We start from the raw sequence: 115,343 nt of genomic DNA on the forward strand, positions 1-115,343 counted from the left end.
CTTTGACCGGTTGCTAATTGAGTACTAAATATCGCTGAATTAAGAAGTCTATCGTCAGAAATCAGATACGTTTTAGAATTTTCTGCAAATGTCACATGCCACATGTCGATCATCGAACTATAGATTGGAAGAAAAGAACCAGTAATAGTGATTATATTTTCTCCGTAAAAAGTAATTGTAGATTCTTGGTTGTTAGTAAAAAATCGACGACCACCATAATTTGTATAAATCGTAATATTTTCTACACTTAAATGAAACGGAATGGACACATTAGCAGAAGTCAATATTCCAGATGTAGGAAGCAAACTTATCTCTGACCCTCCAGGAATTACATAGCCCTTTTTACCAAAATTAAGATTTTTGATGGTTACATTTACGTTTGGGACTTGCACTCGAAAGAGATAAGATCCTTGGTTGGTACTGGAAGAATGCATGTAAAACCCTTGCCCGTCAATGATGATATCTTTATGAATATCATGGACACCTGAAGCGTAAAAAAGAATATTAGCAGTGTATTTAATATGATAAGGTCCGCTACCAGCATCGGTATTTATCGCATTTAACGCAGCAATCAAATCGTCTCGGGAAGCTACTGTATAAGGATTGGTTTCTGTCCCACTTCCACCATATGCTCTAGCCACTTGATTAGATTCTGATAGAGTCTCTTCTCCATTATCATTTACTGAATTGCGATCACTTCCCAAAAAATTAGGGTCCCTCTGTCCGCTTTGTACAATACTTGATTCAGTTTTTCCATCTACTAAATTAGTTTCAGCGTAAACTAATTGATTCAAAAATAATAGTTGAGTGAACAACAAAAATGTCCAATAGATAAGCCACCTTTTATGTTGTTTCATATTTACCTCCATGTATGAGATTTTTTAATTGATTCATAGAGAGTTCAACGCTTACTATAAGCTAGTTCGCCCTATTTTTATCTAAAACTCCTGATACTCTTCACTAGTTATTTAATTCATTATTCAGTTTAATGATGACCAACCTGTAAGCGATGACATAAATAACTAAAAAATCAGTTTAGTTTCAATCGCTGTCTCCACTAAATCATTTGTTCATTTTACGATCAATAATTCGATAGCTGATCACAGCAAACACAAGGAAAATACCTACCCACGTCACAACTAAAGGTTCCGATTGTTCATTGGTTTTTGGAAAATAATCAATCGTTTGCGTTTCGACTTTGATCGGTATTTGGGTACTCCCTTGGATATCTGTTCGAATTGCTGTGTTTGTATCGTTTATTTGTTCAAGTTGCTCATCTGTCCTCGTTGAATCCGTCGTTGATGTGCGCTCCTCAGAAGAACTACTCTCCTCTGTTGATGGCTGACTTTCTCCAGGGGGTGGTTTACTTTCTTCAGTCGGCGGTCGACTATCCACGATACCTAATTCGCCTTTTAACTCTATATTTGTCTCCATAATATTCCTTACCTCTCTCTATTCAAAGATAACCAGCTTCAAATGTTCCCCTTATATCTATAAAAATCAAACGTTTCGACTGATCATCTGCTTATTTTTGCTTGATTATTTCGCTGTCAACTGATAAACAAATGAATAGCTGACCTCATGTTTTTGCTGGAGTGACCCAGCATATTCCCCCTTGAGATACATATGCAACGGATTATCTAAAAATGGAAGTATTTCAATGGGAGACGCTTGGTTCAGTCCCACAACTAGAGAACCAGAATCTTGGTTATTCGTCGTCCCTAAGTGCAAACGTAGCTGTTTGTTTGCGCCAGATAGAATTTCATTCACCAATGTCACAGGTGAAGCTGTGGCATGTTCCACGACTTCGGTTACCGTTAAATTGATCGGAAAATTACTGTGGCTGATAATCGGTTGAGAGGATGCAATCGTATCAAATTGCCCTTCTTCACGAATTTTAAAGATTTTTTCTAAAGGAACTTCGACATTTAATGGACTTTTTGGCACCTCGATAACGACTTCATACCAAAAGCTTTCACTTGGTAAATGTGCTAGTTCAGGATCTTCATGTAATTGACCAGTTACTTTCACGTAGACATAATAGGTGCCAGCATAAAGTTTTTGCTCTTGCCATAAACTTTCAGTAGGTGAAGATCGAACAGCAACCATTCCATTCGTTGTAAGGGTAGCATTGTTGATTTGAGTTTGTGCTGTTTGATTATTGACTGAACTACCTGTCCACAACCGTTGCTTACTTAATTTGAAATCGTACTTTGTTAGCGGTCGCTCAGGCGGAATCGTTGTATTGATGGTAGTGGTTAAATTACTTATATCTATACCCACCTCTGGTTCTACTTGAATCTCGTCAATCACAAAATTCGGCTGATAGATAATATCATAAGTGCCTGAACCACCACTATAGACACTAGTTAAATCCCTCGATACTGTGGTATTTGTAAATACACTTAAATTGCCAAGTTGAGTATTGGCGACCCTATAGCTAACTTGGTAATGACCACCAAATTCACTTGCTGTATCAAGTCGATTAACTGCAAATATCCCTCTTCCAGTTAATGTTTGTCTTGCTGCTGCTCTAAAAAGGATATACTTCGGTTTATCAGCCATAAATGTATAAGAATTGCCGATCATCGTTTGACTCTCATGTACGACAGTAGCGTTTGGTCCAACTAGTATCATTGTACCAACAGCACTAGAATATTGAGTGTGATAAATCATATAGGATGAAATAGCTGTCGGGTGCGTCGTATAAACAAATAGTCTCGCCTCGGTTCTTATATCCATCCTAATAGAATTTATTGCAGATATTGCTTTAGGAGTAGGTGTTACTATGGATAATTCGGCATTTCTGTCAATGACAAATGGTTCGTTTAAACTAGAATTACTCAGGTAAAAACAGTAATCTATCATAGAACTTGAAGGTTGCATCGCATAAATTGCAGTTGTGGAATTTTCCGCAAAGAATACTTGCTGGTTGATGACAAATCTTCCCGCATTTCTAAATGAATTATGCCCTTTAAATGTCACTCTTGCTGCGTAAATCACATCAAAATAGACTGTTCCATAGTAATTGATATTTTCAATAATTACAGATACATCATAAATAGAAGATGGACTGACACTTTCTCTATAGATCAAACGAGAGGGGTTTTTGTTGTAAAGTATACCGTTACCATCCATCAGTGTATCACTGCCAATATTCATGTTCCTGAGTGTAACACTTAATCCTGCCACAGCCACATTGAATAATCTTTCAGCTCTAGAAGGGCTATCATTATTATGCAATACATAATAGCCTTTCCCATCAATTACTACGTCTTTGTAAATATTAAAAACAATGGTGGCTCCTTCATAAATAATATTGCCCGTTAACTCAATATAATAGGTCCCAGTACCAGGATCATTTTGAATCATAGCCAAAGCGCTGATCATTTCGGCCTGAGAACCTACCAAATAAGGATCAATCTCAGTTCCGTTTCCTGCATAGGCAGTAATTGGCTGATCAGAGCTATCATTTAAAATTGTTGCTGGAATAACATTCTCATCGTTTTTATCGGAAAAGTTTTTTTGAGCGTCTGCAGGGACTTCGTTTGTTTCTTCATACGACCAGCTATCATCTTCTGTTGGTATATTTAATGAATCATCCGAGCTTATACTTTCCGAATTGTTTACTGTTAATGGTTTGTCGCTTTCAAATGTCTCCGTTAGAGCAAAATGATGACTCATCGTTGAGCTAGTAAAACAAATAATAGAAACAACAATAAGTAAACGTGATATTTTTTTCATAACGACCTCCTTTTCCTACTGTTTGTCTCAGATCATCGCGAAGTCAATTGATACTAAAATTCTCAGCTGACTCCATGTCTTCGATGACTAAATTCTGAATAATGCACTCTTAAATAGAGTTTCAATGGCTTCTCTAAAAGGAAATCCCTTGAAGAATCACTGTAACAATTAATAGATGACGCACATTTTATTCATTTGATGAACATATAATATTTTTTCAATCATTTTTGTGGACAATTCTGTCACAACTCTTCATCCATCTAAAGCCGATTCCCTTTGTAGCAACTCACCTATTCCCCTTTTTTTGACAATTTCCTCCCGCTGATAATCTTGATTTTATTTATTTGAGTTATTTTGATCATAATAGTCATATGAAAACCTTCATATTGATTCAAGCAAGCCTTGCCCTTTATAGACAATTAGATCACGAACAATAATCTAGTAAATTTTTACTTGTTTTTCGTGCTTATCTATATTGATTAAAATTAGATTATAAAAAGATTGCAAAATAATGATACTACACTCCTTTATTTATAGTCAAAACATGTTCTATGGCAAAACGCTGAAAACGATTGTTATATAAACAACAAAAAATTAATTTCCCTCTATAAAAATGTTAAGAGAGGTATTATTTTAGCTAAACAGCCGAACCATTCACACTTGATCACTATTTATGGATGGTCAAAATAATACAAAAAATAACAAATAATTTTTTAGTCTCATAGGTGAGACTCATTTTTTCCAAGGTTATTTATGTAATAAGTGCCGCATGAAATCTATCTATCGAGTCAACCGATTTTTGTCATTGGGAGAATTCAAATCAGTACGATATGTTACTAGTACGATATCTTTTATTCAAATTAAAATAAAACGTTACGAATGAATGGCTGTTTTCGATATATGGAATCGCTCTATTCACAACAGGTTTTCAATAGTGTTTACATTTCAATTGAAGCAAGCATGTGACCGCCCTAAGGTCTTTTCTATGACGAAAAAAGAACAGAAAAGAGATGTTAATCTTCTTTCTGCTCTTTTTACTTAAAACCTTCTCAATACCTACTGATTTGGATTTTTAAGGATTTGTTTTGTAAGTTTTATTTCTTGAATCAAGTATTGTCCAATTGATGTCTCAGAAACAATCCCCCTACGATCATAAAAATCAACACGAATCCTAAAAGTGAAAGATATATACCTGTTTGATCATTTGTCTGTGGCATTGGTTGAACCACCTTCACTTCTGTACGGGCCACCTGATTTCTTTCGGTTGTAGGCGATTCTTCGGGTACTGGTGCAAGTGTCGGTGTTTCTACACCTAGCCTCCCATTAAATTCAATCGTCGTAGTACTCATAGTATCTCCTCTAACTTAGGATTAAAAGTTCACGGCGTCTAATTGAAGTGTCAGTGTAAATGACGGATTTGCTTCTGAAATATTAGCTGATGTGACAGCACCACTATAGCTAAAAGTAGTAGAGGTCGGGTTTGATGTATCACCAGTAGCTGTCAATCTCCCCTCACGATTTGCTAAAGTGAATATCACTCCGGATGATTCAGGTGTGAAATCTTGCAGTTGACCGTTGGCGATCAATCTTCTTGACGCTGATAAAGGTGATGGCGAAACAATATCTAAGGCAGAGATAGCGGAATAATCGCCAGAATTGCTTGCAAAATTTTTAACAGACACTGCTACTGGTCGACCAGAATTATTGGCGATATTGTAGGTTGGTGAATTTATGCTGGTTGTGCCTGCAAGATTATAAAAAATTGTCGCAGTGTCCAGTGTGACATTGATCCAATTTGTATCACCTTCTTCGATTTCTTCTTCAGGATCTGTATTGTCCAACCCCAAAGAACCGTTGATTTGAATATCTGCCGTTGGTTCTCCAATAACATCCGATGCTAAAATCGTCGTTGGTGCAAACGCTCCCGCAGTTGTTCCTAAAACGAATACACTTGCTAATAATTTCTTTTTCATCCTAATATTCCCCTATCTAATGTATTTTTTATTCGATGACTAGTGTTACTCCAGCTGCTACTTGTCCTTTTTTCTGATTCGTATCTGGATCGTATAAGCTAAACATTGCTACAGATGGATGTTCTCCTTTCTCCAGTGACTGTTCAAGTGTTACCTCTTTTATTTCATACCCTGGCTGGATTGCGCCAGATGTATAAACAAGTTCATCATTACTCTGTTTTCGTATTTCCACATTGATGGGATGGCCATTTTCAAGTGGGTTCTTGATCATCAATTCACCTTGCAGCGTTCGGTGATTAAACGTCGCCTCTGGTGAAATCATTAGATTGAATTTACTTCTATCAACTGCTGTTTGCGATAATTCTAACAACTCTTCTTCTGAGATTCGTTGCGCATCTTTTCCATCTGGAAGGAATTCCCCGCTGACAAGTGTCAATGGTTCAGGTGTTTTTTGAAAGTAATATCGATAAATCAGCCAACCACTAATCAGTAATAATAGACTTACCAATATAATAATCAGAGTTTTCTTTCGTTTATTCATCCCTATTTCCATTAATCCACGTCTCCTTTTGCTGTCAGAGTATAAGTCAATCTAAAATCTGTTTCATGTTTCTTGAAAATCGATCCAGCGAATTCACCTTTTAAGAAAAGTTCTAATGGATCTTTTAAGAACGGTTCTAATGTGATCGCTTCCGGTCGATTTTCACCTACAATCAACGGCCCAAATGCTTGACCATCATTTGTACTCAACTTCAATAACAAATGATCCCCCTCCACTTCTGGTATCTGAACAACCAATGAAATTGTCGGATCAATCGAGTGATCAGCAATATGTGTCACTGTAAAATCAATGGTAAAATTACTATGGGTAATGATTGGTTGGCTATGTTCCTCTTGATGAAAAGTTCCAGCTTCACGAACTTCAAATATCTTTTTCAGAGGCACTTCTACATGTATCGGACTGCGAACAATCATCACTTCTTTTTCCTCCCATAAACTAATCGATAAGGGCTCCATCTCTTGCCCTACAACCGCTCCGTCAGCCATCTGTTGAAAAATTACTTGGACATACACATAGTAGGTACCTGCCCGTAATTGTTCATTCAGCCAAGACAAGCTTGTTGTATTTTCGACTGCCATCACTCCTGGTGTATCCGGGTTTGCTTGTGCAATCGCATCTTGGGCAGCAGGTGAGGTCACCGAATCTCCACTCCAAAGACGTTCAGTGCTAAGCTTATAGCGGACCTCTTTAATAATCTGACTTGTTGGATGAATCGTAGTCAATAGTTCACTTTTGCCGATCTGTACATTTGGAATGCTGTCCCACGTAAAATGAACACCTCTTTGATAAATCGCTTGTCGCAACCCTATGAGACTAAACTGATTGTCTGCCAAGATTTGTGTCGCCCTTCCTGGTATTTGCCTTTTCCCTAAGCCTTGGGCATGATCAAGATAATTGATCTGGTAATCTCCAGTAACACCTGGAACACCATCTAAGCGATTGAGCGTCATATCTCGGGCGAATAATCGATTGGTTGTACCGACATTTTCAAAATGGATAAACTCCGGTTCATCGACATTGAAAGTTACTGAATTACCTGAATTGATCGGGCCGTTGCTTAAGAATGTTGTTTGAGCATCTCTACCGATATTGATCGTTGTAGCATGTGAATCGGAAAAATTAAGTGCCCGATTCGCTGTTTGTCGATAGAAAAATTTTGCGTTGTCAGCGATTGTAAAAATCAATGGTGCACCATGTGTCAAGTTTTGCTTTGATGAAAGAATTGACACTTCTGCCTCTTCTTCGATCACGACTTCTATTCGCCTATTACCTCCATTCGAACCTCCAGTACCAAATCCATGAATAAATCCTGAATCGGTTTCCGTTTGATGATCAATCGTTGTTTTTGTACCTGAACCAAAAACAAGATTATAACCTTCCATAAATTCCTGGCTATTTGTTCCTGCTCGACTAGTAAAATGGTTCTCTCCTTTAAATATAAACGTCGACTCTTGATTCCAAGACAAAAGTGGTTGTGCACCTGTTCTTGCATAATAATCAACATCTTCAAAAACTGCCGTAAAGTTTATTCCTGATACATTTCCAGATCCAATAATTCCATAGTAGGTATTGTTGTCATAGATTCTTCCAGCGGCATCTGTCATGCTATTGCTTCCAAAATTCATATTTCTAAGTGTCACATGTACCCCAGATCTTTGGATTCGATATCCCGTATTAATCGCTGTACTACTAGAACTATTAGAGTAAAGCATGTGAAATCCCTGCCCGTCGACCACTAAATTTCTTCTTATCTCAAAGACATCTGAATCTTGGTACAAGATATGATTCGTCAGAACAACATGATAAACCCCATTTGAAGGACTTGAATTGATTGCTCTTAGCACATCACGTAATTCAGTAGCTGTTCCAGCAGTATAGGGATTTCCTTCAGTCCCAAGCCCATTCAAGGATTCAATTTGTTCAAATCCATGATTATTCACATCATCAGTCATCACATAGTCAAACGTTTCCCACTCGGTTCCATTTTCTAAATCTGATAGAATTTCTTCCTTTTGAATAGATAGCCCTTGTTCTTTTTCGTTATTTTTTGAATGTTCAAAATGATGGATATCTTCTCCTGCTTCATGAGAATCATTGACTTCAAATTGTATATCTCCAGCGTAATAATGAACGATTGGTAATAGACTTAAATAAAAAAAAACTAGTAATATAGATATTTTATTCATTATAATCATAATTACCTCCACATATTTTTTAAAAAAGAAAAAATTAGATAGATTAGATTTTGATTGCAAAACGATGATACTATGAAAAGAAGTAATAAGTCAACTTATTTGGTATAGTGTTTTTTTAAAAAAAAAGAATCTTACTAAAGAATTATACTTTAGTAAGATTCGACTATTTCTATTAAACAACTATACTATATCAAGCTTCAACAGCGGCAGGTGCTTTTCTTAGCCAACCATAGATAATACCGGAGACCACTGCACCAATTAAAATAAATACAAGATACATAATCGGATGACTTAGTAAGAAGACAACGAAGATCCCGCCATGTGGTGCTAGCAATTTGATACCAAAAGCTCCCACTAAACCACCTGTCAATGCAGAACCAATAATGAAACTTGGAATTGCTCTGATTGGATCAGCTGCGGCGAATGGAATCGATCCTTCGGTTACGAAAGAGAGCCCCATAACAATGTTTGTCAAGCCAGCATCTTGGTCTGTTTTACTGAATTTATTTTTGAATAAACGTGTTGCAACGAAGATAGCTAATGGTGGAACCATTCCTCCCGCCATAACGGAAGCCATCACAACACTACCACCCGTTGCGACAGTGGTTGCTAATGTTGCTGTACCGAACACATATGCTGCTTTATTGATTGGTCCGCCTAGATCGGCAGCCATCATCCCAGCAAGTAATGCACCTAATAATGCAGCATTCGAACCGCTAAGTCCAGATAAGAAACTATTCAAACCATCATTGAGTGCTTTCATCGGTACATTGACCATCAACATCAAGAAACCGGTAATCAACAATCCGAATACAGGATAGAATAGAATCGTTTTGATTCCTTCCAGTGACTTAGGTAAGTTTTTGAATAATTTACGTAAGAAGACGATCACGTAACCTGCCAAGAAACCACCAATCAAGGCACCCAAGAACCCAGCACCGCCAGCATTTGCTAATGCTCCCGCTGCAAAACCAACGATCAATCCAGGACGGTCACCAATACTTGACGCAATGAATCCAGCTAAAACTGGTAACATAAAGCCAAATGCGGCTTGTCCAATTTGATTGAACCAGCTTGCTGCTTGGTTGTAATTCCCAAGGTTGGCTAATTGATCTTGTGGTACACCCATGAACTGATCGACCATGAATGATAAGGCAATGGCGATCCCACCGCCGATAACGAATGGTAACATGTGAGAAACACCATTCATCAAATCTTTATAGATTCGTTGGCCGATCGTTCCATCTGCATTTCCTTCGTCAGAAGAATTTTCTTTTCCATCACCATGGAAAACTGGTGCTGAACCACTGACAGCTAAGTTGATCAATTCTTCCGTTTTTCGAATACCGTCACTTACTGGACGATTGACTAATTCTTTTCCGTCAAAACGATTCATTTCGACTTTTTTATCAGCCGCAACGATAACGCCATCTGCACGGGCAATATCTTCAGCAGTTAAACGGTTTTTGATTCCTTCTGAACCGTTTGTTTCAACTTTGATCTCAACACCCATCTCTTTGGCTTTTTTCTTCAACGCATCTTCAGCCATGTAAGTATGGGCGATCCCTGTTGGACATGCAGTAACTGCAACAACAAATTTTTTATTAGAAGAAGTCGCTGTTTGTGCTGCTTCTTCTTGTTCCGCTACCGCTTCTGCTTCTTTTTGTTGTTCCGCTGTTTGGAATAATTCTTGGACCTCTTCCGGTGTTCCTGCTTCTTTTAATTTTCCAACAAAATCTGGATCGATCAACAAACGTGATAAAGCAGCTAATGCTTGCAAATGTGTGTCGTTTGCTCCTTCTGGTGCGGCGATCATAAAGAATAAGAAAGTTGGTTGACCATCTAGTGCTTCATAATCCACGCCTTTATTACTTTTCGCAAACAAAACTGTTGCTTCTTTGACAGCCGCATTCTTCGCATGTGGCATTGCAATGCCATCGCCCAACCCAGTGGATGTTTGAGCTTCACGAGCTAAGATCCCTTGTTTATAAGTTTCGATATCTGAGATACGACCTGCATCATACATTTTTTGGACCATTTCATCGATGGCGCCTTTTTTATCAGTTGCCTGTAGATCCATGATCATCGCATCTTTAATCATTAAGTCTTTGATTTCCATGATTTACCCCCCACGATATTAATCAATTTTTGTTATTTCTACTTCTGGTAATAATTCATCAATGAATGAACGAACCGCTAAATCATCCGAAAAAGCAGTTGCACTTCCACATGCCACGCCCCACTTGAAGGCTTCTACCGCATCTCTATGTTTGCTATATGAACCGATAAAACCAGCAATCATCGAGTCTCCGGCACCCACTGAATTTTTCAATGGTCGAACTAATACATTTGAACGGTAGGTTCCTTCTTTTGTAAACAATAAAGCACCGTCCCCAGCCATTGAGATCAACACATTTTTTACTCCTTCTGCTAGTAATTTCTTGCCATAAGGAATGATATCTTCAACGGAATGGAATGTCACATCATACAATTCAGCTAGTTCGTGATTGTTTGGTTTGATCAATAACGGTTCTTTTTTTAATGCTTCTTTCAAATCATCGCCGGTGGTGTCAATCACAAACTCAGCACCTTTTTCACGGATGATCTCAATCAATTCTTGATAGAATCCCGCACGTAAACTCGCAGGTGTGCTTCCTGACAATACCACGATATCGTCTGCTCCAACTGTTGCTAATTCTGCTTTCAAACGTTCAATGGCTTGATCTGAGATTGTTGGTCCTTGTCCATTGATCTCTGTTTCAGAATCAGACTTAAGTTTGATGTTGATCCGTGTATCTTCTTCCACTTGTGTAAAAGCTGTCGCGATTTGTTCTTCTTTCAACCAGTCAGAAATAAAATTCCCAGTGAAACCACCAAGAAATCCTAAAGCGGTCGAATCAGAATCGATTCGCTTCAATAGACGAGAAACATTGATCCCTTTTCCTCCAGGGACTTTGAAATCTTCGGTCATTCGATTTAAATCACCGAGTTTTAATCCATCTACTCGTACGATAAAATCGATGGATGGATTAAGCGTTACTGTATAAATCATTGATTTGCCTCCTTAATTGTCGTCCGTTCACTGTAGTCGTCAAGAAATTCTAGTGGACAACGCTCGGTTATGATCGTGGCATCTTGCAGTGGTGCAACAGAAACAAAGGTTTGCTTATTGAACTTCGTATGGTCAAGTAAAACATAACTATCTTGGGCATTTGTAATTGCTAAGCGTTTGACCGCTGCTTCTTCTGGATCTGGGGTAGTGAATCCACGTTCAAGATGAACGCCATTCATTCCCATAAATGCTTTATTAAAATGGTAATCCCGTAATTGGCCAAGTGTATTAGCTCCTAATACTGCATTCGTTGAGAGTTTCACTTGCCCCCCTAGGACGATCGTTGAAACTTGTAGATCAACTAGCGCAGCAGCATGTTTTACTGAGTTAGTTACAACAGTGATCCGTTTATCTTTTAAAAAGGGGATCATCTCTAACGTAGTTGATCCTGCATCAAGATAAATGACTTCTTCATCATTCACCAGTTCTGCTGCTAATCGTGCAATCACTTGTTTCTCATGAACGTTTTTGAGCGTTTTCTCGCTCATGTTTTGTTCAAAACCTAAAAGATCCTCTTTTTTTGCTCCTCCATGGATACGTTGCAATAACCCTTCATCTTCTAACTCTTGAAGATCCCGTCTAATCGTTGATTCAGAAGCATCTAACAAGACTACTAACTCTTGGGATTTGACAATTTTATGTTGTTCCAATAGTTGTAGGATTTTCTGTTTACGTTCTTCTGTAAGCATTTCCACGATCACCTCACGATAGATTCTAGCATATTTTGATTTAACATTCAACAAGATTCATTCAAAAACATTCAAAAACGATAAAATCCTGAATCTACAAATAACTTCAACTACAATAAGAAGCCATCCACAAAATCATGCTTCACTTTTTGTGGATGCCTTCTGACATTTTAGGTTTTAAACTAGCTTACGTTTTCAATTTTCTGATCGTTTCAGCACGATCCAGCTTTTCTTGCAAACGATTGAAATGAGCTAATTTTTCTGCATCAATAGATTCCCAGACAATTCAGCTTGATCTAATAAGACGACCCGGAGACGTTTTTTTCCTTGTACTGCGTCAAAGCTTAAACGTCCTCTTCTCTTGCGGATTCGTTTGAATTGGATCTCTGATAATCGATTGCGGATCTCTTCGATGGGAAAATCAGCTAAAAACTTAGTCGGCAAGTAAATACGTAATGAGGTCAAATAGTCTTGGTACATTTCATCGGGGGCTTCGACATTCAAGTATTCATTGATATAATAACTATAAGCATCGATCCCCTTATCTAACATGAATGTTGGATCGATCACTTTATAACAGATCAACTGGCTATGGCTTTCATCGACCCAAGGAAAAAATGCTTGACGATTCAGGACACCTCTCGCTCTTTTTTCTTTGTAATCGTAAGTAGCAAAATCATAGCTTCTTGTTACGAAAAATGTTGCTTTCTTCTTTTCTGTTGGTTGCATCAAATGATTTTGATACTGGACCGCTTGCAAGGAGTCCTGAGTATAGGCATACTCGACAAATGGCTCTTTCAGTAAACCAACGCCATTGTCCCACGACAAATGATCAAAGCCTAATTGATCTCGATAGTATTGTTGAAATTTTAAATTCGCTTCACTTTGCCAACGAAATGGCTCGCGATACAACTGGATACCAATGACTTGATTCTCGTATTGGGTGATTTCCTCCACCTGTTGCATTTCCAAAAAAATCTCTTTAGGGATCAGTTGATAATAATATTGACTATAATACATTTCCCAACAAGAAGTAAAACAACGCCCTTCTACGATTAGATCATACCCGGGAAACTGGTTACAATCTACCTCAATTTGCCCATTTCGCCCTTTGATTTTAGGCAACTTCTCGATGTTCTCGGCAGATTCAAAGGATAAACGCTTTTCGATTTCTTTCGTATTATGATATAAATATTCTTCGACGCTTCTCATATAAGCAAAAATACCATTTTTTTGCATTTTTGTTTGAAGATAGTTTCGAATCACCGATTCATTTTTTTGAAATACCTGCCACAAAAACTGATAATCAATTTGGAGATGATGATAGCCAAATTCGAAACGGCAAGTGAGATCATTCTGATAAATTTCAAACCAACCGATCTCTTCATCAGAGATTTCTTCTAAGGCTTTTTTTAGTGCAATTAAGGTATATGGTTCTTTCGTATGACGAGAGGATTGGAAAAAGTCAGGGGTAAGCAAGATACGAGTCAGCATGGACCAATCATAGGCTTCTTCTTTTTCGTTCGTACGATCTCTGGTCAAGACGAGACGGAACATCATTTTTTCTTTCGACACCATATTTCTCACCTCTCTCAAATCTATTTATAATCAAATTATAACGAATAATAAAAAAAAACTAAAACTTTTCGTCTTATGCCACCGATTGAGGGGTAGCATGTTAAAATAAAGAAAGAGGTGATAAACATGGGATTGAAATTTGAGCGTACAGATAATTTCGACAAACTATTTGAATCTTTTGGCGTTGATCCGGAAAAGACCGTTGCTCCAAAAGAAGACATTGACCGCTTTTTAAAACCAAAAAGCGAACCAAAAAAAGACAAAAAAAAGAAATAAACAAAAAAGACTTGATGCCTTAGCTTTTGAAAGTTTGCCTTTCAACCTAAGTATCAAGTCTTATTTGTTTACTCGCTGATCGCGTCTTCGATCGCTTGCCACGCTTCTTCTTTTCCTTGTTTAGTTACAGAAGAAAATAAAATGAATGTGTCATTGCGATCGAAATTCAACGCTTTTTTAATTTCGCTTTCGTGTTTGTTCCATTTTCCACGAGGGATCTTATCTGCTTTTGTCGCAACAACGATCACTGGGATATCATAGTATTTTAAGAATTCATACATTTGGATATCTTCTTGCGATGGTTTATGGCGAACATCCACCAGTGACACGACTGCTTTTAATTGTTCTCTAGATGTCAAATAAGTTTCGATCATCTGTCCCCACTTCGCACGCTCTGTTTTAGAAACTTTCGCGTAACCATAGCCTGGAACATCGACAAAATGCAGCGCATTTTCGATCAGATAAAAATTCAGGGTTTGTGTTTTCCCTGGTTTACCTGATGTACGAGCGAGATTCTTTCGATCGATCAGCGTATTGATAAAGGAAGATTTCCCGACATTTGAGCGACCTGCTAAGGCAATCTCTGGTAGATCTGTTTCTGGATATTGTTTCGGTGCAACAGCACTGATCACAATATCCGCATGATGGACTTTCATATGCTCTCTCTCCTTCAAAGCGGCAAAGTGGCTCACTCCCTCTCCACTTTCTTCGACAGAATGAAAAGGAGTAGTCGAAAAAGCTTCTAAAACTTTCACGACTGCTCCTTTCATTTTATCCCGCTTTTTTTTCTGAGTCTTTGTAAATAACTGTTGGTTTGCCGGTCAGTTCGGCAGCTTCTTTTGTAATGATCACTTTTTCGATCGTTTCATCAGAAGGAATATCAAACATGACATCCATCATGATTTCTTCGATGATCGAACGTAAGCCACGTGCACCAGTATTGCGCTCAATTGCTTTTTTCGCAATAGCTTTTAGTGCTTCTGGTTCAAATTCTAAAGCAGTGTCATCTAGTGAAAGTAATTTTTGGTATTGTTTCACTAACGCATTTTTCGGTTCCGTCAAGATACGAACTAAATCGTCGGTTGTTAGTTTTTCTAACGCAGCCATTACAGGTAAGCGTCCGATAAACTCTGGGATCAAGCCGAACTTCAATAGATCTTCAGGAATGATATGTTGCATGACACTTTCATTTTCTGAAAGTTTTTGGTTTTGTGTACCGAAACCAATCGTTTTCTCGCCCATACGATTTTTTACGATTGTTTCGATGCCATCAAACGCACCACCGACAATGAACAACACATTCGTTGTATCGATTTGGATGAATTCTTGATGAGGATGTTTGCGTCCACCTTGTGGCGGCACACTGGCAACTGTTCCTTCCAAGATTTTCAGTAAGGCTTGTTGTACGCCTTCCCCTGATACATCGCGTGTGATCGATACATTTTCGCTTTTACGTGCAATTTTGTCGATCTCATCGATGTAGATGATTCCTTTTTCCGCACGTTCAACATTGTAATCAGCAGATTGCAAAAGTTTCAATAAGATATTTTCTACATCTTCACCTACATAACCCGCTTCTGTCAAACTTGTTGCATCAGCAATGGCAAATGGTACATTCAATGTTTTTGCTAATGTTTGCGCCAAGAATGTTTTACCTGAACCAGTTGGACCGATCAGGCAGATATTGCTTTTTTGCAATTCGACATCATCGTTGTCTTGTGCTTCTTGATTGACACGCTTATAGTGATTGTAAACAGCTACAGCCAATGAACGTTTTGCACGTTCTTGTCCAATCACATAATTATCCAATACTTCAAGAATCTCAGAAGGTTTCGGTACTTCAGTAAACTCTCGTACTGCTTCTTCATAAAATTCTTCATCAATGATTTCTTTACATAGGTCGATACATTCGTTACAGATGTAGACCCCCGGACCTGCTACGATTTTCTTTACTTCTTCCTGTGTTTTACCACAAAAAGAACAGCGTACAGTCTCATTACCACTTGGATTATCATACATGGTCTTCACCCCTTAACTTGCGTTGATTCGCAAGAAACTATCAAAGACTTTACAGTCTTTCCCTATCATACCATAATTTAAAAAAAAGCAAAAGTATCAAAGAAGTTTAAAACAAAACGAAAGAGTCTAGGCTTCATCTAAGCGCCTGGACTCTTTCATATAGATGCAGATCAACAATTCTATTCGCTTATTCTGCTTCTTTTGCTGTACTTGTAATCAATTCGATCGCTTTTTTCATGATCACATCATGTTTTAGCATATCTTCTGTCAATACACGTTTGATTTGATCAATCGGCATGTTGTAAGTTTCTGCTAATTCTTGGATCTCTGCAGTGATTTCTTCTTCTGTTGCATCTAGGTTTTCAGCAGCTGCTACAGCTTCGATCACAAGGTTTGTTTTTGTACGCATTTCTGCTTCTTCTTCAAACTGTTTGTGCAAGTCTTCTTCTGTTGAACCAGTTAATTGGTAGTACATTTCTGGTGAGATTCCTTGACGTTGCATGTTGTTCAAGAATTCGTCCATTGAACGGTGAACTTCATCATGGACCATCACATGTGGAAGATCAACGATTTCCGCATTTTCGACTGCCAATTTGATTGCTGCTTCATCTTTTGCATCTTCTGCAGCTTTTTCTTTTGTTTCAGTCAATTCTTTCATGTATTTTTCTTTTAATTCTGCTAATGTAGATACTTCATCGTCTACATCTTTTGCAAATTCGTCATCTAATTCAGGTACTTCTTTTGTTTTCACTTCGTGGATCGTTACTTTGAAGACTGCTTCTTTACCCGCAAGATCTTCTGCTTGATAATCTTCTGGGAATGTCACAGTAACATCTAAGTTTTCGCCTGATTTGTGGCCAACCAATTGTTCTTCAAAACCAGGAATGAATGAACCTGATCCTAATTCTAGTGAATGGTTTTCGCCTTTTCCGCCTTCAAATGCTTCATCGTTGATGAAACCTTCAAAATCGATAACGACAGTGTCGCCATTTTCAGCTGCAGCATCTTCTTTGATGACTAATTCAGCTTGCGCTTCTTGTTCACGTTTAATACGTTCTTCAACGTCGGCTTCTGTTACTTCACGGTCTTGTTTTTCAACCACTAAGTCTTTGTAATCACCTAATTTTACTTCAGGTTTTACAGTTACTTCTGCTGTGATCGTCCAGTCTTGGCCTTTTTCCATACTTGCTACATCGATCTTAGGTTGAGAAACCGGATCGATTGCTGCTTCTTTAACAGCTGCTTCATATGCTTCAGGTAAGACAGCGTTCAATGCATCTTCGTACAATGCTTCTTCTCCGTACATACGGTTGAATACTTGACGAGATACTTTTCCTTTACGGAATCCAGGAACGTTCAAGTTTCCTTTTACTTTATTAAAGGCAGTTGTCAATCCTTTTTGGATTTGATCTTGCCCGATCGTAAATGTTAAAACACCATCATTTGTGCCTTTTTTTTCGAATGTTGCAGTCATTTATTTCCCTCCGAGTTTAGAAATTCATTTGATACATCAAAAACGTTTCATGCATACCTTTAAATAGTACACTAACCCTTCCAAATTGTAAACATATTGAACGAGGAGAATCCACGTTTTTCATGACTTTTTTATCTTTCCCTCTGTTTTTTTACGTATTGAATAATAATAGTTCTGTCATTATTTTATTTCTTTTTTCAGTGAATTCGAGTTGTTCAGATGCCAAAAGATCCTCACACGGCTGATTCGTATAGGTTGCTACTGTTTGTTTGAACCATTTGTCAAGATTTCCAATGTAGCTATCATAGATCGGATAAACGATCGCCGATTGCATCGTGAACTCTTCTTTCAAATTCTCACTCATCAAGGCGTCTTCTCGCTCATACGCTTCCGCCATTTGTTTGATTCGTCGATAGGAAGTTTGCTCTTCTGGACGCACCATTTTCTTTGGTATCACTTCGATCAACTCTTCCTCGATCGTCAAGTATGCAACTGGCGCTGCTTCTTTGACTTGAACGAGCGACTCAAGCAACTTGGCCCTTACAAGAACATGGACCGTTTTTAAAACGATCAACTTTTTAGCGGTCTGGATAAATTCGTGGTAAGGCAGTTGCTCGATTTCTTGGATATACCTCAACTGAGTAGTTGGTTTTTCAAAAGGTAATTTTTCTACCAGTTGATAGATTTCACGAATCTTCTGTCTTTGCATCTGTCCGACTAATTCTTCTGATTGTTGGATTTTCAGCAAAACTGCTTGCTCAAAATCATCGGGAAAATCAGCACTTGCAATCAATTTTCGTGCATATAAAAAATCTTTTGCTGTAATCAGTAGATCAAAGTAAAAAGTAGCTAATTCTTCATTCATCAAATACTGTTTTTCATGCAAAAGTGCTTGATGAAGTGCTTCTTCCCACATATCCAATTCTGATAGTGCCAACACGTACAACGTATTTGCCTCAAATGTTGCTTCAAGGTCATATGCACGTTCAAACAGCTCTTTTGCTTGACTATACTGATGATCTGTTAATGCCTGTTGGCCAATACGCATCAAATTGTCGTATTTATCAGGAAAATCGATCGGTCTCACTTAGGTTCTTCCCTTCACTCTTTTATCATTTGTCTGACACGACTTATTGAACAATAACCAATATTCAGCCATTTTCTCTACCTAAAGAATCAAGCATTCATCTCTTGATTAAATGCTTTGATCATATTGATCGTTACTACACTCGTATTTGAGAAATAATCCCCGATGTGTTGTTTTTTCTTACTAAAGATGACCGGGAGATAGCCGATAAAAAGTAACGGAAATCTCAAAATGAAGCGACAAGCGCCCTCACGAACTAATACTGTACTCCATGAAAGTTCCTCTTCATCAAAACTGATCACTCGAATACCAAAAATCATTTTCCCAATCGTCTGTCCGTGATTCCATTTCGTCAATAAAATAAAATAAGCTAAATAGGCGATCAATGACAAACTACCATAGATACTCAAATAAGAATCAGAAACTTGAAGCCATCCTAGATTCACTGCGATGCCTAACGTTAAGCGAGTAATTGAGCCAATACAAATCAGATCAACCAAAAACGCAGCAAAACGAACCCAAAAACCGGCAAAGAAATAATAAGGAAAGCGATTGATACTTGGTTCATCGGTTTTCTGTTCTGTATATTTTCCCCATTTTTTTTGATTTTCTTTGATCTCAGTTTCTGACAGTGGTTTTTCTTCAAAGGAACTTAGCACCTTTTGAGAAAATCCCGGATCTGGTCCCACAGCCGGTTGGTCATTTTTTGCTTGTGTTGCAAACTCAAGCTCTTCTGACGAGCTACTTGTGTTTTTGCCAGCTGTAATTTCGTCTTTAGGAGCACCTGAAGCGTCTACCGTATCTTGCTTTCTACTAGTCGGATCTACTAATTTATTTTCTTCTACCTTAAAAACTTGTTCAGATGATACCTCCGTACGTTCAGTTACTTTCGGTTCCTCATTGGTCTTTGATCGTTCTTCGGGTGTTGACGCATTCGTTGATTTCTCGTTCATGCTTACTCACCTCCATATAGATACATGGCTCTTGGAGATTCTGCTGTTCCTAGACTTTCAAGTAATGACAAGATCTGACTTGTTTCAGACGCTTGCAACCCTTGTAATTCTGCTAATTTTGCACCAAACCAAGTATTGCCAAATCCAGTTGAACTAGTTGAGTATTCAACCAACTCAGCATCTTGTAGATCAAGATCTTCTCTCATCGCAGCTAAAGCATCTGTTGGATAGCCGATTTCGTCCACCAAACCTGCTTCTTTCGCTTGGACACCGTCGTAAATACGACCATCTGCGACTTTTTTCACTTCATCTTCTGATTTGTTTCTTCCTTCGCTAACTACTTTGACAAAACGATTATAGGCGTTATCAATATAAGTTTGCAACACTGCGTGATCTTGCTCAGTTTCAGGTCGAGTAGCCGATCCCATATCTTTTAATGCGCCACTTTTTACTGTGGTATCTTCAACACCGATTTTTTCAAGTAAGCCCGAATAGTTGAGTCCGGACATGATCACACCGATTGAACCTGTCACTGTTTCTTCCGTTGCAAAGATTTTATCTGCTTGTGCAGAAATATAGTAACCACCACTAGCAGCCATATTTTTCATGCTGACATACATCGGTAGATCACGTTCTGTTCGGACCTCGTTGAGTAAATTGGCAATTTCTGCACTTTCATAAACTCCGCCACCCGGAGAATTGACTTCCAATAAAATCCCGCTGACGCTTTCATCGGCTTCGATCGCTTCAATTTGTTTCAAGAAATCTTCATGATTATAACTCTCAGTAGCGAATAGACCGGAAGAGCCTCCACTAGCTATGGCGCCATCCACAGTCAATTTTGCGATTCTTCCCATACCACTGCCTTCTTCAAGTACCACCGGTGACATTTCATCGTCTCCATATAACCAACTATTGATGTTACCCATTTGTACTTCTTCTTGCGGTTGCGTCAAACTTGAAGATACCAACGAAACAACCAATAAGCCGGCAGCAATCAGTACTGCTATCCAACGTTTCTTATTCATTTTACACTCTCCTAATATAGATTTCTAATCACGATCACAGCTTCAGAACCAGGTGTCGCATTCATCTTTTCTGCTTTTTCTTCAAGGGTGTACCCAGTAAACTGTTCGTGGGTCAATTCATCTTCAACGACAAACTGTTGCGCATGTTCGATTTCGAACGCATCAGGGGCGATTTCTTGGATACTGTCCCATCCGGTATCCAAAAAGATTTTAGTGTCATCCGTCACGTGTTCTGTTTTTTCAAATGCTGCAATTTGTTTTTTTAACATCCCCAACGTCATGATTTCTATCTTCTCTTCCATCTTTCATCCTCCTTCTATCTATGATTATTGTACCGAACTACAAGAAAAGATGATAGTCGAATTTGATAATTTTCTTTCGTCCAGGCCAATTAGATATATACCAATTTATTTTTTTATCTTTTTTATTGACAAACCTCACACATTAACGTTATGATTTTAGATGTTTCCAAAGAAAATAATAACAGGAGGATAATTAGACCAATACGGAATAGCGCCAGGTCTGTTTTAACAGATGACGAGGAAAGGGTTGATCGAAGGATTCGGCGGATGGCCCTAGGGACTGCACCCTAAAAAGAAACATAAAAACTATCTGTGAAGGTAGAACAAAAGGTTTCTTACGCAGTTGGAAACGCTAATATCAAGTTTATAACAGAAAGTAGGATGTTTTTTTATGTGCGGAATTGTTGGAATGATTGGATTAGAGAACGTGACACCAGGGTTGATCAATGGGTTAGAAAAATTAGAATATCGCGGATATGATTCGGCGGGTATCTTTGTCTCAAATGGAAAACAGGACCATTTAGTCAAAGCGCGCGGTAGAATCCAAAACCTTAAAGATAAATTATCTCCAGAAACGACTGGTACAGCAGGTATCGGTCATACAAGATGGGCAACTCATGGGGAACCCGCAGAGAAAAATGCACACCCCCACCACTCACAAAGCGGACGTTTTGTTTTAGTCCACAATGGGGTGATTGAAAATTTTGAAGAATTGAAACAACAATACGTAGCCGCTGATGACTTCATTGGCGAAACAGATACGGAAATCGTTGTTCATTTGATTGAAAAATTCGTGGAAGAAGCGCAAGATACACAAGAAGGATTTAGAAAAGCGCTAGAAGTCATCGAAGGTTCTTACGCTTTTGCCTTGATGGATCGCACAGCTCCTGAAACAATTTTCGTTGCCAAAAACAAAAGCCCTTTATTGATCGGTAAAGGCCAAGGATTCAATGTGATCGCAAGTGATGCGATGGCGATGCTTGCTTACACTAAAGAATTTATTGAAATCGAAGATCAAGAAATGGTGACCGTTCAAGCAAAAGATATCACGATCCAAACAATGACTGGTACGATCATAGAACGTGATTCTTATGAAGCACAAGTAGATGCTTCTGACATTGAAAAAGGAACATACCCTTACTATATGTTGAAAGAAATCGACGAGCAGCCGATCATCATGCGTAAAATCGCGCAAACCTATGTGAATGAGGACAATGAAATTCCTTTAGATCACAAATTGATGGACGAACTGTTAGCAAGTGACCGTATTTACATCGTCGCATGTGGCACAAGTTATCATGCAGGATTAGCGAGCAAGCATTCCTTCGAACAAATGACTGACATTCCAGTAGAAGTCCATTTGGCCAGTGAGTTTGGTTATACCATGCCTTTATTATCGAAAAAACCATTCTTCATCTTTTTGAGTCAAAGTGGCGAAACCGCTGATAGTCGTCAGGTGTTAGTCAAGATCAATCAATTAGGTCACCCTTCATTGACGATCACGAACGTTGCTGGTTCTACGTTATCAAGAGAAGCTGGCTTCACTCTGTTGCTACATGCAGGTCCGGAGATCGCTGTTGCTTCAACTAAAGCATACACTGCTCAAATCGCTGTACTAGCTTTACTTGCAAAAGCAGTTGGTGATCAAAAAGGCAATAAACGTTCATTGACATTTGATGTAGCGCACGAATTGAGTATGGTAGCGAATGCGATGGAAACAGTGATTACCCAAAAAGATGAACTCCAAGAACTAGCTGCGGAATTCCTGAATGACACGCGCAACGCCTTTTATATCGGCCGTAGCAACGATCACGATGTCGCTTTAGAAGCTGCTTTGAAACTAAAAGAAATCAGCTATATCCAAGCAGAAGGTTTTGCAGCCGGTGAATTGAAACACGGTACCATTGCACTGATTGAGGAAGGCACACCAGTGATTGGGATTATTAGTGAGGAAATCACAGGGGCTCATACACGTGGCAACTTAAAAGAAGTTGAAAGTCGTGGGGCAAAAACTTTAGTGATCGCCGCACATGGATTAGAAAAAGAAACGGATCAATTAGTGATTCCTGCTGTTCATCCATACCTTTCTCCTCTTGCCATGGTCATCCCGACGCAATTGCTTGCTTATTACGCGACCCTATTGCGTGGATTCGATGTAGACAAACCAAGAAACTTAGCTAAATCAGTCACGGTTGAATAATCAATCAAGTGACCCTTTAAATAGTCAATGCTCTTTGAGATCCCTGTACGAAATGATTTGTCATTTCGTACAGGGATTTTTTATTTGATCTAGTAAAGCAGTTGATCGCTCGTTTTGTATCATGCGACAGCCATCGTCTTTTAAAGGCTCTATAATTTATGGGACTGATGAATCAAAATTGATTCTTCAGTCCCATTTTCATTTTAGGTATTAAAAAACATATCGTTCTCTAGTATGATTAAATCACCACAAAATAAACAACTGAGAGGACGATATGCTATATGAATGATTCTATCAAAAAAATGCTGAGATTAATAGATAAAGATTTGATGATTACTGAGATCTCTTACGAGATCTTTCATAAGGAAAAGACATTGGTCATTAATGCCATTCTCTCACCTGATCCTCGTACCTGTAGAAGTTGTGGTTCTACTGTGGTAGATGGAAACGGGAAAGCAATTGTCGTGAAAAATGGGAAGAAGGAAATCATTGTCCGCTTTGAACAATACAATCATATGCCAATGGTTATGCGCTTAAAAAAGCAACGCTATACCTGTAAAAACTGTCGAACCCATTGGACTGCTCAAAGCTATTTTGTCCGCCCAAGACATTCAATTGCGGATCATGTCAGATATAAAATTGCTTCTTTACTGACTGAAAAAGTCTCTTTATCTTTTATTGCGAAAAGCTGTCAGGTATCTTTGACTACCGTTATTCGTACATTGAAAGAGTTTAAAAGCTATTTACCAAAGCCCACTAAGAGGATTCTCCCCAAAGTATTGATGGTTGATGAATTTCGTTCGCATACTTCCATAGAAGATAAAATGAGCTTTATTTGCGCAGATGGAGAAACAGGTAATTTAATTGATATCTTACCTACGCGTAAATTACCTCGATTAACAAACTATTTCTTGGGCTGCATCAATCCAGAAGAAGTAAAATTCTTAGTCACAGACATGAACGCCGCCTACTTCCAGCTTACCAAACGCGTTCTGCCAAATGCGAAAGTAGTGATTGATCGGTTTCATATTGTCAAACACATGAATCAAGCTTTCAATGAGTTGCGTATCCGTGAAATGAATGAACTGCGTAAAGCAGGACAGAAAAGCCATGCAGAAAAACTGAAAAAGAACTGGCGCTTTCTGCTAAAAAATCGTGCAAACATTAACCACTATGAGTATAAAACATGGAAAAGTTTCCGAGCACCTAAATACCCATTTCTTACTGAAGCAATGATGATTGATCGATTGCTTAGCTTTTCTACGCCCCTAAAGGAGGCGTATCCCTTTTTCCATGAATTAGTTGAAGCTTTTCGAGACAAAGACCCTGACTTGTTTTTCTCCTTATTGGCAGAACTTCCCGAAACGTTAGATGACGGCTTTCGTGAGAAACTTCAAAACCTTCTGACCTACGAAGAAGGCATCGCCAATGCGATGATTTATCCTTACTCCAATGGAAAAATAGAAGCAAAGAATACCCACATAAAAACGATGAAACGAGTATCCTACGGTTTTAGATCATTTGAGAACATGAAAATTAGAATCTTTTTGACCAATCAATTAATCAATGTTAGATAACAAAAAATCTGAGCCAGAATGAGGTTCATTCTGACCCAGATTTAATTTTTCGCAACTCATCAGTCCTTATTGACAAAGAGCCCTTTTAAATGACCTTATGTGTAATGACCCATTATTTCAGAAACGAACACAAAAAGAGAGTCAATCTCTATAATCCAAAGATTGACTCTCTTTTATATGTCATTCTATTAATCGATTCCAATCTCAGCTTTGACAACCGCTGCGATTTTGTCAACATAATAGTTTACTTTTTCATCAGATGGTGCTTCTGCCATCACGCGTAGTAATGGTTCTGTTCCGGAAGGGCGGACTAAGATACGTCCTTCACCGGCCATTTCAGCTTCTGCTTCTTCAATGACTTGCTTGATTGCAGGAACTTCCATTGCACCGTTTTTGTTGCTTACGCGGATATTGACTAATTTTTGCGGATAGATCGTTACTTCTGCCGCTAATTCTGATAATTTTTTACCAGTTTGTTTCATGATATTCAACAATTGGATACCAGAAAGCATACCATCTCCCGTTGTATTGAAATCTAGGAAGATCATATGACCAGACTGTTCGCCACCGAAGTTGTAGTCATTTTTACGCATTTCTTCGACCACATAGCGGTCGCCCACTTGTGTCACAACATCTTTCAAACCGATTTCTTCGACCGCTTTATGGAAACCGAGATTACTCATGACCGTTGTAACGATCGTATCTTTTTTCAGACGATTTTTAGCTGACAAATATTTCGCACAGATAAACATGATCTTATCGCCATCTACGATATTTCCTAATTCATCCACCGCAATGATACGGTCGCCGTCGCCGTCAAAGGCAAGACCGACGTCTGCTCCTTTTTCTACTACCATTTCTGCTAGACGCTCAGGATGCGTTGATCCGACACCGTCATTGATGTTCAAGCCATTCGGATTTGTTCCCATCGTGTAGAAATCAGTTTCCAAATCAGCAAACAAACGATTGACAGATGTTGCTGTTGCACCATTTGCCGCATCTACACAGACCGTTAAGCCTGAAAGATCGCCATTGATCGTCTGTACTAAGAATTGTGAATATTTCAGCAACCCTTCTGGGAACTCTTCGACTGTACCTAATCCTTCAGCAGAAGGTCGTGGCAATTCATCGACTTCCGCATCTAACAATGCTTCGATTTCTAATTCTTGGTCATCATCTAATTTAAATCCATCTGCACCAAAAAACTTGATGCCGTTATCTTGAGCTGGATTGTGTGAAGCAGAAATCATGACACCTGCGCTTGCTTTTTGTAAACGTGTCAAGTAAGCCACTCCTGGTGTAGAGATCACACCTAATTGAAAAACTTCGATCCCGACAGATAACAGACCAGAAACTAACGCTTCTTCGAGCATTTGACCTGAAATTCTTGTGTCACGTCCAACCAATACACGTGGACGTTTTCCATCTTTCTCATGTTGGCTCAGTACATAACCGCCGCAACGTCCTAATTTGAAGGCCAATTCCGGTGTTAGTTCTTTATTCGCTTCTCCACGGACACCGTCCGTTCCAAAATATTTACCCATAGCTGTAAATTTGCTCCTTTAACTTAATTTTCCGATGAATCCTCTTGACTATTCGGTTGACTACTTGATTGTGTTGTCTCACTTGATGATTCATTCGACCCTTCACTTGATGTTGACTGCGTCTCTTCGGAATGACGTGTCGTCGATGACGAAGAGTTCGCAGGTGTCGACCCTGCACCAGAAGTTGTACTTCCTCCCGAATTTCCGGAATTTCCCGAATTAGAACGGCTAGTGTTTTCCGTGCTTGTTTTCAGGATCGGTGTGATCTCAACATCGATTGAAGTTGGTGTGATACTAAGTCCACTCTCTACCGGAATATCAATATTTCTTGTCGTCCGGTGGACGATCCCAGAAATATCGATTGGTATCGTGATGCTATTTCCTAGTTGAGCCAGTTGACTCTCTGAACCAGTGACTTCTGCTTCAATGTCAGAGAAACTGAAATCGTAACTCTCCACATTATTTGCGGGGGTCCCTTGTGCTGTTCCATAAAGTCGAATCGTTTTCGTAGGCTTTGTTACCGTTGCTTTTGCAGTGACTTGCACTGGATCTGAAACAATACTTAAAGGTTCTCCTGCACTATTCAATGCTTGTACAGTGACTCTCGTGTCGACCCCATCGTCCGTGATCATCGCAGGTTCGATCCTCGCTACGACCTGTTGGATCTCTTCTAGTGTCTGATCGCCAGTCGTGACCGTCACTTTTTTTGGTGATAATTCAAGGTCATTCAATTCGAATCCAGCTGGAGTTGATTCTGTTGTGAGTAAAGGCGTGACCTCAAATTCTTTTGTCACTTTTTTCTCGATAGTCACTGTGATCGTATCCGGCTCTAGTTTTGCTTTGACCGCACTGCTCAGATTTCTGATTTTCAATGGTACTTCATGTGTTCCCTCACCTAAACCAGTGAGATCTGCTGTCACCCGAAACATTCTTGTATCTTCAATTGCTTCGGCATTCAACTGAACACGATTGGCACTGGACAACTTCGCTGTGACCGTACTCTCATATCCATGGATATAATATTGATCCGTGTCGTATAAAAGTTGTACTGACACATCAGAAACGTTTTGCGTATAGGCTTCATTTCCTGACAGCGTGTCTTGGACAGATTGTCCATTCGCATTAAAATACAGCACAATACTGAATAATAACGCAACAAACGCATATAAGATACTTTTACGCCTCTCTTTTGAGATCATTTGTGATCCCCTCCCTTAGTCATCACGTCTAAGAAGGTTTGGAGCGTATTTTTATTTTTGTTTTTTTCTTCGACGATCAAATTTTTACGCAAGATCGTCAAATATTCTTCTTGAGATAAGCCAGGCATCAATTGGTTATCCAACGTAATGCTGACATCTCCTGTTTCTTCTGAGACAACGATCGTAATCGCATCGCTCGCCTCACTGACTCCGACAGCCGCTCGGTGACGGGTTCCGAATTCTTTCGGAATCAACATACTTTCAGATAAAGGCAAGTAGGCACTGGCTACTGCAATTTTTCCATCTTTTACGATCACTGCACCATCATGCAGCGGTGTATTCGGAATAAAAATATTGATCAGTAATTCGCCAGTGATATCGGCATCTAAAGCAATCCCTGTTTCGATATATTCATCCAAACCGGTGTGGCGTTCGATCGTGATCAAGGCACCGATTTTACGTTTGGACATATATTGGATCGCTTTGTCGAAAGAAAGGATCATCTGTTCATCTTCTTGCTTCTCACTCTTCGATTGTTTGAAAAGTGAGCTACGACCGAGGTGTTCTAATCCACGCCGTATCTCTGGTTGAAAAATGACGATAGCCGCAATCACACCATACGTGATCACTTGATTCATCAACCAAGATAAGGTATGTAGACCAATAATCTCGGCTAAGATCCGAATAACAACAAAAATCCCTACCCCTTTTAGCAATTGGATTGCTTTTGTTCCTCGCAATAGTTGAATGAGTTTATAAACTAAATACCAAACAACCAATACATCGAGTATGTTCACCAAAAAATTCTGAGAAAACAAGTCACCGGAAAACATTTGTCGCCAATAGTCTAAATTAAAAAGTTCTCCGATTTGAAATGACATAGACAGCCTCTCTTCTCTTTTGAGATTTCCTCTTTAGTATATCATATGTTTCCTCAGAAGAGACTTATCTGCTTGGAATTTCCTAACAAAAACCAATTTTTTTCAAGAAATTTACATTTTCCATTTATTCACCAATAAGTTATTCTATTTCCTTGGATCGTTTCGTTTTATCATTCTATGGTTTTTCTTCGTTCCGCTCTAGCGGCACGTCTGGCAGCACGTCTAGCTTCTGCTTCCGGATCAACCGTTCGTTCTTTTTTGACTCTCGGTTTTTCGATCTCTGGACTTTCAGTACCTTCTGTCGGTTCGATCTTCGCTTTGATTTTTTCTAATTGACCAGTCATCGCCGCATAGTTGTAAAACCGTTTTTTCGCATCTTGGATCGTTTTATTGAATAACTGCTCCGCTGCCTGCGGGTGGATCGTTTCAAGCGATGAAAAACGGACTTGCTTGCGCATGAAGTCAGCCATCATGGTAAAATCAGGCTTTTTATAGTCTAGTGTCATCGGCGTTTTATTCTTTTCGATCAATTCAGGATTATAGCGATACAACGACCAATAGCCTGAAGCCACTGCTTCTTTTGCTTCTTTGATCGATTCTTTCATTCCACCAAGTAACCCATGAGCAATACATGGCGTATACGCAATGATCAACGATGGTCCAGGGAATTTTTCTGCTTCTTCAAATGCTTTGATCGTTTGCATTTGATTCGCACCTGAAGCGATCTGTGCCACATACACATTCCCATACGTCATCGCCATCATGCCTAAGTCTTTCTTGGAGGCATATTTCCCATTTGCTGAGAATTTAGCGATTGCTGAAGCAGGTGTGGCTTTTGAGACTTGTCCACCTGTATTGGAATAGACTTCGTTATCCATGACTAAAATGTTTACATCTGCGCCACTTGCCAAGACGTGATCGATTCCGCCAAAACCGATATCATACGCCCAGCCATCACCACCGATCATCCATTGACTATTTTTGACAAATAGATCTTTTTCTTGGTAGATCGTTTGTAATTCAGGAACAGCTTCAAGCTCATTTTCGATTGCCCCACGTAATTTAGCTGCCCGTTGTTGGGTTCCTTCGCTTTCAAACATATGCGCCAACCAATCTTCCATCAATTCACGTAGTTCTAAGGAGACTTTAGGCATCACTTTTTTCATCGTCTCTGCTAAAGCTTCTCTTCTTGTTTGTGCGGCTAAAAGCATCCCATAACCAAATTCAGCATTATCTTCTAATAATGAATTTGACCACGCAGGTCCTTGCCCACAATCATTTGTGGTAAATGGTGAAGCCGGCACTGCTCCGCCCCAAATAGATGAACAGCCTGTCGCGTTGGCGATCATCATACGGTCACCGAACATCTGTGTCAACAGCTTCACGTAAGGCGTTTCCCCACAACCGGAACATGCCCCGGAAAATTCTAATAAAGGTTGATTGAACTGTGTTGATAATACTGTATTTTTGCCTTTGATTGGATTTTCTTTTTGTCGCAAGGTCATTGCAAATGCCCAGTTGATTGCTTGTTTCTTTTGTTCTTCATAGGGCTTCATCACGAGTGCTTTGCCTTTTGCTGGACAAGCTTCAACACATAGCCCACAACCGGTACAGTCTTCGACAGACACTTGGATGCGATACTTCAAACCATCTGGCCCACGCATTTCTCGAACAATGAACCCTTCCGGTGCTTCTTCTAGTTCTTCCTCATCGGCTAAGAATGGTCGAATCGCTGCATGAGGACAAACGAACGAACATTCATTACACATCGTACAGCGCTCACTGATCCATTCAGGTACTTCAAGTGCTACCCCGCGTTTTTCGTAAGCAGCGGTTCCTAAAGGCATATCGCCTCGTGTCATTCCGTTTTCTGCTAAGGTCCTCACTGAGAGCTGATTTCCTTCTTGAGCGTTGATTGGTTCAAGGATGTCTCTGATATAGCGATTTTGAGTATTTTTCTCCTTATCAGGAAGCGCCAATGTTGCCCATTCAGCCGGCACTTCGACTTTATGCAACAATTCCACTGTACGATCGATCGCCTTGATATTTTTTTCAACGATCGCCATTGATTTATGACCATAACTCTTCAAGGCTTCCTCTTTCAAAATCGGTAGGACTTCTTCGAATGGTATGATATTCGCCAACTTGAAAAATGCTGTTTCCATCGCCGTATTGATCCGCCGACCTAGACCTACTTCTTGCGCCAAACGCATCGCATTGATCGTATAAAATTGGATCTCATTTTCAGCTAAATATCGTTTTAAATGGGTCGGTAGATGCGTAGCTAGTTGTTCGTCTGACCAAAGTGTATTCAATAAGAAAGTCCCTTTAGGTTTCAATCCTTTGACTAAATCATAGCTGTGAAGATAAGCAGGGGTATGACAAGCGACAAAATCGGCATGTTCGACTAAATAGGTCGAACGGATCGGTGTATCGCCAAAACGCAAATGAGAAACAGTCAGACCACCTGATTTTTTTGAATCATAGTAAAAATAGCCTTGTGCGTATTTGTTTGTATGGTCACCAATGATTTTGATCGCTGATTTATTTGCTCCAACTGTTCCATCAGATCCAAATCCCCAGAATTTCGCTTGGAAAGTATTCGCTTCAGTCAAATCAAGTGATGGGCCAACTTCCAAAGAACAGTAAGTTAAATCATCAATGATCCCGATCGTGAAACGTTTCTTCATATCCGTTTTTTCTTTTTTCAATTCATCATATACCGCTACAATCTGATCAGGGGTGACATCTTTTGAACCAATGCCATAACGTCCGCCGATCACTTTCAGATGACGTTCTGCATCATATAACGCACTTTGAACGTCTAATAATAAAGGTTCTCCCCCTGCTCCCGGCTCTTTACTGCGGTCTAGAACAGCAATTGCCTTTACGGCATTCGGTAGTTTTTCGATCAATGTTTCAATTGGAAACGGACGATATAAGTGGATATTCAAGAAGCCGACTTTACGACCGTTTTTGTTCAAGTAATCAACTGTTTGTTGGATCGTTTGCGCAACTGATCCCATTGAAATAATGACTTCTTCTGCGTCAGCCGCTCCATAATAAGTGACCAGATCATAAGAAGTTCCTCGGAGTTCATTGATTTTATCCATATACTTTTTCACGATTTGAGGCAAACGATCATAGTATCGGTTGATCGTTTCTCGTTGTTGAAAGTGGATATCAGGGTTTTGATTCGTCCCACTGGTCGTCGGCCGATTAGGATTCATTCCACGTTCACGAAAGGCCTCCAATTTTTCTTGAGGAATCAAAGGAGCTAATTCATCATATTCCAACACTTCGATTTTTTGGATTTCATGACTCGTTCGAAAACCATCAAAAAAGTTGACAAAAGGGATTTCTCCTTCTAAGGAAGCTAGATGCGCAACTGGCGCTAAATCCATCACTTCTTGGACGCTGCTTTCCGCAAGCATCGCAAATCCTGTTTGGCGAGCGGCCATCACATCACCATGATCACCAAAAATATTCAACGCATTCGTCGTCACCGCTCGACTAGCTACGTGAAAAACACTAGGTAATAGTTCACCGGCTATCTTATACATATTTGGGATCATCAATAATAATCCTTGTGAAGCAGTGTACGTTGTTGTCAATGCTCCGGTTTTTAGTGACCCATGTACGACACCTGCAGCACCAGCTTCTGATTGCATCTCTACGACTTTCACTGGTTGTCCGAAAATATTTTTTTTGCCTGAAGCTGCCCATTGATCAACCAGTTCAGCCATTGTTGAACTAGGCGTAATTGGATAGATCGCTGCTAATTCTGTAAAGGCATATGAAATATATGCAGCAGCAGTATTCCCATCCATCGTCTTCATTTTTCGCATGTTTCATCACCTTTGCTCAATTTATCTAAATAATCTTTATTATTATACCGTAAACGAACAAAGAAAACCTCCTAATTTTGAAAGAAAAATCACATGCTAAAGATATGACAGAAATGCTTCGACCAGAATCGACAGGTAAAAAATAAAAAAATAGCTTTTCCCTTCTTACAACTTTTAGCTTTTTAATCTAGGAAATGAGAGATTAGCGATTCACACACATTTATTTCTTTGAACAAATCATTGTCTTTTTTAGGGCAAAGTTATTACAATAGAATAAAGAGGTGTTAAAAAATGGATATTTCAATTATTGATGCAACAAAAACAAACAAAACTACTGGAATCATGTACGGAAACGAAGATGCACCAAAACAAATGATCGAATTTGTTAATCTTGCTTGTCCTTATTGTCGACAATGGTTTATCGAATCTTATGACATTTTAGAAGAGGCGGTTCAATCTGGAAGACTCTTACGAATCATCAAATTGTTCGACAAAGAAAAACCTAGTTTACAAAAAGGAAATGTGATGCATCATCATATCACTACGACGGATGGAAAAGTCGCATTAAAACAAATCAAAGCGATTTTCGATGCGCAAGATGAATGGAAACAACTTGATTTAGACGGCATTGCCGAATATGCAACAGAAACACTTGGTTTAACCGAACAAGAAGACCAAGCAACTACTCAAGCAATCATCGATGAAGCAAATGCTGCTCACATCCAATTCGTCCCTACTGTAATCATCGATGAACATATCTTTGATGAATCGATTACACCAGAAGAATTGAGTGAATTGGTTAAATAATTCATCATTTGATCATTCCTTGATGTTTAAAATCAAAAATAGACCGAAAAGCGATTGATGATATGCTCCCTATAAAGTAGACAAGGAAAAAAACAAAATTCCAAATCTACTTTATAAGGAGTTTTTTGTATGTCTAAGAGAAGTCCATATTCTCCAAAAGAAAAATATCAGATCATTTCAGAGGTGATGGGTGGTCGTTGTAGCGTAAACAGTATCACGAAGAAATATTCTCTTTCCAATGGGACGATAGAAAGTTGGATTCATAAATATAACGAGGAGGGGCTCGAGGGGTTAAAAGAGGCGAAAACCTGGAAGCGGTATGATCGTGAACAAAAACAGAAAGCCATTCTAGCTGTCCTCAATAAAGAGATGTCTCTTCGTCAGGCAACGCTATTATTTCAAATATCTTCACACTCCGTTTTAAGAAAATGGATTTCAAGTTATACTAAGGGGGAAACACTAAAATTTACAAGTAAAGGCAGTGTACCCAAAACCATGACAAAAGGACGTAAAACCACTTATCAAGAGCGTATCGAGATCGCTCAATACACCATCGCTAATGAGCTGAATTACGCGCAGTCGATTGAAAAATACGATATTTCCTATCAACAAGTGTATTTTTGGGTAAAAAAATACCAACAATATGGAGAAGAAGCGTTAAAAGACAATCGTGGTCGAAACAGATCAAGCGAGTTCTTAACCGAAGAAGAACGGCTGAAATTACGAGTAAAAGAGTTAGAAGCTCGAAACAAGCATTTAGAAATGGAGAATGATTTCGTAAAAAAGCTACAGGAAGTTCGGCGGCGAAACTATCCCTCACGTTAGTGAGGAACGTTGAACTCTACCAAACGATTTCTTCTCTTCATGAAGAGAAGAACTATTCAATCACTCAGCTCTGTCAGTTAGCAGGGATTGCCCGCTCTTCCTACTATAAATGGGTGAAATGGCAACCTTCCAAAAAGGAAATGGCCAACCGAAAGTTGGCGAAAGAGATTAAGAAGAAATATGACAGCAAAAAAGGAGCAATTGGTTATCGGCAAATTCGAATGCAGATTAACAGAAAACTAAAGAAACAGTATTCTCGAAATCGTTATTATCGATTAATGAAAGCCATTGGTATCAAAGCAGTCATCAAAAAAAAACGTCCCACTTATATAAAATCGATGGAAGCACATGTTGCAGAAAATGTATTAAACCGTAAATTTGTCGCTAAAAAGCCCAATCAGAAATGGTGTACAGACGTGACTGAATTGCGCTATGGAAATGGTAGAAAAGCCTATTTAAGTGCAATCATCGATCTCTATGATCATTCGATTGTCTCTTGGGAGCTAGGTCATTCAAACAATAATTTACTTGTCATGAATACGATAAAAAAAGCAATGGATAAGAACTCTGGAGTAAGACCATTACTTCATAGTGATCGTGGGTTTCAATACACGTCTTATGACTATAAGAAACTTGAAACAACATATAAGTTCACCAAAAGTATGTCCCGAGTGGGGCGTTGTCTAGATAATCAACCGATTGAACATTTTTGGGGAACCTTTAAAGAAGAAAAATTTTATCAAGAAAGCTACCAGAATTTTGAGGACTTAAAGAAATCTGTAGGTGAATATATGCGGTATTATAATAACTACCGCTATTCGGAAGCCTTGAATGAGCTTTCGCCGAATGAGTTTAGAAAGCAAGCTGCATGAAAACAGGAATCGAGTGACTCGATCCCTGTTTTCATACCATGGATTTGTCAAGAAAAACTAGACACTTAGTTAAGAGAATAAGCGGATTTTTTTTCAAAGTCTCTAGGAGATTGGTAGCCAAGGGCAGAGTGTATGCGTTTTGTGTTATAGTAAGTTTCAATATATTTAAATATCTCCATTTGAGCCTGATCGATATCACTGAATTGAGCATCATTGATCAGCTCTCTTTTTAACGTTTTATAAAAAGATTCCATTAAGGCATTGTCATAGGGGTTTCCTTTTCGACTCATACTAGCGCGTGCTTCTTTTTTTCTTAACACCGATTGGAATTTCGTACCTGTGTATTGTGAGCCTTGGTCCGTGTGAATAATCAATCCCGGTCCAGGCTGCTCTTTTCCAAATGCTTGAAGAAAAGAATCCACAACTAATTGATCTTTCATTCTAGGTGACATAGACCATCCAACAATCTTTCTCGTACAGACATCAATAAATACAGATAAATAAAGTGTTCCTTCTTTCAGAGGGATGTAGGTAATGTCTCCTAACCAAATTTTATTTTTTTCTGTTGCCTTAAACGTTTGATTAATAAGATTGGGTCGTGAAAGAGAGGGCGATTTTCGATTATAATACTTGTATTTATAGGTACTGCCTTTAGCATAAAGACCAAGTTGATGGAGAAGCTTTCCTACACGTTTTCGATTAACAAGAATTCCTTTTTTATTTAATACTTTTGTTATTCGAATCGCTCCATATCTTCCATGATGTTCCTGAAAAATAGTAGCGATTTCTTCTTTCAAGAGTTCATTCTCTTTTTTTCTTTTGGATGGTTTTCTTTTAAGGAACTCATAAAAACCAGCTTTTGAAACGTTCAATGTCTGGCAAGCTCTCCGGATATTCAACTCATTTTTGTGTTCTTTTAAGTACTGAAATCTTACTTCTTGTTTGGCTTCAAGAAGACCTGGAACTTTTTTAATAAGTCTAATTCCTCTCTTAGGTAACGATTTTCTTGTTCGAGTTTCTTTATTTCGTAATGGGCATCAAAAAGTGCGCTCCCTTTTCCAGGGAACGCACTTTCTCCATATTTTTCAACTTCTTGAACCCATCGATACAAGCTATTAGCGTGAACTTCTAGCTGTAGGCTAACTTCTTTAACAGAAAATCCTTCTTCAGTTACCAGTTTTACAGCGGCGATTTTAAATGCTTTATCAAATGAACGTCTTGGCATAATCTAGATCCTCTCTTTCTCTTAATTTATTGTCTAGTTTATTATACCAAGTCCACCATTTTTGTTTTTTTACTGTCTACTTGACAGGGGGCACTTCATGGCTTTTTCGGTCTATTTTTTATCGTTGTAGTAACGAAGTATGCTTGGTTGAACGAAACTGTTGCGGCTTTTCTTGGAGGACCCGCTTGATATTCTCTACTTTTGCTTGTCGTTTGATTTCTTTTTCTATTTCCTTGAATTTTTTTAGTTTCTCCACATCATTTTTACGTTCACTGATTTTTTTTATGCTCATTTTATTATTGCGCTTCGAGATGACTCGAACTGACTCTATGCTTACCCCATGTTTCATGGCATTAGTGACCTTATCGAGATACCTAGCATCTGCAAGGATCGCGGATTTTTGTTCATCTGTAATTCTATGCTTTTTGCTAGATAATCTTGTCAGTCTTTTCAATGATCGCCTTTTACTGATGACTAATGATTTTTTTACCGAAAGTAGCTGCGCAATTTGGCTGTTTGTTTTTCCTTCCCCAATCATCCGCTTAACATCTTGCGTTTGCTCCTCTGTCAAATAACTATTTGTCCGTTTTTTGATATTGGGATAGTTTACTAGATCCGCTTGAAACGTGATTTGATAGATATTGGTCAAATTCGTATTGAATTGCTTTGCGACAGCTTCTGTTTTCTCCCCGTTATTAAGCTTCGTTAAAATCAGGTGATTTCTAATTGCACAAGTTTTATGGTGATCCAAGTTAAGAGAGAGACCAATTTCGGCCATTGATTTCCCTTTTTTTAATTCCTCCATAAATTTGGCACATGCTTCAACTGAAAACAACGTCAGTGGCTCAGTTTTATTCTCTTTCTTATCTTTTTTCATGGGCTGTTGTACTGCTCGATTATGATAAACGACTTTCTGAAGTGCAGTAGTTTTCATATTGAACTTTCTAGCTAAGATCTTTGCTTTGATTCCATCCTCGCGATAATACAAAATTCGCTGATTCCTAAGTTTTCTTAGTTCATCCACAGGTGTATAAAATCGCTTGCTGATTTCTGCTAGTGGCTGCCTTTGCTCGAATGCTTGTTCAATATGACGCGTGCGTGTCCGAATCACAAATTTTTGGTTGATATTCAATTGCTGGGCAATGATTCTTGTTGGCTTTCCATGTTCTAAGCTCGCGACAATTGCTTGTTCTTGTCGATTGATATTTTTTAGCCATTTCTTACTTTCTTTTGTGACATGACCTTGCAAGGCAAGTGGTTGACTAATTTTCTGACGAATACGTAAAACATCTTCAACTGATAATCGAAAAGTAGTGGCAACATCTTCTGGATGAGTCATTTGTAATCGTCTTAAAATGGCTTGTTCTCGTATCTTTTCTACACTACTCTCTGCCAATCTCCACCTGTGTGCAACTTCTTTGATGGTCAATTTTTGAACTAACTTTTTCTCGATCATATGATTTCGAATAGTAAGTATCTGTTGATGCTCCATATGTAGCTTTTTAGCGAGATCATTCTTTGAAGCACCGTTTATTAGATGATGTTTGATATAGTTATTGCGTACCTCTCGAATTTGATCTAGCGACATATTCAATCGGTGAGCGATTATTTCCATACGCGTACCTTTTTTGATCTGTCGTATAATTTCTCTTTTTATAACGAATCTGACCTGCCAAAGAGTAAGGTGATGTTTTTTTATGATATATGCGTTCGTTTTGCGATGTCTTATTTCCGCTAATACGTCTTGTTTTTTTTCGATTGCTTGCGTACGTATTTGAAATCTTCTTTTGGATGTCACTGCCTGTTTTTCATAATCACTCATTTACAGTTTCCTCCTAACTTGTTTGTTTCACTCTCTCGTTATAGGAGTATTTATTTGATCGATCTTTCTTTTTTTCAACATATGCTAAAAAGAGATCAAGGGAATGATTCTACTTCGTCTTGATCAAAAAGAGTGCTAATGCTCTTTAGAATACTGTTCATTACTCGTATCTATTTATTCACGTTGTGTCATCAATTTCGTTTTTGGCATTTTTTCTTTTTGAATAATTTGCTGGATATTGCGGATTTTCGCTTCTTCTTTCACCTTAGTAAGTAGTTCATCCATCTTTTGTAGTGCCTTCATTTTTGCTGTTTTTCGTCTTTCTTGGATTTCTCTCCCCTTGATTTCTTCAAACCTAGTAGCCAAAACGCGGATAGTCGACTCACTAACCCCTGATTTCGAAGAATTCACAAAAGGAGTCATGTAGTTTAGGTCTTGCATGATCTGCTTTTTTTGTTCTTTTGTGACTCGATGCTTCATCTTGATTGTTCCTTTTTGTGATTTCATTTTTGTTTGCACACATCTGACCAGCGAGTCTTTGATTCCTAGTACTTCAGAGATTTCTCTGATCGTCATCTTGCGATTGATGCAGTTTCTAACTGTTTGCACTTGTTCAGGTGTCAAATAATCTAAAGTACGTCGTTTGATATTTGGAAATTCTGCCAGATTTGCTCGGAAAATAACTTCACGAACATTTTTGATATCCATTTTGAATTCTTCTGCGACCGCTTGAGTGGATTCTCCACTGTTCAATTTTGTTAATATCCCATGATTTCTCACTTTATAGATCAGGGGGACGATTACTCCTAATTCTTTTCCCAAAGCCTTCGTTATTTTTGTTTCTTTGATTCGTTTCAGAATTTCTCGTCTTGTCTCATCAGATACTATTGAAATATCAAATGTTTTTCGAGAGCTTGCTGTAGTATGATCAAGCTTACTAGAAGCATTATTCCGACACAAAATCGATCCAACTCTGGATAATGACACATTAAATCTTTTTGAAAGAAGACTACTCGTTTTCCCTTGATCGCTTTGTATCAATAGACGAACATCTCTTAGTCGATAGAGTTCCTCGATTCCAATGTGGAATCGCTGACTGATTTCTTGGCCAGTCTGTCCAGCTTCGAATGATTTTTCGATTTCCCGATTACGGATATCAATGACTGCTCGTTGACTGATCATTAATTCTTGTGCTACAGCTTTTGTTGTTTTGCTTTCTTCAAGTAAACCTAGCACCTTCGCTTTGCGTTCCTCTAATTGATCCAAGAGATTTTTGTTCGCGGGAGACAACTCTTTTGTCTTACTATTTGATTCTAGCGAACGTTGCTTGATCAAAAATACTTGTTCCATTGATAAATTGAAATCTCTTGCAATTTCTTCAGGATGTTGTTCTTTCAATCGTTCGATAATCTGTTCATTTCTGATTGAACGAATTTTATTGACTGATAACTGTGAATCTTTTGCTACTTCTGTTAAACTCGATCCTTTTATCAATTCTGTGGCGATCCTTTTATTGCGAATCTGCAAGATTTGTTTTTCACTCATCTGAAATTCAGCTGCTAATGCTGCTATCTCTCCGTTTTTTGCTAATGCGGTATAAATATAATCATTTCGATACTTACGAACTTGTGAGACTGTCAATTTCAACCGATAGGCAATTGTTTTTTGGCTTTTTTGCCCGATAATCTCTTGGATTGCCAGCTTTTTCTTGGTTGTATAGAGGCGCTCTCTGCTGATTTGATACTTGTTCATGATGTCTTTTTCCAACTGACCTGATATTAACTCACGATAAATGGCTTGATCACGCTTTTCTTTTAGGTCTCTTGTAGGATATAGTTCATCTATTTTACGTTTCTTACTTTTATGTGCTTCCTCCATAATGCAATCTCCTCCTCACTATCACTAATTTACATTCATTATAAGTACCTAAACTTTAGATTCATGCCCATTTTTAAGAAAAAGAAAAAAAAGTGGTCTGACATCTATCCTCTTGCTTCGATGAACCCTAAAAGCAAAAGACAAATTAGTCAAACCACAATATGTTTATATTTCGATTAAATGAACAATAAATTCATTGTTCGTTAGGATGCTTGTTCCTTTAATTTTTCAGCAAATTCGTTGATTTTACGAATCCGATGATTGATCCCTGATTTCGAGATCGCCCCGGATGGGATCATTTCTCCTAGTTCTTTTAAACTGACTTCAGGATGTTGCAAGCGTAATTCAGCAATCTCTTGTAACTTTTCCGGAAGTGCTTGTAAACCCACTCGTGCTTCGATCAATTCAATATTTTCAATCTGTTTTGATGCTGCATCAATGGTTTTGTTCAGGTTAGCCGTCTCACAATTGACTAACCGGTTCACTGAATTTCTCATATCACGCACGATCCGCACATCTTCAAAGCGCAACATCGAATTTGTTGCCCCAATCAGAGTCAAGAAATCAGCAATTTTTTCGGCCCCTTTTAAATAAGAGATATAGCCATTACGTCTTTCTAGTGTACGTGCGTGTAAACCATAGTAATTCAACATATTACAAATATCTTGGTTATGTTGTTCGTAGATCGAATAAATCTCTAAGTGATAGCGACTTGTTTCCGGGTTATTGACTGAACCCGACGCCATAAATGCGCCACGTAAATACGAACGCATCTTTTGCGCATTTCCCATGATTTCATCGGAAACATGCCCATTGAACATCATCCCATCCATGATATCCAGATCCATCAATACATTTTTCGTTCCTTGTTTCAAGCGAACGATGTAGACATTATTCTTCTTTAATTTCATTTTCTTACGTACGAGCAGTTCGCTTCGTACTTGATAATGATCTTTTAAAAGTGAGTAGATCCGTCGAGCAATTGCGGCGTTTTCTGTCTGTACATTCAAGATGAATTGCTGGTTGACGATTCCAAGTGAGCCATTCATTCGTAATAATGCGGCTAATTCCGCTTTTGCATGTTCTCGATGGACTTCCAAACCAGTCAATTCCTTCTTGACTTCAGCTGCAAATGACACGTTATCCACCTCCTTTTCACAAAATTTTTCCTTTAATTACTTTGAGCCAAAGACGATGCGGAATAGTTCTTCGACTACCTTTTCACCATCATGGAAGACCCCACCATTTTTCAACTCTAAAAAGTCAGTCGAGATGACCCGACAATTTTCTTCTCTTAAGCCATTAAAATCATGTGCTACTTGGACAAGGTATTCATCGTAGATTTCCGGGTCCATGTAATCTTTTGGTACTTTTTCTGTATTGACTAAGACAGTATCAATAAAGGGTTGGTCTAAATGTTGATGCAACACACGAATATGATCTGCATCTGAAAAATGTTCTGTTTCCCCTTTTTGTGTCATGATATTACAGATGTATACGACCTCTGCTTTCGTTTGAAGCATGGCTTCACCAACTTCTGGTATGACTAAGTTAGGAAGAATACTCGTGAACAAGCTTCCCGGCCCTAAGACGACCATATCTGCTTCCATGATCGCAGAAACAACTTTGCGGCCTGCTTTGGCTTCACTTTCGTCTTCTGTATTACGTACGAATACCCGATCGATCGTTTTGCGGTCAACAGCGATTTTAGATTCTCCGATCGCTGTCGTTCCATCTTTGAATACCGCATGTAAGGTCAACGGCGTTTCAGAAGAGGGATAGATGTGTCCATCCACGTGCATCATTCGAGACAATAGTTGTACTGCTTCATAAGTACTCCCTCTCATTTCAGCAACTGCCGCAATGATCAAGTTACCAATGGTATGATTGGCTAAAAATTGGTCTTCTTTTTTGAAACGGTACTGAAAGATATCTTCGTAAAATTGAGGCATATCAGATAGCGAGACTAACACATTTCTTAAATCGCCTGGAGGAGCCATCGCGATCGACTGGCGGATCTCACCGCTACTACCGCCATCATCTGCGACGGTTACGATTGCCGTGATATCGGCTCCTTGATTACGTAGACTTTTCAAAATAACAGGTAAGCCTGTACCGCCTCCGACTACAACGATTTTGGGTTTTCGAATTCGGTAAGTTTTCATTTTCATGAGCGGTTCACCGTCTCTTTGCGCTTATCTTTGTCACGATGAGTTACATTGACTTTATATGTTTCACTAAGCGCTTGAGATAACCTTTCTGTTAAAGCAACTGAACGGTGTTGTCCACCCGTACAGCCAATCGCTACAGTCAAACTGCTTTTTCCTTCTTTGATGTATCCTGGCATGACTGTTTTTAATAAATCAAGGAATTTCAAATAAAATAATTCTGTTTCGTCAAAGGACATGACGTAATCATAGACTGGTTTATCTTTCCCAGTCAATGGTCTTAAATCAGCGATATAATGAGGGTTCGGTAAAAAACGAACATCCATCACAATATCTGAATCGATCGGTAACCCGTATTTGAAACCAAACGAAACAAACTCAATGCGAAATCCTTGATCATCTTTTGTTTTAAATGTTTGATTGATTTTCTCACGTAGTTGTCGTGGGGTTAAAGTCGTCGTATCAATAATGACAGAAGCTTGTGCTTTGATGTCATTTAAAATCGCCCGTTCTTTACGGATGCCTTCCGTTACTAGTCCATCCATAGCCATCGGATGTGTTCTTCGGGTTTCTTTGTAACGAGCAACCAACTCTTCGTCAGAGGCATCTAAAAATAAGACAGAGGTATCAATAAAATTTGTATTTTCGATCTCGATCAACATACTTTGGATCTCTTCAAAGAAAGAGCGTGAACGTAGATCCACACCAAGTGCCATTTTTGTGACTTTCCCTGATTCCTTGATCAGTTCCCAGAATTTTGGGATCAGTGTTGGGGGCATATTATCGATACAAAAGTACCCCATATCTTCAAAACTTTGAATGGCAACAGTTTTACCTGCCCCGCTCATTCCTGTAATGATTACTAGTTCTAAATTATCAGCCATCCGTATGGCCTCCTCTCTCGTTCTCCTATAAAATTATATCATCCCGGGCGTATCATTGCTAGTTCGAATTCGATTTCTTTGGTTTTTATTCAAAGGCTGTAAAGCAAAATCAAACGACTTCAAAATAAGCGCGAAAAGTGAGGGGCACATTAGTCCTCTCGCAGATTCTAAAACTGAATAAACGATGGAAACAAAAGTAACCTCTTCGGAAATAAGGCGCCATCCACAAAAATTTGAAGAACAATTTTCGTGGATGGCGTCTTATTTCTCGAGGAGAAACATTTCTGTCTCTAACTCTTTTCGCGCTAATTTATAGGAGCTGAACCCCTGTGGATCAAACTCAGCCCACAACTATTATTACACTAAAACGTATCTTACTTTCGAGCAGATAGTGCCATCTCGATTGTTCGATCAGCTAGTATCGACTGCGCATCGATCACAGGATAAGGATTATCGGAGGCAACTTCTTGCATCAAAGACAATTCTGTACAGCCTAAGATGATCTTTTCACACGCCAAGCGTTGAACAACTTCTTCTAGAATCTCAAAATAAAGTTCTTTGTTCAACCGATCCGCTTCTTTGATTTCATGATAAATCAAGTAGTTCACTTTTTCTTGTAGTTCTTGGTCAGGAATCACCACGTCAAAACCTAATGCTTTGATCTCTTTTTCGTAAACACCGGCAAGAATACTTCCTTGAGTTGCTAAAACAGCTACTTTACCCGTTGTTTTTTGACGGAGAAGCTCTTTTGCCGCTTCTCGTGGCATATGCAAAATCGGAATCGTCGTCTCTGCTTGTAAGTCATCAAAAAAGTAATGAGCTGTATTACAAGTCAAAACAATGAAATTCGGTTGTAGTAAATTTTGTTTTTTGACGTCCTCTACTAAATAAGGGACAGGATTTTCTTTCCTTTGATCCAAAATGTAGGCCGTTCGATCAGGAACTGTCGCATGATTGAATAATACATAGTTCAAGTAATCCTGATCTTTGGCAGCTTTGACACGATGATTGATCAAGCGGACAAAGCTTTCCGTTGCCATCGTTCCCATCCCACCTAAGATACTGAAAAAATTCTCCATGAACTAGCCTTCTTTCGAATGAAAGTATTTTTTAAATCTTGGAATATAGTTTCGGAACATATAAGTCATCAATACCCAGCGTTTAAGTGAGTGATCTTTCTCATAAAACACAGTCGTTCCATAGCGTTTTTCTTTGATCAACTGCAAGGCACGTTGTTTTTGTTCGTTCTCTTTGGCATAAGTCAAAAAGACTTTTTTAGGCACGCCCAGCCATAGCTTCGCTTGGTCTGATTGGTTCGTTCCGTAGGTCGTTTCCACGAACGGCACACCAAAGACACGGTCTTCTGTTAGAAAACGTGCTAAATTCAGGCCATTGAGCGTAACAAAGAAACTACTTCTTCCTTGACGAAGATTGATCTCAAATAATTTATATTCGCCATCTCGTGGGTCATACTTCATGTCAAAGTTTGCAAAGCCAGTGTACTCGATTTTTTCTAGAAATGCTTTGATCGTTTGGTAGATCTTCTCGTTATAGTCAGGCATGATCACGACATAGTTTCCGATAGACGCTGGTGTTGGGTCTTCAAGTAATGGATGTCCTAGACACATCATTCGTACTTGATGCTGGTCATCAACGTAGGCATTCAAGACCCGCATATTGCTGTCATCCCCAGGAATAAAGTCTTGTGCGATCATTTCGCTCGTATAGCCCGCTTCATAGATCCGACCTAGCATCAAATCAAATTCCTCGCGATTATCAATAATAAACGCTTTTTTTCGTCCCTCAAATTGGACAGATAAATATTCCACACTATTTGCCGGTTTTAGTGCTACAGGAAAATTGAAAGGTAACTCTTGTTCTAAGCGGCCATTGTTCAACATTTCTTTTCGAATGATCAATGTTTTGGGATAAGGTAACTGATATTCTTCACATATCTCATAAAAACTCACTTTATTCACTAATCGCTCGAAAAGTGAATAATCGATATAAGGACATATAAAAGTTTCAGACAGCTCCTCTTTATGCTGAGAAATCAACTCAGCATATCCGTCGCCACAAGCTATCAGTAAATATTTTTTATTTTTATCCGTATATTTTTCTTTTGCTAAACGTCTCATCGTCTCTATAAAGACCGGATCTTGATCAAATCCTGGAATCACTTCAACGTTTACGATTTTGCTATAGCGGGTAGGCGCTAATTGATTCGACGCATAGGATTGACAAACTGTGCCATATGCCTCGTGAAATGAACGGGCCATACCATAAACGTTCATATCGCTACCTAATAAAATAGGGATAAATTCATTTTTTTCATTACTGTTCATCATTATCTCTCACTAACTTAATAATCTCTTGTTTTTTCTTTTACAATTACACAAGGAATATCATACCATAAAGAAAAAAGCAATCAAAGGAATCTCCTCCGATTGCTCAATTCTTTTTTGAACGGATTGAACTTATAGGAAGTTTTTATCTATACCAATAAGTGTAGAAAGAACTACCATATAAAATATTCTAGAATACTCATGAAAAGAAAACAATACATATTGTATTCTTTTAATATTTTTTTAACTATCATCATCACTTTTATTATTTTTCCATGATTTTTTTCAAATAATGTCCTGTATAGCTTTCTTTGACTTTCACTAATTCCTCTGGTGTACCAGTCGCTAGGATCGTACCGCCACCTTCGCCACCTTCAGGTCCTAGATCGATCAAATGATCCGCTGTTTTGATGACGTCTAAATTGTGTTCAATGACTAACACAGTATTTCCTGCATCAACCAATCGTTGCAAAACATGCAATAATCGAGCAATGTCATCAGTGTGAAGCCCTGTAGTCGGCTCATCTAAAATATAAAAATTCTTCCCATTAGAAATCTTGTGCAGTTCACTCGCAAGTTTCATTCGTTGTGCTTCTCCGCCGGACAATGTCGTCGCTGGTTGTCCCATTGTGACGTAGCCTAAGCCAACATCAACGATCGTTTGTAGTTTGCGATGGATCTTAGGGATCGGTTGGAAAAACTCAACGGCATCTTCAACCGTCATCTCTAAGATATCCGCAATACTTTTTCCTTTGTAATGAACTTCTAGTGTTTCTGAGTTATAACGTTTCCCATGACAGACTTCGCATGGGACATACACATCTGGTAAGAAATGCATTTCGATCTTGATGATCCCATCACCGCGACAAGCTTCACAACGACCACCTTTCACGTTGAAACTGAAACGGCCTTTTTTGTAACCACGCATCTTCGCTTCATTGGTTTGAGCAAACAGATCACGGATATCATCAAAGACACTCGTATAAGTCGCCGGATTACTTCTTGGTGTCCGACCGATCGGGCTTTGATCGATATCAATGATTTTTTCGATTCCTTCATAACCAGTTATCGTTTTGAACTTTCCTGGTTTGGCTGAGTTCCGATTGATTTTTTGTGCTAATGCCTTCTTCAAGATACTGTTCACAAGCGTACTTTTTCCTGAACCAGAGACGCCAGTGACCGCCACGAATTCACCCAAAGGAAACTCAACGGACACATTTTTCAAGTTGTTTTCTGTCGCACCTGTGATCTTGATCGCTTTACCTGTACCTTTTCGTCTTGTTTCAGGAACAGGGATCGATTTTTTGCCAGACAGATATTGTCCGGTCAATGAATGTTTATCCTTAGCAACTTGAGCGGGTGTCCCAGCAGAAACGATCTCGCCACCTTGATGTCCTGCACCAGGACCAACATCGATCAAATAATCGGCTGCACGCATCGTATCTTCATCATGTTCCACAACCACTAAGGTATTGCCAAGATCTCGCATTTTCTTCAATGAACCGATCAAGCGATCATTGTCCCGTTGATGTAAGCCAATGGAAGGCTCATCTAAGATATAAAGAACTCCCGATAGATTTGAACCGATTTGTGTGGCTAAACGAATCCGTTGCGCTTCGCCACCTGATAAAGTGCCCGAAGCACGACTAAGTGTCAAATAATCAAGACCGACATTTTCTAAGAATGACAAACGGTCATTGACTTCTTTTAGAATCGGACGAGCGATGACTTTTTCTTGCTCTGATAAAGTTAGATTTTCAAAAAATTCAACGGCATGTTGGATCGACAACTCATTCGTCTGACCAATATTCGTCCCATTGATCTGTACGGATAAAGCTTGTGGATTCAATCGATAACCGTCACAAGTCTTACACGTCAATTCTGTCATGTAAAGACGCATTTGTTCTCTCGTAAAATCACTGTTCGTATCATGGTAACGGCGTTTGATATTGGTCATCACGCCTTCAAATGACGTTTCAACATCTCTCACTCCACCGAAATCATTTTCGTAGTGAAAATGGAAGGACTCTGAGGTACCATTCAACACGATTTCTTGATGTTCAATAGGTAAGTCTTCAAATGGTGTATCCATATCGATCCCATAACTTTCGCAAGCTTGTGCCAGCATTTGTGGATAATATTGCGAACTGATGGGATTCCAAGGAATGATTGCTCCTTCGTTCAACGTTTTTGTTTTATCTGGGATCACTAGATCGATATCGACTTCTAATTTGACTCCCAAACCATCACAATCCGGACATGCGCCAAATGGTGCATTGAAAGAAAACAAGCGCGGTTCTAATTCTCCCACTGTAAACCCACAGTACGGACACGCATAATGTTCGCTAAAGAGCATTTCTTCTTCCCCGATCACATCGATCAGTACATAGCCATCCGCTAAACGAAGCGCTGCTTCGATCGAATCGAATAAACGAGAGCGGACACCTTCTTTGACCACGATTCGGTCAATCACGATCGCGATATCATGTTTTTTATTTTTTTCTAATTCAGGTACTTCGCTAACGTCATAGGTTTCTCCGTCTACACGGACACGAACATACCCTTCTTTTTGGACACGTTCAAATACTTTTTTGTGTTGTCCTTTTTTCTTTACCACGATCGGTGCTAAAATTTGGATCTTCGTCCGATCAGGCAGTTCTAGCACTTTGTCCACCATTTGCTCGACGGATTGACTAGTGATCTCAATATGGTCATTTGGACAGATCGGATGACCGACCCTAGCAAATAACAGACGTAAATAATCATTGATCTCTGTCACTGTCCCTACGGTAGAACGAGGGTTTTTACTGGTTGTTTTTTGATCGATCGAGATTGCTGGGCTAAGTCCATCAATACTATCGACATCCGGTTTATCCATTTGCCCCAAAAATTGACGGGCATACGCAGATAAACTTTCGACATATCGGCGTTGTCCCTCTGCGTATAATGTGTCAAAAGCAAGTGAACTTTTCCCTGAACCGGATAATCCGGTGACGACCACGAATTTATCACGTGGGATCGTCACATCGATATTCTTTAAATTGTGCGCTCTTGCGCCATGAATAATAATTTTATCGTTAGCCATGTTTACCCCCTACTCAGATGCTTTTAATTCAAGAATCATATCACGCACATTGGCTGCAGTCTCGAAATCCAATGCTTTCGCTGCATCTTTCATTTCTTTTTCTAGTTTCATCAATAATGTTGCTTTTTCTTCTCTTGTCATCTCCTCATAAGAAACTTGCACCTTTTCTTTTGCATCATCTTCTGATTCTTTCGTAATCGAGATCAAGTCTCGGATTTCTTTGATGATCGTTTTCGGAACGATGCCATGGTCCTCATTGTATTGTTGCTGGATGCTACGACGTCTAGACGTTTCGTCCATGGCCAAACGCATAGAATCAGTGACTCTATCCGCATACATGATGACTTTACCTTCTGAGTTACGTGCCGCACGTCCGATGGTTTGGACTAATGAACGTTCACTTCGTAAGAACCCTTCTTTATCGGCATCTAAAATAGCGACTAATGATACTTCTGGGACATCTAATCCTTCACGTAGTAAGTTGATACCAACTAATACGTCAAACTCGCCTAAACGAAGATCACGAATGATCTCTGTCCGTTCTAATGTTTTGATATCGCTATGCAAGTATTTCACTTTGATCCCTAACTCTTTGAAGTAATCGGTCAAGTCTTCTGACATCTTTTTCGTCAACGTGGTCACAAATACCCGTTGGTCTTTTTCAACTCGCTCATTGATCTCACCTACTAAATCGTCGATCTGACCCATGATTGGTCGTACCTCGATGACTGGATCTAATAATCCTGTTGGTCGAATGATTTGTTGGACCACTGTATCTGTTTGTTCGTACTCATAAGGTCCAGGAGTAGCAGAAACATAGACGATCTGGTTGACATGTTTCTCAAATTCTTCTAGACGTAAGGGACGGTTATCTAGTGCAGATGGCAAGCGGAAGCCATAATCGACTAGCATTTGTTTTCTCGCACGGTCTCCGTTATACATTCCACGGATTTGTGGCATCGTCACATGAGATTCATCAATGACCATCAGCGCATCCTCAGGGAAGAAATCTAATAACGTATACGGCGGTTCGCCTTCTTTACGACCATCCATATGACGTGAATAGTTTTCGATCCCAGAAGTATAGCCCATCTCTAACATCATCTCGATGTCATAGTTCGTCCGTTGTTCTAAGCGTTGCGCCTCTAGTAATTTGTTCTCATTACGTAACACAGTCAAGCGTTGTTCCAGTTCTGCTTTGATATTTGCGACCGCATGTTCCATATGATCGTCATCGGTCACAAAGTGAGTGGCTGGGAAAATAGCGACGTGCTCTGTTTCGCCTAATACTTCACCTGTCAACGCATTCACTTCACGGATTCTTTCGACCTCATCACCAAAAAATTCCACGCGTAATGCTCGCTCATCACGTGAAGCTGGAAAGATCTCCACGACATCACCACGCACTCGAAAACGACCGCGCTGAAAATCAATATCGTTTCGCTCAAATTGGATGCTGACTAGATCTCGGATCAATTGATTACGGTCCATCTCCGCACCTTGTCTGATCGACACGACTTGTTTTTGATATTCAAATGGTGAACCTAACCCAAAAATACAAGAAACCGAAGCAATCACGATCACGTCATTTCGTTCTAACAATGAACTTGTGGCGGAATGGCGCAATTTATCGATTTCATCGTTGACACTTGAATCTTTTTCAATGTACGTATCACTCGAAGGTACATAGGCTTCTGGTTGATAATAATCATAGTAAGAAACAAAATATTCGACCGCATTGTTCGGAAAGAACTCTTTGAATTCCCCGTATAATTGGCCAGCTAGTGTCTTATTATGTGCAATGATCAAAGTTGGTTTATTTACTTTTTCGATCAAATTAGATATCGTATAGGTTTTCCCTGTTCCGGTCGCACCTAATAAAATCTGCGCTTTTTTACCCTCATTTACACCTTCGACCAACTGCTTGATCGCTTCTGGTTGATCGCCGGCTGGTTGGTATTTTGACACCAACTCAAAATGACGGGAGGTATCTCTTTCAATCATTGTTCGTCCTCCTTTTCGTTCATTCCTTCTCTCATTTCATCAAAAAAAGAAAAGGAAAGCAAAGGCATTCCTTGTTCCTCTATTATATCACGGCGAACATACTTTCGCCAATTGAAAGTTTTGGATCTTACCTGTAATCTCCTTCTTTTATCGCATGTCATGTTTCCTTACATAGCATGTAATAAATCGCTACTTTTTTAAATTATTTTTTCTTGGAATCTTGTGTTAGGAATATCTTTTCGCCTATAATAGTTAAATATTGGAAATTATCGAAATTTATATAGGAGGTTATTTATGAAAAAAAGAAACATGTTACAGACATTCCTTTTCATAATGACAGGACTTGTTACATTCGCTCTGCATACGCCTGTGCAAGCTGACGAGACGCAATCGACTACAGCAACTAGCGAGACGATGCAAAAAATAGAACCTAAAAAAGACGTTTATGTGATTGCAAGTGATTCGGCCTTCGCTCCATTCGAGTACCAAAATGCGGATGGCGAATATGTGGGGATCGATGTCAGCTTAATGGAAGCTATCTCAGAAATGCATGGGTTCAATATCCGCATGGACTTCCGAGGTTTCTCTGCTGCGTTACAGGCATTGGAATCCGGACAAGCAGATGGAATGATCGCGGGGATGACGATTACAGATGAACGTAAAAAAACGTTTGATTTTTCAGACCCTTATTTCCAAAGTGGTATCCAAATCGCAGTCAAAAAAGGCAATACTTCGATCAAGTCTTATGAAGACTTAGATGGAAAAACAGTCGGTGCGAAAGTTGGTACCGAAAGTGCAGATTTCTTGGTCGCTAACCAAGAGAAATACGGCTACGAAATCAAATATTTCGATGCCGCAGATCAGCTATATGATAGTTTGAGAGTCGGAGCAATTGACGCAATGATGGATGACTATCCAGTAATCGGTTATGCGATCAAAAATGGTCAGGAATTAGAAACGCCAATCGAACGAGAAACTGGCGGCTCTTATGGTTTCGCAGTGAAAAAAGGAGAAAATCCTGAATTATTAGAAATGTTCAACGAAGGCTTAAAAGAATTAAAACGAACAGGTCAATATGAAGAGATCATCAATCAATACATCTCTACAGACGAAAGTGCAGCAGCACCAGCTGTTGATGAATCGACATTGACTGGCTTGATCCAAAACAATTACAAAGCGCTATTGAAAGGCTTATGGCAAACGATCCTATTAACCTTGATTTCATTTGCACTAGCTTTAGTTGTCGGCGTGATCTTCGGTCTTTTCAGTGTTGCACCGATCCGCGCCTTACGAACAGTTGCAAGCATCTATGTAGATATCATTCGCGGAATTCCGATGATGGTACTTGCTTTCTTCATCTTTTTCGGTCTACCAAGTATCGTGGGCTTTACGATTCCTGACTTTATTGCAGGGATCATCACATTGACCTTGAACGCGAGTGCCTATATCGCCGAAATCGTACGTGGCGGGATCAATGCTGTTCCTACAGGACAAATGGAAGCTTCACGAAGTTTAGGTCTGTCTTATAATCGTACGATGCAAAAGATCATTTTACCACAAGCATTTAAAATCATGATTCCATCGTTCGTCAACCAATTCGTGATCTCATTGAAAGATACGACGATCATTTCAGCGATCGGTGTGGTCGAGTTGTTACAAACTGGACGGATCATCGTTGCTCGAACCACTCAAAGTACGTATGTCTACTTGATCATCGCAGTAATGTACTTGATCTTGATCACTGCATTGACGAAATTAGCGAAAGTTTTAGAAAAGAAGGTGAAATAAGATGACAGAAAAAATCTTAGTCGAACATCTTGTAAAAAAATATGGAGACAACACTGTCTTGAACGACATCAACGTGTCGATCAATGAAGGCGATGTTGTTTGTGTGATCGGACCTTCTGGTTCAGGTAAAAGTACTTTTTTACGTTGTTTGAACCGTTTAGAAGATCCAACATCCGGTGATATCATCATTGATGGTGCACATTTGATGGATAAAAACACAGATATCAACTTAGTAAGACAACATATTGGCATGGTATTCCAGCATTTCAATCTTTTCCCACATCTTTCTGTGTTGGAAAACATCGTTTTAGCACCGATGGATCTAAAAAAACTCTCTCGTGAAGAAGCAGAGAAAAAAGCAATCAAATTGTTAGAAACAGTTGGCTTAGAAGACAAAAAAGATATGTACCCAGATAACTTATCTGGTGGACAAAAACAACGGGTTGCTATTGCTCGTGCATTAGCAATGAATCCCGATATCATGCTCTTTGATGAACCTACTTCAGCCTTGGACCCAGAAATGGTCGGCGATGTATTGAATGTCATGAAAAAATTAGCGAAACAAGGAATGACTATGGTCATCGTGACACATGAAATGGGCTTTGCTAAAGAAGTCGCGAACCGTGTCATGTTTATAGATGGCGGCAACTTCCTTGAAGATGGCACACCACAACAAATCTTTGAAGATCCGCAAAATGAGCGAACGAAAGATTTCTTGGATAAAGTATTAGATATCTGATCGACTAAAGAAAGCCCCTAAGAACGTCTGGAAAAACCAAGCGTTCTTAGGGGCTCTTTACTATTGATTTTTAACGAATGTTACATGATCCACCGATACCCATCCTTGCGCTTTTGCATCAACATAAATGCCAATCTCACTCGTGCCGGAAGTAACCGGTATATCTTTGATCGTTACTTTTGTCCACTCGCCACTTTTAGTGATCGAAGCCTTCAGCTCTTTCTCACCATGATTTTTGACATACATCTGACTAGCGGTCAAATCGCCACCTGCCATGGTATAAGCAGTTAATGTGTACGTTCCCTTGCTTAATCCATCAACAGTTTGATAGATCGACATTTGATACGCTTGATCATCCCAAAAGGTTGCTTTATACGCTCCGGAAAACCCACCAGTTTCAGTTTTCAATGTATCGATTGCTGCACCATTGCCTCGCCACACAGACCAATTTGAAGGTGTGTTCGTGAAACCGTCATTTTCAAAACTAGGATTTTTCAGAAGATTTTGCTGTCTCCCTGCTTCTTGAAACGCTTTTAAGCTAGGAAGTGCTTGCCCATTGAAATCAAACATTGCCTGGTTATCCCACTCATTTCCTGTTTGGGATTGTACGCCTAAATAGTTCATTCCAGCAGCTGTTGCCCAAGAGACATTACCGTTATACCATAAAGGTTCCCAATAGAAAAAGCCATTCCCTTTCTCATTTGGCACGGTTTGGATACGAGTCACCAAATCATTTAAATATTCTCGTTGCCCTGCTGGTGTTGCCGCATATCCTCCTGCAATCTCTTGTTCTGGTCCAAAAGCATTGGGCATACTATCCGCATTGGCAGTTGTGTGTCCATATGCAGTCTCTACCACATTGACTTCTTTATCATATCTGGCACTGATTGTGTTCATTGTCGTTTGCAAGGCATTCATCGAGCCATGCCAATAAGGATAATAGGAAAGGCCGATCAAATCGTAATCTACCCCACGTTTTGTAATCTCATCAAACCACCAAGTAAAGACATCCGTATCTCCACCATCAGCTAAATGCAGCATGATTGGGGTGTCGACTGGTTGCGTTTCTTTTACTCCCCGAATCCCAGACTTCAAGAAAGTGGCTAATCGATCAAACTCGCCACCACCTTCCCCCCATGATTTTCCATAAGGCCAAAGCATGCCGCTGTTCAATTCATTGCCTATCTGGACCATATCAGGATATACACCATTGTTTTTCATTTCTGTCAATACACTTTTCGTATAACCGTATAAGGCTGCATCAAGTTGCTCAAAGCTATAGTTTTCCCATGCTTTCGGAAGGTTTTGTTTGCCAGGGTCCACCCAGAAATCACTATAATGAAAATCAAGTAACACTTTCAATCCTAGGTTTTTCGCACGTTTCGCCAAAGCAATCGTCGTGTTCAAATCATTCGTGCCTGCACCATATGAATTCCCTTGATCATCATAAGGATCTTGCCATAATCGCAAACGAACATAGTTGACGCCATTGTTCTTTAGAATCTGTAATGCATCTTTTTTCACACCATTTTCGTAATATCCTGCACCAGATTTTTCCATATCCGCTAATATCGAGATATCTGCTCCACGTATCAATTCCTTTGCCTCCACTTGCTTTGAACCTAATGCCACACTGACTAACGAAACAAATAATCCGACAACCAACACTCGCCAACCTTTTACTTTGTTCATTTAACGATCTCTCCTTTGATTTAAAATTGATCTAAAACAAACCGAACAGCTTTCTCAGGATCTCTTGTCAAACCAATGTATTCTGCACCTTTTGTGGCAACCAATTTAATCCCTAAACGATCTGTGTCTTCCTTGATGTCCTCATAGTAAGATTGGACTTGCGGCGCCAAGACGATCATATCAAAGTCTTCCATCATCTCGTAATGAGAACCATAAGCACCTGCTAAAGCACTGATTGGTGCATCAAATTCTTTTGCTCCTTCTTTCAAAGCATTTGCAAGCATAGCACTTGTACCTGCGCCTGCGCATAAAACTAATACATTGATTTCTTTACCTGAATCAGCCAAAGAACTCGCTTCTGTTGCTAATACTTCATTCGCCGGAATCGTCACGGTCACTTTTGTTTCGTTTTCTTGCATGGCTACTTGTTCTGCTTGTCGCGCTTCTTGCTCGACTAGCGTCGCATCATACGCCTTACAGAATGGGAAATAGATGGCAAAGTCGACGAGAATCAAAACTGCGGCTAATACAAACGCCAAAACCCCCATGCCAGTTCCTAAGACTAAACCAATCGGAGCTGGCGTTGCCCAAGGTAAGACATACATGAAACTATTCATTCCAAACACATCAACAAAAAACTTGAACAAGCAAACGTTTACAATCGGCGTCAATAAAAATGGAACAAAGAAATACGGATTCAAAATCATCGGTGCCGCAAACAACAACGGCTCATTTACTGCAAAGCTGACTGGAATAACTGAAGCTTTACCAACCGCTTTTAACTGTTTGGATTTTGCAAATAGCAAAAAGATAAACGGAACGACTAAAGTCGCACCTGTTCCACCCATCGTTCCGACAAAATTCCCTAAACCAACAGTCAATACATGTGAAGCTTGTTCCCCAGAATTGAACAGTTGTAAATTGGTTTCGACATTCGCATAAATGATCGCTGCAATCGCTGGTTCAACAATCGATGGACCATGGACACCAACAAACCAGAAAAATGCCATAGCACCCCAGATCACGGCTATCCCCAAATAGCCATCTGCTGCTGTAAATAGTGGTTGCAATAAAGTGATGATGGCTTCTGCAAAAGAGATGCCAAAAAGACTACGTGCAGCTAAGTCGACCAACACGGCGGCAAAGACAGAAAATGAAAATGGAAAAATATCGCGGAACGTTTGAGAAATTGTTCCTGGTACTTCTTTTGGCATCTTGATCGTAATATCTTTTCGTACACAAAACTTATAAATGTTTACAGTAATAAATGCAGCGATGAACGAAGCAAGCAACCCTTTCGTTCCCATATATTCTGTTGAAAAACCACCTTCGATCGGTGAAACACTCAACAATAAGAAACTAACTAAAGAAGCAAGCATTACCGATGTAGTATTGATGATTTTATTTTTCGGCATTCTCCGATTCATCGATTCAGCTAAACAGCGTGCAGTAGTTGTAGAAACTAATATGCCTACGACCCCCATCGAATAATTGTAGATTTTCCACAACCAGGTCGATACTCCTTCTGGCCATTGAAAACCAAAAATCTCAGGAACTGCCGCAATCAAAATAAAGATACTTGAAAATAAAATTGCTGGCATAGCCGTCAAGAATCCATCTCTGACCGCACCTAAGTAAATGTTACGTGAGATTTTTTCAAAGATCGGTTTGCCTTTTTCAATTTGCTTGATGATCCCATTCATGCTTTTCACTCCTAGTGATTATTTGTTTTTATATAACTCAATGAAATCTTGGATCAAATCTCTTAGCAATAAAGTAGTCATCAAGTGATCTTGTCCATGGATAAAAATAAATCCCATATCCATATCTTTTCCTGAAGCCTCTTCTGCTAAGATCTTTGTTTGCGAATTATGGGCTAATGTCAAATTCTCATCTGCATCCTTCAAGGCTTCTTCCACACGATCAAATTTTCCTTGACGGACTTCTCTTAATAATGTGAGTAACGTACTACGTGCATCCCCTGAATAAGCCACGATCTCAAAACCTAACATTTGCAATTCTTCTTTATTCATCTTCCATTCCTCCAACTTAAATGATTGTTTTTGTTTCACTGACGAATTTGTACCAATAGGCGGACTCTTTAGGGTAACGTTTTTGTGTTTCGAAATCGACATAGAAGAGTCCGTATCGTTTGTTGTAACCATTTGACCAAGAGAACAAATCCATTAACGACCATAGGAAATAGCCTTTCACGTTTACTCCAGCAGATATAGCTTGGCTCAATGATTCTAAATAGACTTTCAAATATTCGATCCGCGGTTGGTCCATGATCACACCATCATCGAACTGATCTTTGAATCCCATCCCATTTTCAGTGATGTAGATTTTATTGTAGTGAGGATAATCTTCCTTGATACGTAACAATAGATCATATAACCCTTCTGGATAGATCAACCAGTCCCAATCCGTTCGAGGGATTCCTTCTTTATAGATCCGTTCTCCAATTCCTTTTACTTTATAAACAGAAGTTCCTTTGTCCCCTGTTCCATTATGATGGATCGCATTCTCTCCATGATACGCTTTGACAAAGTGACATTGATAATGGTTGATACCCAAGTAATCATTACGGTGCGAGGCACGCTTCATCTCCGCCAAATCCTCTTCCGGAAAATCATAACTTGCGCCGTTTGCTTCACAAATCTCAGCAAGCGCTGACAATGTTTCATCAGAGTAATATCCTAAGTAAGTGGCATCTAAGAGGAAACGGATCGACAACGCATCATCTAAGAACGCTGCATGTTGATCTTCCAAAGCGTCCGATGCAGGATATTTCGTTTCTAAAGAATGAACCACACCAATTTCACCGGCATATCCCTCGTCCTTGAACAAGTTCACCACCCTTGCGTGCGCATACATCATGTTATGCAAACAAGCAATGATTTTGGTAAAATCATAGGTTATTCCTGGTGGGAAAATCCCTAATAAATATTGATTCGTTGCCACTGGATAAATCTCGTTGAATGTACTCCAGTAACGTACTTCTTTAAATTCATCAAAGCAAAATTTTGCATACGCAACAAACGCTTCTATATTGTCTCTATTTAAAAAATCACCCTGATCAAATAAAACTTTTGGGGTATCAAAATGATGGAGCGTCACAAAAGGAAGTACACCATGTTTCTCACAAGCTGCAAAGACCTTATGGTAAAATGCCACACCCTCTTCATTCACTTTCCCAGTTCCATCAGGAAAAATACGACTCCACGCAATGGATAAACGTAACCCATTCACACCAAACTTCTCACATAATTCAATATCTTTTTCATATTGATGATAGAAATCACTTGCCGGATCAGGACTGAATCTTCCTTGTTTCTCTAAAAACTCGTCCCAAGCAACTTCACCTTTTCCGCCTTCTTTTGTTGCGCCTTCTACTTGGTATGCCGCTGTTGCTCCGCCAAAAATAAAATCTTCTGGTAATTTCAGCATCTCTTCCCCTACCTTCTTGTCTACTAATTTATATAACAACACGAATTGTAATCGCATTCAAAACATTTGTCAACAAAAACAAACAAATTCAATCAATAAATTGCATTTATTTGAAATAAAAGGGGGGATTGTTTGTTTAGGTTGATTATTTTTGTTTGCATGTGTTTGTTTTTGTTGACCTCCATTCTATTCTATGGTAGATTATTTGTGAATTGGGAGTGATTAGATGTTAAAAAGAGAGCGCTTACTAACGATTAGTGAGATGGTGAATAAAAAAGGGATTTTAACGGTCAGTGAGATCATCGAACAATTGAATGTCTCTGATATGACCGTTCGTCGAGATTTGGATGAGCTAGAAAAGTCAGGAAAATTATTGCGTATCCATGGTGGGGCCCAAAGTCTTACCTATACCCTCGACCAAGAATTATCACATACAGAAAAATCAGTCATGCAAATCAAAGAAAAGCAACAGATTGCGGCAACAGCTGCACAGTTGATCAATGAAGGTGATACAGTCTTTTTGGGTCCAGGAACGACGATCGAGTTATTAGCTTCTCACTTGATCCACAGAAAACTGCGGATCATTACGAATAATTATGCCGTTTTTGAAGTGTTAGCCCAAGCAGAAGTTCCCGAAATTTTGTTGATCGGTGGCGACTTTCGAAAAAACACTGGTGCATTTGTCGGCCCCATCACCAACGATAACCTCAGAAAACTGAAGTTCACCAAATCATTTATCAGCGCTAACGGTGTGCATAATGAAGCAATCTCAACCTATAGTACCGAAGAAGGTGAAGCTCAACAAATTGCCTTGAACCATTCGAAAAATAAATACTTATTAGTGGATCACCAAAAATTTAATCGCGATGACTTTTATATCTTTTATCAATTACATGATTTTGATTTACTGATTACTGATCCACACATCAAACCACATGTGAAAGATCATTATTCGCAATATGTCCAAATAAAATTAGCGGAATCGCTAGAAAATGAACTTTAGGAGTGAACGTATGAAAGGAATTATTTTTGATTTTAACGGGACGATGTTCCAAGACTCCCATTTACATGAAGCGGCTTGGGTCCAAATGATCCATCATTATTCTAAAAAAGAGCTTTCTGATGAAGACATTGTTAAAAATATCCATGGACGTACCAATAGTGAGATATTGAATTATTTTATCTCCCCTACTTTATCGAAAGAAGAAGTCGAGAAACTATCAAACGAGAAAGAGGCATATTATCGCACTCTTTGCTTAGAAAAACCGGATGATTTAATGCTGACGCAGGGATTGATCGGTACTTTGGACATATTAAAAGAGGAAAACATCCCGATCACGATCGCTACAGCTACAGTCAAAGATAACGTTGAATTTTATTTTGAGATTTTTGATTTAGTAAGATGGTTTGAATTTGATCAAGTCGTTTACGATGATAATACTTTCCCAGGTAAACCACAACCTGATATCTTTATCAAAGCCGCACAAAAATTAGCTCTTGAACCAAAAGATTGCTTGGTCATTGAAGATGCTTATTCTGGACTTTTAGCAGCCAAGCGTGCAAATATCGGTACGATCATCGCCATTGATCCATTTGGGAAAAATCGCCAGTTATTCTCCAATCAAGAACTAAGAACAGATGGTGTGATAGAGAATTTTGATGATTTCTATCTCAATTTCTTCTCCACTGCAACTTCATCAAAAAAAAGATAGACGTATGATCGTCTATCTTTTTTGTATTTATTTACGTTTTTTTCCGCCAAACGCATCTTTTACTTTATCAAAAAAACCATCTTCTTGTTGCTCTTGAACATGCATGCCGCCTGCTTTAGCAAATGCGCGTAAAGCTTCACGCTGTTCTTCATTGAGGTTTTTTGGTGTAATCAATTTCACACGCACATGTTGGTCCCCTGTAGACCCACCACGTAAACGTGGCGCTCCTTTACCACGTAAACGGAAGTTCGTTCCCGTTTGCGTACCAGCAGGGATTTTCAATTTGACATCCCCATGAACGGTTGGCACTTGTACTTCATCACCCAGCGCTGCTTGCACGAAGCTTAATGGTAACTCATAATAGATCTCAGAACCATCGCGATCGAAGATATCACTTTCTTCTACTCGGAAGACCACATATAGATCTCCGAATGGACCACCATTCTCGCCTGCTTCACCTTGTCCTGCTAAGCGCATTTGTTGTCCTTCTTCCACACCGGCTGGTACATTCACTTTGACCGTATGTGCTTTCTTCTCATGACCAGAGCCATGACAAGTCGGACATGGTTCTTTGATTTCTTTCCCAGTGCCTCGACACACATCACAAGTTTGACGGCTCATCACACGACCAAGTGGTGTTTGACGTTCCACATTGATCGTTCCAGAACCATGACATTTATGACAAGTCGTCGGTTGTGTTCCTGGTTTTGCACCATTTCCGCTACACGTGTGACAAATTTCTTCACGATTGTATTTGATTTCTTTTTCTACCCCAAAGATTGCTTCTTCGAAGGATAAATTGACTGTATATTGTAGATCTGATCCTTGACGAGGGGCATTTGGATCAACAGATCTTCCACCACCGCCGAAAAACGAATCAAAAATATCTTCAAATCCACCAAAGCCAGCTCCACCACCGGAGAAGCCGCCAAAGCCACCAAAGCCGCCGCCACCAGCGCCATAATTAGGATCAGTTCCGGCATGTCCGTATTGATCGTAAGCCGCACGTTTTTGTGGATCACTTAAAATCTCATAAGCCTCGGAAACTTCTTTGAATTTTTCATCAGCATCAGGCTCTTTATTGATATCTGGATGGTATTTCTTTGATAACTTTCGATAAGCTTTTTTTATTTCGTCTTCTGAAGCTCCCTTTGACAGCCCCAAGACTTCGTAATAATCACGTTTTGTTGCCATAGGCTTTCCTCCTATTGGTTCTCTTCATTTCCACGTCGTTTGTTATCATATCACACTTTGATCGAAACAAAAACCGGAAATTTCGAAGTATCGACTAAAGAAGAAAAAATCGATCATTGATTTCTATGGCACAAAGAAAAGATAACATTTCTCTTCTTGATCCAAAGAAAAATCATAACTGATGACTTGTTACTTTACTCTAGTGATGCTTCTAAACTGCATAAAATAAAGTGATACAAGATTATTCCCTCGGAAATAAGCCGAAGAATCGCGAAAATATGAGAAGCTATTTTCGAATTCTTCGGCTTATTCTAAAGCGGGACTTGATCTCTTTAAGTGAAACTAAATGAACTGATTATTTTTTGTCGTCATCGACTTCTTCAAAATCAGCATCTACGACATCATCCGCTCCGCCTTGGGCAGCTTCAGGATTTTCTTGAGCTTGTTGTTGTGCCGCTTGTTCATATAATTTAACTGTCAAGTTTTGCACGATTTCGTTCAACGCATCACGTTTTGTTTTCATTTCTTCGATGTTGTTTGCTTCTACTGCAGCTTTCAATTCGTCACGAGCTGCCTCAGCTTTTTTCACTTCTTCTTCGTCAACTTTACCTTCTAATTCTTTCAAGGTTTTATCAACTGAGAATAGCAATGCATCGACATCATTACGTAGATCAACTTCTTCTTTACGTGCTTTATCTGCTTCTGCATTAGATTCAGCATCTTTCACCATACGTTCGATTTCTTCGTCTGTTAGACCTGAAGAAGATTTGATCGTGATTTTTTGTTCTTTTTGTGTACCTAGATCTTTGGCAGATACATTTACGATACCATTTTTATCAATATCGAATGTTACTTCGATTTGAGGGATACCGCGTGGTGCAGCTGGAATGTCTGTCAATTGGAAGCGACCTAATGTTTTATTGTCCGCAGCCATTGGACGTTCCCCTTGTAATACATGGATATCTACAGCAGGTTGGTTATCCGCAGCTGTTGAGAATACTTGTGATTTACTTGTTGGGATTGTTGTATTACGATCGATCAATTTTGTAAATACGCCACCCATCGTTTCGATACCCAATGATAATGGAGTTACGTCTAGTAAAACAACGTCTTTTACATCACCAGTGATCACGCCACCTTGGATTGCCGCACCCATCGCTACAACTTCATCTGGGTTTACTGATTTGTTTGGTTCTTTTCCTGTTTCTTTTCTTACAGCTTCAACAACCGCAGGAATACGAGTTGAACCACCGACTAAAATCACTTCATCGATTTCTGATTGTGACAAACCAGCATCTTTCAATGCTTGACGTACAGGAACTTTCGTACGTTCCACTAAGTCAGCTGTCAATTCATCAAATTTTGCACGAGTCAACGTCATTTCTAAGTGCAATGGACCAGCATCACCAGCTGTGATAAATGGCAAGCTGATTTGAGTGCTTGAAACACCTGAAAGGTCTTTTTTCGCTTTTTCAGCAGCGTCTTTCAAACGTTGTAAAGCCATTTTATCTTGACCTAAGTCAATGCCATTTTCTTTTTTGAATTCAGCAACCATATGATCAATGATTTTGTTATCAAAGTCATCTCCACCTAAATGGTTGTCTCCAGCAGTAGATAATACGTCGAATACGCCATCGCCTAATTCAAGAATCGATACGTCGAATGTACCACCACCAAGGTCAAATACTAAGATTTTTTCATCGCGATCTGTTTTGTCTAAACCATAAGCTAGTGCTGCCGCAGTCGGTTCATTGACGATACGCTCTACTTCTAAACCTGCAATCTTACCAGCATCTTTAGTTGCTTGACGTTGTGCGTCATTGAAGTATGCAGGAACAGTGATAACTGCTTTTTCTACTTTTTCGCCTAAATAATCTTCTGCGAATCCTTTGATGTATTGTAAGATCATTGCAGAGATTTCTTGTGGTGTATATGATTTACCTTCAACATCCACTTTATAACCAGCTTCACCAATATGGCGTTTGATGGAAGAAATCGTATTAGGGTTTGTTACTGCTTGACGTTTTGCGACTTCCCCTACTTGGATCTCACCATTTTTAAATGACACAACAGAAGGTGTTGTACGGTTTCCTTCTGGGTTTGCAATGATTTTTGCTTCATTTCCTTCTAATACAGCTACTGCTGAGTTTGTAGTACCTAAGTCAATTCCGATAATTTTACTCATAATCAACGTCTCCTTATCTTATTACTAAGTTGTTGTTTCTATTCCATCATGACTTTATTGCGCAACGATAACCATTGTCGGTCTCAATACGCGGTCATGTAATTTATAGCCTTCTTGTAACACTTCAACGATCGTATCAGCAGGTAATTCATCTGTTGCTGGTACCGTCTGAACTGCTTGATGCAATGTCGGATCAAAAGGTTCACCTTTTGCAGGGATTTTTTCGATTCCTTCTTCCTTCAATGCATGTTTCAAACTTTCAAGAACCATCTCGACACCTTTTTTCAAACTTGCACCTTGCTCATCAGATACTTCTGTTGCTAAAGCACGTTCTAAGTTGTCGATCGAAGGTAATAATTTTTTGGCTAAATCTTGTGAACGATATTTTTGCAATTGCTCTCGTTCGTTTTTACCACGATTTGCCATATTAGCGATTTCTGCTCTCGCACGCAAAAACTTGTCTTCCATTTCATCAAATTCAGCTTGGAGATTTGCAAGTTCGTTTGCTTCTTCTTCCACTTCTGAAACTTCCACTTCTTCCGTTTCTGGATCTAGCTGCGTATCATTCAATTCCTGATCTAATTCTTCATGGTTTTCTTTCATGATGCAGTCTTCCTTTCATTATTCAGTCAGATGCTTGATCGCTCAAATCGAAAAAACGATCAGTCACTTTTGTGATTGTTCAAAAATCCGAGCGATCAAGTGTGCGATAATAATCAGCGAGTTTGTGCGCCAATTCTTTTCGATAGACATCGACAAGGCCTAACATTTTGGAATATGGCATACTAGTTGGTCCTAGCAATGCGATGGTTCCACGTCCATGGCCGACGATTTCATAACTCGCTTGGATCATACTCATATTTTGCAATAGGTCATTGCCTATTTCCGAACCGATTTTGATATGTATCTTGCTATCCATCGGTACGATCATCTGTGTCAGTTCATAGGAATCTGTCATAAATGAAAACATTGACTTGAACTGATCCACATCTTGCAACGGTTCATAATCCAATAAGTTCATTTGGCCACTCACATAAACTTTATCTTCAAACGCATGACTCAAAACCGTATCAAAGAGACTAGACATCCCTTCCGTTGTTTGAAAATATTTATGCAAGATCATCGGGATCTCCGTGCGTAATTTGTTGTATACCGTCACTAACGGATCTCCTACCAAACGGTCATTGACAATACGAACCATTTTTTCTAAGTCCTGACTACCTAAGTTTTCAGGAAGAGTAAAAACCTGACTTTCAACGTTCCCATTATCAGTCACCACGATCGCAATGACCTGACGACTATTCAATGGTACGATGCGAAAACCGGTCAAACGGCGATCTTTAATCTCGGGTCCTAACGAAAAAGTAGTGTAACTAGTCAACTCAGATAAAATCTCAGCTGATTGTTTGATGATTTCGTTGATTTCATGGAATTCCTTGTTTAAAGACTGTCGAATTTGGTGCAAATCATCATTTGCTACACGAGCAGGTCGTAACAGATGATCCACATAATAACGATAACCTAGCGCAGACGGTATACGTCCAGAAGAAGAATGTGTCTTTAAAAGTAGACCTTCATCCTCTAAAGCTTTCATATCATTACGGATCGTCGCTGGACTTGCCTCGACTCCTTCCGCCATTAACGTTTTGGAACCAACGGGCACCCCACTACTCGTATAGTTTTGGATGATCAGACGTAAAATATCACTTTGTCGCTGTGTTAACATCTTTCTCACCTCTCATTAGCACTCTTAGCTTCTAAGTGCTAACCCACTTATAAATATAGCAAGAAGACTAAAAAGTGTCAAGGAAAAGAACCCACTTTTTTAGCACTCTTACATCGAGAGTGCTAATCAATTGTCAACTTGCTTAAAATAGCGTCATATCAGGCATTTGATCATAAAAAACTTGATTAAAATCGTTTTTTTATTTCGTTGTTATAAAAAATTTAAACAATCATTCAGTCGTTTACCAAGTCCTTATCCAATAAAAAACGTTCGAAGACATTATTCCCCAAAAAAGTTCCTTTTTTTGTCAAATATACTCGGTCTTCTTCATTCACTAACAGCTCTTCTGCTACTAACTCATCCAGGACAGATTGATACAACGATTCAATCGATTGACCATAACGCTGTAAAAAGTGTTGCTTCTCAATGCCCACCTTTTTTCTTAAACCAAGAAACATCTCTTCCTCGATTTGATTCTTACGAGATAACTCTTCACGTTCTAATACTGGTAGCTCACCTTCACGTAACGGACGCAAATAATGTTGGATCGGCCCTTTATTTCGATATCGCGTATGATCCAGATAGCCACTTGCTCCTGCGCCAAAACCGAAATAGTGATCATTATTCCAATACATCAAATTGTGTTGGGATTCATGACCAGCTAAACCAAAGTTACTGATCTCATATTGATGACGTTGATGTTTTTCCATCGCCGCAATCGTTTCTTCAAACATCCGTGTCTCCGTCTCTTGATCTGGCAACTGCAACCGTCCTTGTCGAACCCAATTCATGAACATCGTTTTATTCTCTAAAATCAATGAATAAAGAGAATAATGAGGCAAGTCTAAGGCTAATGCCCGCTCTAACGTATCTAGATAGCCTTCTAATGTCTGTCCAGGTAATGCATAGATTAAATCAATGCTGACATTTGAGAAATTTTCCGCCTCTAAAAATCGCATCGTTTCATAGACATCTTCCGCCGTATGTTTTCGACCAATTTTCTTTAATAAGCGATTATCAAAGGTCTGGACCCCCATCGATAAACGATTGACCCCATAATTCTTCATTACTTGTAGCTTTTCCCTGGTCAAATCACCAGGATTCGCTTCCACCGTAAACTCTTTTCCTTCATTAAAAGGTAAGATCTCTCTGGCACCAGACAATAGTCGATCGAGCTGCTTAGCCGATAAAGAAGTCGGCGTTCCACCACCAACATACAGTGTCTCCAATTCATTCACCGGACGACGCTCCATCATGATCGCCATTTCCTTTAGTAGCATTTCGACATACTCATCCACTGGTTGTCCTTCCAGAAACACTTTATTGAAGTCACAGTAATAACAGATATGTTCACAAAATGGAATATGGATATAAGCAGAAACCTTATGTTCTTCGGATTTGTTTGTTTCTTTCATTAGTTTTTCTTTCTCCTTACGTCAAAAAGTCGTACCGCTTTTCGACCACTCTTTAAACGGTGCTCAAGTGCCAACTCCTTGAAATAAGCCAGCAATTTTCAAAACATGAAAAGCTGTTTTAAAAATTGCTTTCTTATTGTCATCGGAGCTAACCGGCACTTTCACGACCTCTTATATACGCATACTAAACGTATTTAACAAACAAATCCACTAAAAAATCCAAGAATCAATTTCTTGGATTAGTTTTTCTTTAGTTGTATTGGAGACTTGGTTGTAAATTTCCAGTGTGGTTTTCATGTTGGCATGCCCCACACGTTCCATGATTGCTTTGATTGGCATCCCAGCTTCGGCGAGTAATGAGATATGGGTGTAGCGGAAGGTATGGGAACTTAAATGTTTATGGAAAGAGGGATCTTTGGTCTTCATGATAGGTTGGATGGATGTATTGCTTTGACCATTTAAAAACTCATTTAACGAGTGATAGACAACTGGTGTTCCGTTTTGTGTTTGGAATATGGTATCTGAGTTAACGAATTTTTTTGATGCAGGTATCGTTCGGATCGTTGTATATCCTTCTTTATTATAGTAGGTTTTCTTATATTCGCCTTTTTGACGTTGCTTCATTTCCTTCTGGCGTGCTTGGTTTACTCGGATTCGATTTTGAATGATTGCGATCGATCGCTGATCCAAATCAACTTCTCTGACAGAAGAAAGAGTTTTAGGCGGGTTTCGCACATACTCTTTCACCGTTCTACCGGCAGCTACTAGTCCTTCATCGATACGCAACTTACAATTCGTGAAATCTACCTTATCAACCGTCAACGCCCCTAATTCGCCAATTCTTAACCCATTGCGGATCAAAAACTCTACTACATCCAAGTAAAGCTTATTCATCTTATTGATTTCTTGATTATTCTCATACTTTTCGTTGATTGCTTCTAATAATAGCTGGATCTCTTGTTTCTCCAAAAATTTTTTCTTTCGACGTTGTAGTGATTTTCTTTTTCGATCCGCAGGAATTTTTAGTTCAATTTTCTTTAACTCAAATTGAATCAGATCATGTCGGTAGCCATAGACTAAAATCTGCTTTAACAAAGATCGAATTTTTTCCAACGTCGCTTGTTCCAGATAATCATTCTCCCTTTTCGTCCGTATCAATAAAATATCCGCCCATAGCCCTTCAATCAACAAAGGAGTGATTTGTTTTAAAGAAGTCTGTTCATCGATAAAAGGCATCAGATACCGCTGCAATATTTGCTTCTGATAATCAGCAGTCGTTTGACGAACGGTCGGCTCCCACGCCTTCAACCAAAGTACAACCAGTTCGCCAAACGTTTCACAGTACTCACCATTAGAAAACACCGTATACTTCTGATATTCTTTTTCAATCGCTTCATGCAAATAGCGCAACGCTTGTCGCTCACTCTTGAATCCTTTCGCTTTCCAGTTCACACTTTTCTTTCTTGTTTTCTCTTTGACCGGATCATAGTAGACCTGAAATGTCCGCAAATAACTTTTCTTATCAATTGTTGTATAGGCACTTCGCAAATACTGTTTATAATCTGAAGCCTTCAGAACATCCTCCTTTCCAAATAAAAAAGCACATAAGCAAAGGAATCAAAACCCTCGCTCATGTGCCTTCCATTTTAAAAATTTTATAAACCCTTCTAGATTGATCCAAACTAAGCGCTGCGTGGGATTAACGACATACTGATAAAACTCTGGACTCTGCCGCATTTCCATCAACCAGACGTTTAGCGTGCTCTTGGTTAAGCCTTCGAAGCGGTTTAGTATGCCTTGTTTGTTTAGCCAGACCTCCTTTTTAGAAAGTTTGTCCATTGGTCCCCCTAAGTATTATTAATTTTTGTTTTTCCTAAAACGCGATAGAACCATAATATTATTCGAATAAAAAACTATTCAGCTTCAAAAATTCATTTATTTATTATTATTAGGTAGTAAATCCATCACTTTCTCGACTATATCATCTTGAGTGTAAATTGAGGTTGGTAACGCATTAAAATCTGTTAGTGCAAGGCTTCTACTAGCAATCTCATCTGCTGTAATATTGTGCCAAATTGGTAATATTATATTTTTTCCATTCGATCTTGAATGACGCTGTAATAATGATTTCAACTCATAAGTTGCCCAATATTTTTCTAAATAGGTTGGTGTAAGAAGTATTATTCCATACTTTACCTGCTTTAAATGATTATCTATAAAATCAATTATACTCTCACCCCAAGCCAGATCATTTTTGTCAAATACAACATCTACTCCATTATCTTTCATCTTTTTTACTAGTGAATCAGCATAATCACTATCTTCATGTGCATACGAAAAGAATATATCATGTTCATAATTTTTATTGCTAGGATCAGACCCCTCAAACGTTTTTTCTGTTTTCATAACAATTTCTTTTATACGAGCTTCACTTTCATGCTGCATAAGATCCAAAGCTTTTTTACTTTCAACGTTTCGAGCCTTACCTAGCGCTATTCTAGTAGTATTCAATTTGTTAGTAATATCTGATATTTTTTTTTGAATGTTTACTTGCTTCTTCTTAGAATCAGATATTCTTTTGTTTTCAGCTTCTATTTGCCTGTTATATGTTTTGATTTGTGAAGCAGATTTGGAACTTTTTAGTCTAGAATTTAGTTGTTGAACCTTTTTTAATGCATCGCTTTCTTTTTTCACTACACTATTAAGTTCTTTATTACATCTTTCTAGTTCTCTTGACTGCTGTCTTTCTCTGGATTCTAAAGAAGAAACGCTCATGTTAAACATCTCCTAATTTATACGTGATTTTTAAATAAGTATACAATATATATCATACATATAAAACATAAAGTTATTAATTAATACTCCTGCTTCAACGTATTATAAGTCATCTCCGCCACTTTCCCATCCTCCACTTTTGCCAACAATAAAATCCGGATCGGTGAACCATTTTGAATACAGTCTAATAAAACAGCGTATTCCTCTTTATCGTTTTGATAAATAGCTGTTACTTTTCCTTCACTGCCAAGTCCATTGCCAGTTTCAATATCTATCCCGTTCATCTTGATACATTCTTCCGTCATCAAGTCTTTGAGATTTTCATTTCGGTGATTTAGACTTTTGAAATTGGCATAGGCTTCTCCGTATTTTTGTAAGAGTTCCATGTTGTCATTCTCTCTGTGTTTCTCTTCTGATTCTATTGTCTTAGTCGCTTCTTTTGATTCTGTCGTTTCACTGGTTTCTGCTTCTTCTGTTGATTGAATCGTGCTGACTCCTACAGCTTCCATTGATCTTGCGCTGCTTGTTGTCGTAGGTGTTTTTGATTGACTTTCTTCTTGTCCGCAACCAGTTAATAGTACGATCCCTAGTAGTAGCACAAATAGATAGTAGCGTTTCATTGATTGACCTGCTTTCTTTTATTTGTTGGTACACGAATCATTTCTTTTGCATAAACGATTTGTGAGAAGCGACCGGCTGAAAACTTGATCTTGTACTCTTTATTATTTAGTGATACGAGATAGCCATCTTCAAACCGACGAACGGCAAATTCTTTTTTCTTACAACCAAATTTCTCGCAAATTTGTTTCATTTGTCTTCGATTCAAGCCTGTTTGCAAAAACATGTAGTTCCTCCTTTATTTTTTTCTGATAATACTTGATACACGAGTAAACTCTCTGCCCCATTGTCGCGAATATCTCGCACAAATTTGTCCCTGTCCGGCATTTTGTTCATACGTTGTAAATTTTCCATCGCCTTCAATACTTGCAATAATACCGGTATGACCGTATGTTCCAGGAGAAAGTGCTTGTCCTGCATACCAATTGATTACATCTCCTGCTTTTAACTCCGAGTATTTTGGATTGAAAATCACCTCCCAATCATACGCTTTCCAGTCGTAATCACTGCCAATCGATTCTGCATACATAAAACCTGACCCCATCAATTGTGGACCGCCAAGCTTTTGTACATAGTAGGCAGTTAAGCCGTAACACTGACCACCATTGATCATTTGACCCATCACGTCTTCCAGAATGTCAATTTTGCCCCCACCAATATTGGCTGAACCATTTCCTAACGATCCCTCAAATAAGCGTTGATACCAATTGATCGCACTCGTCTTTCGTTTATTCTGTTCCAAAGGATCATCTTTTGTACCTGCACGTTCCCAGTACTTTAAAATATCAACGGCTAAACTTTCCGTATCTGTACCGGAAGACATATTGTTTAGGAGCGTACTATCTGATCCGTCATGGTACCAAGCAAAGTCCATTTGAATGGCGACTTCTTCCCATTTTCGTTTCTGTTCTTCTGCTCGATTCAATAAATTCACACGTCTACCTGAATCCCATTGTGCTAATCCTATTGCATATCCACCAATTACTGGATTGTATGCCCAAATCGGATTAAAAGCGAGATCACTTTGGATTCTTGATGGAATCAAGCCACTTTCGTGTTCCATATTGCCGATCCATGCAGCCGCAAATTCTTTTGTTCCTCCTTGTTGCTGAACAAAATTGGCGACTTCCAACGCAACTTCTTCTTGTGGTGTCATTGGATCGAATGTCGAGGTATCACCGTTTTGACTGGAAGAAAAGACACCTAAAAATAAAAGGAAAGGTACTAAGAATACAAAACAGCTACCTATAACTAGATACGCCTTTTTTTTCATTTTTCACCTCAATTCTAAAAAAAGAAGACTGATTTTTTTACCAGTCTTCTACCTCGTGTTGTGTTGATTGTTTTTCTTCATCGAACGAGAAAAATTGTTCTTCTGATTCTGTCCATCCGGTATGTTCCCATTGTTGATTAAAAGATACTTGATTCACTTGATTGACTGGATCATTTACTAGTAGTTCCGGATCATGTTTTTGGTCAAAAAAGGCTTGTTCTTCTTTAGCAAATTGTAATTCATCAAAATTATCAACGGAGACTTCTGTTGCAGCTTCTCCTATTTCTGGTACTTCCGTTACTAGTTCAGGTGCTTCAAAGTCTTGTTCAACTACTTCTGATTCTGTTTCAGTGGTTTGTTCTATTAGATCATCTCCAAGTTGTGATTCATCAATAACCAATTCATCCGATTCAGTCAATGAATGATCAACTGTTGGATCTTCATCCTGTATTCCAGTTAGGACATCTTCCAATTCAAAATCATCGAACGCTTCTTCTTCTAACTCTTGGAAAGAAGCAGGACCATTTTCTAACTCACCTTCCAATGATTTACTCATTTCTTCCTCTAATTGAACATCATCGTACGTTGGTGCCTCTGTTTCTTCTGGATTCTCCGGTTGAAAGAATGATTCCATTCCTTGCTTCAATCCAGAAAAACGTGGATTTGGTTCGGTAAAATGTTCATTTCCTAAATTCATTGCTTTATCCTGACCAGACATGAGTGTTGAAGCACCTTGTAATGCCATTCCCATATTGCCTGTATAGCCACCAATACCAACTTGGGCTGCGGCAGTTGTTTTTTCGACTATATTTTCTGTTCCTTCTTTGACTTTCTCATTTACTTGCTTTTCAAAAGCCGGTTGCTGAATTTGTCCTTCAGAAAAGAAACTAATGATCCGGTAACGATTCTTCCAAAGATTCTTTAAAAAGATATATTTCACCAGAATCATTAAGACCATTGTTCCTAAAAGAACCATGCCATTTGATAAGACGTTTAAAAGACTTTCATTGATCTGTCCGATTATCCCTAAGAAGGCTTGATCGATTAGTCGATTGACCCAAAATAGGACAGCAATAAACACACCAAAAATGACTGGTAAAAATAAAATACCAATCAATGCTTTAAAGAATTTGAACATCAAGGTTTGACATCTTGGGAAAAAGGAAGCTAAGGCAAAAATTGGAAACACTAGTATCAGTAGGATCACAAGAATCTGAATGACCATCAGCATGATATTAATATAAATCACTGGAAAAGCTAGAATAAATAAATTGGCGATCCCTACCCAAATGGCAAAGCTTTTTTCCATCGTTTTTACACCATCTTGAGAAAAATAAGGATTCACTTTTTCAAGGGAACTAAGATACTCGTCTCTCTCTTTTATAAAATTCGTGCGATCTTCTTCCGATAGATTTGGTGATTCTAATAATTTCTTCTCATCTATCTTGTCCCCATTTGCCATCTTGCCATCCAATGAACCACTATTTACAAAATTAAATGTTTGTTGCACAGTCGCATCAAACATTGGACTTTGATAGACACCATTTCCTCCTTGATTTGAATCAGAAGAAGTATTCGCCCCTGCGATAAATTGTGATTGGATTACTTTTGTTACCTCGGTAACGGATTTGATAAGAAATGTAGAGGTATTGAAGTTCCCCTGTGCAGTCGGTACTTGTCCAAACCAACCAAAGAAAATGAATGCCACAAATAAATAATGTAGCAAGACCTTCATAAAATTTCGACGATTGGAGAAGAAGTTCGCTAAGAGGTAATAGGCACTAAAGATAACTGCTAAGCCCATTAAACTGCCTGCACCAAAGCCAGTACCGCCAAAATTATTGAGTATTCGTACCGACATATTAAAAACTTCGGTCTGTTTCGCAATGAAAAAATCCGATTGATTGACAATATTTTCGCAAAAGAGAAAGAAGGAAGCACACATTCTTAGAATAAAAAATGGAACGCCTACGAAGAACCAATTGACTACTTGCCAACCTTTGTCTAGTAAACCACCATCTACCATATAAGCATTGTAACTATCAATTAAATACTTCATGCCACTCTCCTTTACACCGCAAAACGATTTTCCATGACAGAAGCATCGGTATCATCCACTGTTTTAAACAATTCCAACCATTCTTCAAAAATTACATGGACCACGACCCGATTGACTTGCCAAAACATATCTTTCAATAAGCATTGCCCTTGGACCTTGTTAGATAACCACCTTGCTTACGTATTGCTGCTCTTAATAATACTTTTATTTTTTCTGAATCAAAATCTACAAAAGATAATTCACTTAACACATGCCGAACCATTTCTTTGTAACGAGCCATATATTCGCCAAATTTGATTTGTTCTCCAAGCTGTTCAAAGTTTGTAATTCAATACCTTTTTATTGCACATACTTACACGTCGTCATGAAATATTTAAATACAATATATTCAAACCATGTTATTATATAGTTTGAGGAGAGTGAAATAATGAAAAAAAATATTTGGTTGTTATTACTTTTGTCAACGATTACTTTATTTGCTGGTTGTTCTAACCAAAGCACCGAGCCAACCACCGAAAAAGATAATAGTTCTACAACGAGTAGTACGGTTGAACAAACAAAAATGTCAAGCAGTGAACCAACTTCTGATCCATCATTAAAAGAATATCCTGCAAGTGAATGGCATCCTGGAAAAATGGATATTCAAGGTATGATTAATGCTACTCAAGGCGATGAAACTAAAGCTTTGCAGGATGCCTCTATGGTTGCGGAATTAAGTTTATCACCTTATTTTTCTGATAATACTGGCACAGCTGAAATTGAGATAACTAAAACAGGAGATAACTTCTATAGTCTAAACATTACTAATAATTATTTAGAGAGTGAACAAGATTTAGAACGTTTTGAAAAGAACTCAGAGCTTTTGATGGCACAACAACCAGTAAATAAATCAATTAATCTTTATATATTTACTGGAATAGGAATGGGACTGAGTCGCCAAGTGGTTACTAGTTACCAATTAAAAGATGATGGTACTATCGCAAAAATTTAGATCAATCCATCCAGTCTTCGGACTGGATTTTTTTCTCTAAAATCTTCCAAAATCAGTTGCATCACCTTGCTAGTAATCTTGACCCTTCCCATTAAACTTTTCAATACTATCTCAGCATATAAATATAGAGAAATAGGAAAAATCAGATTTGTTTCAAATAATGTGTATAATTGTCTTAACTCATCGATGCCCTTTAGAGTTAATTAAAAACTATCTGAATCATTTAAAAATCTGTCTCAACAACTTCATTCATGATCCCCCTACACAATTATCTCATTCTCTTTTATTTCCCATTCAAACCATTCTCCAAAATCTTGCTTAAATGCGTTCACGTTATGTTTTTCTTGTGAGGCAGCTCCTTCAGCATCTCTCGGATCTAAATAGGCTGGTTTGTCTTTTGGTATGGCATGCACGCCGATTCAAGGTGAATAGTCGTATTCAAAATAACTATCCACGATATAGCCCATTTTATTTGAAAATTATGATTGTTTTCTGTTTCCAACCTTCACTGTTTGGCGGTGTATAATATTTATACTGCTCTACAAAATTTTAAAAATTTTCAACGACCAGGTGAAATTTCTTTCTTAGTTTCATATAGTCAGACCAGACAATTGTATTCCGCCAATTATCTTCTTGTTTCCCAAGAAAAGTTAAAGAATTGATTTGTTTTATTGCATTGTTGCATTCATCTATTTCAGAAGCTCTTTTCTCAATTATTTTCAAGTATCGTAGGTCAATTCTTGCGTTTCATCTAACGCATTAACTTTATTCATTGTGGTTAATAAACGAGTAATGACCTTTTCCAATGTTTCTTTCGTCCTAAAAATCCCCCATAAGATTCTTGTATTTAGAAGTATCAGATCTTGCTAATGACATTGCAAACAAAGCAGCAAAACATCTATCAAAGAAAGTCGAATACGTTAGATGCTCCGACATCGAGCAATATATGACTGAGGTTGAAAATATTGAATTTATTGACTACAAATTCAAAAACAATTTAAATAAATTATTGCTTGGATCAATTAGCAAAGTTCAAGACGAATTTATTATCACGACAAATAAAAATCTATCAGATGAATACAAGAACTTCACAAAAATGCATGATATTATTCACTATTATAGGGACTATTCCTATAATAGTGAATCTCATGCATTTTCTGATTTTATTTTACAAAAAGACTATTTACCAGAAGATTTTGATAAAGAAGTTGCAGCTGATATTGGAGCAGGGATTTTAATGGTAAATGATCAAGCTTTAAGATATGCCCTTAAAAAGTTCAAAAAATTTAATGATATTTCTAATTACTTTAACATGAGCAAATCAGCGTTCCGAGTAAGAACTATACAATACCTAGAATTCAATGAAAAGTTTACATACAATACAGCTTACAAACTTTTCAAATACTTTTACTGTACTTCATGATACCCATACCCTTCATATAATTTAACAACTGACTCCATCGAATACGTATCATCCATAGTGTTAGTAATTTCAGTAATTTCAGCTACATTGGCTTTGTTGCTTTCATCTAAGATAATATTTGAATAGCCGTGTATGGCAGTAAGTTGCCTTTGTAACTTACTTTCTGTATCTTTAGTATACTCCTTGATTGAATATATACCTATAAGTGTCCCATTATCAGAAGAATTATTATATGAAAAAGTTGAATTATCAGAACTACTTTGATCATAAAACTGTCTATACATTATTTTTTCTAAAACTATTTCATATTTGGAACCATAATTACTTTCTGGAAACATGTCCCTATAATTCCTTTTTACTGATTCATCAATCATTCTCTCTATATCTTCATAATTCCCTATCTCTTTAGCCGTTTTAGCTACTGCCTCTAAATTTTTCACTTCAAATTTAGGTTTGAAGTTATTTTCTAAAACATATCCATAGCTACTCAAAGTATTTTTCAATTCTTCTGTTATTTCGATAGTAGCTTGTTCACCATTTTCTAAACTACCATCATTTTGAATTTGAAAAACTATGTTACCAATTGAATTAGAAAATATATTTTCTATCTTCGCACTTCCACGACCATCTGCTCCAATAAAATTAACAACTAAATTTTTTTCAACTTCAGCATTAGTTAATGTTACAGGTTCTTCTAAACCTTTAACTTCAACAGTTTTTTCTCCTGATTTTATTTTTTTTGTCTGATTTTCATCAACTGATATAGTCACTTTAACTTTATCACCATTTGATAAATCTTCTGTTTTATCAAGTTTAATTTTAAAGGATTTCAACATTGCATCAATTTCTTCTTGCTTTTTCTCATCTAAAAAATCAATTTCGTCATCATAATCATATATATCTTTTATAAGTTTTGTATTATCTATCTGATAACTTGCACTGCCCATTGAATCCATGCCTGTAAAACTCACATCAATATAACTTGATAGATCTTTTGCACTGCTACAACCTACTAATAAAATTGATATTCCAATAAAACAGAGTAAAAAAATTTTTTTCATTAACTTCCCATCCTCTTTGTTATAAATATTCTTTAAATAAACATATATCTCACTTTTCTACCTCCTTGACTATTTTATGACATTAAAGTAAATCAATAACAACGTTATTTGTTGTTTTCATCATAAAAAGTGTTTTTAAGCTCATAATCGTAACCTCAATTGAATAACTATACTAAACATAACCAATATCTATGTTTTAGCAAAAAATAATATTATTATACAAAAGTGTCTGGGACATTAGTCCTCTGTACCACCTAAAACCGAATAAACGGCGGGAACAGAAGTAACCTCTTCGGAAATAAGGCTGAACACTTCTGTCCCGACCTCAATTTCAATACCCTTTTTAATATAGTGTCTACTAATCGCATATAGTCAATTAAAAGTGTTTATGTTTAAGTAAACAATAAATATTCTATTCTGATTTACTAGGTAAAAAAATAAAATAACAAAAAAAGCTTAAAAATGCGCTTTTGGTAGAAAGTGGGGCTCTATACTTTATGATATTGGTGAAATTCACCAGTATCTTTTTTATGAGTCAAAAACATAGAAAAGACACCTTAAAATCTTTATTTTCTAATAGAATATTGAGTAAGGATAATTATAAACAGCCAACAAATATTGATGTAACAAGGTTTGTCGGCTATTTATTCTTTTGTATCACACTTTATCACAGTTACGCTTTACATAATTAATTATTGTAAATTAAACAGAATTTGTTAACAAGATTTATATCGCAATAAATTTTGATTTTCTATCTATCTTCTCTATTGAGCTCAAAATAATTCCTGTTCCTTCTAAATATGTTTCAGTTGATTGTGTTAATTTCCTAGCAGATTTAGTTAAATTTCTACTTGTTCCTACAATGTTATTTATAGAATCTTTGTAACTAGAAACTTTATCATTCGTACTTTCAATATTAGTTTTAAAATCTAAAATTTGATTTATAAGCAGTTTCATTTCTTTTTGATTATCAGGATTCTCCATAAATTTTGACTCAATTATCCCTAAAACAGAAATTTCGACCCTTTGCCAATCTCTCAATATTCCTTCGTTGGATATATCCATTGTTTTGACAAGCCCATCAATATCTTTAGAAATTTTATCAGCCTGTTTTTTTATATATGATGTAACTCCTGATCCACCAATCTTTTTAACTCGTTCAATATCTTTAGTTACGTTATCCATTTTTTCCGCCAGACCAGCTATTCCTTGAGCAATACTATTAATATGTTTAGTAAATGATTCTATACTTTCTTCCATATCAGATAAATGATCTAAAAACCCTGTGTCCTCTTCATCAAATTCTTCTGAAATCATATTTTCTTTTCTAATAGTATTTAAATCAAGATTATCTGCATTTTTTAAAAAATCATTAACTGGATTACTAAACAAATCTTCGCCTTCAACAACACTTTCTAATAAAAGTCTCAACTTCTTTATGAACTGTTTAAAAACTCTGTAATCACTACTATATTCTAATGTTCTGTACTGCTTAATATCAAAAGGCAACTCCTCGATATTTTGCGTTATTTGTATTACTCGCTTGTTAAATGAATGTGCAATTCCTAATTCATAATATACATTAGAATTCAAACCAGTTAAATCTGCAAGAATAACATCAGCATTATAGATGCTTTCAATAATATCTTGTAAAATATTCTTTTGTGAATCTACCTCCCCTACATTTAAAAATTCAAAATCACTAAACTCTTCAGCTAAATTTTCTTGTAATTCAAAAAAAGGAGATTCAAATCGCATAATTAAAAATACTTTTCTAGTCATAACAATACCTCTATTAACCTTTCTCTTAATCTATTTTATTATATCCAACACTGAAAATTTTTAATGTACAGTTTTATCCTCGTTATAGACAATCGGGCGAGACTAATTGATCAGATATTAAAAACTTATTACAACGTTTTTACTTCTTTCTCTCTACTAGAAATCTGTGCTAGAAGAGAAAAGAGAAAATAACTAAAAAAAGTTCCTATAAAGATGTTTTTGGCAGAAAGTTGGAAAACTGAGGACGAAAAAGGTTTAAAAATATACCTTATTCGCCTTCGTTTTTTCTTTATTTTACTGAGTTTTGCAACTATTTGTTATACGTCTTGTATATAAATTTTGTATCATTGTTGTATTCATAAGAATATTGGCATTCTTTTTCAATATCATTCCCTGTAACTACATTAATATCAGCGCGTTGTACTCCATGTGTCAAAAGTCTCACACTACAGAATAAATCAACAGCATTTATTTTATAGAACACGCTAATTTTAGAGTGTCTTAGACAAAATGAAAACGTATTAGTATTAAGGTGAATGCAAGTGTAAAAAATCCTAGAGACACATAAAACTTATATTTCATTAAATAACATTCGGTTTTCAGATAGTTTGATCTTGATATACTTTTCCCAATATTTTGTCGTACTATTTTATTTATTCTACATAAAAAGCTAATACCTAAACTAAAATACAACATACTTAAGAAACATAAACTTATTCGAACCGCTAAATATATCAATTTATCCTTCCTTAATCCTTCTCAATATGTACTGTCAAAGGTTTATGCCCATAGATAATTGTCATTTTTTTCGTCCACCCTATCCAACCCTTCTGCAATAATTCCACCAGCTGATGTTCCTACTAGCGCTAGTGCAATTTCAATTGCAGCTAAAGCTTTACCTCGTACTGTCGTTATGCCAATTTGAGCAACAATGACATTTTCTGCGACTCTAGCTATGTTTCGTTTATTGTTTCTAATTATTGCCTTAACAGTATTAGCACTAGCATTCGCAAGACCTAACCCTAGTACGATTCAACCAGCATCTATTACTCCAGCAACAAAACCAGTTGCATTCCACCAATTCTTTCCTACACCGCGCAATCTTTGGCTAAAACCAGTCAATGTCAGATAGTCATTTACTACTTGTGCAATTCTCAACTCATCTTCATTTGTCACAATCAACTCGCCATTCTCATCAAATTTTGGCTGTACATCTTTATACTCATCTTTTATTTTTTCAAGTGCTAGTTCAGATTTTTGCTGTTCTTCTAGATACAAATTTGACGGATCTGTAACACCAAAATTTTCTGTGGAAGTTGTCTCATTTTTCTGGACTTCAAGCGCTGAAACCACCATACTTCCACTAGAAAGAAAAACAGATAAAACACTTAGTACAGCTACTGCATAAACTCCAATCTTCATTTTAGACTTTTTCTTTGTCATTATATATCCTCCAAAAATTTATGATTTGTCTTTAAAAGACATGTTCAATGTAATCTAATAACATAGTTATTATTCATAATGATCATAAAAAGTTATTTTGGATTCATAAACGTCGAATCTTCCTCTTACAGAAAAAGAATTCATTAATACAGACAATTAATTGTAGAATATTTCCATCAACAAAATAAAAAAGCCATATCCATCTTTCAGATATGACTTCAATAACCAATTACTATTTATCTAATCCTACTAATTTCCTCTGCTTACGATTCGCTTCGTCCGCTACATATTTCATCACCGTTTTAAACTCTTTAGCGGTGGCATTTTCTGATAAATCAGCAATGCTTTTATTATACTTTTTTACGATTTGTTTGACTTGTTCTTTCTCAGTCATATAACCCCTCCTCCAATTCTTCTGAACTGTATTGTACTGGTAGTACTAAACGAATATTATCTGCCGCATAATGTACTTCAGAAATATTATTTTGGTAATCTTTGATCATGATATGAAGAACGACTTCAGGATGTTTTTCCTTCACTTTTTCTATATTTTCTCTAGACTTGAAAAATGCATTGATAAAAATTTTCTTTGGTACATGACGTCCTTCAGCAATCTCACGTTTTCGAGTAAAGTCCCAGGCCGTTTGTGGGTCTTGATAAACATAAAAAATCGTCACACGAAAATCATTTTTCAAGGCTCTCATAATGTTTTTCTGCGCACTAAGAATAGCAAAAGTAGCATCTAATATAAAAGAATAACCATTCTCTAATACATATTTCAAAGATTGTTCCACTAACCAAGAAGAAGCCTTTTGAAACGTGCTGGAATTCTTTCCATTATATTCAGGAAATTGTGTTCTAAAGTAGTCAGCATCAATCACAACATGATTATCATAATTTTCAGCTAAACCTAGTGCCACTTCTGTTTTACCTGCTCCAGGACTTCCTGCCATAAAAACCGCATCTTTTTCATCATCAGGAATTTTATCTTCAATAATTGCTTCAATAAATTTATCTTTATTTAGCTTTGCATATTCTAAATATTGGTCGTTGCTTTCCAAAAAGTGCACCTTCTCTCATTGTGCTATTTCTATACTTATTATACGATATTTTAAAAAAAGAGATAGCGATAAATCTAATTCTTATAGGAGCTAGTCATAGTAATAACAGATATGCTCTCAAAACGGAATATGAATATATGCAGAAACCTTATGTTCTGTGGATTTATTTGTTTCTTTCATTTGATTCTCTTAGGTTGTTGTAGAGACTTTTCAGCTCCTAATACTTATTGCACCTTTATATCTAATACAAACTACCTATTCTAATAACTAATTCTACAGACTATTTTTATCTTTTAGATTACGAGCAATGTCGATCATCAACATAATAAACATAAAAGGAAGAGTTGCTCCCATAAGAAATGTTCCTAAAAGTATAGCTAGTAATGGCATAGCGCCTAGACCATTTTCACTTGAATCAAAATGAGGAAAAATTTTTAAAGATAACTGAAAATATTAACGGAATAAATACCAATATAAACAAATTTAGTAAAAACAACACTAAACATATGTTCCGAATTTTAACAAGAATAATAAAAAATGCTGATTATTAGTTAAAACATGACAATATAAAGCTAACTGCAATTGTAAAAAATCCTATATAGACATAATACTTAAATTTCATTACATAAATTTTAGTTTGAAGATAGTCTGATCTTGATAAACTTTTGCCAAGGTTTTGGGTTACCAATTTTTTTATTCTCCATAAAAAGATAACCCCTAAACTAAAACATAGAATACTTAACAAACATAAACTTATCCGAATCACTAAATATATCACTTTTACTTACCTAAATCCTTCTTGATATAGACTGTCAACCTTTTACGATGGTTACACTGGCTGCCGTTCTTACTAAATCAAGTACAATTTCTATTCAAATGAAATCTTTAACTTTGAGAACTTTTCTTTTTCATTACATCCTTCAAAAATTTTATGATTCATCTTTAAAAACAAATTCATTGTAAGTTAATAACATCGTTTTTATCCACGTTGATCTTAAAAAGTTGTTTTAGATTCATAAACGTAAAAAAACATTTATTATCATACGCTCTTGTACTCCAAACAAATCATGGAAGAATTATGTATTCCCTTATTTCATTACTCAATTTTTATAGTTTTCATATATTCAAGTTCTTTCTTTACATGATGATATGTATAATAATCTCTAATATAAAAATATTGTATCACTTCAAATGTATCACTAGCATTCATTATCGTTGCTGCTAGTATTATTCCATAGGCAAGTAAAAGCAAAATTTGTATCACATCTTTTAGCATCATATTTTGAATCGCAAAAAGTACAATTGGAAAGTAAATAACTAAAATAAAATTTTTAAATCGAACAGTTAGATTACTTACGTATTTCTTTTCCTTTTCTATCAAATAATCAACATCAGCGATTAATTGGTTGATCATATTTTCATTTAACAGTCTGTCTTTTTTCACTTGGTATAAATAATTAAAATACTCTTTTGACCTACAGCGTTTTTTACTGTTTACTTTGATATACGGTATTATAAATAATAAAAAAGTGACTATTCCATTAATGTATGTTTGCCGATTCAAGTATTTTGAAAAATCAACGTGAGAATACCAGATAAATGAGATAACTTCCAAAATAATGACACTTATCCCCAAAAGTATTAATAGGATACTAATAAAAAAAATATAGATGTATAAGGGATGGATGATCCAGTTACCTTTTGATTTGATGGCTTTCTTATAAAGATTTTCGTAAAAAGCTCTGGCTTCTATCCTGTTAATCAATTTCAAACATTTTTCTTTTTGTTCCGTCTCGTTCATACTATTTTTCCTCCAAGATGATAAAGTATGGATTATCTCTAGCTATATTGCATAACTAACTATTACATTTCAAGAGATTTTTAGGATTATTTCGAGAATCTCTTCTTCATATACATCATCAGTTATTGTTTTTTCATTATCTAATCTCAAAGAATCTTTTTCCAGCCCCCATTTTTTCATGACTGTTTCACCCCATTGAGCACTTTTCTCTCTTGTTTTATGTCGATTTTCTGTTTCATTAAAAGAAATATCAAAGTAATAAACGTGTGTATTCTTTTGAAAATTCGTAACTAGATCAACAAACATTTCTTTATAAATATGACTGCCTAGTATCCCTTCTATAACAATGATTTGAAAATTTCCTTTACCAAATATACGATGGATTGGATCAAGTCAGATGCGGGATTTTCTATGTGATTGTAGATTTTCCACTTGCAGAATTTCCACGTAGAATAATTAATTGACTATTCATCATCAAACTCCTTATTTTTTTGATTTTGAAAAACTATATTCATTAAACCTTGCTCTTTTGCTGGATTTAATTTCATTTGTCTGCTAACTTCTAATAATTATTCGCACATGTTAATCGAACTATTTATCCTCAACTTTGCTCATCTCTATTTTTAATCCAAAAAAACAGATAAAACCTACGATGGCTCTGATCAAACTGATGACTGACCAAAAATATCTCTTTTGAATCATTAATATGATTGAAAAAATCATCATGGTGATCGAGATAATGATACCTAAAAGGATCAACCTTTGGATTCCCCCCCTAATTTTACTTCTCATACTATATTCATTTCCTCTCTGGCTAATATCTCCTTAACGAATGGACTATCTATTTAAACAGCAACGATGATTATATTTCCCATAAATTTTCAGTCTAGTTTAATAATATGCATAAATCGTTATTCGTATTATTTAGCTAATCCTACTAATTTACGTTGCCTTCTATATTCCTCATTCGCGCTATACATCATTACTGTATTAAGTTCTTTAGCAGTAGCATTTTCTGATAAGTAAGATATACTTTTGTTGTATTTATTTACAATTTTCCATACTTGTCCTTTTTCATCCATCTTCCTTCCCATCTATCTATTACTAACAGTTATCCAATTTTTAATATAAGAAGCATTATTGCTTCAAATACCTGTACTTAATTTTTCAATGTCATTTTCTAGTAATCTATAGGTGGTAACTTTTTATCTCTAAAAAAGCAAAAAACTTTGCATATCCCACTTTATTTATACTCAGCCCCTTTGACACAAGCAAAGCTTCTATATCGCTTATATGTTCAACTCACTTCTAAGTTGTTGTTTGAACTGCTTACCAGTATACGTGCTATTTATAATCTTACTGATTATCTTCCCCCTATTTACAAGGGTCGCAAAACTTTTTTTGTCACTATTTTGTGAGGTGGGTGTTAAAACATTTTCTGTTGTTGTTTCTTTTGGCCTATCTTTTGGTATTTCTTTTAATGTAACCTTTTTTTCAAGATTTTCATAATTCCATAGATGCATCATTACTTGGAACATAAACATAAATCCGTTTCCTAATTTTGAATGATCGGCACTTCTTTTAAAACGTGGTCGTATGTCAAACTCATTTCCTTGTGCAATATCTCGAATAATGATCATTGCCATTTCTGCATCCATTAATTGAAAATTACTTCGTAACATAGAATCTACTTTTAGTGCTTCAACAACAGTATTTTTAGATAGATTCGGTTTGTTTTGTTCCAGAGCTAGTCTTTTAACAAACCTCTCAAATGTCTCCGACAGTACAAAGCTAGGATAATAACGTAGAAACTCATCTCTCAAGTCTTTTCCGCTTCTTCTTGTCCCTATTGTAGGTAAAGTATAGGCTATAATGTCATCTGTCGAAGATGCAAGATGTGTGGCTTCATGCATAATCGTTTCCTCTGGAGCTGTTTTTAACTGCTCTTCTGGAGAAATAGCTGGCTTTAAGTGAAAAGCATCTGCCATAATAATGATTCGACATTCGCCATCTTGTTTAAATACAAATGCATACGCATTTAAATATTCATTATATTGTGAATAATAGTTTTGTGTGATTTCATCTTGAACAAGGTCAGATGAGACAATCCACATGTTTTCAAATCCCCAATCCGCTGACTGTCGAAGAAATAACTCCCCCTTTTCTGCGATCGACAGGACTCTTTTGATGATTTCTCTTAAAACCTGTTCTTGGTTCGTTGCTTCTACTAAGTCAAACATTTGAATCAAATATTTCCCTACTTTTGTTTCAGCAATTGTAGATTGTTTTAATAATTTCGAACAAATTTCTTTGGCTTTGCTGAAATTTTCTACTGCTTTATAAAACTCTTGGGATAATTCTTCGATAAATGGTTTGAGAAAGTCAGGAACCTTTGTGGCATCAAAGCCCACAAATACTCGATAGTCAGCTCGAAAGTTTGTGGTACCTCCCTCCTCTACTTGACTAGTCAACTCGTTTTCTTTTACGAATTCAATTTCCCCTTCATTTGGATTACCGGGTTGTTCAGGTACCAGGTCAGGCGCTACTTCTTCAATATTTTGAGCAATAGAATCCTCTACCCATCCTTTCATAATCTCTAAATCTTCGTCTGTAAATAGAGGCTCTGGCGGTTGATTGAGCGTCACGTCTTCATTAGGAAATGATGTTTCTACCCATTCCTCTAATTCTGTTAAGTCACTAGTTGCCACAATAGGGACATTCGAAGGTCCCGCATCTAATAGATCATCAATTGCTTTTGATATTGCTTCACCTAGACCCTCTTCTTCAGGAATTACCTGATGTTGAGAAACTTTCTTAGTCAACAAATCGTTAATTGTACGAGACAATGCGCTTTCTACCAAAGCTTGATCGTTTATATAATAATTTTGTGGCTCCGAAATAAAGCTAGTTAACGGTGTAAGTGCCACATCGTTATCTTCATATCTTGGAAATTGGTAATCATTTGGAGTGACTACTGCTTGTCTGAATTTGTTCCAATCACTTATTTTCCCTGCCCCTGTAGGGATTGTATTATATGGTGGGAATATTCTATTTTTAGAGGTCTCTTCCTGTGATGTGCTCGCGATACCTACCTTTGAGGTACTAGCCTTCTCATGTTTCCCACCAGTTTTTGACACGGCACTCATATGATCAACAGAGACTCTTTCTAAATGAGTCTCAAAACGAAAATGTTGAATGCTAGAATCAAATCGTAATACAGTGAGCGGTTCTAGAATATTCTTTTTTACTAAATGGTATCGATTCTCTTCCATGTCCAACAAAATCAATGGAATGTACCGATGTGTGATTTTTATATACGTTCTTCCTGCTGCATCGCTCATCAACCCATACGCATCTGGAGCGGAAAGACCAGTTGGATCTAGTAACACTTCAAATCGGTTGATTTGACTCTCAACAACGGTTGTTACTTCTTTAGAGAGAAGGGGTGACGTCCCTGGCTCAAAATACCATTCCACCCCATTGAAATTGACTGGAAATATCTCATTTCCATCAATAACATCGTAACGTACCCCATGGCCTTTCACTGGCTCAATTCTGATAGGTATAATTTGGTCATTCATTTTTATACCATACGAGATGGATTTATCTTTATTTTGTATGGTATAAACTATCCCCTCCCCATATCCCTTTGGGTAAATATTCGCTTCTTCAACAAACGGAACGTCTTTATCTACTTTCTTTGTTAAGCGATCAATCAATGCTTTTTGTTCTGGCGTAAAAGATGCTGCCCCTTCAAATTCTCTTAGTTGATTGCCTCTCAAAGTAAAGTATTTACCAGAGACATCGCCATTTTTTAAATCTGTCACCTTCATATATAATTTATTTTTTACCCATTTCACTTGAACTTCTGGACCATTTCTTGGTAAATGTGTACGGATGTATATGTCAGACCAATCTGTTGTTTCTTTTTGTAACTTTTCTAGTTTTAACAAGATTTCTTTGATACTATGGTTTAAAAAATTTTGATTTTTTAATGTCACTAATCCTTTTATGACTAATTGACTCCCACCTACAACTAACTCAAAACCGGGATCAATATAGCGTGCCACACCTGCTATGAGAGCTCTCAGTTCTGCTGGATTAGGGATTACGTTCGCACTGCTCATTATTGCATTTCTTAATCCACCTCGTGCAATTGCTCTGGCTACGCCCACAACAAACTTCGTATTCAAAGCAGTAACCGTTCCAAACAAAGGAATCAGCAGAACAACATCAATTAGACAAGAAGACACGGCCTCACCCACTTGTCCATTTATACTACTTACCACACAATCGTAAAACGGAATAATATGCTTCACCATATCCCATATTTTTTCAGTTGTCGACTTGTCATTTCCTGACTCATACAGTTGTCGGTAGAATGCATCACGGTGCTTACTGCTGATATTCTCGACGAATGTCTCTACGTCAGTTCCACGAGATAATTCTTTATCGCGATGGACTTTAACAGTAAATGTATAGTGTTTTTTATTTATCAAGACCCCATCACGGTCTTTTTGAAAACCTTGATTCCAAATGTACTTCTGATCAAACAAACCATATTTAAGATATAATAATGGATCAGTATCGACACGATATAACATATACCCACTGTCTTCATCCAATGCTTTTAATGCGTATAAACGTTCTTCATTGTTGCAAATGGCAACGAACAGATTGGTATTTTCTAACTTAAGGATTGTATCGAGCCAATCCACGCGTTTTGTAAAGGAAACTGGTGGCATACCCGGCGCACCTGCACCTCCTCCGACATAAGGAGCTTCATTTTTCAACTGCGCCGAAGCTTCGTAAATTTTGGTATCAGCCGAAAATATAAAGCTAAGCTCCTCAGGAATTACTATTTTTAGTGCCAGTTCAATCAACTTCTTATTGAACGAGTGATAGGCATTCGAAACAGCTTTAGTTAGGTGTGTGTATTTCTCATTAATATTTGGCAAGTCCAAAAGTTTAGGACATGGATTTTTCCCCTTAAGATATATCTGATCCAACCCTCTGACATCTATTACTCCCTTTTGTCTACATTCTTCGGCTACTTCTTTTGCCAACGCTTGCTTACGACGCCACTCCCTGAATGCTTTTTCATACATTTGATAAGAAACATGTATCATTTTATGTAGCTCTAAAATTTTGAAATAACCTTTCTGTCGATAACCTATGAAAGTGCTTAAGGCAAACTCTTTATGGTTTCCTTTTTCTAATGCTTCACTTAATCCCTTCGGATCGAGTTGAGCAATGGCTAATAGTGCTGGCGTGATTAGATATTGCAACTGATTAAGTGAATCGACGCCTTGTTTACTGACTGTCTCACAAAAAAACTCGCCAAACGCTCGAATTTCCGTTTGGTTGAACTGTTTCAGATATCCTGCATCTTTTAATAACATCGAACCTGTTAACTGCATTAATGTATCATAATCAGAAATCGGTAAATCATCAGATAGATTACTTGCCTCTAAAAGATAATTTGGTAATACGCGATCGACTAGATGGATCCATAAACTCTTTAAATTCGCTTGATCCTCCTCTTGCTTTCGTGAATCAGCAAGTGTATGTGCTCGAGGTAGAGGATCGATCAAACCCGATTTTTTCAACTCCTCTAGCTCAAACAGCTTTCTGAGCTGTCCAATCGTATAGGATGATGGATCTGAAGATGCAAGTATACTTTTAGCTATGTATGCTTCGATTGAACTTTCTAATAAATTTTCAACAGCCCATTTGGAAACCGTAGCTTCTGCAAGATTATCGGAGATTTTTTCCTCTAATTCTCCACCATATAGATTTAACTCTTTAAGAATGATCATCGCGATTGCTTGTAAGTTTTCATGTATGATCACTCGTTTGTCACCACTTCGTATCAACCATTTTCCCATTACAACGAATAGATCTTCTTTCGTTGCTTCATTTGCTAATAGGCCTTTATTGTAAAAAAAACGTTTCACCTGTTCCTTTACTCGTCCCTCACGCCACTGATCCCCGTCACTAGTTGTTTTTAAACTAATGATATTTCCTAAGATATCTTGTTTATCTTTAGGTATATCTGCAGGGGGTACGGATGAATTCGAACTAGTTGATTGTTCAAATATACTAGATGTTCTATTTTCATTTAAAGAAGTGACATCTTCAATCGTTTGAGAAAGCCAAACAATGAAAGTGATTTTTGCCTCCATGTCTGAGATTACTCCATCTTGTTCTTCACCAATAATCAATCGAGCGATTTCTTTCACTTTCACCATATCAATTGTTTCTTGAGTAGTATCTTCAAGTAATGTCCATTCTGACACTTTTTCAACTAACAAACGAAGATTAGAGATATCGCAAGGAATCCCTTTTGTAGTTAAAAAAGTGGCAATTCTTTGATTGATTTGTTCTTTTTGAGTAGAATCGATTCCATTTTCAAAATGGTTCTGTAATTCGTTGGTTACCTGTTTGGCTGGATCAATATGATTTTCATTCAGAAATGCTTCAATTTTTACCTTTGTCTCTTTCTCTCCCTCTATCTCTTCAGTGATCCCTCCAACAAAACGACGTTCACTTTCTCTGAATTCCTTATAGAAATATCCTTTCTGTGCGTTATTGTTTTCCCATTGGAGAAAAATCTTTCTTGCCTCATCAATGGTAATAAAAGTTTCTTTAATACCATAATTTTTAAGGAGGAGATTGGCTGCCTCTTTTTCTCTTTTGATAATCAAATCATATGTATCAGCTGATAAAGTCCACTCGCGCAATTTTCTGACTAATTCACTCGTAGATGAATTAATAAAATGGGCATTTTGCTCATGGAGAAACGTCCTGACCGCTTCGTTCACTTTAGAAGTTTTGGTGCGATTTTCAAAAAGAGCAAAGTGGTAACAGACAAGAATGATTGGTTGTGTATTAGGTATAGAAAGCGGTCGATCATTAATAAAGTCGGCATAAAGTTGATCACTATGTTTTCTTTTCTCTAGGAAATGACTCATCACGGATGTTTCCGGCTGAGCTAGTTGATAAATGTGCGTTTGATTCGTTTGATTTTTGTATGTATTACCCTCTAAAATCGTATTTTTTTTCCATTGCATAAAAATTGCCTGTAATTGAGTCGCAGAAAGAATATCTCCCAACCTTACATTTTCTACGCCATACGCTTTGAGTAAAAAAAAAGCTAAGGTTGCTAACTTTTCTGATATAACTGATACTTCATTTTTTTCACTTATTCCTACCCTATCTTGAAGTCTCTTTATCAGTTCCGTGTCAGTGACAGAATCACTCAATAATCCTTGTTTGATGTACCAATCTTTTAGATGTTTATTTACCGTTTTTGTAGCGTTTCTTCTTAAAAAAAGAAGTTCGTTATAATAAAAAATCGGCAATGGTTGATCCTGATCGATTGTAGGAAAACGATTTGCCGCAATCGCTTCAGTCACTTTAGATATTAATGTTAATTCAGTCGCATTCATTGTAGCTTTATCTTGATTCATCTGGGTGTCCATTATGATTGTTTGGTTCTTCATCAAAGCAAAATTTTTATTTATTGAAAATGTAACGTTTTTAAAAATATTATTATTTCGCCATTGGAGAAATACTTCAATGGCTCTACTATCCGTCAGATGTTCTTCGGAAAGATCATAAGCTTTCAAAATGATTCGAGCAATTTGTTTTCTTTTATCCAAAATATCTTGATTCGTGTTCCCTCTATTTCCCCAGTATTGGATTGCAAGAAACAACTCTCTGAGCGATGATTCATTCGACAAACACAACTCCTTATCATGCTGGCACACACGCTCAATAATCACTTTATTAACCGTCTCCGTCTTATCACGCTTGCTAAAAACCGCTAAATCAAACCATACTGGCCTCAGTGATTCAACTATTTTTTCTGAAGTAAGTTCATTTTTCATATAAGACGAAATCGTAGACTCGATTTTTTTTAGTGTATGATCCGAAAAGTCTTCATATGATTTCAGTGGAATGTTCACACTTCTATCCAATGGGAATATTTTTTTTCTACCATCGGATAATTTGACAGGAATCGTTGCCGCTTCTGCAACTCTTACTTTTAACGGATCCAATATTTCAAGGAATCGGCCAACACTTTCCGTTGCTTTCTCCATTAATGTCCATACCATATTAAATTGTTCTTTTACTATTGAGCTGTTATCTAGATGTTTAGTGAGTTGAAATAAGTTGGGGAAGAAATGTTGTATTGGATGTCTAATATTCTTTCTAACTTGGGTAGTTTCCGAATTTTTTGTTTCATAGTAGGGAGGAAAAGTTTGCTTGAAAAAGGGGAAAAAATAGTCAATTAAAAGGTATCCATTTGCATTTTCTTGTTTTTCTGTAAATATACTATTTAAAAATCCACTAAAATAAATGGGAAATAAATCAATCTTCTCTATCGGAAATTCTTCTACATTTGATACTGCTCCTTCAGTTGCATTTACTGAAAAATATTTATTTGACAAAGAATATAAATCTTCCATGTGGAATTGAAAAACAGTTTTTAATGTTTCAGTCATATCCTTTCCAATAGAAAATGGCAAGTCGTTTTCTGTGCTAGTTTTTTTAAAGTGAAACTTTTTAATGTCTATTGGGCGGTATGTTTGTTGACCTAGCCTTTCTTGTGAATCGATGATGGCTCTCTGACAGATTGTTTTAAAGTGAGATTGTGTATGATTGGGAACTTGCCACAGTCCCCAATGTAGTCGATAGTTAAACTCACTATTGGTTGTACAATTTTCAAGTTTCGAAATCCCGTGAACTACCTGATGAATATTGACACTCCATTGATGAGCTTTTTCAGCTAAGTACATCATCGGAGGATTATTAGAATTCCCTTCAATGATTGGTCCGACTATCGTATTGTTACCTGTTTCTGCCTGAAAATGCAACCGGTTAGAAGTAGAAGTTGAAACAAAAGATTGAACTGTGAGAAATTCTTCTTGATTACGCACTTCTATGAAGGTGTCTACTTCAAAAGCGGAAGAATCTCCTTTACCTGTTTGTTGAAGATTTGGTGATACTTTATCGGATAATCGAAAATTTCCTAATACACTTAATAGATAAAGGAATCCTAGCGGACTGTGAAATCCCTTGGGGCTGAGCGTCTGTCCCATACTATTGGCTAAAGCGTTCAACCATCTTTGTTCTGCTTTTTGATTATATTTCTTTTGACATTGATAATAAAATTCACCATTTTTTTTCCTATAAACTTCTATTATCATTTTTTTCACTCCTTCATCTGTTTTAATAAAAAAAATTATGTAATAATCATATTTTTAATCATAGAGAGTGTTAAGCCTGGATACCGAAATAAAGGAAAAGCATATCGTCAATAGCAATTAAAAAAACTAAAAAAATTTTATTTTTATATACGTTAATTGTACAAAAAATATGACTATCCAATGTGACTTTATTTGAATGATTGATGAAAAAAATGGTCTAGTCATAGTGATGACAGATATACTCAATAAAGAAATATGGATAGAAGCAGAAAACTTATATCCTGTAGATTTGTTTGCCTCTCCTTTAATTTTTCTTTAGTTGTTGTCGAAACTTAGTTACAAATTCCCATTGTAATTTTCATATAGAAACGTTCGACACACATCAGGTTAACCATGATGACATAGCTAATTTAACAAAGGATATGATTTATCTTTTCTGTTGTTACTGAATATAAAACCATCATAACAATGAAGTGCGCCCCCCTAAGTTAGACCGAAAAATCTATCTTAGGGGGTATTTTAGTGACTAGATACGATTACGCATTTAAAAAACAGATAGTTGAAGCTTACCAAGGAAGTGAAGGTGTTTATAAACCATTGACGGATCGGTATAGTATTCCAGACTCCTATCCAGTTAAAAACGGATAAAAACAGTTGAGACGCTCGAATTTGATGCTTTTCACAAGAAAAAACGAAACAAAGTTACTCTTCTCAATTCAAACAAGATGTCACATACTATTAGTTGAATAGTGATAAATCTTATCTTGACATTACCCTGAAATACGGCTTGTCCTCCAACGCTCCAGGTTTTTCATTGGCATCAATCATCCCTCAAATAAGGCATTTAAAGTCTTTCACCGAAACCGAAAGGAAAATTTTCATGGAAAGCCAATCATCAAAAAATTATATCTTAGCACAATCCATTGGTTAGTGGATCGAGTATTAGAATCATCTGCGCATCAAAACGAAACTCGGCTGCAGTCCTGTTCAATATCGTAAACGAATGGCAACATAAAAATACCGACAAGATTTCTCCAGTCGGTACTAGGTCTCACTATTGGATCTCTCTTCATAAAGAGTATAGTTTACAAAAATTATTTATCTAACCCAATTAATTTACGTTGTTTCCGATTGGATTCATTTGCTACATACTGAAGAACTGTCATAAATTCTTTTCTAGTTGCTTTTTTATTGAGATTACCATAGCTACGGTTATATTTTTTCATAATTGCTTCTGCTTTTTCTTTATCAGTCATATAACTTTTCCTCCAATTCTTCTGCTGTAAATAATTCTGGCAAAATAAGATCTATATCTGAAATATCTGGAACTATTGTAGCAATTCCATTATTATAGTCTTTTAAAATCACATGTACAGAAATAGATTCCTCATACTGTTTTATTACTTCACGCACATTATCCCGAGACCTAAAATACGCATTAATAAAGCGGTCTTTAGGAACAAATCGTCCCTCTACTTTTTCTCGAATTTTTGTATAGTCCCAAACAATGAGAGGATCTTGGAAGATAAAATAAATTGTCACATCATAATCTCGAGAAAGACATCTTTCAATATTCTGTTTTGCTCGGCCAATTGCAAATGTTCCATCTAAAAGAAAAGAATAGCCATTTTTCAAAATCATGTCTAAAGAATAATCAACTAACCAAGATGATCCACTTTGAAAATCAGAAGAATTACTGCCGGTATAGCCTGGAAACTTTGCTCGAAAAATGTCTGCATCAATTCTACAAATATCTTCTGATAATTCTAATAGGCTAATCGCTACCTCGGTTTTTCCAGCACCAGGTGTGCCAGCCATAAATATAGCTTCCTTTTGATCAGTAGTTTTACTTTTACCTTGAATTACTTCATTTAAAGATTTTGTTAACTTGAATCACAGACTTTCAGTTCCTAATATTTGATGTTTTTATTCACTTGTATAGATACTCATGAATCAATTTCGCAGTTATTTCTTAATATGTATAGATTGCACCTCTTTATCTAATACAAACCATCTATTTTAATAACTAATTTTATAGACTATTTTTATCTTTTAGATTACGAGCAATGTCGATCATCAGCATAATAAACATAAAAGGACCAGTTACACTCAACAAAAATGCACCTAAGAATATAGCTAGTAATGGCATAGCGCCTATACCATTTTCACTTGGATCTAAATGAGGAAAAATTTTGAAAATAACTAAAAATACAAACGGTATAAATACTAATATAAACATACTTATTAAAAACAACACTAAACTTATGTTCCTAATTTTCTTAAACATAGTACACCACATTTCCAATTTTTTGTTATTATTATGTAGTAAAATTTAGCTTCGTACAAATTTTAACCAGAGTAATAAAAAAAGTTTATTATTAGTTAAAACGTAATAATATTAAGTTAAGTGCCAGAATAAAAAATCCTATGTATATATGAAACTTGCTCTTTGTTAAATAAGCTTCTGTCTTCGTATAATCTGACCTTGATAAACTTTTCCCAAGGTTTTGTCGTACTAATTTTTTTATTCTCAATAAAAAACCAATACCTATACTAAAAAATATAATACTTAAGAAACATAAGCTTATACGGGCCACTAAATATATCACTCTGATTCACCTAAATTCTTTTCAATATCTATAGTCAAAAGTTTATGCAAAAAAATTATATTTTTCTAACAGTATATCTAAATTTTCTACAGTTTTTCCAGCAGCTAATGCTCCTATTAGTTCTAGTGTATATTGTATGCTAAAGCTTTACCAAGTACTGACGTTATGACATCTTGAACAATAATTATATTTTCTACGACCCGAGCTATGTTTTACTTATTGTTTCTTTTATTTCCTCTGCTTACTACCTGCTGTACTTGTTCTTTTTTTAGTTAGGTAATTTCTCCTCTAAGTTTCTAATCATCATATATACCTTTGTAAGCATTGTTTTTCAATTTTTTTAAGGGTATCAAACTGTCTTTTTACCGATAAGTTAAATAATATAAAAAAATCACTCCTTTATTTTCTAGTTTTGTCATCTATACTTATTTAACTCCTCAACTTATTAAGAAGTTTTAGAACGATCGTCCTTTTTTTCTTGGTATCTAAGATGTAGAGTATATACCAATAACATTGTTATACCAAACGGAGCAGTAATATATATTCCCCACAGCGATACCCCTATACATGATAGTACAATATCACTATCAATAAAATTAGGAAATAAGTTACTCAATACACTCAAAATAAAGGGCATTACAATCAACATAAACGTATTAACACCTAATAGAACTTGACTTATCAAAAATATTTTTTTCATTTTTCCACTCTTTTCTTTTAGTCTATAGGTTCAAACCTATATTTTATTTTCAACTACTTTCATCAGTTTTCTCCAAAATTACACTTTTGATAATCTTTAAGGAACGTATGAGCGAGTGACCTTTTGATTTAATGGCTTTCTTATAAAAATATACGCAAAAGTTCTGGATTCTATTCTATTAATTGTATTCTAATGTTCTTCTCTTAGTTCTGGTTCAAATTATTTACCTTCTAAAGCTTATAATTAGTTTTTAAATCCCTAAGCACTCCACAGCCTCCTCAAAAGTTGATACAAAATAGAAATTATTCCCTTTGTTTGCTTCTCGAATAAAATCTTTCAGGGCTTGACTGCCTTCATTAAAATCACCAACGATTGCTAAATGGATATCATAATTGATATATTTTTGCAAAATTTCTCCTGCTATTCCTGAACTTAGATCATAAAATCCATTGATTATGGCTTCTTTCCTTAGAATGATATCAGTTGTTTGATAGTGATAATTTAATGACATTGCAAGATCTAAGGCGGATGCAGTATCGAAAATCAGTGGTTTATGATTTTCCATTTCGATCACTACGATATTCTTTTTGTTTTTTTCAACTACGTTTACCAACAATTGTCTCACCTCTTGTTTTTTTAAGTATATCATAGTGGCAGATTCGTTTTCGGATCTTTTTATTTATTTACTTCCTAACTTATTGTTTGTTACGGAAGCAACTGCTACAAAAGTAACAAAAAAACAACTCGTAAATCCCAAAACTTGCACAGTTTTTTGGTTTTTACGAGTTATTTTTAATGTTCAAACAATATTGATTTATTTTGTTAACACGAAGAATATTGGCAGCGCCTTTTCAATAGAAAATAATCCAGTAATACTTAGTATTTCTAATAAAATGACTATTTCTGAATCTTTTTATGTCGGATATGCTTCCAATTATTCCGACTTTTAGAAGAAAGTAGTTTTTCCAGAAATTTCATCTTGTTTGTGGGACCACCTAAACTTTTTATTGAAACAGAACCGTCACATTTGCTATCGCACGCACTGTTCGTCCATTTGGATATGAAAGCATTAGCTCTAGCTTATGTTGACCAACTTTTGATAGAACTTCAGGATTCAAAATAGTGATTTCAGGACGATCAGTTTCTTCTATATGGGTCTGCTCAACAAAATCAAATGGATCATAAGGTTCTCCTAAAACAATCTCAACCCTCCGGCCAACAGGAAATGCATCTTGTATTGGTATTTGCGTTTCTTTATATTGATCATACAATGTAGAATCGATCAAACTTCTCCAATCCTTTGGCATTTTATCATACTCAGCTGAGGTCCAATACTCAACATTTAATTGTCGATCAGATGTATCATCACGTGTATTGCCAGAAACATACGTTGACTCTCCTTTAAAACCTTCAGAAGCTTGATTCATGATCAATAGCTCTCTCCGGCGGTTGGCTGGAATATTATGATAATTGATAAATTGATTATCAATAAATACTCCATTATATACGTTGTCCTTTCCAGTATGCCGATTATACTCTATCCCAATCGCGTATTTATCCTGCCACTCTTTAAAATCAAACACGTTATTTGCTACTAGCCAATTCGATAACTCCGCTACTTGACCTTGATCAAAACTATCTCCTAATCCAAATTCTGGTGTTTCATACATAATAATACCGGTATTACGTAGATAATTATTCATGATTGTGATGTTACGTCCTGATTTGAATTTAAATCCACCATAAGGTCCATTGTGCAATCCACGAACGTGATTGCCTATAACCTGTACATTCTGTGATCCTCTTAGATAGATGGCATGATCACCTACCACACCATATCGATCCTCGTTCTCGTACATCTGCTGGAAGAAATTATCTTTTATCAAAACATTCTTCGAATTACTATATGAATTGACACCACAAGAAAGATAGTTTTGTTCGTTATGTTCAAGAGACATTTGCTCAGACTCCAACGCAGATTGTAGACGATTGATGGTTTTGATAATCTCAGGATTGCTAAAGCTCTTGATTGCCTCTAACTCATTGATCCGTAATCCAAATAGATTATCTGTAATCTGTACGTTTTCCATATACTCATATCTTCCAACCGTCGAAAAACCACCAATATAGATTGCCCGATTTTCTGTATCTGGCGTGGCATGTTCATGATCTCTCATAAATATATTATTTTGCATAGTTGCCCCATTGGATGTCTGTAGGTTGATCGGATACAAAGAGACAGGATGATAAAACACATTATCATTGATGGTAATGTTATTTGCTAAACGTGTAAAAATTCCTACTCCATCGAAAAACAATGAATGAATCTCAATATTGTGGCTTGTCTGGTAATTTTCATCTGACAAATAAACGTTTTGTCCTGTTTCATTTTTCAATATCGTTGGATTCTCTTCTTCTCCTTTGATCTTGAGACCGCTTCTTAACACCACATTTTTATTGATGATATACGTATCAGCTGGAATATATAACTGTTTTGTTAAAGAATTGGTGTGATCAATAATCGTTTGTAATTGATCTGACTGATCTTCTAAACTCTCACGTCGCAACGCGTGCTCCCCAAAAATCGTCTCATCTGTTGCATCTAACCATTCGGTGTGCTGAGCCGGAAAAGTTTTTTGGCCCTCTAACTCATTCGTTGCTTCTGCGTTTATATTTGCTGGTATGCTTATTACAAACAGAACCAGAAAACATAACATCATTTTTAGTTGTCGTTTGTTCATTTGTCTCTCCATTCTTTTTAGCTGTGATTGGCTATCGTTCTAAACAGGAAGTATTCTTTTATTTTTGGTGTTAGGTACCTTTTGTTTTAAGACACCATAAAATAACGAACGATATCCATTTGTAGATTAGCAGATAAATAAATAGTTTGGCACTCAATAATTTCATTCACAGGTGAAATTATTGAGTTCTTTCGCAAAAAAAATAGTTGAGCAACAGTTTTACCTAAAAAGACCCGACTAAATTTCTCTAGTCGGGTAACAGTCCTATTCGTTATAAATTATCACTTGAAACTTGATAATCCTTTTCTATTTTCTTTATCAATTATCTGAGTTATCTTAAACTCTTTTTCACCATACACTCGATGCATCGTCCACTGATCGATAAATGGTACTGTTAGATTCATGACAACAATCGCTACGCCGATCCCCCCTGGTAAATCTAAGACAATTCTTAAAACGGCACATAGTAAACCACAGCCGATAGCGAAATAATACTTCCCTTTATCGGTTGCAGGTGAAGTCGTATAGTCTGTTACCATGAAAACAGCTGCCATGATCAATGCTCCACTAAGCAAATGAGCTGTAGCAAAGCTGAAATTAAACCCACTATAAATCAAAATCGCTAGATAGAAAGAGCTTAGGGTTAATAAAGGAACGAATGGATGGATGATTTTTCGCACGATCAAATAGCCCCCAGCAATCAATAAAAGCAGTTTACTTGTTTCCCCCATTGGACCGCCTAGATCAATCCCTAAGAAAAGTTTCCACCATTCAGGTGTGGTCGCGCTGATTTCTCGAGAAAAATGACCAAGTGCCACAAGTGGCGTCACAGTTGTGATTACATCTGGTCCTGGTGCGATCCAATTAGTGATCCAAGGAGATAAAAAGAGCTTTAGAAGGACTCGTGCTGCTACTGCGGGATTGATCCAATTCCTTCCTAACCCGCCTCCTAGATGCTTTACAAGGACGATAGCAATAAAATCCCCGACAAGCACTGTCCATAAGGGTGCACTAGTAGGCAATGTCAAAGCTAACAACCAACCTGTGATCACAGCAGTCAAATCATTGACCGTGATCGGTTGTTTACTTGCTTTTTGGATAACCCCTTCAAGTAAGACACATGTGAGGATACTGGTAATGATCATCACTAACGACCGCCCACCAAAAAAGTAACTAGCACCAATCGTTGGAAATATAAGGGCAATCAACACTTGTTTCATTTTCCATTGGCTTGTCCAATCATTACGGATATGCGGACCATTGATCGTTCCGTTTCCTAGATATTTCGTACTCATCCTTTTGCCTCCATGATCTGATTTTTTACTGCTCTGATATCTTTTAATAAATCGATTTTTGAAGGACAGATAAATGAACAAGCACCACATTCTAAACAATTCAACGCGCCTAACTGTTCGGCTGTCTGAAGATCCTGATGACGGTACGCTTGACTGATCAAGATCGGATGTAGACCGATTGGGCACGCATTCACACACTCGCTACATTTGATACATTTTTGTTCCTTTGGGATCATTGCCTCTGCTGCAGACAATGCCAAAATCAAATTAGTCGTTTTTGTGACTGGTTCATCTAATGATTGGATCAGTTTCCCCATCATCGGACCACCATTCAATACCTTAAGAGGTGACGACACAAATCCACCACACGCATCAATCAATTCCTCTACTGGTGTGCCAATTCGTACTCGTAGATTTTTTCCTTCTTTGATCGGTGTACCTGAAACTGTTACTACCCGTTCGAAGGATGCGACCTGCTTTAACGTAGCACTAAAAATACTATGTATCGTCGCTACATTCAAGGTGATCACTCCGACATCAAAAGGGAGCTTGCCTTTAGGTATTTCTTGAGATAATACATGCTTGATCACTAATTTTTCCGCACCTTGAGGATATAGGTCCCCTAGAATATGTAACTGGATTCTTGGATCAATCAGATATTTATGTAAATGTTCAATCACTTGTACAGATGATTTTTCGATCGCAATCCTTGCTTTTGGGATTTGATAAGTATCCAGAATCATTTGTATACTCTTGATCATTTGTTCGGTATCTTCAATCAATAATCTTCTATCACTAGTAATGGATGGTTCACATTCTGCTGCGTTAATGATCAAGGTATGGATCTTTTGTTCTTCTTGAGGTAGTAGCTTTATGTCAGTTGGAAAACCAGCACCTCCCATCCCTATGATTCCTGCATTCGCAACGATGCTATGTAAATCTTTATTTTTTGTATGTAATAATTCTATACGATCAGAAAAGTCATTTTCTATAATGACCACTTTAGTCAACTGATGATTGACCATGCGCTCCTCGATTTTTTTTACGACTCCTGCCACTGAACTATGTACATTGGCAGATATTCGTCCATCTTTTTCTCCGATGAGTGTCCCAATTGCCACTTTATCTCCTACTTCAACAACAACTTTAGCAGGTTTTCCAAGATGCATAGACATTGGTAAAATAATTTTCTTTGGTGGCGTTAGTTTCTCGATGGCTTGTTGTGCTGTATGTTTGTTTTTATCAAGATAGACGCCATTCAACCTTTTTTTTACTATTAATTTCATTTTCATTCCCCTAACGATAGATAAAAAAGTAATAAATCAAACCGATTGCTACTAATACTAATTGCAAACCTAATCCGATCCATTCATATTTTTTTCGATAACTAATTTTTTTCATTTCTCCCCCTACGATAACAATGATTTTTTTATATAAAACAGTTGTTTTATTATTTGTAAAACTTGATCAAAATAGCACATATCCGCCCATAATCCATTAAATAAAATGATTTTACAGTAAAACCGTTTGCTATTTCCGTTTATATTCAAGTAAATAAAATAACTATTCGACACAAATATAATAACACGATGTAAAGTAATATAAAAGATTAATTTATAAAAATTTTCATCTTATCTTTTTTACTAAATGACAATAACAAAAAAATTCTAACTCATGGGTTGCTTTGAGTTAGAATTTTTTATTGATTTGCTTGCGAGAAATAATTTGAAGGACTACCTTTTACCAAGTCCTGATTGCCAAAAATTATTTTTTGGAACGTAACTATCTATCCTGTAACAATATGCTTACAAATCGTTACTCCACCGCTTGCTTTTCCACATTTTGATGATAGGGACTCTGTTCAAACAACACCTTCCCATGTGAAAAATATAATTCAGCGTCTAAACATTGCCTGTCGTTAAGTAAATCAGTTATGACATTCGCTAATTTGATTACCGCAATTCGATCAAATGCGGTGATCATCGACTGTCCAATTGCTAAATTATCTAAAACAATACTTCTATAGTCGGATAAAGTCGGACAAAACGTTTCAACAAAAGATTCGATTGAACTCACTGAACGGTTCAATAAAAAATGCATAGGATGGCTATTCATATGTTTCAAAAGATATTTTTTATTATTCGTTAAATCAAGTTGATTAGCAATACAAACATCGATTTCATTTGTCAAAGATAGTTCTCTTGTGACTTTACCTGTGATGGTATCGTCAATTTGGATGAACGTTACTTTTTGATGAGAATGTCCAGTATCGACGATCCGATCAATCACTTTTGTTACGCCGTTGATAAATGTATCTGAACCTACTGTATAGTCACCACTTGGGTAATCAAGATAGTTGGATACTGGTACAGTGATTACTGAAAGCCCATGGCTACGTAGCTCATTTGCAAATACAACACTCGAAGTCCCACCTAATAATACGAAGGAGTCGTAATTTTCCTCTTTTATCAATTGAATAAATGGATAGTTTACATGGTTAGTTTCTGAACATAAATAGGAGCAATCAAATAAATGCCAATTATTTACATTTTGATCCAGCTTTGTTTGGTTATATTGTTCTTCAGAAAAATTGATTGCGAATAATTCGATTTCTTGTTCAGGTATGGAAAGCACAAGCTGTTCCACCAACCGCTCTCCCCCTTTTACATAGCCTTCTATTGATAAAATGCCAACTTTTTTCGCCATATTCGTTTTCCCCTCACTGTATTCTTTCATTGAATTTCCATACTAAGTCAGTTCCAACAGCTATCTTCCTCAGACAGTAGTAATTTCTCATGCCGATCAAATAAAAAGCAGCCCGATGTAATCGGTATCATTTAATCGTAAAATTTTTTAGAAAAGTCACTTAATTTTGCGATTTTCATAGGATAGACATAGTTTCCTTCCACTATTTTCTATTTAAGTAAAATATACCATATTTATTCCAATATAGCATAGAGGTTTTTTTATTGGTAGAGAAAAGTATAGGAATACTAAAATAGAATCAATTGCGACAGAACAAATTCTGATATTTTTGTCTCACGGCAACAGCTAGAAAGCGAGGAAGACAAAGACATATCTTCTCTTGGTGATCATTGAATCTGGCTTTAAATCTATTTTCAATCAAAAAAATAGACCACAAGTTTGACTTGTAGTCAATTTATATCGTTCGATAACTCAAAATAAAACAGCTTTAAACTTATTGTACCTTCAGCTGTAACAGGTATATTTTATTGGTAGCAAACAATTAGAGCTGTTTCATGTTGAATGATCCAACATAGAGTGAGATAATGTGCTTTTCATTTAACAAACGATCGATCGTTTTGACAGATCAGTTAAAAAATTTTCAATAAATAAATCTGTTCCTTCTTTTGTCAGTTCATTCGCTTGACTAAACTTTTCTTTTACATTTATTTTGATTTCTTTGAGGGTCTGTTCCTTTGTCAGAAGATCGAAGATATATGTCGCTACTTCATTCTCCAATAGAAAGATGCCCTCATCTGATGACAAATAGATTGTGTTTCCTAATTTTTCATAAGCGATTGTTTTGTTTAACTTCATTTCTTTTCTTCCCTTCCTTTAACTCCATAACCAATAGTTCTACTATTGATCGTCTTCTTTTAACAGTCATTCTTCGAAATTGATGGTGTTCTGAATATTACTTCACATGGACTAACTTTTCAAAAACATTAACCCTATTACTTGTTCTCATTCCTTATTCCAAAGATAAGAGCCCCTTTATTCTTGGCGGGTGATTGATTCTTGCTTTTACTTTACATCGTAAAGTAATCAAATGCGAATAAGTAGTAGTTATCATCTCAAAACGTTATGTATACACATAAGATTTCCTATATAAATAATGGCTATCCGTCTTATCTGATCTTATTCATCGTTAACTTACAATTGATTATTGTGAGGCAAATCATAAACGAAATCATTTGCCTCACAATAAGGGGATTTTTAGGAAACTAAAGTTAGTCTATACAAAAAAGGGGAGTTTTTTAGTGTACTAACTTCGTTTCTACCATAAAAAAGAACGGTGTAAGCTTTGGTCCATTTGTTAAGCTACTAGAACGATTACATGACTTCACTTTAGTATACGGTCATCTAATATGCTTAGAAACTCTTCTCAGATCCTTTGAGCTAACTATCACTGTCCTCCTCTCTAGCATTTAGGAAAAAATTTCACTTTTTTTCCTAACATTAGTATAACGCGATTAATGTAAAAGTCAATATTTTTGTTAGGAAAAGTTAGGAATAAGCTTTTTTATTAAACAGCTTATTCATACTATTTTCATGGATTGCAGGATTTTAGACACTGAATTAAGGAGTAACTAGCTACCCTATTATTGAAACACTCACAAATTTTAGGAAATGTTTTAGAAAAAGGTTTAGGCGGATTGTTTCCAGACTTGATATTTACCTTATCGATTTTTTTGCAAAAGTTTAAAAACATTAAAAACATAACAATAATCTTCAAAAATTATGGTTTTAATGCTTTATATTGAGTATAATAATTTGAAAGATATCCTTATTTTTTCTCTATTTATTTATTATTTCACGCTATATTTATATATTTGATAGGCAAATCATAATAGCAAGAATCATTTATCTAACTCGTAAATGGTACTAGTTATTTGTTTCTATCATTCAAGAAAACGGAGGAAGGAAAACTGATGAAGAATTATTATTCAGTCAATGAACTTGCAGAGATTCTAGGAGTAACCACTCGTTCTGTACGAAATTATTTACGCGAGGGAAAACTACAGGGGATAAAGGTTGGAGGAAAATGGAAATTTTCAGAAGAAAATCTGTCAGAGTTTCTACAGTTCTCCCTTAAAAATAAACCAAGTTTCGTAGGAACTGACCAACCAATAAATAGTGCAGTAGTCCTAAAATTCTACCTTCAGTACGAAACGTTGGAGTCATTGCACCAATTTAGAGATTGTATGATCAAGTATCATCAAGATGTTTATTCAAATAAAGAAGATCGTTACTTTTTTTATAATGTCTTAGATGACACCTACGCGGAATTTATTATTAGCGGGAATTTTAACTATGTTCAAAGTTTTGGTACTTGGTTCAATGAAGCTGTTTTAAAACGAACGGATATCTCATTGACCGCACCAAAATAAAGCAGTGTAAGACATTTTTGTTAGTTGATGTCTTACATTGCTTTATTTTTTTAAATCAGCACAGTGATCATACTACCCCCGACAATCAAGGCTAACCCGATCAACGTGTATCTTAATTCTTTTTTGCTCTTCTTTTCGTGCAAAATAACCATACCACCTAATGTTGAGATCACTACGTTCAGTTGCGTGATGATATAGGCAGTAGCTACTCCATTGGCATTAGCTGAAAATATATAAGCAAATGCTGCTAAACTAAAAATGACTCCGACGATCGTTGCTTTCCAACTTTTTCCATCTCCGTACGCTTTTGGTTGCTTCAAGACGACGTAAATAGCCGCTGCTAAGAAAACACCTAACATTTGTGGAAAGAAGATAGCTACACCGTCTGCATTGACTAATTTAGGTAATGCACTGTACACCCAATAACCAATACTCGTAGAAGCAAGAATCGAAATTCCTTTAGTTATCCCACCTTGTTTACTTCCCCCATCAGTTACTGCTGTTAGTGCAGAACCAATCACTAGCAAGACGATCGCTACTCCGCCAATCACTTTTCCTGTTGTTCCTGCCCATTCGCCAAAAGCAAAAACACCGATCAGTGACGTTCCAACAAGCTGCATCGCAGTGGAAATAGGCATTGTTTTTGATACGCCGATCAAATTGAACGTGGTGTATTGTCCGATTTGGCCAATGACCCAAAACGCCCCCGATAAAAGACTGATCAAAAATGTAGTAATCGAAATACCACCGGGTGACATGAACAATTGAACAACTAGACCAACGAGTAATGCGCCAATACCCGTACCTAATATTTCATTAGTGGGACGCCCACCGATTTTTTTCAAAACCAGTGGTTGAATCCCCCAGCCAATCGCTGGTATTAATGCAATTAAGATTCCCATCAATCAATACCTATCCTTTCCCACCTTGAAATGAAGGATAAAGCGTCATACCACCGTCTACAAACAACGTAATACCTGTAACGTAGCTTGATTCATCTGAAGCCAACCAAGCAGCTGCAGCGGCAACTTCACTTGGTTTTCCGATCCGTTCCATCGGGATCATACTTTCTGTTGTCGCTTTTTGTTCTGGATCATCAAACTTTTCGGCATTGATCGGTGTTTTGATCGCTCCTGGTCCGATACTATTGATACGTATTCCTTCAGGCGCATACTCCATCGCAACACTTTGAGTGAATAGTTTTACCCCACCTTTTGAAGCGGCATAATGTGAGAAAGTCGGCCATGGGATTTGTTCATGGACAGAGGAAAGATTGATAATACTTCCTTTTACTTTGTGTTTTTTGAAATAATTGATCGCGGCTTTTGTTCCTAAGAACACGCCAGTAAGGTTGACTTGCATCACAGTTTCCCATTCTTCCAAGCTTAATTCGTGTGTAGGTTTTTGGTTCTCAGTGCCAGCATTGTTGACCCAAACATCCAACTGACCATAGGCTTCTATAGCTTGATCAATCAAAGTCTGCACGCCTTCTTCTGTTCCCACATCCGCTTTGACAGCTATTGCTTGGCCCCCAGCTTCTTCAATCGCTTTAACTGCTTCTTCGGCTCCCTCAGCATCCGAATGGTAATTTACGACTACTTTCATCTTCTCTTCTCCAAAACGCTGAGAAATGGCTGTACCGATCCCTTTGGACCCACCAGTCACTACAGCTACTTTCTGTTCTAATTCTTTATACATAGAAGACACCCTTTCTTTTATCACATTAATAACAGATATTTTAAAACATTCGTTATTAGCTATAAAGACAGTGTACACTACGCAGTGTAGGTGAAAGCAAATCATACGCACTAAAAAATTCTTTCCAAAAAAAGAAAGCCCTTCAGTTATCCTGATTGGGCTTCTTCCTTATTCTCGAATACTACATTTGCTTATTCAACATGTTCAAAAAAATCAGCAGTTACTTGTTCGTCTGCTTTTAATTGCTCGATCAAAGCTTCTGCTCCATCAAACTTCACTTGATCTCGGATAAACTCGTGCCAACGAATGTAGACATGTTCACCATAGATATCTTGATCAAAATCTAAAATATACAGTTCGACTGTCAATTCACGTCCATCGCCAAATGTATCATTATGTCCGATTGATCCCATCGCTGGGTACCACGTCTCACCGATTTTGATTTCACAAACATAGACACCCACTTTTGGTAAATGAACGGTGCTTTTAACTTTGACATTGGCTGTCGGGAATCCTAATAAGCGACCACGTGCGTCCCCGTGGATGACCACACCGTCGATTTCATAAATATATCCTAGCAAATGGGCCACCCTCGCGACATCCCCAGCATCCAAGTCTTGACGAATCCGTGAAGAACTGATTTTTTCCCCTTCTTGTTGCTCTTTTGGTACAGTGACTACTTCAAAACGACCTTTTGCATAACCAGGGAGATGAGGGACATCCGCAATTTCTTTCGGACCATACGTATAGTCAAAGCCAGAAACAGCATACTTAGCATTTAGTCCTACAATATATTGATCAACGAAATCTTGAGGGGCTAAGTGGGCAAATGCAGAAGTAAATTCAATTTCGTAAAGATAATCGATACCAAGTTCTGCCATTTTTTCTTCTTTTTGTTCTAACGTAGTCAAGTATTTGACGTTACTTGGATTGATTTTTTTAAAGACGATTGACGGATGTTGATTAAATGTCATCAATGCCAATTTCAGACCCTCTCTTTGAGCAATTTCTCGCCCTGTTTCAATCACTTTCTGATGTCCTAAATGAACTCCGTCAAAGAAACCTAAGATCAATACGACGTCTTCTTTCGGAATTTGAGAAACTTGATAAGGGTGTCTGATTTTGATGATTTCCATTTTTACATTAAACCTCATTTCTTAAAACTTTACTTGGTTTTAACTTATTTTTTTCTTTTGGATTTGGTTGGTAGATACTCACTACTTTTCCTTGATAAAAAAGAGCAATTTCTTCTGATGGCATCTCTGATAAACCAAATACTTGGTAATCTAAACGCATACCATTCTTGACTTTCTGCCAAACTGTATCGTCGATATCGACCTGTTTGAACTTTGTTACACCCGTTTCAATGGGTAATAAATACTCTTCGATCGTACCATTCTCCATATATGATGCTACTTCAGCTAAAGTAATTGCTTGGGATTCATTCATGCCGGCACTCGCTGTTCTCGTCAAATCTGACATATGTGCAGGATAGCCCAACTTACTCCCCGTATCTACAGCCAATGTCCGGACATAGGTACCTTTCCCACATTCGACTTCAAACCGCCACGAAACGGTCCCTGCTTCTTTTGACCAGTGGATTTCACTCGTTCGTTCAAAACGATAGATCTGCGCCTTGCGAACAGGTCGTTCCACTGTTTCATTATTTCGAGCATATTCATATAAACGTCGACCATTGACTTTCACAGCCGAGTACATCGGAGGAATCTGTGTGATCTCACCGACAAAAGCAGCCATTGCTTCATCTATTTGGTCCTCTGTCAACACTTCGGTTACAGCCCGTTGTTCGACGATTTCTCCTGATTTGTCTTCAGTCGTCGTACTGTAGCCAAGGGTGATTTCTCCTTTGTAGGTCTTCCCCGAATCCGTCAGATATTCAATGACTTTAGTGGCTTTACCAATACAAATTGGAAGAACACCATCTACATCAGGATCTAATGTCCCACCATGTCCGATTTTCTTTGTATGTAAAATTTTTCGTAATTTGAATACACAATCGTGGCTAGTCATGCCGCGTTCTTTCCATAAAGGTAATAAGCCTTCCATCTTTTGTTCTCCATTCTTTTAAGTATTAACTGAATTATTATAACACATCGGATCAAAAACTGACGGGATTGATCCTTAAATGTACGATTATTTTGTTTTAGAAACATAAACGTAACAAAAGTTCACACTGTTGTAAATAGAAAGATGGTATTCTTTTTGTAAAGGAGGGAGCACCTATGGAAAATCTTTTCTTTGCACCTTTTGATTGGTTATACGGATGGTTATCTGGTAGATGATCGGATGATTCTTTGATCAGTCAATTCTTATATTTTGCTTTTATGATGAAACATGTTTTCCCCAAAAGCGGACAATTCAGCGATGATCATCTGCTACGAATACAACGAAAAAATTCGGAAATGGCTTCTTCTATTTTTGGATTCTTTCGTTGTATTTCGTTTGGCTCTCTAGTGTCGAATGAAAATAGACAAAAAAAACAGGGAGGATACAGTTATTGTATCCTCCCTGTTCGACCATTGATACGAACGAGTTAACTCGCTAGAACATTAGTCTTTGTTTAAATTACGCAATAATTCATCGATATGATTACCATATACAACTGATTCGTCTAGCTCAAACGTCAATTCAGGTGTTTTATAAATACTCATGTTATGTCCTAATTCACGACGAATCAGTCCACTTGCTTTATTCAACCCTTCTTGCGCTTTTTTCTTATCTGAAGCTAAGTCTGATAAAAGGCTATAATAAATCGTTGCTTGTTGCAGATCACCCGTGACATGCACATCTGTGATCGTTACATTTTCCACACGTGGATCACGTACCTTTTTGCGTAAGATATCATTCACTTCTTTTAAAATTTCTTGACCGACTCTGCGGTCACGATAGTTAGCCATAATGAGCGGCCTCCTTTTTTTAAATTAGTCGACTTTGATTTCTTCCATGATAAAGCCTTCGATAACATCGTCTACTTTAAGATCATTGAATTTCTCAACCATTGCTCCACATTCAAAGCCCATTTTCACTTCTTTGACATCGTCTTTGAAGCGTTTCAAGCTTGCTAATTGTCCTTCGAAAATGACGATGCCATCACGAATGACACGCACACCGCTATCACGACGAATGTAACCATCAGTGACAAAGGCACCAGCGATCGTTCCAACTTTTGATACTTTGAAGGTTTCACGGACAGTCATTTGACCAGTGATTTTCTCTTCAAACTCAGGATCTAACATCCCTTTCATCGCAGTTTCGATTTCTTCGATGGCTTTGTAGATGATACGGTGAAGACGGATATCCACTTCTTCTGTATCTGCTTGGATTTTCGCTTGTGGTGTCGGACGAACATTGAAACCAATGATGATCGCATTACTTGCCGCAGCAAGCGTCACATCACTTTCATTGATTGCTCCAACAGCTGAATGGACGATCTTGACACGTACGCCTTCAACGTCGATCTTCTTCAATGAAGCAGCTAGTGCTTCTGCTGAACCTTGTACGTCAGCCTTGATGATGACATTGACTTCTTTTAATTCGCCTTCTTTTAAGCTTTCAAACAAGTTGTCTAATGTCACACGACTAGTTGCTGCACGTTGTTCTAACATCGCACGTTTGCCACGTTCTTCACCCGCCGCACGAGCTGTCTTCTCGTCTTCAAAGACAACAAAACGATCGCCTGCTTGAGGTACATCATTCAATCCTGTGATTTCAACTGGTGTTGCTGGTCCAGCTGTTTTTTCACGGCGTCCTAAGTCGTTGACCATTACACGGACACGACCGTATGTGTTTCCGACAACGATTGGGTCTCCAACATTCAATGAACCTTGTTGAACAAGTAATGTTGTCACAGGACCTTTTCCTTTGTCTAATCGTGCTTCAATCACTGTACCGATCGCACGTTGTGTTGGATCAGCTTTCAAGTCTTCCACTTCAGCGACTAAAAGAATCATTTCTAATAGTTCTTCGATGTTTTGGCCGAATTTTGCTGAGATTTCTACAAAAATCGTTTCGCCACCCCATGCTTCAGGAATCAATTCATATTCACTTAATTCTTGCATCACATGTTGTGGGTTTGCACCTGGTTTATCGATTTTGTTGACTGCAACGATGATTGGTACACCAGCTGCTTTCGCATGGTTGATCGCTTCTACAGTCTGTGGCATTACGCCATCATCGGCGGCAACAACTAAAATCGTGATATCAGTGATACTTGCACCACGCGCACGCATACTTGTAAAGGCCGCATGTCCTGGTGTATCCAAGAATGTGATTGGTTTGCCATCAATATCGATTTGATACGCACCGATATGCTGTGTGATACCACCGGCTTCTCCGCTTGTTACACGTGAATGACGTAAAGTATCTAGTAAAGTTGTTTTCCCATGGTCAACGTGACCCATGATCGTTACAACTGGCGGACGTGAAACTAATTTTTCTGGATTCACTTCATCCGCTTCAAAGAATTTGTCGATATCCGCGATATCTACTTGGATTTTTTCTTGTGGTTCCATACCGTAGTCTGTTGCTAACAATTCGATCGTATCTTTATCTAATGCTTGGTTTTGATTGACCATCACGCCTAGCATAAATAATTTTTTAATGATCTCTGCTGGTTCGCGGTGGATTTTTTTCGCGATATCTGCAACATTCATACCTTCTGTATACTCTAATACTTCAGGTAACTCACGGAATTTACGTGGTGGGACTGCTGGCTTGTTTGACGTTTGTTGTTTGCCTTTTTTCCCTTTTTTGTTGAAACGATTGCGGTTGTTATTGTTGAATTTGCCGCGATTGTTATTATTGTTTCTATTTTGGCCGCCTTGGTTTGCTCCTTGACGGTTTTGGTTACTGCCCTGAGTGTTTCCTTGGGCAGTTCCCTGACGGTTTTGGTTGCTACCTTGGCTGTTTCCTTGGGTAGTTCCCTGACGGTTTTGGTTGCTTCCTTGGTTGTTACCTTGGGTAGTTCCCTGACGGTTTTGGTTGCTGCCTTGGTTGTTACCTTGGCGATTTTGATTATTGTTTTGAGTAGTTCCTTGACGGTTTTGATTGTTTCCACCTGTCTGATTACTCTTATTCTGATTTGTTGATTGGTTTTTTCCTTGATTCACTTGACCGCTCCCTTGACCGCGATCTTGATAGTTGCGGTTACTTTTATTTTTTTGTTGGTTCGATGGTTCGTTTGTTTTCTTTTGGTTACTTGGCTGTTGTCCGGCTGGTTTTTGGTTTGCTTTTTGTACTGGTTGCTTTTTCTGCTGTGGTTGGTTGAACGCTTGTTGCAGTTTCTTTTCATCTTGTGTGCTGACCGCACCCATGTGATTTTTCACATCGATTCCAAGTTTCTGCGCTTTATCAACGACCTCTTTACTAGACTTGTTCCATTCTTTCGCTAGTTCATAAATTCGTTTATTGCCCATGCAATCACCTTCCTAACCTTCAATTAGCTCCTTGACCTTTTTTGCAAAGCCGGTGTCCGTGATTCCTATCACTTTCCGAGGTTTACCGATCATCTGCGTGATTTCTTCCTCAGAAAACAGCTCAAAGCAAGGAACTTCGTAGTACGAACTCTTATCTTTGATTTTTTTTCTGGTATTCTCACTGGCATCACTTGCGACGAAAACGATCTTGGCTTTTTGGCGACGGATGTCTCCGATCGTCAATTCTTCACCTGTGATCATTTTCCCTGCACGCATCGCTAGACCAATAAGATTCATGGCTTTTTGCCGATTCATTCCATTCATTCGCCAAATAGCTCTTTTCGGGCTTTTTGGTGAGTGACGTAATCTAATAGTTCTTGATAAAATTCATCTGTTAGCTTAGCTTCAAGTACACGATCCAAGAGATGTTTATCCCAAGCTTGTTGTACTTCCTCCGGCTCAAGTGAGACATACGCTCCTCGTCCAGGCATTTTTCCAGTAGGATCGATCGATACCACACCTTCTTTTGAACGTGTGACACGAATCATCTCTTTTTTTGGTTTCATTTCACCTGAAACCACAGATTTGCGTAAAGGGATCTTCCTTTGTTTCATCTCTTTGCCTCCTTCACTAGCAGTTAAATTTCTTCTTGTTCAGTTACTTCGGTTGTTTCGTCTTCAAATGCGATTGTTTGATATTCATCATCTGTCAAATCTGATTGGATGATTGCTTCATCGTGTAATTCTTCAGAGATCGCTGCTTCTGCCTGAGCTTTTTTCTCATAGAATTCAGTCATGTCTGACTCTGATTTGATGTCGATTTTGTGGTTCGTCAATTTGGCTGCTAGACGCGCATTTTGTCCGCGTTTACCGATTGCCAATGACAATTGATAATCCGGCACAACGACCGTACAAGCTTTTGGATTTTGTTCGTCAAAAATGACATCCACGACTTGTGAAGGATTCAATGCGTTCGCAATGAACACCGCAGGATCTTCATCCCACTCGACGATATCCATGTTTTCGCCCTTCAATTCATTCACGATTGCTTGGACACGTTGGCCTTTAGGACCGACACATGTGCCGACAGCATCGATATTCGGATCAGTTGAGCGAACAGCCACTTTTGAACGATCGCCTGCTTCTCTAGCAACGCTGACGATTTCAACAAGTCCATCATAAACTTCTGGTACTTCTTGTTCGAACAAGCGACGCAAAAGATCAGGATGACTACGGCTAACAAAGACTTGAGGGCCTTTTGATGTATTCTCAACACGTGATACATATACTTTGATACGATCATGTGGTTGATAAAATTCATTTGGCATTTGGTCTTGTTTTGATAGGACTGCTTCGATTTTACCTAAATTGACATAGATATAACGTTTGTCTTGACGTTCAACGATCCCTTGCATAATGTCTTTTTCATACGCACTGAATTCGTTATAGATGATTGTGCGTTCTGCTTCACGTACACGTTGCAAGATGACTTGCTTAGCTGTTTGGGCAGCGATACGACCGAAATCTTTTGGTGTGACTTCAAAACGGATCTTGTCACCGATCTCGTAAGCAGGATTGATCAACAAGGCGTCTTTCAAAGATACTTCTAATTGTGAGTCCATCACTTCTTCGGTGACTTCTTTCACTGCATAGACATGGATCTTGCCTTTTTTTTGTTCAAATTCTACTTCTACGTTTTGTGCTTGCCCATAATGGCGTTTGTATGCAGAAACTAACGCAGCTTCTAAAGCGTCGATCACGATTTCTTTTGAGATTCCTTTTTCAGCCTCTAAAGCATCTAACGCGTTCAACATTTCTTTACTCATTCTTCTGTTTCCTCTCCGTGATTAAAATTGGATTGCTAAGCGAGCTTTGGCAATATTCTTACGGTCAAAAACAATTTCTTTTTCCCGTGTCTTTATGCGTATCTTCAATGTAAGCTGTTCAGCATCAAATGATTGGAGAAAACCTTCGTATTGTTTTTCTCCGTCAACTGGTTGATATAAAGACACATGGATATACTCTCCTCGTGCTTTTTCATAATCTGCCTCTTTTTTCAAAGGGCGTTCTGCGCCTGGAGATGATACCTCTAGGAAATATGCTTGTGGTATCGGGTCTGGCTCTGTCGTATCAAGTTTCTCACTTAATTTTTCACTGACAAATGCGCATTCTTCAATGTCGATTCCGCCTTCTTTATCTATAAACACCCGTAAAAACCAGCTTTTTCCTTCTTTGACAAATTCTACTTCTACTAGCTCAAACTTTTGTTCATCTAAGATCGGTGTCACCATTTCTGTGACTGTTTCAACGACGCTACTCAAAGATTTCGCCTCCTTAAAATTAGATCCGTAATTCCATTAAAAAGAGTGAGCGAAAATTCCGCTCACTCACAGTTAGTATCATTACCTTAAATAACTATAACATAAATCACTCTAAATGACAAGCCATATCATTAGAACCAACTGGCAACCAGCTTTACTAATCTTTGCTTTCATTTTGATTCATTTTCATTTCTCACGTTGACTTTTATAACATATCAAATAACGATAATTGATTTTCATCAGGTAAATCTTTCAAGACACCATTTTCTGTCATATACTCGATCAATGTCTTCGAGACTTTCCCACGAGTTGCCAAGTCTTCTTTGGATAAGAAAGGACCATCTTTTCTCGCTTCGACGATTTGTTTCGCTACGTTGGCCCCTAAACTTGGTACCGCGCGGAATGGCGCAATCAGCGTGTCTCCTTCGATCACAAAGTTTACTGCATCGGATTTGTATAAATCGATCATTCCGAATTTCAAGCCACGTTCTAGCATCTCATTGGCTAACTCTAAAACTGTCAACTGATTCTTTTCTTTTACAGAAGCATCTAAGCCTTTATCCGTGATTTCCTTCATCGCTTCTTTCACTGCTTCTTTTCCTTTGCACATAGCGACAAGATTAAAGTCATCTGCACGAACAGAAAAATAGGCACAGTAATACAATATCGGAAAATAAACTTTGAAATAAGCAACCCGTAGCGCCATCAAGACATAAGCAGCCGCATGGGCTTTTGGGAACATGTATTTGATTTTCGAACAAGAATCGATGTACCAGTCAGGAACGTTATTTTCTTTCATTGCGGTCAAATACGTTTCACGTAATTCGTCAGGGATCTTATTCCATAATCCTTTACGCACCGTCTCCATGATTTTGAACGCCATCCCACTATCTAAGCCAGCATGGATCAAATAAACCATGATATCATCACGACAGCCGATTACTTCAGCCAGCGTCGCATCCCCACGTTTGATCAATTCCTCTGCGTTCCCTAACCAAACATCCGTACCATGAGAAAGACCAGAGATCTGCAATAATTCCGCAAAAGTCGTTGGGTGTGTTTCCTCTAACATCCCACGAACGAAACGTGTCCCAAATTCCGGTATCCCTAATGTACCTGTTTTAGAATAAATCTGTTCTTGTGTGACTCCCAAGACTTCGGGTCCAGAAAAGATCCGCATGACTTCTGGATCATCGGTTGGGATTGTTTGTGGATCAATCCCAGATAAATCTTGCAACATCCGGATCACCGTTGGATCATCGTGTCCCAGGATATCAAGTTTCAAGACATTGTCATGGATCGAGTGGAAATCAAAGTGGGTCGTTTTCCATTCTGAATTCTGATCGTCTGCCGGATATTGGATCGGCGTGAAATCATATACATCCATATAATCGGGGATAACAATGATCCCCCCTGGATGCTGTCCAGTCGTTCGTTTGACCCCAGTAGCACCTTTGGCTAAGCGATCCACTTCGGCACTCCGGTAATGCAGATTGTGATCACGTTCAAACCCTTTAACGAATCCGTACGCCGTCTTATCCGCAACAGTACCGATCGTTCCCGCACGATAGACATATTCTTCACCAAACAATACTTTCGTATAATGATGGGCTTCTGCTTGATAATCCCCTGAGAAATTCAAATCGATATCGGGTACTTTATCGCCATGGAAACCTAAGAATGTTTCAAACGGAATATCATGCCCATCTTTATTTAAACGAGTGCCGCATTTTGGACATTTTTTCTCAGGCATATCAAATCCTGAACCGTAAGTTCCATCTTCATAAAATTCCGAATACTGACAATCTGGGCAATAGTAATGGGGTGCCAATGGATTGACCTCTGTGATCC

Annotated in this window: 91 protein-coding genes and 3 pseudogenes (2 of these 94 running past the window's edge); 14 read left to right on the forward strand and 80 right to left on the reverse strand. The window is 37.5% G+C overall.

The features are described 5' to 3' along the window. The 11 genes from IGJ00_RS09050 to IGJ00_RS09100 all read right to left on the reverse strand — a co-directional run. Positions 1-857, reverse strand: the start of a protein-coding gene (locus tag IGJ00_RS09050; protein WP_438844342.1) for a hypothetical protein. 1,306 nt of this gene lie to the left of the window's left edge; the window shows 857 of its 2,163 coding nt (coding positions 1-857); its start codon is at positions 855-857; its stop codon lies beyond the left edge, outside the window. A gap of 205 nt (positions 858-1,062) precedes the next feature. Then, positions 1,063-1,434 (reverse strand): hypothetical protein, encoded by a 372-nt coding sequence (locus tag IGJ00_RS09055; RefSeq protein ID WP_071866270.1) that lies wholly within the window; start codon positions 1,432-1,434, stop codon positions 1,063-1,065. 105 nt (positions 1,435-1,539) lie between these two features. Next, positions 1,540-3,744 carry a hypothetical protein gene (locus IGJ00_RS09060; RefSeq protein ID WP_438844343.1) on the reverse strand — a complete coding sequence of 735 codons (2,205 nt, stop codon included), beginning with the start codon at positions 3,742-3,744 and terminating at the stop codon, positions 1,540-1,542. 1,106 nt (positions 3,745-4,850) lie between these two features. After that, positions 4,851-5,093 carry an LPXTG cell wall anchor domain-containing protein gene (locus IGJ00_RS09065; RefSeq protein ID WP_438844344.1) on the reverse strand — a complete coding sequence of 81 codons (243 nt, stop codon included), beginning with the start codon at positions 5,091-5,093 and terminating at the stop codon, positions 4,851-4,853. Between the two features lie 21 nt (positions 5,094-5,114). Continuing rightward, the gene (locus IGJ00_RS09070) at positions 5,115-5,717 is read right to left on the reverse strand and encodes a hypothetical protein (RefSeq protein WP_071866267.1); all 603 of its coding nucleotides are present in this window, start codon (positions 5,715-5,717) and stop codon (positions 5,115-5,117) included. 28 nt (positions 5,718-5,745) lie between these two features. Continuing rightward, positions 5,746-6,270, reverse strand: coding sequence for a hypothetical protein (locus IGJ00_RS09075; protein ID WP_438844345.1), 525 nt, complete (start codon positions 6,268-6,270; stop codon positions 5,746-5,748). Beyond that, a complete protein-coding gene (locus IGJ00_RS09080; protein WP_438844346.1) occupies positions 6,270-8,474 on the reverse strand; it encodes a hypothetical protein in 2,205 nt (734 codons plus the stop codon). Before IGJ00_RS09080 ends, IGJ00_RS09075 begins: the two co-directional genes overlap by 1 nt. A gap of 190 nt (positions 8,475-8,664) precedes the next feature. Next, positions 8,665-10,593: a PTS fructose transporter subunit IIABC gene (locus IGJ00_RS09085; protein WP_086334767.1), complete on the reverse strand. Its 1,929-nt coding sequence runs from the start codon at positions 10,591-10,593 to the stop codon at positions 8,665-8,667. 18 nt (positions 10,594-10,611) lie between these two features. After that, positions 10,612-11,526: a 1-phosphofructokinase gene (gene pfkB / locus IGJ00_RS09090; protein ID WP_438844347.1), complete on the reverse strand. Its 915-nt coding sequence runs from the start codon at positions 11,524-11,526 to the stop codon at positions 10,612-10,614. Further along, positions 11,523-12,275 carry a DeoR/GlpR family DNA-binding transcription regulator gene (locus IGJ00_RS09095; RefSeq protein WP_272017931.1) on the reverse strand — a complete coding sequence of 251 codons (753 nt, stop codon included), beginning with the start codon at positions 12,273-12,275 and terminating at the stop codon, positions 11,523-11,525. Before IGJ00_RS09095 ends, pfkB begins: the two co-directional genes overlap by 4 nt. A gap of 252 nt (positions 12,276-12,527) precedes the next feature. After that, complete coding sequence (locus tag IGJ00_RS09100) at positions 12,528-13,853, reverse strand: hypothetical protein (protein WP_438844348.1); 1,326 nt, start codon at positions 13,851-13,853, stop codon at positions 12,528-12,530. A gap of 126 nt (positions 13,854-13,979) precedes the next feature. Between IGJ00_RS09100 and IGJ00_RS09105 the strand changes: the two genes are divergently transcribed. After that, positions 13,980-14,129 carry an SPJ_0845 family protein gene (locus IGJ00_RS09105; protein ID WP_019724257.1) on the forward strand — a complete coding sequence of 50 codons (150 nt, stop codon included), beginning with the start codon at positions 13,980-13,982 and terminating at the stop codon, positions 14,127-14,129. 68 nt (positions 14,130-14,197) lie between these two features. Here the strand turns inward: IGJ00_RS09105 and yihA are convergent, their stop codons facing one another. From yihA to IGJ00_RS09140, 7 genes are all read right to left on the reverse strand, one after another. Beyond that, on the reverse strand, positions 14,198-14,785 hold the full coding sequence (gene yihA, locus IGJ00_RS09110) for a ribosome biogenesis GTP-binding protein YihA/YsxC (RefSeq protein WP_065097105.1): 588 nt from the start codon (positions 14,783-14,785) through the stop codon (positions 14,198-14,200). A gap of 115 nt (positions 14,786-14,900) precedes the next feature. After that, complete coding sequence (clpX, locus tag IGJ00_RS09115; RefSeq protein WP_071866262.1) at positions 14,901-16,148, reverse strand: ATP-dependent Clp protease ATP-binding subunit ClpX; 1,248 nt, start codon at positions 16,146-16,148, stop codon at positions 14,901-14,903. Between the two features lie 187 nt (positions 16,149-16,335). After that, the gene (gene tig / locus IGJ00_RS09120; RefSeq protein ID WP_071866261.1) at positions 16,336-17,622 is read right to left on the reverse strand and encodes a trigger factor; all 1,287 of its coding nucleotides are present in this window, start codon (positions 17,620-17,622) and stop codon (positions 16,336-16,338) included. A 151-nt stretch (positions 17,623-17,773) separates the two neighbouring features. Continuing rightward, a complete protein-coding gene (locus IGJ00_RS09125) occupies positions 17,774-18,709 on the reverse strand; it encodes a hypothetical protein (protein WP_086334772.1) in 936 nt (311 codons plus the stop codon). An 89-nt stretch (positions 18,710-18,798) separates the two neighbouring features. After that, positions 18,799-19,476 carry an RDD family protein gene (locus IGJ00_RS09130; protein ID WP_438844577.1) on the reverse strand — a complete coding sequence of 226 codons (678 nt, stop codon included), beginning with the start codon at positions 19,474-19,476 and terminating at the stop codon, positions 18,799-18,801. A 188-nt stretch (positions 19,477-19,664) separates the two neighbouring features. Then, complete coding sequence (gene sppA / locus IGJ00_RS09135; protein ID WP_438844349.1) at positions 19,665-20,690, reverse strand: signal peptide peptidase SppA; 1,026 nt, start codon at positions 20,688-20,690, stop codon at positions 19,665-19,667. A gap of 11 nt (positions 20,691-20,701) precedes the next feature. Beyond that, entirely contained in the window at positions 20,702-20,992 is a 291-nt protein-coding gene (locus tag IGJ00_RS09140; protein ID WP_071866258.1) for a hypothetical protein, read from the reverse strand. A 391-nt stretch (positions 20,993-21,383) separates the two neighbouring features. Between IGJ00_RS09140 and glmS the strand changes: the two genes are divergently transcribed. Further along, positions 21,384-23,192, forward strand: a complete 1,809-nt coding sequence (gene glmS, locus IGJ00_RS09145) for a glutamine--fructose-6-phosphate transaminase (isomerizing) (RefSeq protein ID WP_195513309.1) — start codon at positions 21,384-21,386, stop codon at positions 23,190-23,192. Between the two features lie 281 nt (positions 23,193-23,473). Beyond that, positions 23,474-24,769 carry an ISL3 family transposase gene (locus IGJ00_RS09150; protein ID WP_260697409.1) on the forward strand — a complete coding sequence of 432 codons (1,296 nt, stop codon included), beginning with the start codon at positions 23,474-23,476 and terminating at the stop codon, positions 24,767-24,769. A gap of 188 nt (positions 24,770-24,957) precedes the next feature. On the opposite strand, the gene glmM is transcribed toward IGJ00_RS09150, so the two are convergent. From glmM to nifJ, 4 genes are all read right to left on the reverse strand, one after another. Further along, positions 24,958-26,313: a phosphoglucosamine mutase gene (glmM, locus tag IGJ00_RS09155; RefSeq protein WP_010735243.1), complete on the reverse strand. Its 1,356-nt coding sequence runs from the start codon at positions 26,311-26,313 to the stop codon at positions 24,958-24,960. Between the two features lie 23 nt (positions 26,314-26,336). After that, a complete protein-coding gene (locus tag IGJ00_RS09160) occupies positions 26,337-27,512 on the reverse strand; it encodes a CdaR family protein (RefSeq protein ID WP_065096806.1) in 1,176 nt (391 codons plus the stop codon). Next, positions 27,509-28,393 carry a diadenylate cyclase CdaA gene (gene cdaA, locus IGJ00_RS09165; protein WP_010735241.1) on the reverse strand — a complete coding sequence of 295 codons (885 nt, stop codon included), beginning with the start codon at positions 28,391-28,393 and terminating at the stop codon, positions 27,509-27,511. Before cdaA ends, IGJ00_RS09160 begins: the two co-directional genes overlap by 4 nt. A 170-nt stretch (positions 28,394-28,563) precedes the next feature. Then, entirely contained in the window at positions 28,564-32,241 is a 3,678-nt protein-coding gene (nifJ, locus tag IGJ00_RS09170) for a pyruvate:ferredoxin (flavodoxin) oxidoreductase (RefSeq protein WP_104776268.1), read from the reverse strand. Positions 32,242-32,532: 291 nt separating this feature from the next. Between nifJ and IGJ00_RS09175 the strand changes: the two genes are divergently transcribed. The 3 genes from IGJ00_RS09175 (at position 32,533) to IGJ00_RS09185 (ending at position 34,745) form a co-directional block, all read left to right on the forward strand. Beyond that, positions 32,533-33,048, forward strand: coding sequence for a DsbA family protein (locus IGJ00_RS09175; protein WP_019723107.1), 516 nt, complete (start codon positions 32,533-32,535; stop codon positions 33,046-33,048). A 129-nt stretch (positions 33,049-33,177) separates the two neighbouring features. Continuing rightward, on the forward strand, positions 33,178-33,873 hold the full coding sequence (locus IGJ00_RS09180; RefSeq protein ID WP_438844350.1) for a transposase: 696 nt from the start codon (positions 33,178-33,180) through the stop codon (positions 33,871-33,873). After that, complete coding sequence (locus tag IGJ00_RS09185) at positions 33,873-34,745, forward strand: IS3 family transposase (RefSeq protein WP_115357195.1); 873 nt, start codon at positions 33,873-33,875, stop codon at positions 34,743-34,745. The genes IGJ00_RS09180 and IGJ00_RS09185 overlap by 1 nt, the downstream gene beginning before the upstream one ends. A 65-nt stretch (positions 34,746-34,810) precedes the next feature. Here IGJ00_RS09185 and IGJ00_RS09190 read toward each other — a convergent pair. From IGJ00_RS09190 to uvrB, 10 genes are all read right to left on the reverse strand, one after another. After that, positions 34,811-35,970, reverse strand: a protein-coding gene (locus IGJ00_RS09190; RefSeq protein WP_185953894.1) for an IS3 family transposase whose coding sequence is annotated in 2 segments (ribosomal slippage) — positions 34,811-35,724 and positions 35,724-35,970 — 1,161 coding nt in all. Because the reading frame shifts where the segments join, the coding sequence is not laid out codon by codon here. A gap of 118 nt (positions 35,971-36,088) precedes the next feature. Then, positions 36,089-37,792: a hypothetical protein gene (locus tag IGJ00_RS09195; RefSeq protein ID WP_438844351.1), complete on the reverse strand. Its 1,704-nt coding sequence runs from the start codon at positions 37,790-37,792 to the stop codon at positions 36,089-36,091. A gap of 174 nt (positions 37,793-37,966) precedes the next feature. Further along, the gene (locus IGJ00_RS09200; protein ID WP_115357757.1) at positions 37,967-39,670 is read right to left on the reverse strand and encodes a hypothetical protein; all 1,704 of its coding nucleotides are present in this window, start codon (positions 39,668-39,670) and stop codon (positions 37,967-37,969) included. 203 nt (positions 39,671-39,873) lie between these two features. Next, a complete protein-coding gene (whiA, locus tag IGJ00_RS09205; protein ID WP_010735234.1) occupies positions 39,874-40,809 on the reverse strand; it encodes a DNA-binding protein WhiA in 936 nt (311 codons plus the stop codon). Positions 40,810-40,845: 36 nt separating this feature from the next. After that, positions 40,846-41,841, reverse strand: a complete 996-nt coding sequence (locus IGJ00_RS09210) for a gluconeogenesis factor YvcK family protein (protein WP_065096810.1) — start codon at positions 41,839-41,841, stop codon at positions 40,846-40,848. Continuing rightward, on the reverse strand, positions 41,838-42,722 hold the full coding sequence (rapZ, locus tag IGJ00_RS09215) for an RNase adapter RapZ (RefSeq protein WP_010735232.1): 885 nt from the start codon (positions 42,720-42,722) through the stop codon (positions 41,838-41,840). Before rapZ ends, IGJ00_RS09210 begins: the two co-directional genes overlap by 4 nt. 374 nt (positions 42,723-43,096) lie before the next feature. Next, positions 43,097-43,801: an amino acid racemase gene (locus IGJ00_RS09220; RefSeq protein ID WP_438844352.1), complete on the reverse strand. Its 705-nt coding sequence runs from the start codon at positions 43,799-43,801 to the stop codon at positions 43,097-43,099. A gap of 3 nt (positions 43,802-43,804) precedes the next feature. Further along, on the reverse strand, positions 43,805-45,070 hold the full coding sequence (locus IGJ00_RS09225; protein ID WP_041684221.1) for a D-aspartate ligase: 1,266 nt from the start codon (positions 45,068-45,070) through the stop codon (positions 43,805-43,807). A 262-nt stretch (positions 45,071-45,332) separates the two neighbouring features. Then, positions 45,333-48,152 carry an excinuclease ABC subunit UvrA gene (uvrA, locus tag IGJ00_RS09230; protein WP_086334782.1) on the reverse strand — a complete coding sequence of 940 codons (2,820 nt, stop codon included), beginning with the start codon at positions 48,150-48,152 and terminating at the stop codon, positions 45,333-45,335. Positions 48,153-48,161: 9 nt separating this feature from the next. Further along, the gene (gene uvrB / locus IGJ00_RS09235; RefSeq protein ID WP_438844353.1) at positions 48,162-50,156 is read right to left on the reverse strand and encodes an excinuclease ABC subunit UvrB; all 1,995 of its coding nucleotides are present in this window, start codon (positions 50,154-50,156) and stop codon (positions 48,162-48,164) included. A 294-nt stretch (positions 50,157-50,450) separates the two neighbouring features. On the opposite strand from uvrB, the gene IGJ00_RS09240 reads away from it, so the two are divergent. Together IGJ00_RS09240 and IGJ00_RS09245 are read left to right on the forward strand one after the other, a co-directional pair. Further along, the gene (locus IGJ00_RS09240; RefSeq protein ID WP_086334783.1) at positions 50,451-51,944 is read left to right on the forward strand and encodes an amino acid ABC transporter substrate-binding protein/permease; all 1,494 of its coding nucleotides are present in this window, start codon (positions 50,451-50,453) and stop codon (positions 51,942-51,944) included. 1 nt (position 51,945) lies between these two features. Next, positions 51,946-52,683, forward strand: a complete 738-nt coding sequence (locus IGJ00_RS09245; RefSeq protein ID WP_071866250.1) for an amino acid ABC transporter ATP-binding protein — start codon at positions 51,946-51,948, stop codon at positions 52,681-52,683. A gap of 60 nt (positions 52,684-52,743) precedes the next feature. Here IGJ00_RS09245 and IGJ00_RS09250 read toward each other — a convergent pair whose 3' ends face one another. The 5 genes and pseudogenes from IGJ00_RS09250 to lacG form a co-directional block, all read right to left on the reverse strand. Beyond that, a complete protein-coding gene (locus IGJ00_RS09250) occupies positions 52,744-54,375 on the reverse strand; it encodes a glycoside hydrolase family 53 protein (protein WP_086334784.1) in 1,632 nt (543 codons plus the stop codon). Positions 54,376-54,395: 20 nt separating this feature from the next. Then, positions 54,396-54,794 (reverse strand): lactose/cellobiose PTS transporter subunit IIB, encoded by a 399-nt coding sequence (locus tag IGJ00_RS09255; protein ID WP_374955056.1) that lies wholly within the window; start codon positions 54,792-54,794, stop codon positions 54,396-54,398. Continuing rightward, a pseudogene (locus IGJ00_RS09260) lies at positions 54,794-56,078 on the reverse strand (PTS transporter subunit EIIC); the annotation flags it as partial. The pseudogene IGJ00_RS09260 and the gene IGJ00_RS09255, both read right to left, overlap by 1 nt. 18 nt (positions 56,079-56,096) lie before the next feature. Continuing rightward, positions 56,097-56,408, reverse strand: a complete 312-nt coding sequence (locus tag IGJ00_RS09265; protein ID WP_010735223.1) for a PTS lactose/cellobiose transporter subunit IIA — start codon at positions 56,406-56,408, stop codon at positions 56,097-56,099. Between the two features lie 16 nt (positions 56,409-56,424). Beyond that, entirely contained in the window at positions 56,425-57,825 is a 1,401-nt protein-coding gene (lacG, locus tag IGJ00_RS09270; protein ID WP_071866247.1) for a 6-phospho-beta-galactosidase, read from the reverse strand. Between the two features lie 226 nt (positions 57,826-58,051). Between lacG and IGJ00_RS09275 the strand changes: the two genes are divergently transcribed. Together IGJ00_RS09275 and IGJ00_RS09280 are read left to right on the forward strand one after the other, a co-directional pair. After that, a complete protein-coding gene (locus IGJ00_RS09275; RefSeq protein ID WP_071866246.1) occupies positions 58,052-58,828 on the forward strand; it encodes a DeoR/GlpR family DNA-binding transcription regulator in 777 nt (258 codons plus the stop codon). Positions 58,829-58,838: 10 nt separating this feature from the next. After that, positions 58,839-59,537 carry an HAD family hydrolase gene (locus IGJ00_RS09280; RefSeq protein ID WP_438844354.1) on the forward strand — a complete coding sequence of 233 codons (699 nt, stop codon included), beginning with the start codon at positions 58,839-58,841 and terminating at the stop codon, positions 59,535-59,537. 27 nt (positions 59,538-59,564) lie between these two features. Here IGJ00_RS09280 and dnaJ read toward each other — a convergent pair whose 3' ends face one another. From dnaJ to IGJ00_RS09345, 13 genes and pseudogenes are all read right to left on the reverse strand, one after another. Beyond that, positions 59,565-60,731: a molecular chaperone DnaJ gene (gene dnaJ / locus IGJ00_RS09285; protein ID WP_010735219.1), complete on the reverse strand. Its 1,167-nt coding sequence runs from the start codon at positions 60,729-60,731 to the stop codon at positions 59,565-59,567. Between the two features lie 355 nt (positions 60,732-61,086). Next, positions 61,087-62,916 (reverse strand): molecular chaperone DnaK, encoded by a 1,830-nt coding sequence (dnaK, locus tag IGJ00_RS09290; RefSeq protein WP_010735218.1) that lies wholly within the window; start codon positions 62,914-62,916, stop codon positions 61,087-61,089. Between the two features lie 54 nt (positions 62,917-62,970). Beyond that, the gene (gene grpE / locus IGJ00_RS09295; protein WP_010735217.1) at positions 62,971-63,519 is read right to left on the reverse strand and encodes a nucleotide exchange factor GrpE; all 549 of its coding nucleotides are present in this window, start codon (positions 63,517-63,519) and stop codon (positions 62,971-62,973) included. A gap of 79 nt (positions 63,520-63,598) precedes the next feature. Continuing rightward, positions 63,599-64,642: a heat-inducible transcriptional repressor HrcA gene (gene hrcA, locus IGJ00_RS09300; RefSeq protein ID WP_071866244.1), complete on the reverse strand. Its 1,044-nt coding sequence runs from the start codon at positions 64,640-64,642 to the stop codon at positions 63,599-63,601. A gap of 233 nt (positions 64,643-64,875) precedes the next feature. Then, positions 64,876-66,057: a radical SAM family heme chaperone HemW gene (gene hemW / locus IGJ00_RS09305; RefSeq protein WP_438844355.1), complete on the reverse strand. Its 1,182-nt coding sequence runs from the start codon at positions 66,055-66,057 to the stop codon at positions 64,876-64,878. Between the two features lie 210 nt (positions 66,058-66,267). Then, entirely contained in the window at positions 66,268-67,566 is a 1,299-nt protein-coding gene (locus tag IGJ00_RS09310) for a tyrosine-type recombinase/integrase (protein ID WP_438844356.1), read from the reverse strand. 108 nt (positions 67,567-67,674) lie between these two features. Next, positions 67,675-67,896: a hypothetical protein gene (locus IGJ00_RS09315; RefSeq protein ID WP_438844357.1), complete on the reverse strand. Its 222-nt coding sequence runs from the start codon at positions 67,894-67,896 to the stop codon at positions 67,675-67,677. A 96-nt stretch (positions 67,897-67,992) separates the two neighbouring features. Further along, positions 67,993-68,832 carry a TIR domain-containing protein gene (locus IGJ00_RS09320; RefSeq protein ID WP_195273128.1) on the reverse strand — a complete coding sequence of 280 codons (840 nt, stop codon included), beginning with the start codon at positions 68,830-68,832 and terminating at the stop codon, positions 67,993-67,995. Positions 68,833-68,912: 80 nt separating this feature from the next. Further along, positions 68,913-69,452: an EF0163 family protein gene (locus IGJ00_RS09325; RefSeq protein ID WP_195273129.1), complete on the reverse strand. Its 540-nt coding sequence runs from the start codon at positions 69,450-69,452 to the stop codon at positions 68,913-68,915. Next, positions 69,449-69,676: a hypothetical protein gene (locus IGJ00_RS09330; protein WP_066026195.1), complete on the reverse strand. Its 228-nt coding sequence runs from the start codon at positions 69,674-69,676 to the stop codon at positions 69,449-69,451. The genes IGJ00_RS09325 and IGJ00_RS09330 overlap by 4 nt, the downstream gene beginning before the upstream one ends. Before the next feature lie 12 nt (positions 69,677-69,688). Continuing rightward, positions 69,689-70,723: a phage tail tip lysozyme gene (locus tag IGJ00_RS09335; RefSeq protein WP_272017925.1), complete on the reverse strand. Its 1,035-nt coding sequence runs from the start codon at positions 70,721-70,723 to the stop codon at positions 69,689-69,691. Between the two features lie 37 nt (positions 70,724-70,760). Beyond that, on the reverse strand, positions 70,761-72,782 hold the full coding sequence (locus tag IGJ00_RS09340) for a hypothetical protein (protein ID WP_438844358.1): 2,022 nt from the start codon (positions 72,780-72,782) through the stop codon (positions 70,761-70,763). An 11-nt stretch (positions 72,783-72,793) separates the two neighbouring features. Further along, positions 72,794-72,955 (reverse strand): annotated as a pseudogene (locus IGJ00_RS09345) (ATP-binding protein); the annotation flags it as partial. 254 nt (positions 72,956-73,209) lie between these two features. Here IGJ00_RS09345 and IGJ00_RS09350 point away from each other — a divergent pair. Next, a complete protein-coding gene (locus tag IGJ00_RS09350) occupies positions 73,210-73,773 on the forward strand; it encodes a hypothetical protein (protein WP_438844359.1) in 564 nt (187 codons plus the stop codon). 946 nt (positions 73,774-74,719) lie between these two features. Then, a complete protein-coding gene (locus IGJ00_RS09355) occupies positions 74,720-75,196 on the forward strand; it encodes an ImmA/IrrE family metallo-endopeptidase (protein ID WP_272017922.1) in 477 nt (158 codons plus the stop codon). Here the strand turns inward: IGJ00_RS09355 and IGJ00_RS09360 are convergent. The 9 genes from IGJ00_RS09360 to IGJ00_RS09400 form a co-directional block, all read right to left on the reverse strand. Beyond that, positions 75,181-76,257, reverse strand: coding sequence for a hypothetical protein (locus tag IGJ00_RS09360; RefSeq protein WP_438844360.1), 1,077 nt, complete (start codon positions 76,255-76,257; stop codon positions 75,181-75,183). The two genes, IGJ00_RS09355 and IGJ00_RS09360, sit on opposite strands and share 16 nt — an antisense overlap. Before the next feature lie 726 nt (positions 76,258-76,983). Beyond that, positions 76,984-78,039 (reverse strand): hypothetical protein, encoded by a 1,056-nt coding sequence (locus IGJ00_RS09365; protein WP_438844361.1) that lies wholly within the window; start codon positions 78,037-78,039, stop codon positions 76,984-76,986. A gap of 310 nt (positions 78,040-78,349) precedes the next feature. Then, positions 78,350-78,523, reverse strand: a complete 174-nt coding sequence (locus tag IGJ00_RS09370; protein WP_334270701.1) for a DNA cytosine methyltransferase — start codon at positions 78,521-78,523, stop codon at positions 78,350-78,352. 548 nt (positions 78,524-79,071) lie between these two features. After that, positions 79,072-79,482 (reverse strand): hypothetical protein, encoded by a 411-nt coding sequence (locus IGJ00_RS09375; RefSeq protein WP_272018520.1) that lies wholly within the window; start codon positions 79,480-79,482, stop codon positions 79,072-79,074. Between the two features lie 232 nt (positions 79,483-79,714). Continuing rightward, the gene (locus tag IGJ00_RS09380) at positions 79,715-79,876 is read right to left on the reverse strand and encodes a hypothetical protein (protein WP_115357761.1); all 162 of its coding nucleotides are present in this window, start codon (positions 79,874-79,876) and stop codon (positions 79,715-79,717) included. Beyond that, positions 79,869-80,543: a zeta toxin family protein gene (locus IGJ00_RS09385; protein WP_115357762.1), complete on the reverse strand. Its 675-nt coding sequence runs from the start codon at positions 80,541-80,543 to the stop codon at positions 79,869-79,871. The genes IGJ00_RS09380 and IGJ00_RS09385 overlap by 8 nt, the downstream gene beginning before the upstream one ends. Positions 80,544-81,639: 1,096 nt before the next feature. After that, positions 81,640-82,344: a hypothetical protein gene (locus IGJ00_RS09390; protein ID WP_115357763.1), complete on the reverse strand. Its 705-nt coding sequence runs from the start codon at positions 82,342-82,344 to the stop codon at positions 81,640-81,642. 920 nt (positions 82,345-83,264) lie between these two features. Then, complete coding sequence (locus tag IGJ00_RS09395) at positions 83,265-83,426, reverse strand: hypothetical protein (protein WP_169823214.1); 162 nt, start codon at positions 83,424-83,426, stop codon at positions 83,265-83,267. Between the two features lie 207 nt (positions 83,427-83,633). Further along, entirely contained in the window at positions 83,634-91,559 is a 7,926-nt protein-coding gene (locus tag IGJ00_RS09400; RefSeq protein ID WP_438844362.1) for a QWxxN domain, read from the reverse strand. A 522-nt stretch (positions 91,560-92,081) separates the two neighbouring features. Here IGJ00_RS09400 and IGJ00_RS09405 point away from each other — a divergent pair. Continuing rightward, complete coding sequence (locus IGJ00_RS09405; RefSeq protein WP_256209304.1) at positions 92,082-92,207, forward strand: hypothetical protein; 126 nt, start codon at positions 92,082-92,084, stop codon at positions 92,205-92,207. 446 nt (positions 92,208-92,653) lie between these two features. On the opposite strand, the gene IGJ00_RS09410 is transcribed toward IGJ00_RS09405, so the two are convergent. The 9 genes from IGJ00_RS09410 to IGJ00_RS09450 all read right to left on the reverse strand — a co-directional run bounded on the left by IGJ00_RS09410 (position 92,654) and on the right by IGJ00_RS09450 (position 102,465). Then, positions 92,654-92,815: a hypothetical protein gene (locus tag IGJ00_RS09410; RefSeq protein ID WP_185953879.1), complete on the reverse strand. Its 162-nt coding sequence runs from the start codon at positions 92,813-92,815 to the stop codon at positions 92,654-92,656. Then, entirely contained in the window at positions 92,808-93,422 is a 615-nt protein-coding gene (locus IGJ00_RS09415; protein WP_272018580.1) for a zeta toxin family protein, read from the reverse strand. The genes IGJ00_RS09410 and IGJ00_RS09415 overlap by 8 nt, the downstream gene beginning before the upstream one ends. Before the next feature lie 169 nt (positions 93,423-93,591). After that, positions 93,592-93,846 (reverse strand): hypothetical protein, encoded by a 255-nt coding sequence (locus IGJ00_RS09420; protein WP_438844363.1) that lies wholly within the window; start codon positions 93,844-93,846, stop codon positions 93,592-93,594. Positions 93,847-95,118: 1,272 nt separating this feature from the next. Beyond that, the gene (locus tag IGJ00_RS09425) at positions 95,119-95,481 is read right to left on the reverse strand and encodes a DUF4180 domain-containing protein (protein ID WP_202976742.1); all 363 of its coding nucleotides are present in this window, start codon (positions 95,479-95,481) and stop codon (positions 95,119-95,121) included. Between the two features lie 391 nt (positions 95,482-95,872). After that, positions 95,873-97,609, reverse strand: a complete 1,737-nt coding sequence (locus tag IGJ00_RS09430; protein WP_438844364.1) for a glycosyl hydrolase family 28-related protein — start codon at positions 97,607-97,609, stop codon at positions 95,873-95,875. A 281-nt stretch (positions 97,610-97,890) separates the two neighbouring features. Further along, positions 97,891-98,904: an RnfABCDGE type electron transport complex subunit D gene (locus IGJ00_RS09435; RefSeq protein ID WP_086334795.1), complete on the reverse strand. Its 1,014-nt coding sequence runs from the start codon at positions 98,902-98,904 to the stop codon at positions 97,891-97,893. Next, complete coding sequence (gene rsxC / locus IGJ00_RS09440; protein WP_086334796.1) at positions 98,901-100,190, reverse strand: electron transport complex subunit RsxC; 1,290 nt, start codon at positions 100,188-100,190, stop codon at positions 98,901-98,903. The genes IGJ00_RS09435 and rsxC overlap by 4 nt, the downstream gene beginning before the upstream one ends. A gap of 529 nt (positions 100,191-100,719) precedes the next feature. Next, positions 100,720-101,610 (reverse strand): 6-phosphofructokinase, encoded by an 891-nt coding sequence (locus IGJ00_RS09445; RefSeq protein WP_438844365.1) that lies wholly within the window; start codon positions 101,608-101,610, stop codon positions 100,720-100,722. Positions 101,611-102,207: 597 nt separating this feature from the next. Beyond that, positions 102,208-102,465: a hypothetical protein gene (locus tag IGJ00_RS09450; protein ID WP_071866235.1), complete on the reverse strand. Its 258-nt coding sequence runs from the start codon at positions 102,463-102,465 to the stop codon at positions 102,208-102,210. Between the two features lie 1,115 nt (positions 102,466-103,580). On the opposite strand from IGJ00_RS09450, the gene IGJ00_RS09455 reads away from it, so the two are divergent. After that, complete coding sequence (locus tag IGJ00_RS09455; RefSeq protein WP_071866234.1) at positions 103,581-104,039, forward strand: helix-turn-helix domain-containing protein; 459 nt, start codon at positions 103,581-103,583, stop codon at positions 104,037-104,039. Between the two features lie 50 nt (positions 104,040-104,089). Here the strand turns inward: IGJ00_RS09455 and IGJ00_RS09460 are convergent, their stop codons facing one another. The 12 genes and pseudogenes from IGJ00_RS09460 to IGJ00_RS09515 form a co-directional block, all read right to left on the reverse strand. Beyond that, positions 104,090-104,941, reverse strand: coding sequence for a GRP family sugar transporter (locus IGJ00_RS09460; RefSeq protein WP_071866233.1), 852 nt, complete (start codon positions 104,939-104,941; stop codon positions 104,090-104,092). A 10-nt stretch (positions 104,942-104,951) separates the two neighbouring features. Then, positions 104,952-105,737 carry a glucose-1-dehydrogenase gene (locus tag IGJ00_RS09465; RefSeq protein ID WP_071866232.1) on the reverse strand — a complete coding sequence of 262 codons (786 nt, stop codon included), beginning with the start codon at positions 105,735-105,737 and terminating at the stop codon, positions 104,952-104,954. 191 nt (positions 105,738-105,928) lie between these two features. Further along, a complete protein-coding gene (gene ribF, locus IGJ00_RS09470; RefSeq protein WP_108173503.1) occupies positions 105,929-106,873 on the reverse strand; it encodes a riboflavin biosynthesis protein RibF in 945 nt (314 codons plus the stop codon). A gap of 7 nt (positions 106,874-106,880) precedes the next feature. After that, on the reverse strand, positions 106,881-107,804 hold the full coding sequence (truB, locus tag IGJ00_RS09475) for a tRNA pseudouridine(55) synthase TruB (RefSeq protein WP_071866230.1): 924 nt from the start codon (positions 107,802-107,804) through the stop codon (positions 106,881-106,883). 503 nt (positions 107,805-108,307) lie between these two features. Beyond that, on the reverse strand, positions 108,308-108,655 hold the full coding sequence (gene rbfA / locus IGJ00_RS09480; RefSeq protein ID WP_010735198.1) for a 30S ribosome-binding factor RbfA: 348 nt from the start codon (positions 108,653-108,655) through the stop codon (positions 108,308-108,310). A 24-nt stretch (positions 108,656-108,679) separates the two neighbouring features. After that, complete coding sequence (gene infB, locus IGJ00_RS09485; protein ID WP_416379332.1) at positions 108,680-111,070, reverse strand: translation initiation factor IF-2; 2,391 nt, start codon at positions 111,068-111,070, stop codon at positions 108,680-108,682. Between the two features lie 9 nt (positions 111,071-111,079). Continuing rightward, positions 111,080-111,172 (reverse strand): annotated as a pseudogene (locus tag IGJ00_RS09490) (translation initiation factor IF-2 N-terminal domain-containing protein); the annotation flags it as partial. A 12-nt stretch (positions 111,173-111,184) separates the two neighbouring features. After that, the gene (locus IGJ00_RS09495) at positions 111,185-111,496 is read right to left on the reverse strand and encodes a YlxQ-related RNA-binding protein (RefSeq protein ID WP_010735196.1); all 312 of its coding nucleotides are present in this window, start codon (positions 111,494-111,496) and stop codon (positions 111,185-111,187) included. Then, a complete protein-coding gene (gene rnpM, locus IGJ00_RS09500) occupies positions 111,493-111,786 on the reverse strand; it encodes an RNase P modulator RnpM (RefSeq protein ID WP_010735195.1) in 294 nt (97 codons plus the stop codon). Before rnpM ends, IGJ00_RS09495 begins: the two co-directional genes overlap by 4 nt. A 23-nt stretch (positions 111,787-111,809) precedes the next feature. Further along, the gene (gene nusA / locus IGJ00_RS09505; RefSeq protein WP_019723218.1) at positions 111,810-112,997 is read right to left on the reverse strand and encodes a transcription termination factor NusA; all 1,188 of its coding nucleotides are present in this window, start codon (positions 112,995-112,997) and stop codon (positions 111,810-111,812) included. Positions 112,998-113,018: 21 nt separating this feature from the next. Then, positions 113,019-113,492, reverse strand: coding sequence for a ribosome maturation factor RimP (gene rimP, locus IGJ00_RS09510; protein WP_010735193.1), 474 nt, complete (start codon positions 113,490-113,492; stop codon positions 113,019-113,021). Positions 113,493-113,697: 205 nt separating this feature from the next. After that, positions 113,698-115,343: the 3' portion of a PolC-type DNA polymerase III gene (locus IGJ00_RS09515; RefSeq protein WP_065096790.1), read on the reverse strand. It continues 2,707 nt past the right edge of the window; the window shows 1,646 of its 4,353 coding nt (coding positions 2,708-4,353); its start codon lies beyond the right edge, outside the window; it ends in the stop codon at positions 113,698-113,700.

The sequence above is a fragment of the Enterococcus sp. AZ062 genome (genome assembly GCF_051715065.1).
GTDB classification, from domain to species: Bacteria; Bacillota; Bacilli; order Lactobacillales; family Enterococcaceae; genus Enterococcus_B; species Enterococcus_B mundtii.

Excerpts from the sequence above, each read along its gene's own strand:
- IGJ00_RS09055 (WP_071866270.1), bottom strand. The coding sequence starts at position 1,434 with ATGGAGACAAATATAGAGTTAAAAGGCGAATTAGGTATCGTGGATAGT.
- IGJ00_RS09060 (WP_438844343.1), bottom strand. The coding sequence starts at position 3,744 with ATGAAAAAAATATCACGTTTACTTATTGTTGTTTCTATTATTTGTTTT.
- IGJ00_RS09065 (WP_438844344.1), bottom strand. The coding sequence starts at position 5,093 with ATGAGTACTACGACGATTGAATTTAATGGGAGGCTAGGTGTAGAAACA.
- IGJ00_RS09070 (WP_071866267.1), bottom strand. The coding sequence starts at position 5,717 with ATGAAAAAGAAATTATTAGCAAGTGTATTCGTTTTAGGAACAACTGCG.
- IGJ00_RS09075 (WP_438844345.1), bottom strand. The coding sequence starts at position 6,270 with ATGGAAATAGGGATGAATAAACGAAAGAAAACTCTGATTATTATATTG.
- IGJ00_RS09080 (WP_438844346.1), bottom strand. The coding sequence starts at position 8,474 with ATGATTATAATGAATAAAATATCTATATTACTAGTTTTTTTTTATTTA.
- IGJ00_RS09085 (WP_086334767.1), bottom strand. The coding sequence starts at position 10,593 with ATGGAAATCAAAGACTTAATGATTAAAGATGCGATGATCATGGATCTA.
- pfkB (WP_438844347.1), bottom strand. The coding sequence starts at position 11,526 with ATGATTTATACAGTAACGCTTAATCCATCCATCGATTTTATCGTACGA.
- IGJ00_RS09095 (WP_272017931.1), bottom strand. The coding sequence starts at position 12,275 with ATGCTTACAGAAGAACGTAAACAGAAAATCCTACAACTATTGGAACAA.
- IGJ00_RS09100 (WP_438844348.1), bottom strand. The coding sequence starts at position 13,853 with ATGGTGTCGAAAGAAAAAATGATGTTCCGTCTCGTCTTGACCAGAGAT.
- IGJ00_RS09105 (WP_019724257.1), top strand. The coding sequence starts at position 13,980 with ATGGGATTGAAATTTGAGCGTACAGATAATTTCGACAAACTATTTGAA.
- yihA (WP_065097105.1), bottom strand. The coding sequence starts at position 14,785 with ATGAAAGTCCATCATGCGGATATTGTGATCAGTGCTGTTGCACCGAAA.
- clpX (WP_071866262.1), bottom strand. The coding sequence starts at position 16,148 with ATGTATGATAATCCAAGTGGTAATGAGACTGTACGCTGTTCTTTTTGT.
- tig (WP_071866261.1), bottom strand. The coding sequence starts at position 17,622 with ATGACTGCAACATTCGAAAAAAAAGGCACAAATGATGGTGTTTTAACA.
- sppA (WP_438844349.1), bottom strand. The coding sequence starts at position 20,690 with ATGAATAAGAAACGTTGGATAGCAGTACTGATTGCTGCCGGCTTATTG.
- IGJ00_RS09140 (WP_071866258.1), bottom strand. The coding sequence starts at position 20,992 with ATGGAAGAGAAGATAGAAATCATGACGTTGGGGATGTTAAAAAAACAA.
- glmS (WP_195513309.1), top strand. The coding sequence starts at position 21,384 with ATGTGCGGAATTGTTGGAATGATTGGATTAGAGAACGTGACACCAGGG.
- IGJ00_RS09150 (WP_260697409.1), top strand. The coding sequence starts at position 23,474 with ATGAATGATTCTATCAAAAAAATGCTGAGATTAATAGATAAAGATTTG.
- glmM (WP_010735243.1), bottom strand. The coding sequence starts at position 26,313 with ATGGGTAAATATTTTGGAACGGACGGTGTCCGTGGAGAAGCGAATAAA.
- IGJ00_RS09160 (WP_065096806.1), bottom strand. The coding sequence starts at position 27,512 with ATGATCTCAAAAGAGAGGCGTAAAAGTATCTTATATGCGTTTGTTGCG.
- cdaA (WP_010735241.1), bottom strand. The coding sequence starts at position 28,393 with ATGTCATTTCAAATCGGAGAACTTTTTAATTTAGACTATTGGCGACAA.
- nifJ (WP_104776268.1), bottom strand. The coding sequence starts at position 32,241 with ATGCGAAAAATGAAGACGATGGATGGGAATACTGCTGCTGCATATATT.
- IGJ00_RS09175 (WP_019723107.1), top strand. The coding sequence starts at position 32,533 with ATGGATATTTCAATTATTGATGCAACAAAAACAAACAAAACTACTGGA.
- IGJ00_RS09180 (WP_438844350.1), top strand. The coding sequence starts at position 33,178 with ATGTCTAAGAGAAGTCCATATTCTCCAAAAGAAAAATATCAGATCATT.
- IGJ00_RS09195 (WP_438844351.1), bottom strand. The coding sequence starts at position 37,792 with ATGAGTGATTATGAAAAACAGGCAGTGACATCCAAAAGAAGATTTCAA.
- IGJ00_RS09200 (WP_115357757.1), bottom strand. The coding sequence starts at position 39,670 with ATGGAGGAAGCACATAAAAGTAAGAAACGTAAAATAGATGAACTATAT.
- IGJ00_RS09210 (WP_065096810.1), bottom strand. The coding sequence starts at position 41,841 with ATGAAAATGAAAACTTACCGAATTCGAAAACCCAAAATCGTTGTAGTC.
- rapZ (WP_010735232.1), bottom strand. The coding sequence starts at position 42,722 with ATGGCTGATAATTTAGAACTAGTAATCATTACAGGAATGAGCGGGGCA.
- IGJ00_RS09220 (WP_438844352.1), bottom strand. The coding sequence starts at position 43,801 with ATGGAGAATTTTTTCAGTATCTTAGGTGGGATGGGAACGATGGCAACG.
- IGJ00_RS09225 (WP_041684221.1), bottom strand. The coding sequence starts at position 45,070 with ATGATGAACAGTAATGAAAAAAATGAATTTATCCCTATTTTATTAGGT.
- uvrA (WP_086334782.1), bottom strand. The coding sequence starts at position 48,152 with ATGGCTAACGATAAAATTATTATTCATGGCGCAAGAGCGCACAATTTA.
- uvrB (WP_438844353.1), bottom strand. The coding sequence starts at position 50,156 with ATGATTGAAAGAGATACCTCCCGTCATTTTGAGTTGGTGTCAAAATAC.
- IGJ00_RS09240 (WP_086334783.1), top strand. The coding sequence starts at position 50,451 with ATGAAAAAAAGAAACATGTTACAGACATTCCTTTTCATAATGACAGGA.
- IGJ00_RS09245 (WP_071866250.1), top strand. The coding sequence starts at position 51,946 with ATGACAGAAAAAATCTTAGTCGAACATCTTGTAAAAAAATATGGAGAC.
- IGJ00_RS09250 (WP_086334784.1), bottom strand. The coding sequence starts at position 54,375 with ATGAACAAAGTAAAAGGTTGGCGAGTGTTGGTTGTCGGATTATTTGTT.
- IGJ00_RS09255 (WP_374955056.1), bottom strand. The coding sequence starts at position 54,794 with ATGCAAGAAAACGAAACAAAAGTGACCGTGACGATTCCGGCGAATGAA.
- IGJ00_RS09265 (WP_010735223.1), bottom strand. The coding sequence starts at position 56,408 with ATGAATAAAGAAGAATTGCAAATGTTAGGTTTTGAGATCGTGGCTTAT.
- lacG (WP_071866247.1), bottom strand. The coding sequence starts at position 57,825 with ATGCTGAAATTACCAGAAGATTTTATTTTTGGCGGAGCAACAGCGGCA.
- IGJ00_RS09275 (WP_071866246.1), top strand. The coding sequence starts at position 58,052 with ATGTTAAAAAGAGAGCGCTTACTAACGATTAGTGAGATGGTGAATAAA.
- IGJ00_RS09280 (WP_438844354.1), top strand. The coding sequence starts at position 58,839 with ATGAAAGGAATTATTTTTGATTTTAACGGGACGATGTTCCAAGACTCC.
- dnaJ (WP_010735219.1), bottom strand. The coding sequence starts at position 60,731 with ATGGCAACAAAACGTGATTATTACGAAGTCTTGGGGCTGTCAAAGGGA.
- dnaK (WP_010735218.1), bottom strand. The coding sequence starts at position 62,916 with ATGAGTAAAATTATCGGAATTGACTTAGGTACTACAAACTCAGCAGTA.
- grpE (WP_010735217.1), bottom strand. The coding sequence starts at position 63,519 with ATGAAAGAAAACCATGAAGAATTAGATCAGGAATTGAATGATACGCAG.
- hrcA (WP_071866244.1), bottom strand. The coding sequence starts at position 64,642 with ATGTTAACACAGCGACAAAGTGATATTTTACGTCTGATCATCCAAAAC.
- hemW (WP_438844355.1), bottom strand. The coding sequence starts at position 66,057 with ATGAAAGAAACAAACAAATCCGAAGAACATAAGGTTTCTGCTTATATC.
- IGJ00_RS09315 (WP_438844357.1), bottom strand. The coding sequence starts at position 67,896 with ATGGACAAACTTTCTAAAAAGGAGGTCTGGCTAAACAAACAAGGCATA.
- IGJ00_RS09320 (WP_195273128.1), bottom strand. The coding sequence starts at position 68,832 with ATGAGCGTTTCTTCTTTAGAATCCAGAGAAAGACAGCAGTCAAGAGAA.
- IGJ00_RS09325 (WP_195273129.1), bottom strand. The coding sequence starts at position 69,452 with ATGAAACGCTACTATCTATTTGTGCTACTACTAGGGATCGTACTATTA.
- IGJ00_RS09330 (WP_066026195.1), bottom strand. The coding sequence starts at position 69,676 with ATGTTTTTGCAAACAGGCTTGAATCGAAGACAAATGAAACAAATTTGC.
- IGJ00_RS09335 (WP_272017925.1), bottom strand. The coding sequence starts at position 70,723 with ATGAAAAAAAAGGCGTATCTAGTTATAGGTAGCTGTTTTGTATTCTTA.
- IGJ00_RS09340 (WP_438844358.1), bottom strand. The coding sequence starts at position 72,782 with ATGAAGTATTTAATTGATAGTTACAATGCTTATATGGTAGATGGTGGT.
- IGJ00_RS09350 (WP_438844359.1), top strand. The coding sequence starts at position 73,210 with ATGAAAAAAAATATTTGGTTGTTATTACTTTTGTCAACGATTACTTTA.
- IGJ00_RS09355 (WP_272017922.1), top strand. The coding sequence starts at position 74,720 with ATGACTGAGGTTGAAAATATTGAATTTATTGACTACAAATTCAAAAAC.
- IGJ00_RS09360 (WP_438844360.1), bottom strand. The coding sequence starts at position 76,257 with ATGAAAAAAATTTTTTTACTCTGTTTTATTGGAATATCAATTTTATTA.
- IGJ00_RS09365 (WP_438844361.1), bottom strand. The coding sequence starts at position 78,039 with ATGACTAGAAAAGTATTTTTAATTATGCGATTTGAATCTCCTTTTTTT.
- IGJ00_RS09375 (WP_272018520.1), bottom strand. The coding sequence starts at position 79,482 with ATGACAAAGAAAAAGTCTAAAATGAAGATTGGAGTTTATGCAGTAGCT.
- IGJ00_RS09380 (WP_115357761.1), bottom strand. The coding sequence starts at position 79,876 with ATGACTGAGAAAGAACAAGTCAAACAAATCGTAAAAAAGTATAATAAA.
- IGJ00_RS09390 (WP_115357763.1), bottom strand. The coding sequence starts at position 82,344 with ATGAACGAGACGGAACAAAAAGAAAAATGTTTGAAATTGATTAACAGG.
- IGJ00_RS09395 (WP_169823214.1), bottom strand. The coding sequence starts at position 83,426 with ATGGATGAAAAAGGACAAGTATGGAAAATTGTAAATAAATACAACAAA.
- IGJ00_RS09400 (WP_438844362.1), bottom strand. The coding sequence starts at position 91,559 with ATGATAATAGAAGTTTATAGGAAAAAAAATGGTGAATTTTATTATCAA.
- IGJ00_RS09410 (WP_185953879.1), bottom strand. The coding sequence starts at position 92,815 with ATGACTGATAAAGAAAAAGCAGAAGCAATTATGAAAAAATATAACCGT.
- IGJ00_RS09420 (WP_438844363.1), bottom strand. The coding sequence starts at position 93,846 with ATGTTTAAGAAAATTAGGAACATAAGTTTAGTGTTGTTTTTAATAAGT.
- IGJ00_RS09430 (WP_438844364.1), bottom strand. The coding sequence starts at position 97,609 with ATGAACAAACGACAACTAAAAATGATGTTATGTTTTCTGGTTCTGTTT.
- IGJ00_RS09435 (WP_086334795.1), bottom strand. The coding sequence starts at position 98,904 with ATGAGTACGAAATATCTAGGAAACGGAACGATCAATGGTCCGCATATC.
- rsxC (WP_086334796.1), bottom strand. The coding sequence starts at position 100,190 with ATGAAATTAATAGTAAAAAAAAGGTTGAATGGCGTCTATCTTGATAAA.
- IGJ00_RS09445 (WP_438844365.1), bottom strand. The coding sequence starts at position 101,610 with ATGGCGAAAAAAGTTGGCATTTTATCAATAGAAGGCTATGTAAAAGGG.
- IGJ00_RS09450 (WP_071866235.1), bottom strand. The coding sequence starts at position 102,465 with ATGAAGTTAAACAAAACAATCGCTTATGAAAAATTAGGAAACACAATC.
- IGJ00_RS09455 (WP_071866234.1), top strand. The coding sequence starts at position 103,581 with ATGAAGAATTATTATTCAGTCAATGAACTTGCAGAGATTCTAGGAGTA.
- IGJ00_RS09460 (WP_071866233.1), bottom strand. The coding sequence starts at position 104,941 with ATGGGAATCTTAATTGCATTAATACCAGCGATTGGCTGGGGGATTCAA.
- IGJ00_RS09465 (WP_071866232.1), bottom strand. The coding sequence starts at position 105,737 with ATGTATAAAGAATTAGAACAGAAAGTAGCTGTAGTGACTGGTGGGTCC.
- ribF (WP_108173503.1), bottom strand. The coding sequence starts at position 106,873 with ATGGAAATCATCAAAATCAGACACCCTTATCAAGTTTCTCAAATTCCG.
- truB (WP_071866230.1), bottom strand. The coding sequence starts at position 107,804 with ATGGAAGGCTTATTACCTTTATGGAAAGAACGCGGCATGACTAGCCAC.
- rbfA (WP_010735198.1), bottom strand. The coding sequence starts at position 108,655 with ATGGCTAACTATCGTGACCGCAGAGTCGGTCAAGAAATTTTAAAAGAA.
- infB (WP_416379332.1), bottom strand. The coding sequence starts at position 111,070 with ATGGGTGCGGTCAGCACACAAGATGAAAAGAAACTGCAACAAGCGTTC.
- IGJ00_RS09495 (WP_010735196.1), bottom strand. The coding sequence starts at position 111,496 with ATGAATGGAATGAATCGGCAAAAAGCCATGAATCTTATTGGTCTAGCG.
- rnpM (WP_010735195.1), bottom strand. The coding sequence starts at position 111,786 with ATGAAACAAAGGAAGATCCCTTTACGCAAATCTGTGGTTTCAGGTGAA.
- nusA (WP_019723218.1), bottom strand. The coding sequence starts at position 112,997 with ATGAGTAAAGAAATGTTGAACGCGTTAGATGCTTTAGAGGCTGAAAAA.